Raw genomic sequence first — 115,343 nt, 5'->3', positions numbered from 1 at the left:
AGTGACATTTTCCGGGCTCCCTCGAAAGAATACACACAAGAATTACTCCAGGCGGCGTTTTTCTATCAATCGAAAGATGCCAATATCACTACGACTATTTGAGCGTTACGTCTGCCGGCTTGCTTCGGGGATAATGCACTAAAATCAGGAACACAGGGAGAAGACCCATGGGTATACTCAGTGGTAAGAGAGCGCTGATTGTTGGCGTAGCCAGCAAACTGTCTATTGCTTACGGTATTGCCGACGCCTTTGCCCGCGAAGGTGCGGAACTGGCTTTTACTTACCAGAACGACAAGTTGCAGCCTCGCGTAGAGAAATTTGCCGAAGGCTGGGGCAGCAAGCTTATCTTCCCTTGCGACGTTGCCAGCGATGAAGAAATTGAAAACGTATTCAAGGAACTGAACAAGCACTGGGACAACATCGACATTATTGTTCACGCCGTTGGCTTTGCGCCCGGTCATGAGCTTGATGGTAACTATGTTGATGTAACCACCCGGGAAGGCTTCAAAATCGCCCACGACATCAGCTCCTACAGCTTTGTCGCCCTGGCTAAGGGTGCACGATCCATGATGCACGAAGGCAGCTCTTTGCTGACTCTCACCTACCTTGGTGCCGAGAAGGTTCTTCAAAACTACAACGTGATGGGTCTTGCCAAGGCCTCTCTGGAAGCAAACGTGCGCTACATGGCCGCAAGTCTGGGCCGCGACGGCATTCGGGTGAACGGTATTTCCGCCGGGCCAATCAGAACCCTGGCCGCCTCAGGCATCAAGAGCTTCCGCAAGATGTTGGCAGAGAACGCTCGCCGTGCGCCGCTTCGTCGCAACGTAACCATTGATGAAGTGGGTAATGCGGCTGCATTTATCACGTCCGATATGGCCAGCGGTATTACCGGTGAGATCATGTACGTTGATGGCGGTTTCAACATTACCGGCATGGGCGAACTGGAAGAATAATTCGCTTAAGTGCCTGAAAAAAGCCAGCAACACGCTGGCTTTTTTATTGGCTAAACAGGTGGCTTCTATCCTATGGGGCCGACATGGCACGCGCCACAGCATCTGTCCACTCCACATACGCTGTCTGATCGGATTCAATAATCCGGGCACCTACCAGATAACTGCCCTTATCCGGGCGGCACCAGACAACCTCAAGGGTGAGAATAAAGTGTTCGTCATGATGCCCTAATACGACGGACGCCGGATATAGGGCGCCAGAGGCAAGGCACTCCGTGGCAAGCAAACAGAGGCCGCTGGCAGAAATATCGCGTATGGCGCACACGAGTTCCCGCGCTTGCGACTCTGACTCACCTTCCGTCGCAGGGTACTCAGCCTCCAGCTCAAGCGTAATCTCCGCTCGGGCGATTAAACGATACTGCCTGCGGTTATCTTCCCCATCAGGAAGATCCTTGTGTGCTCCAAACGTATAGTCAGTGTCTGTCATTATTATTCCTGGCTTATTGTTCGCTGACCCTATCAGTTTCGCCCAACACGAATACGGCCCACCACCCGGCTCAGAGTGTCATCAAATTCTGCAGCGCCGCCCAGAATACGCACCTGCCCCTCAACAATGGCTAGTACCAGTTCATCTTCTAAAAATTCCCGACGATTCAACCCGAGCCGATCTACGAAAATAAGTTTCCGCGATGCGTTGGTGCGAACAGCCAATTTGAGTTTTGTCTCTTCTTCAACCCTTTCAGCTCTGACCGCGATCCAACCCCCAAGGTTGAGATCGTCTACTGACTTTTGCGCCAACTGCATTTTTTCGCGATACAGCCGCTCCTGTTCTGCCTTTTCATCTGCCAGACGCTGGTCCTCTGCCTCTTGGCGTTGGCGTGCAAGTATCGCCTGTCGATCAGCTTCCTCTTGCTGGCGTTTCAACTCTGCAGCTTCTTTCTCTTTTCGGAGAGCCTCAGCATGAGCCCTGGCCGCTTGTGCCGCCTGTAGGCGCTCATTTCTTTGTTTTTCGCAGGCTGCAGCCAGTATTTGCACTGTTTCGTCAAGCACTTCACCAAAAGGCGTAGGTGCCGGCAAGGGGCGAATGCTTCCGTCCTCCTGTGCTTGGCAGAAATCCTGCCAGGGCTGCAGCCCCAGCTTTACACCGGTACCGTTTGTCCAGAGTATTTCCGCTGTGTCTTCCAGCAAAGCGCAGAAAAACCGGCGCTGCTCCGAGGCGCCCTCACCCTCCACAAACCACTTTTCCTCGAAAGGCTGAAATTCATTGCGCTGTGGCGCCTCAAAACTCAGCCAGACCGGGCTCCAAAGGAAACTGCGGTCGTCGGGCAAGGCATCAACCAACTCAGGGGTTTCGCCACGCAGTCGCGACATCATGACAGTGCCTATGCCAGCCAACGCATTCGGTGTAAGGGGACGCTCAAAAACTCGCCCCCACACATCCACCAGCCGATCACCGATCTGTTCACCCACATGATATAAGCGGTCTCTGTCTTTATCTGACAGCGAGGGGTCGCCTACCCATACCAGCCATTCGAGCAACTTGCTGCCATGCCGCGAAGTTTCACCATCCACGCCGGAGTCCCATACCGCTTGTTTAAGGAGCCCCTGCCAATGATCAAAAATAAAATGAAGCACTGGTTGTGGAAGCTTTCGCCCCTGCAACGCCCGGCCGATCAAGGCCCTTGCTGTCTGATCCGCACGCCGTTGCCGTGCCGCCCCCTTCTCGGTTTCCAGCAAACGTTCGCGTAACATGCCAGTTTGAGCGCTACGCCTTGATGCGTCTTCCTGCCAGCCCCTGCAAAAAGCTTCTACAGCGTCAGTACTGTCAGCTTTGAAGCTGGCAGAAACCGCAATAATCAAAGTGTCCAACTGTTCAAGAAGCGCTTTTGATGAACGCCCGCCAGAATCGCTCCAACCGCGCCACTCCTGAAAGCTATCGAGCCAGCCCAGCAATACCTCACTGAAAGCCTGGTGGCCATCCAGGTTCATGCGCCAGGCAAGGTAGAATCTCAAACGGGCAATGCGCCGGGAAAGCTCAGTATGAAGACCGCTTGTTTTAAGAAATACATCCATAATGCGGTCAGCCACATAGGCTGCGTTCACCTGGCGTACCGACCAATCCAAATGCACAGAACTCAGCACGTGGGCAACACGCTCATCTCGCTGTTCGGTCCAACAGGAAAGCAGCAGTGGCGTCCAGTCGCTGACTGTTTCTGGTGGCAGTTTACCCGGAGGGTAAGGAAGTTCTGGAACACGAATACCGGCAAGCACGTCATCAATTTTTGCGGCGACCGCGTTCCGCGAGGCCACCGGGCGCGAATTCGGTCTGTTTTGTGTCATCCATTCCCCATGCTCAAGAAGCGTTGAAAAGGCCCAGTAAATAAAGCAGTATAACGAACTCGCCGGGGTTGGCCACAGCCGGGCCCGGTGTTATTCGCGTTAATCTGCGGTCCTGCTGGCATATTTCACCGTTCAGGCAGGCAGCAACGATAAGAATTGGGGAAACAGCAAAAAATGTCCGGCAATAAACTTGAAAACTTGAACGTAGCGAGCCAGGAAACACTGATTACCCCTGAAAAGCTCAAACAGGATATGCCACTTACTGGCAAGGCTGCGCAAACCGTTGCCGATGGCCGCCAGGCGATTTACGACATTCTTGACGGCAAAGACCACCGTTTGTTTCTTGTGGTGGGCCCCTGCTCTATTCATGATGTTGAAGCAGCCCGGGATTACGCCACCCGCCTGAAAAAACTTTCGGATGAAGTCAGCGATACTCTGCTTATCGTCATGCGTGTGTATTTTGAAAAGCCGAGAACGACCGTTGGCTGGAAAGGCCTGATTAACGACCCGCAACTGAACGATACTTTTGATATCGAACGCGGCCTGCAAGTGGGTCGCCGCCTCTTGCTCGATATCAACGAGCTTGGCCTGCCCGTTGCGACTGAAGCACTTGACCCTATTTCACCTCAGTATCTTCAGGACTCCATAGCCTGGTCGGCGATAGGCGCGCGCACTACCGAATCCCAGACTCACCGCGAGATGAGCAGTGGTCTGTCTATGGCGATTGGTTTCAAAAATGGCACGGATGGCAGCCTGGATGTTGCTGTAAACGCGATGAAATCTGTTTCTTACTCGCACAATTTCCTGGGCATCGACCAGCAGGGCCAGGTTGCGATCATCCGCACCAAAGGTAACCAATACGGACATGTGGTTCTTCGTGGTGGCGGCGGCAAGCCTAATTACGATTCGGTCAGTGTGACCCTCTGCGAGCAGGCGCTCGAAAAAGCCGGCTTGCGCCAATCCATCATGGTGGATTGCAGCCACGCCAACTCCAGCAAAGACCCGGCCATCCAGCCACTGGTTATGCAGGATGTGAGCCATCAGATTCTCGAGGGCAACACCTCTATTCAGAGCCTGATGATTGAAAGCAACATCAACTGGGGCAATCAATCTATTCCGGAAAACCTGGCCGACTTGAAATATGGGGTGTCAGTGACAGATGCCTGCATCGACTGGGAAACAACAGAGAAAGCCATTCGCGACATGCGGGACAAGCTGAAAGAGGTGCTCCCAAAGCGGAAAACTGCCTGAACTGTGCGGTGAAATACCCGTGCAGTGAGCTTATGTAGTTTTATGAATGAAAACGGGGAGCTCAGGCTCCCCGTTTTGCATGTTTACGATTGCAAACCAGGCACTAGAAGATTGGTAAGCCACCAACCCAGTCTAGCCGATCCCTCAATGCGACCACCTGGCCAACGATAACCAGAGTTGGAGCCTGCACAGCTTCTTCGTGCACCCGCTGTACAATCGTTTCCAGGTTACCGGTGACTACCTGCTGCTCCCGAGTAGTGCCCTTGGAAATCAGGGCAATTGGCATGTCTGGTGCCATGCCGTGTTTTATAAGCTGTTCGCAGATGATCGGAAGACCAACCAAACCCATGTAAAATACCAGGGTATGGTTGGTCTGGACGTAGTCCTTCCAAGGTAAATCACAGGTATTGTTTTTCAGATGCCCGGTCACAAATCGCACAGACTGCGCATGATCACGGTGAGTTAAAGGAATGCCGGCATAAGCCGCACAGCCAGAAGCTGCGGTAATGCCAGGAACAACCTGAAACCGGACGCCAGCGCCGGCCAGGGTTTCAATTTCCTCGCCGCCCCGGCCAAAGATAAACGGATCACCACCCTTTAGCCGAACTACCCGAAAACCTTGTTTGGCAAGGTCCACCAATCTCTGGTTGATCTGATCCTGCGGCAACGTGTGATTGGCTCGTTGTTTTCCCACGTGAATCTTTTCAGCAGAGTCCGGGATCAAGGCAAGAATTTCCGGCGAAACCAATCGATCGTAAAGCACGATTTCTGCCGACGTAATAAGGCGCCAGGCCTTTAGCGTAAGCAATTCCGGGTCGCCGGGGCCAGCGCCCACAAGAGCGACTTCCCCGGCCGAGCTATTCGGATTTGAGGTAATGGGGTTTGTTCTGTAGCGAACCGGAGCAGGCCTTGCGCCGACGCCGGTTCCGAGCTCTTGTTCTGATTTGTCGTTCATTGAATGCGCTCAGTACCGCCCATGTAAGGCTTGAGAACATCGGGAACCAGAATGCTGCCGTCCGACTGCTGATAGTTCTCCATTACTGCAATCAATGCACGGCCAACCGCAAGGCCAGACCCGTTCAGTGTATGCACTGGCTCAGGCTTACCGGTTTCCGGGTTACGCCAGCGCGCGCCCATGCGACGAGCCTGGAAGTCCCGGGTATTGGAGCAGGACGATATTTCCCGATACTTGCCCTGCCCGGGTAACCAGACCTCAATATCGTAGGTTTTCGCCGCCGAAAAGCCCATATCGCCACCGCACAGTGCAACCAGTCGGTATGGCAACTCAAGCAGTTGCAGTACTTTTTCTGCATGGCCGGTAAGCGCTTCCAGTGCGGCTTCAGAGTCTTCAGGGCGCACCACCTGAACCAACTCAACCTTTTCGAACTGGTGCTGGCGAATCATACCGCGGGTATCACGGCCGTAGGAGCCGGCCTCACTGCGGAAACAAGGCGTATGGCACACCATCTTCAGGGGCAATGTACCGGCCTCAAGAATTGTATCAGACACCAGATTGGTGACCGGTACTTCTGCAGTGGGAATCAGATAGAGCGAGGGATCACCCTGCATCTTGAACAAATCTTCTTCAAATTTTGGCAACTGGCCAGTGCCATAAAGCGCGTCAGCGTTCACCAGGTAAGGCACATAGGTCTCGGAATACCCATGTTCTTCTGTGTGCAGGTTCAGCATGAACTGTGCAAGGGCCCGGTGCAGGCGTGCGACTTGACCCCGCATAACCGCGAACCTTGAGTGCGCAAGGCGGGTCGCCGTCTCAAAGTCCAGGCCACCGAGTTCATCCCCCAGAGCAACATGGTCTTTAGGTTCAAAATCAAACGCCTTGGGCGTTCCCCAGGTACGAACCTCAACGTTATCTTCTTCACTGTCACCGGGTGTTACATCTGCATCCGGAAGGTTCGGAATGCCGGCCAGAAAGTCATTAAGCTCCTGCTGCAGTGCATGCAGTTCTTTCTCGGCTTCCGATTTTCGGGACTTCAAGCTCTCCACTTCGTCCAACAGCGGCTGTATATCTTCACCCGCAGCCTTCGCTTTGCCGATCGATTTCGACTTCTTGTTCTGCTCACTCTGCAACGTTTCCGTACTTACCTGGAGGGCGCGGCGGCGCTCCTCAAGTGTTTCGAAAGCGGCAACGTCAAATGCGAAGTTCTTGATGGCCAGCCGGCGGGCGATCTCTTCAGTCTGATTTCGGACACGTTTGGGATCGAGCATGGTTATCCTGGTTCTTCCGGTTTGCGATGTTTGTAGAATAACCCGTCATTATACTCGTGGCAGCGCCGGTGGCTACCGCTGAGGAACCATGAAAGGCTTTCAGGTATGGCGCTTTGTAGGACTTTGTTCGTTGAGTGCATCCAGCCTTTGGCGTTTTTCGGCGAGCTTGATTTCCAGGCCTCGGTTAACGGGCTCGTAGTACCTGCGCTTATGAATGGCCTCCGGCAGATAGGACTCTCCGGCGGCAAAGGCGTCTGGCTCATGGTGGGCGTAACGGTAGGAATCACCATGCCCCATGGATTTCATCAACTTGGTGGGTGCATTGCGCAAATGCGCAGGAACCTCGTAATCCGGATCCTTGCGTATATCAGCCATGCACTGGTTAAAGGCTTTATAAACCGCATCACTTTTCGGTGCGAGTGCGAGGTAAGTTACCGCCTGAGCCAAAGCGAGCTCACCTTCGGGGCTGCCCAGCCTTTCCTGAGCTTGCCAGGCGTCCATACTCAGGTGCAATGCGCGAGGGTCTGCGTTGCCTATATCTTCGCTGGCAATGCGCACAAGACGCCGGGCAACATACAAAGGGTCGCAGCCCCCATCCAGCATCCGGCACAACCAATACAGCGAGCCATCGGGGTCTGAACCCCTTACAGACTTATGCAGTGCTGATATCTGGTCGAAGAATACATCTCCCCCCTTGTCAAAGCGTCGCAAGCTGGTTTGCATCACCTGTTCAAGGTGATCTGCGTTGACACGGTTTTTTCCGTGACTGTCCGGCTCGGCAAAATCCGCTGAAATCTCAAGAATGTTCAATGCTCTGCGCGCATCGCCGCCGGAAGCTGATGCCATCAATTTCAGCACCTCATCTGGAACTTCAAGCTGCCCCCTAAACCCCTCTTCTGCATGGAGAGCCCGGTTCAGCAAGCTGAGAATATCCGCTTCTTCCAGATTCTTGAGTACATAAACACGGGTACGGGAAAGCAACGCACTGTTCAGTTCAAATGAGGGGTTTTCGGTGGTGGCCCCCACAAAAATAAACGTGCCGTCTTCGATATGTGGTAGAAATGCATCCTGCTGGCTTTTATTGAAACGGTGGACTTCATCCACAAACAAAAGCGTATTCTGCCCGTGCGACGCTTTGCGGTTGTGGGCGCGCTCAACAATGGCGCGGATGTCTTTAACACCGCTCATAACCGCAGAAACCGTTTCAAAACTGAGATCACCAACGCTTGCCAGCAGCTGGGCAAATGTTGTTTTGCCAACCCCTGGCGGGCCCCAGAGAATCATCGAGTGGAGCTGCCCCTGCTCTACGGCTCTGCGAAGCGGCTTCCCCGGCCCCACAAGGTGCTTCTGCCCAACGTAACCATCAAGGCTTTCCGGGCGCATGCGAGCTGCCAGCGGCCGGAACCCAACCTGCTCGGTGAACAGACTGCTTTGCATCTTAACCTTCGTCCCGGATTACGTCTGTGCCCTCCGGATACTCAAGCGAAAAGGCGCTCGTTTCCACTGCTTCGTTCAACCGAATGTGGTCAAAGCTGAGCACGCTGAGCTGTGAGAGGGAGTCCTGCATGCGCATCTCCTGTAACTCATCTTTGAAGAAGGTGAGGCGCAGGGATACGAAGAGTGAATCTTCGCTTTTTGGTTCAAGCGTAAATTCCCGTGTATCATCACTTATCTTCCGCCCGGAAACCCGGTAGGTTTCCTCCAGATTATCCACCTCTCCGCTGAGCAACAATGCAGGCGTAGTTTGCACCTGGTCATCCAGGTTGTGCACGGTTACCTGCTCAAGGTCAGGATCATAGACCTCAACGGTTTCACCATTACTCGCGATGAATTGCGACAGCGGGGCCCGGGTTTCCCAATAAAACAGGCCCGGCCTTTTTGCTTTCAGGGAGCCGCGGGTTTCCTGAACGTTGTTGCCATTTTCACTTACCACTATCTGAATAAAATCTGCCTGATAGGTTTCATAGCTTCTCAACAGAGAAGCCAGCTCAGCGGCTGAACTTTCTTTGTTGGCAGCCATGAGTGAACTGCTGAAGAAAACCGCCACCATCAGTGTTGCAACCAATGCCGTCAGGCGTTTCAGAAAAAGCTCTTGCATAAGATACGGCTCCTAATCTCTGGGGGGCGGGGGCGCCAAAACTTCTCGTGCGCCATTGTGGCCGGCGGCACTGACTACCCCGGCAGCTTCCATGGCTTCAACAAGGTTTGCCGCCCGGTTATAACCTATCTTGAGTTTGCGCTGTACGGAGGAAATGGACACCCGCCGTCCTTCTGTCACAAAAGCAACCGCCTCATCAAACAACGCGTCACCTTCATTGTCGCCACCCTCAGTCAAGGTGGGGACACCCGGCAGATGCTCGCCCTCCGCGCCATTAAGTACATCATCAACATACACAGGCTCGCCTCTGGCTTTCCAGGCGTTCACTACCCGGTGAACCTCGTCATCATCCACAAAGGCACCGTGAACACGCACAGGTAACCCTGAGCCCGGCGGCAGGTAGAGCATGTCACCATGCCCAAGCAGTTGCTCAGCACCGCCCTGATCGAGAACCGTGCGGGAATCAATCTTGGACGATACCTGAAACGAAATACGGGTCGGAATATTGGCCTTGATCAGGCCCGTAATCACGTCCACAGAAGGCCGCTGGGTTGCAAGAATCAGGTGAATACCCGCCGCCCTCGCCTTCTGGGCAATTCGCGCAATCAGCTCTTCCACTTTTTTGCCAACAATCATCATCATGTCGGCAAACTCATCGATAACGACGACGATCAACGGCAAATGGTCTAATTCCGGGCGTTGCTGCTCATCATCGGCCAGGTATTCGTCGGGCTTCCAAAGCGGATCCAGAAGAGGCTCACCGGCGGCGGCCGCTTCCTTTACCTTGAGATTGTAGCCAGCAAGGTTTCGCACACCCTGAGTGGCCATCAACCGGTATCGACGTTCCATTTCAGCCACACACCAGCGCAGTGCATTTGCCGCCTCTTTCATGTCCGTAACCACGGGCGCCAACAGGTGGGGAATACCGTCATAGATGCTGAGTTCGAGCATCTTGGGGTCAACCATGATGAAACGAACATCCTCCGGCCCTGCCTTCAACAGCATACTGAGCAGCATGGCGTTTACCCCGACCGACTTACCAGAGCCAGTGGTACCGGCAACCAGCAGGTGAGGCATTTTGGCGAGGTTTGCAACCACAGGATTGCCGCCAATATCATTGCCCAGCGCAAGCGTAAGGGCCGAGCTGGAATCACTGAACACTCTGGCGCCAAGAACCTCGCTGAGGCGAACCATTTCCCGTTTTTCGTTGGGGATCTCGATACCGACCACAGACTTTCCGGGAATAACTTCAACAACCCTTACACTCAACACAGCCAGAGAACGAGCCAGGTCTTTTGCAAGGTTGGAAATCTTGCTCACCTTAACACCCGCAGCAGGCTTGATCTCGAAGCGAGTAATCACCGGGCCAGGGTTAACTTCAACCACCTCAACGGAAACGCCAAAATCCCCCAGTTTTTCCTCAAGCAACCGTGACATGTGCTCCAGGGCTTCCTCAGAGTAGCCGCTTTCCTTGTGCTCCTCCGGGGGATCAAGCAGCGAAATTGGCGGAATCGGGCTCTCTATGTCCTCAAGCAAGGAAGGTTGAGAGCTTTTGCCATTCTTTTCCTGCGGTCGCTGCTCGTTTTTCTTGAACGGCGCGATCTTCAGGGAACGGCCAGACGGTGCTGGCGAGGGCTTGGGTTTTTCCGTTTGCTGCGCTTGTGCCGAGGCTTTGGCAGGCGCTTCATCTCGCGAGCTGAAGCTTTCAAGCCGTGCGGGTTCCTGATCGTCCTTTGCTGAAAAACCCTCAAGCGCTGGCTCCTGGCGATTCTCAGACGATTTCTTTAACTTGCCAGGATTGCCTGGACCAAACCCTGGTATACGGTGCCACCAACGCTTACTCGGTTGCTTCGGCGCTGAATCAATGGCTGGTTGGCCGGGCTGCGCAGCTGGCTGAGCTTTATGAGGGATTGTATTTTGCGCGGGCTCAACGGGCTTTGCAGAAGCCGTCTTTTCTTTGCTGGATTGAGTAAGGCTCTTAAGATACTGCCCAAGCTGCAGCGTCAGCCCACCAAGCTGATCCATAAGCCAGAACCATGAGAGTCCAACAGTCACGGTCAGCGCAAAAAGAAATATGGCAATCAACAGCAACGTTGTTGCGGGAAGGTTAAAGAACCGGATCATGGCATCCGAAACTGCCGTGCCAAGCACACCGCCCGAGGAAGCGCCCAGCCCAAAAACCGAGTAAAGTGAAAGAAGGCTGGTGGCAGATAGCAAGATCAGCAAAAACCCGCCGAAACGCATCAAAAACAGGGGCCAGTGCAGATCCAGAGATTCATTGCGCAGACGAATCAGCATGATGGCATAGCCTGCCACCATCAGCGGAAACAAATAGGCAACGTGGCCGAAGAAATCCATCAAAAGGCTGGCTAGCCAAGCGCCGGAGCGTCCTGCAGCGTTCAGTACGTTGGTGTCATGGCCAATACTGGCCCAGCCCGGATCTGCAGGGTTGAACGTCACAAGCGCCATGGCCAGATAGATACAAAGAGCAATCAGCCCAATCACCGCACCTTCACGGGCACCTTGCGCGGCCAGGCGGCGAAAGCGCAGCTGCTTTTCTGTGAGTTTCTGAGGTGATTGCTTCGCTTTTGCAGATTCGGCCATGAATACTCAAACGTTAAGTGTTGCTTGCGCTCTGAAGTACCTGAAAGCCTCTATACAAGTCTGTTTTCAGATCTTCAACTGCTTCTATACCCACCGAGACACGCAATAGATTTTCGGTGATGCCTGCTCTGGATTTGTCCTCTGGTGCCAAGCGTCCATGGGTCGTGGTTGCCGGATGGGTAATGGTGGTTTTAACATCACCCAGGTTCGCGGTAATAGAAATCATCCGGGTGGCATCTATGAACTTCCAGGCTTCTTCCCGGCCGCCCTTCAGACAAAAGGACAATACCCCACCAAACCCTTTTTGCTGCTTTTGTGCAAGTGCATGCTGTGGATGGCTTTCAAGCCCTGCGTAAAACACGCGCTCCACTGCCGGTTGTTGCTCCAGCCACACCGCCAACTCTAGCGCATTGTCGCAGTGCGCACGCATACGGATTGGTAAGGTTTCCAGGCCTTTGTGGAAGACCCAGGCATTAAACGGACTCATAGTTGGCCCTGCAGATCTCAGGAACCCGTAGACTTCATCCATGAGCTTCGCCGGGCCAACAACCACGCCACCCACACAACGACCCTGACCATCCAGGTACTTGGTCGCAGAATGGATGACAATATCCGCACCATGCTCCAACGGGCGCTGCAACACAGGCGTAAGGAAGCAGTTGTCCACAACGAACAGGGCGTTATTGGCATGGGCAAGCTCGGCCAGTGCCCCCATATCGGCTACTTCGCAAAGCGGGTTAGAGGGGGTTTCAATAAACAGCATGCGGGTATCTGAGCGTACAGCCGAGGCCCACTCATTTGTGTCCGTCAGGCTCACAAATGTTGTTTCAACGCCAAACTTGGCCAGGTATTTCTGAAACAACACGTTGGTGGTTCCAAAAACACCACGAGAACAAACCACATGATCACCGCTTTTCAGCAATGCCATGCAGGTGCTGAGAATGGCCGCCATGCCTGATGACGTAGCAACGGCTCGCTCCCCGCCTTCCATTGCGGCGATTCGGCCTTCAAATGCCTGAACCGTGGGATTGGTAAACCGGGAGTAGATATTGCCTGGTTCTTCTCCGCCGAAACGGGCTGCCGCCTGGGCTGCACTGCCATAGACAAAGCTTGAGGTTGGGAAAATCGCATCGCTGTGCTCAAGCTGCGCGGTGCGCAACTGCCCTGCCCTCACTGCCAGAGTATCCAGAGACATACCCTCAAGATCCGACTCGGGGATCTGGACAGTTTCTTCGCGGTGAAAAGTCATGAGCAGCTCCTGGTAAGGCTCGGTATTCAGTCTTCGTCGTTGTGAAGGTCTATGATGCCGCCGTCGCCAGAGGCAGCAACAGTGCCACCCGATCGCTTCATATCGTTACGGGCTTCATCAAGGCGGTTCAGGTAGGCCATATCAATATCGCCGGTTACGTACTCCCCGGTGAACACTGAACTTTCCCAGCCTTCAATCTTGTCATTTACATCGCTGACGCAGGTAACCAGATCGTCCAGATCCTGATACAGCAGCCAGTCCGCTCCAATTTGAGCACGAATCTCTTCGACTGTCCGTTCATGGGCAATCAGCTCGCCGGCTGAGGGCATATCGATGCCGTAAACGTTGGGATAACGAACCGGGGGCGCAGCAGAGGCAAAATATACATTTCTGGCGCCTGCATCTCTGGCCATCTGCACGATTTCCTTGCAGGTGGTGCCTCTTACGATGGAATCGTCCACCAGCATGACGTTTTTGCCCTTGAACTCCAGATCAATGGGGTTCAGTTTTTGGCGCACAGACTTCTTGCGCATGGTCTGTCCGGGCATGATGAACGTGCGGCCGATGTAGCGATTCTTGATAAACCCTTCACGGAATTTCAGCCCAAGCCTGTGGGCCATTTGCATGGCCGAGGTACGACTGGTGTCCGGAATGGGCATTACAACATCAATATCGTGATCCGGGCGTTCCCTTAGCACTTTATCTGCGAGGGTTTCGCCCATACGCAAGCGGGCTTTATATACCGAAACACCATCAATAATTGAGTCCGGCCGCGCAAAATAAACGTGCTCGAAAATACAGGGAAACAAGCGTGGGCTTATGGCGCACTGTTCCGTGTAAAGAGTGCCGTCAGTTTCAATGTAAACAGCCTCTCCGGGAGCTATATCTCTGACCAAAGTGTAACCGGCCGCACTGAGCGCAACGCTCTCGGATGCAATCATGTATTCCTTTCGGCCATCCTCTGCCGTTCTTTCTCCGTAACAGACCGGGCGAATGCCATGAGGGTCACGGAAACCTACGATGCCATGGCCCGTAATCATGGCAATGACTGCGTAAGCCCCGCGGCAACGTTCGTGTACTGCCCGCACAGCGGAAAATATCTCGTCTTTCGTCGGGTTAAATTTTCCCAGCTTTTGCAATTCATGTGCAAAAACGTTCAGCAGTACTTCTGAATCCGAATTGGTGTTGATGTGACGCAAATCGGTACGGAACAGGTCGCGGCTCAGTTCATCCGCGTTGGTCAGGTTGCCGTTGTGGGCAAGGGTAATTCCGTAGGGACTATTAACGTAGAAGGGCTGGGATTCAGCGGAGCTTGAGCTGCCTGCGGTGGGATAACGCACGTGGCCTATACCAACGTTGCCTACCAGACGGTGCATGTGGCGGGTATGAAAAACGTCACGGACCAACCCGTTGTCTTTGCGCAGATAAAAACGCTCATCCTGGAAGGTAACAATGCCCGCCGCATCCTGGCCCCGGTGCTGAAGTACAGTCAGCGCATCATAGAGCGCCTGATTGACGTTGGAAGTGCTAACGATGCCGACAATGCCACACATGGATAAGGTTTTCTCCGGGTGTTATTTCTGAAGGTTAACGAGATGCGGACGTGGGTTCCACGGCCTGCTGGGGTTCTGGCGTAAGGAAGCGCGCAAATTCGTCGCCGAAGGTGCGCCGGGACCAGTCTTCAACCACCCCAAGGCGGTCAATCATCACTGACGTCCTCCACCAGGTATCCTGAGCCAAGGGGGTGTAACGGATAAAGGCAATCGCCACAATAACCACAACTATGCCACGCAAAAGACCAAATCCCATCCCGAGAACCCGGTCTGTGGCAGATAGCCCGGTGGCACGCACAAGGTGCCCGATCATGTTATTAACAATAGCGCCAACAATAAGTGTTCCGAAAAAAAGAATAGCAAAGGCGGCTATGAGCCGTACCAGCGGCGTTTCCACTGTACTTTCAAGTAACGCCTGCATCTGGGGATGGAAGGTTCGGGCAATAATAAACGCACCCACCCACGTCACTAAAGACAGCGCTTCTTTAACGAAGCCCCGCTTGAGACTGATGAGAGTGGAAACTGTAATGAGGGCAATAATGACCCAGTCAATCCAGATCAGCGCGTCCATGGAAATTCCGGTGGAGAGAAGGAAGCGCGAATTCTATCAGGAAACCCCGGCTCACCAAAACGCCTGATTGATATAAAGCTGATCAAAGAGCTATTTGCCACCAGAGGTGACGAGACTGTTTAACTTGAAGGTTTCATCCAGGGCACGTTTGGCAGCTTCAGCTTCAGCCTTTTCAGCAAAAGGTCCACTGAACACTCGCGTCAAGGTCGCTTCGCCACGGACAACTTCCTGAAGATGGGAGTTATACCCCTCTTTGCGGACGTTATCCCGAAGGCGTCGCGCGTTGCTAGCATTACCAAAGCTTGCCAATTGCACAACCCAAGCTCCTTCCAGGGAACGCGTGAACTCTGCATTTGTCGGTTCAGTACTGGCTTCTGGAGCCTCTGGCATTGAAGCCTGGGACTGGGAAACCGCTGGTGTTTCAGGCTTTTGCTCAGTGTTTTCACTGGGCGCTGGTTTTGCAACCTCAGGCTGGGCCTGAGGTCGAGTATCCGCAATTGGCTGTGTTCTGGCCGCTTCGTCTTCATCCTCCAGAATTCTGAAACCCTGGTTAGCTGAATCGGTGTTTGTTGATGTGTTCTGCCGGTAGGCGGGCGGAGTCGCCAAGTCCATTTCTGGCGTTTCAACTTCCGGGAACGGCGGCTCCTCAGGAATGTTGATTGAAGTGGAAGTGCGTTCTGAGTGGGGCTCATCAAAAACCATGGGAACAAAAATAACAGCCAGCGAAATGAGAACCAGCGCCCCAATGATTCTTTGCTTCAGTCCATCCACGTTTTCAGGCTCCCCGCTCATTTTTTCACTGATTCATACTAACTGCCCACCTGCCATAACTCAAAGCTTGGGTGGCGCTATGGACAAAGTTTAAGGCGAGCGTTTTTTGCTTAAAGGAGCAGCGATCTCGCCTCTGCAACAGTAAAAAACGAGCCAAAAACGATGACAACGTCATTTGTAGTCGCTCCAGCCTTGGCTGCTTTGATCGCATTGCTCACGGAATCGTGCGTGCGTACCTGCTGCAAGCCACAGGGTTCCAACTTTAATGCTAATGCTTGTGAATTCAGCCCCCGGGGCACATCCAGCTCTGCAAGATGCCAGTAATCCACAGCGGGCGCCATCTCTCGGGCCACACCCTCAACATCTTTATCTGCAAGTGCAGCATACACCGCATGAACCTTGCAATTTAACCGCTTCAGAACCTGCAATCTTTTGGAGAGCCAGCGGGCTGCGTGTGGGTTGTGGCCCACATCAACATACAACGCCGGCTCACGCTCCAGGCGCTCAAACCTGCCCGGGACAGTGACATTGGCCAGAGCTGCCTCAAGCACAACAACCGGAACCTCAGGCTCAAGGGTCCGCATGGCCATAACAGCGGCCGCTACACTCTGCACCGGCAAGGGCCCGGCCGGCAGCCTGATCGACTGCCCTTGAGCCTGCAGGGTGACAGTCACTTCACCCGCGCCATCGATGTTTTCTTCAATACTATAGTCGTGACCCGCTCTTACCAGAGCAACTTTCTGTGCGCTTGCCTGCTGTATCACTGAGCGTGGCGGGTCCATGTCGGCAACAACAGCCGGTATACCCAAACGAAGAATCCCTGCCTTCTCGAACCCGATTACCTCACGATCATCACCAAGAAATGCCACATGGTCGATATCTACCGAGGTAATTATGGCCAGATCCGGATCAATCACATTGACTGCATCAAGCCGGCCACCCAGGCCAACTTCGAGAATCCAGTCCTGAACTCCCGACTCAGCAAGAATAACGAACGCTGCCAAGGTGCCATATTCAAAATAAGTCAACGTTACTGAACCTCGGGCAGCCTCCACCTTCTCGAAAGCTGAAACCAGAGACGCATCGTCAACATCCTGGCCATCGACCCGGATGCGCTCGTTGTAATTCTGGAGATGGGGAGACGTATAGGCGCCGGTGCGGCGCCCCGAAGCCTGCAAAAGTGCTTCCAGGGTTGCTACCGTGCTGCCCTTGCCGTTGGTTCCCGCAACCGCAATCACCCGCGCTGCAGGTTTCTTCCGGAATAACCGGCGCAACACAACAAGTACCCGGTCAAGCCCGAGATCAATTTCAGTGGGGTGGATAGATTCAAGCCAGGAGAGCCATTGCTCCAGGGAAGCACCAGCCCCCGGTGCTTTTGGGGGCTGGGATTTTGACTTACTCAGTTGGGACATCAACGTCGGGTTTTTCCGTTATCTCGAATTCAATGGGTTCATCTGTACCCGGACGATCCTGTCCGGTGAACTTGGCCAACACATGAGCAATACGCTCACGCATCTGGTGGCGGTGCAGAATCATATCAATCGCACCATGCTCCAACAGGAATTCACTGCGCTGAAAACCCTCAGGCAGTTTTTCACGAACCGTCTGTTCAATGACTCGCGGGCCAGCAAACCCGATGAGTGCGTTGGGCTCAGCAATATTAAGGTCACCGAGCATAGCCAAACTTGCAGAAACACCACCGAAAACGGGATCCGTCATCACCGAGATGTACGGAATTCCTTCCTGCTTCATGCGCTCGAGCACGGCCGCTGTTTTGGACATCTGCATGAGCGACAGAATGGCCTCTTGCATACGTGCGCCACCGCTGGCTGAAAAGCACACCAGTGGTATGCGTTCGGCAAGTGCGACATTGGCGGCTTGTACAAACTTCTCGCCAACAACCTGCCCCATGGAACCACCCATGAAACCAAACTCGAAGGAGCAAGCTACCAGAGGAACGCCAAGCGTCCTGCCTTTCATGGCGACAAGCGCATCCTTCTCGCCTGTGGCTTTCTGCGCCTGCACCAGGCGATCTTTGTAGCGCTTGGTGTCCTTGAACTTCAGTCTGTCCCAGGGCTCAAGGTTTGCACCAATTTCCTCCCGACCCTCTTCATCCAGAAAGATGTCAAGACGACGGCGGGCCGCGACTCTCAGGTGATGGTTGCACTTGGGGCAAACATCCAGGTTTTTCTCAAGCTCCGGCTTGTAGAGAAAGGCTCCACACTTGGGGCATTTTTTCCAAAGCCCTTCAGGAACACCTGTTCTGCGATTGGATTCCGAGCGAATCTTGCCCGGCATTATCTTGTCCAGCCAGTTACTCATGGTTTTATCCTGTCCTTTGTTCCGGTCTGTCCCACCTTCCGCCTTTGGGGTCAGGAAGCCAGGCCGTCCAGCGCTTCACGCATCGGGTTGAGCAGATCTGTCAGTGCCCGTTTAAGCGCGTCGATATCTGCCTGATTTCTGGCTATTGTATCGACCAGCACGCTACCCACAATTACACCATCGGATACCCGCCCCACAGCAGCAGCGGTTTCCGCATCTCGAATACCAAAACCCACGCCAACCGGCAGAGCCGTCAATTCATGAATGTGCGCCACTTTTTCAGCAACTTCATCCACATTTATTTTGGCAGCTCCGGTAACGCCTTTAAATGAAACATAGTACACATATCCGGAAGAGTGGCCGGCAATTGCCCGTATTCTCTCATCAGTGGTGGTTGGCGCCAGCAAAAAGATCGGATCAAGCCCCCTATGGGAAAACAGCGGGGCTATATCGTCAGCCTCTTCCGGTGGCAGATCCACTGTAAGAATGCCATCCACACCTGCATTTACAGCTGCGTCTGCGAAGGCTTCGTAACCCATGGCTTCAATTGGGTTGAGATAGCCCATTAAAACCACCGGGGTGGTGTCATTGGTTTTGCGGAACTCACTCACCATCGCGAGGACGCGACGCAAGGAGGTACCCTGCTTGAGCGCCCTTTCACAGGCCAACTGAATCACCGGGCCGTCTGCCATCGGGTCGGAAAAAGGCACACCCAACTCGATGATATCGACACCGGCATCCACCATGGTGTGCATCAAACCCACAGTTTCATCCGGGTGAGGGTCACCGGCGGTAATAAAGGGAATAAGTGCCTTGCGGCCCTGTCCTTTGAGGGTTTGAAGAACCCCTTCAATTCGGCTCATGCCTGCTCCTGTCGATTCAATTAATCAGACCGTTATTTACAGTTCGATGCCATCCAACTGCGCAACGGTGTGTATGTCTTTGTCGCCGCGGCCGGATATGTTGATGACAACCATCTGGTCTTTGTCCATCTTGGCTGCAAGCTTGACCGCATAGGCTACCGCGTGTGCAGATTCCAGTGCCGGCATAATGCCCTCAACCAGAGTCAGCATGCGAAATGCTTCTAGAGCCTCATCATCGGTGACCGATACATAGTTGCCACGGCCAATATCCTTCAACCAGCTGTGCTCTGGCCCTACCCCCGGGTAATCCAACCCTGCACTGACGGAATGTGTGCTGGCTATCTGGCCATTATCATCTTCCATCAGGTAGGTACGGTTGCCGTGAAGCACGCCCGGCCGGCCCGCACACAGAGGCGCTGCATGCTCCCCGGTGTCAATACCATGGCCACCCGCCTCAACGCCGTAAAGCTGTACAGATTCATCGGTGAGGAATGGGTAGAACATGCCAATAGCGTTGGAACCACCGCCAACACAGGCAACAAGCGCATCCGGCAATTTGCCGGTTTTTTCAAGGGATTGCCTACGAGTCTCCCGACCGATAACCGACTGAAAATCGCGCACCAGTAATGGGTAGGGATGAGGGCCCGCTACTGTGCCAATGATGTAGAAGGTGTCATCAACATTGGTTACCCAATCACGCATGGCGTCGTTCATTGCGTCTTTCAACGTACGGCTACCACTTTCAACAGAGTGCACCTGAGCACCGAGAAGCTTCATGCGATACACATTCAGCGACTGCCGCTGCACATCATCGGCACCCATGAAAACGTGGCATTCCAGACCAAGACGCGCGCACACAGTAGCTGTTGCAACGCCATGCTGCCCTGCACCGGTTTCAGCAATGATCCGCGTCTTACCAAGAAAACTTGCGAGCAACGCCTGTCCAATGGTGTTGTTAACCTTGTGCGCACCCGTGTGATTAAGGTCTTCCCGTTTAAGCCAGATTTGCGCCCCCCCGGTTTCCCGGGTCAGTCGCTCAGCAAAATACAGAGGGCTGGGGCGACCAACATAGTCGGCGAGATCTTTATCAAACGCGGCCTGAAACTCAGGGTCCTTCTTGAGTCGCATATATTCCTGCTCAAGCGTCATCAGGGAATCCATCAGCGTCTCGGAAACGAATCGTCCGCCAAAGGCGCCAAAATGCCCCCGCGCATCCGGCAAGGCTGCCAGCATTTCTTCAGTCAGTTTTACAGACACGGTGAACCTCTCTTTTAGACTCGGTGAGTCTCTTTATAAAAATCGGTGAGCCTCTTTATAAAAACCGGTGAGCCTCTCTATCAAAACCGGTGAGCCTCTTTGATAAACTCAGATATCTTTTCTATATCTTTGATGCCTTTACTCTTTTCAACACCCCCGCTGACATCCACGGCCCAGGGTCTCACCTTTTCTATAGCGCCGAATACGTTATCAGATGACAACCCACCGGCCAATATGAGGGGCAAGGAGCGATCAGAGGGGATCAAATCCCAGTTGAACGAGTGCCCGGTGCCGCCGTAGCGCTCGGGATCCCAGGCATCAACCAACAGGCCTGAAGCGAGATCATAATCGCGGAATGCCTGCTCGATTTGCCCTGCACGCTGAACCCGGATCGCCTTGATCCAGCGCCGACCGAACTGATGGCAAAAAACAGGGCTTTCATCGCCATGAAACTGAAGCAAATCCAGTGGAATTCTCTTCAGTGTTTCTTGCACCTGCGCTTTCGAAGGATTTACAAACAAACCAACCAGGGAAACAAATGCAGGTATGTGGCGAGCGAGGGTTTCAGCCTGCGCCAGGGTAACGGCACGGGGGCTGGGCTCGTAAAACACAAACCCTATCGCATCTGCGCCACTGGCTACGGCTGCTTTCACATCCTCAACACGGGTCAACCCACAAATTTTGACTCGTGTATTCATGCTTGCTCTACCGGTTTCTGTTTTATATGGATGTGCGTTGGGCTGACCGGGCTATTTTCGGCTCGGGTAAACCAGGGCCTGACAAAGCCCGGGCCGCATTCCGCCTCAGGTATTCCCATACCACCAGGGTAGCCAACATCGACCAGATACAAGCCATGGGGCGGTGCGGTTACCCCTGCCAACTTGCGATCCTTTGCGGCCAGTATGTCACGAATCCACGAAGCTGGCTGCTGCCCGGAGCCAACAGCCATGAGTGCTCCGGCGATATTCCGAACCATGTGGTGCAAAAAAGCATTGGCCTGCACATCAATTACGACGTAATTGGCAATACGGGTTACTCTGATTTGTTCAAGAAATCGCACAGGTGTTCGGGATTGACAGCCGGCAGCACGAAAGGAGGTGAAATCGTGCTCTCCCACGAGCGCTTGAGCCGCAGCATGCATACGCTCCGCATCCAACTCCCGGAACATCCAGCTCACCTGCCCCTGCTGGATACCAGGGCGCACAGGGCTGTTGTAGATAATGTAGCGATACCGCCTGTAAACGGCAGAGAACCGCGCATGAAAGCTCTCTTGGGCGCTCCCGGCCCAATGCACAGCTATATCGAATGGTAGCGCAGTATTGATACCCATAACCCAAGACCGGAGGTTGCGAACAGCCGGCGTTTCAAAGTGCGCTATCTGATAACTTGCGTGCACCCCGGTATCGGTACGACCGGCACACACCAGGTTTACGGGATGATCGGCCACTTTTGCCACGGCTTTCGTAAGCTCTGCTTCCACCGAGCGAACTCCGGATTTCTGTAACTGCCAACCATGAAAACTGCGGCCGTCGTACTCGAAAGCCAAAGCGACCCGCCCGCCACCAATGGCATTGTCCGTTGTGAGCTCCTGTGGGTAGAGAAACAAGTGTGAACCCGAAAAGTATGTTGACGTAAAAAGAAAGCGCCGGCTGAGTGCCGGGAGAACTCCCGACGGCCGGCGCTTACTGCCTTGGTAATCCCGATTATAACGAATCAGGACAGTTTTTTAAGCAGATCCTGTGCTTCGCCTTTCTGCACGTCATCCCCCTCAAGGGAGACTTCTTCGAGAATGTCGCGGGCGCCATCGCTGTCGCCCATCTCGATGTAGGCTCGAGCCAAATCCAGCTTGGTAGCAGCTTCGTCGGTTCCAGCCAGGAAATCAAAGTCATCGTCGTCACCAAGATCGTCTTCGCCGATCTCGTCAACTGATGGTTTTGCAACCTCATCGGCGACTTCTTCGGAAGCAATTGGCAGCTCCTCCTCGAGAACAGACTCCTCAGGCTCTGATGTAATCGCGTCCTCAAGACTGAGCTCATCATCCAGTGACAACTCGTCTTCCAACGAAGCTTCATCATCCTCCAGACTGTCGCCGGTTGAATCCAGTGACTCCGAGAACTCTTCCATCAGGGCAAGATCTTCATCGGACACGTCCAGCTCAAGATCATTCAAAGTGGACTCTTCCAGATCAACATCGTCAACAAGTTCTTCGGTTTCAGAGGCAACCTTATCCAGCTCAGCGTCAAGCTCATCCAGGAAGCTTTCGTCCAAGGAGTCGAGATCCGAGAGATCCGCCCCTAGCTCAGTGTCAGCCTCACCCTCAGGGCCAGATTCAAGCTGGTCATCCGAACCCAGGCTAGCAAGCTCTCCGCTTTCATCAAGGAGATCATCGAAAGAGTCATCAAGATCTATCTCGAGGGATGAAAAGTCATTTTCAGCCTCAAGCGCACCTGTGTCTTCTTCGGTCAAATCATCTGTTTTGTCTTCTGTATCTGGTAGCTCAAGCCCCGACAGGTCGTATTCGATCAAATCGTCGGCGAGATTCTTCTCCTTTTCGCCCTCACCATCAGAACTTGTGGCATCTTCCAGGGTGTCTAGATCAAAGTCGGCCAAATCCGAGTCGAAATCGCCGAATTCGTTCTCAACCTGCTCCTCGCGGCCTGCATCATACTGGTCAGCCAGAAGTTCATCAGACAAAGACGTTTCAGACCCTTTATCCGACTCTGAATCGGCAATTCCAGTTGCCATGTCGAGATCTTCGCCGAACGTGTCAGAGCGAAGCTGGGATTCAAGATCATCAATGCTCGGCATGGACTCCGCTTCCTCAAGGCGAGCATTTAGCTCGTTCGCCTCTGCGATAGCCTCTTCATCACCCAACGTCCTGATTTCGCCAAATTGCTTTTCAAAAGCTGCACGATCCCTGTTGTCGGCGTACACACTCAGAAGCTTCAAGCGAAGATCTGTGCGGCTTGGCTCGCTCGAAATAGCAGTTTCCAGAACCTGCGCTGCCTGATCATAGCGACCGTAAGCTACATAGGTATCGGCCTCTTCAAGAGCGTCGCTGGAAACCTCGCCCTCACTGTGCGTAACTTCCTCATCGTCGAGAGTCAAAGCAAAAGTGTCGTCAGACGTCTCGGGATCATTGTTGAACTCTTCGTAAAATGCCTTCTCGCGGCTGGCACTGCGCCGCGCAAGAAGCAGAAGAATCAACAACAGGAGAATCAGGCCGCCACCCAAGGCAATCTGATACATGGTGTTGCCGGTGATTGCATCAATCACATTGCCCGGGAAACCTTTATCGGCGCTCGGCTGGGGTTTTGGCTGAGGCTTGGCTTCTTGCTCTTCTGCTTTTGCTGTTTGCTCCTGCCCAGCGCCCGCAACCGGGGCCAACTGGCTATCTGCTACTTCATCAGCCGGCAGGGAATCTGAAGCAAGCTCATCGACTTCTGCGCCATCACCAGCTTCAAGCATCTCTGCAGGATCAGAATCTCCTGGAGTGAGCGATTCAGCTCCAGCTTCGTCTGCTGCGCCTTCAGAGCCGGCGATCTCTTCATCACCAGTTTCAACTCCTGGTTCAGCCGCGTCAGCAACTGCTACTTCCATTCCCGGTGCTGTTGAGTCCCCGTCAGCAACTGCTGAGTCAGCGCCGTCCACCATTACAGGTTCAGCACCTGTCTCCGCACCACCTGCTGTTGTGGCTTGTTGCATTTCGGCGAGCTGGGTATTCTTTAGCTCAAGCAAGCGCTGCAGGGTTTGCACCTGATCCTGAAGATCATCAACGCGAGTACTGAGCTCATCGTTCTCGCGGCGAGCGCTTTCAAGCTCCTCCATCGCCACGGCTGAGCCAGCATCCACTCCGCCCACAACCTGCCCATCACCACCAGCGGAGCCACCCTCACCAACAGTGCGACCACCCTCATCCTCGGCCACAAGGAGCCTGAGCTCGTCCCCACCAGCTGCGGCTTCACCAGCACCCGCCATCACTGGCTGCTGGGCCGGAGTGGTATCCAGTGTTCGTTTTGGCTGCTGGAATTCCTGATTCTGCTGGGCTACTGCACGGGTTGCCTCAGCACGAGTGCGAGTACGAATTTGTTCTGCAGTCGGTACGCGCAGTACCTCGCCCCGCTTGAGCCGGTTGATGTTGTTGCTGATAAACGCATCCGGGTTCAGGTCCTGTAGTGCCAACATTACCTGCTGCATAGACAAGCTATTATCCGGGCGAACAGCTGATGCGATGGTCCAAAGGGTATCTGCGGGGCCTGTAGGCCCGAAAGTGTCCGCACTGTAACCACTGCTTCGGGACTGCTCAACCCTGGCTTGACGGCGTGCCGATTCGGCACTGCGAGCAGGCGCAGTTTGTCGGGCCTGCACGGAGGGTGCACGCACCTGTTCCGTGATACCGGAATCTTCAGCAAATACCGGAGGGTCTACCAGCACTGCGTATTCACGCATGAGCCGGCCATTTGGCCAGGTCAATTCAATCAGAAAGTTGAGGTACGGCTCTCGCAGCGGCTCCCGGGACGACACATTAACCACCAGGCTGCCATCGGGGGCTGTTTCTACATTAAAACGGAGCTTGCCAACAAACTGGCCCCGCTGCAGGCCAAGCCTCTGATAAGCCCTTTCCGGAGCTATGTTCACAAACACATCACCAGGATCAACGCCCCGGCTTTGTGGCAGAACGATTTCCGCATCCATTGGCTCATTCAGATAGGACTGTAGTTCAATTTCACCCAGCCCCAAGGCTTGAGCGACGCCGGACCCGAGCCCTCCCGCCAAAGCCAGTGCAACCGCAAGCTTGCGTACCTTCATGCTTTTTCCTTTCCAGTCTCCGTTATCCGCAACTGTTTTTTATAAACAGAATCGAACGAGGTAGGGTGACTTCCGTCTGGATAATTCTGGATTTATATGTCGAGTTTAAAACTATTTGTCCGGCAAGTATTGTTGATAAAGCCTCTTTTATCAATCAATCAGCTGCAATCCTTGCACCATTTATTTATCAGTTGCACGGAACTCCCTAGTACTCCTGAAAATAACAGGGGCGGAGCCTGAAATCAGCCTCCGCCCCCTAACCGGCTTCCTGAAACCGGACACAGTTGGCATTTATTGCCCCTGTGTAACATTTCTTAACGCTCTTGCAAGATTCGCAACATGCGGCGCAAGGGCTCAGCAGCGCCCCAAAGCAGTTGATCACCTACAGTAAACGCAGAAATATACTCCGGCCCCATGGCCAGCTTCCGGATGCGCCCGATCGGTATACTCAGAGTGCCGGTTACCTTCGCAGGTGTCAGCTCCTCAATCGTTGCATCGCGGTCATTGGGAATTACCTTCACCCAATCATTGGACTTAGCCAGAATTGATTCAATTTCCGCTACTGGCAGGTCCTTCTTAAGCTTGATAGTCAACGCCTGGCTGTGAGAGCGCATCGCACCAATTCGCACGCAGATACCATCAATCGGAATCGGATTATCGGAGCGACCAAGAATCTTGTTGGTCTCTACTCCGGCCTTCCATTCTTCCTTGCTCATCCCGTTATCAAGTTGTGTGTCGATAAACGGTATAAGGCTGCCGGCAAGGGGCACTTGAAAATGCTCTGTCGGAAACGCCTCTGAGCGCATGGTATCCGTGATCTTGCGATCAATCTCCAGAATAGCTGAAGACGGGCTTGCAAGCTCTTCCCCCACACTGCGGTTCAGCTCACCCATCTGGCTGAGCAACTCCCGCATATTTTGTGCGCCGGAACCGGAAGCCGCCTGGTAGGTCATAGGGGAAACCCACTCAACCAGGTCTTGCTCCAGCAAGCCACCCAGGGCGAGCATCATCAAGCTGACGGTACAGTTACCACCTACATAATCTTTAACGCCGCTCTCGAGCGCTGCATCGATCACGTTTCGGTTTACCGGATCCAGAACAATAACGGAATGATCGGCCATTCGCAGTGCAGATGCCGCGTCTATCCAATAGCCTTGCCACCCTGCATCACGCAGTTTCTGGTAGACCGCATTGGTGTAATCACCACCCTGACAGGTCAGCACCACATCCAGAGTTTTGAGGGTTTCGATATCGAATGCGTCCTGCAAGGGAGGCACGCCTTCCTTGCCCACATCCGGTGCTGCTTGACCAGCCTGGGACGTAGTGAAAAACACCGGTTCAATATCGGCGAAATCGTTTTCTTCACGCATGCGCTGCATGAGGACTGAGCCCACCATACCGCGCCAACCTACAAGTCCAACTCGCTTCATGTGCGACCTTTGAACCTCATTTTATGCCCACCCTCAGCCTATATCGCCGGCGGGGACAGGATGAATGATCCCGCAGCAACTGCATCGCGTTGCTGTCGGGGGGACTATCGTAATTTACAGTGCAGCCAGTACCGCGTCACCCATTTCACAGGTAGAAACCCGGGTGCCGCCTTCCGCCATGATGTCTGCAGTGCGCAAACCCTGATCCAGAACCTTGTTCACAGCGGCTTCAATACATGCCGCGGCCTCTTCTTCATCAAGGCTGTAGCGCAGCATCATCGCCGCGCTGATGATCGTAGCCAACGGATTAGCAATGCCTTTTCCGGCAATATCTGGCGCGGAACCATGGCAAGGCTCGTACATGCCCTGCTTTTCCGAGTTCAGCGACGCCGATGGTAACATGCCAATGGAACCAGTAAGCATGGCTGCTTCATCTGACAGAATATCACCAAACATATTGCCAGTCACAATCACGTCGAACTGCTTGGGCGCACGAACCAGCTGCATTGCCGCGTTATCCACGTACATGTGAGACAACTCAACATCAGGATATTCACTCTGCAATTCATTCATGATTTCACGCCACAGCACTGTCACTTCAAGCACGTTGGCCTTATCCACGGAGCATAGTTTCTTACCACGTTGCTGGGCAGCTTCAAACGCAACCCGGCCAATGCGACGAATCTCCGTCTCTGTGTAAGCATAAGTGTTGTAGCCCTGGCGCTCGCCGCTTTCCAGCTGACGCACACCCCGCGGCTGACCGAAGTAGATACCCCCGGTAAGCTCACGCACAATCATGATGTCCAGGCCCGAAACCACCTCGGGTTTGAGCGAAGAGGCAGATGCCAGCTGCGGGTAAAGAATAGCCGGGCGCAGGTTGGCGAAGAGTTTCAGATTGGAACGCAAGCCAAGCAAGCCTTTTTCCGGCCGCTTTGCCATCGGAAGTGCATCCCACTTGGGGCCGCCGACTGCGCCCAACAAGATAGCGTCGGCTTTACGTGCTTTCTCCAACGTCGCATCCGGTAACGGATTGTCTTCTTCGTCCAGAGCAGCACCTCCAACAAGTGCGGAGTCCAGCGTGATCTTTAGATTGAATTTTTCATTAACGGCGCGAAGAATTTTCTCGGCTTCGGTAACAATTTCCGGCCCGATGCCGTCACCCGGCAGAAGAAGTACGTTTCTGGACATGAGGAGTTTCCAAATCTTGTTAAACCGGGCCCGTGACCCGAAGGATTAAAAATCGCCCGGTGGCGAATCACACAACCGGGCACTGTCAGGTTACAGATGTTCCGCAACACATCTGAGTGCAAGCTTACTGACCGGCACCAAACAACCATGGGGCTGTTTTACGACGCTGATCTTCATAGGACTTGATCAACTCTGCGTCTTCCAGAGTCACGCCGATATCGTCGAGGCCGTTCAACAGGCAGTGGCGACGGAAATCATCCACATCAAAGCTGAAGGATTCGCCAGCCGGCGTGGTCACGGTTTTTGCTTCCAGATCCACCGTTAGCTGATAGCCTACAGAAGCCTCCGCCTCATCAAACAACTGATCCACAATTTTCTCTTCAAGAACAATCGGTAACAAGCCATTCTTAAAGCAGTTGTTGTAGAAAATATCCGCAAAACTCGGAGCGATAATAACCCGAAAACCGTAATCATCAAGGGCCCAGGGAGCGTGCTCACGGCTGGAGCCGCAACCGAAGTTGCTGCGAGCCAACAATACACTGGCTCCCTGATAACGGGGCTGGTTGAGCACAAAATCCGGGTTCAGCGGGCGCTGGGAACTGTCCTGATCCGGCTTGCCTTCATCCAGATAGCGCAGCTCGTCAAACAGGTTCGGGCCGAAGCCCGTGCGCTTGATGGATTTCAGAAACTGCTTGGGAATAATCATGTCCGTATCCACATTGGAACGGTCCATGGGGGCCACAAGGCCCTGGTGTTGCGTAAATGCGCGCATGGTTCAGTTCTCTCCTGTGGCTCAGTTCAGTAATTCGCGAACATCAACGAAATGACCGGCGATTGCGGCAGCGGCTGCCATCGCGGGGCTCACCAAATGAGTACGCCCGCCAAATCCCTGTCGGCCTTCAAAGTTACGGTTGGATGTTGAGGCACAATGCTCGCCCTGCCCCAGCTTGTCTGCGTTCATAGCCAGACACATGGAGCAACCCGGGTCGCGCCACTCCAGGCCCGCATCCAGGAAAATGCGATCCAGGCCTTCCTCTTCGGCCTGGGCCTTTACCAAACCGGAGCCCGGCACAACCATCGCCTGCATGAGGCTATCCGCTACCTTGCGGCCTTTCACCACCGCGGCAGCTTCGCGCAAGTCCTCAATACGGCTGTTGGTGCAGGAGCCAATAAACACCCGGTCAAGCTTGATATCGGTAATCGCCTGATTTGGCTGCAACCCCATATATTTCAACGCACGTTCAATACCTTCGCGCTTGATAGGGTCTTCTTCCTGGGCAGGATCCGGCACATTACCCGTAACGTCTGCCACCATTTCCGGCGAGGTTCCCCAGCTCACTTGCGGCATAATCTCTGAGCCGTCCAGCTCCACAACCTTGTCGAACTCCGCATCCAGATCACTGTGCAGCGTGCGCCAGTATTTTACCGCAGCATCCCAATTCTCACCGGTCGGCGAAAAAGGACGACCTTTCACATAGTCGATGGTGGTGCCATCAACAGCCACCATGCCCACCCTGGCACCGGCTTCAATGGCCATGTTGCAGACGGTCATACGGCCTTCCATACTCATATTCTGGAGTACTTCACCACCAAACTCGATGGCGTGACCAGTGCCGCCAGCCGTACCGATTTTACCAATGATCGCCAGCACCACATCCTTGGCTGTAACGCCTGTGCCAAGCTTGCCGTTTACCTTCACCAGCATGTTCTTCATCTTCTGCTGAACCAGGCACTGGGTAGCCAGCACGTGCTCAACTTCAGATGTGCCTATACCGTGAGCAAGGCAACCGAAGGCACCATGGGTAGAGGTGTGAGAGTCGCCGCATACGATGGTCATGCCCGGCAAGGTAGCGCCTTGTTCAGGCCCGATGACATGCACAATGCCCTGACGCTGATCCATGATCTTGAATTCAAGAATACCGAACTCATCGCAGTTCTTGCCCAGGGTTTCCACCTGAATACGGGAAACCGGATCAACAATACCCTCAATCCCTTTCGCGCGATCCGTAGTCGGTACGTTGTGATCTGGCGTTGCAAGGTTGGCGTCGATGCGCCAAGGCTTGCGATTGGCCAAGCGCAGCCCTTCAAAGGCCTGAGGTGATGTCACCTCGTGCAATAACTGGCGATCAATGTAAATCAGCGCAGAACCATCTTCCCGCTGCTTGACCAAATGGTCGTCCCACAACTTGTCGTATAACGTCTTGCCCGCCATGATTCTCTCTCACTCTCTGGAGGTACAGTGATTAATGCTGTCTATTAAAAGACACTTGCAATATGGACCCATCATACCGCCCAGCCTCAGATAACCGCAATTCATGTTTTTCATCCTTCGCATTCCTATCGGTTATGATATAGCCTTTCAGACAAAGCACTGCAGGAACACAAACCGTGGACTCAAACGCACTCAAAGCCTTCCTGACCATCGTCGATCAAGGCTCCTTTTCAGAAGCTGCTGAACAATTGCACCTCACCCAGCCGGCGATCAGCAAACGCCTCGCGGCATTGGAAAATCAACTCGACACCACCCTGATCGACCGCAGCCACCGGCAAATCCGCCTGACCGACTCCGGAAGCCGACTTCTTCCCCATGCGCGCAAAATCCTCGATGAGATTCACAATGCGCGCATTTCCTTATCGCCCGACTCAGGCTCGCTAGAGGGTGAACTGCAGATTATTGCCAGCCATCACATCGGCCTCCACCACCTGCCAAAATGGCTACGACGATTCAAGCGCGAATATCCGCAGGTAACCATAAACCTGCAGTTTATGGAATCCGATGCGGCATACGAACAAATGCGTAAACGCAACGCCGAGTTGGCATTCGTCACCCTCAGCGACAGCATGCTTCCGAACTTCAGGGTTTTTGCCCAATGGCCCGACCCCATGGCTTTTGTTGCGGGGGCCGACCACCCATTGGCAACACTCAAAAAGCCAACGCTCGCCGATCTGGCACAGCACCCAGCCCTGCTCCCCGACACCTCTACCTCCACCTATCGCACCGTGAGCCGTTTGTTTCTGGAAAAAAACCTCCCCCTGCACCCACTAATGCCCACCAACTACCTGGAAACCCTGAAAATGATGACCAGCGTTGGCTTGGGCTGGAGCGTACTACCACTGCGCATGGTTGACGAAAGCCTGAAAGTGCTTGGGGTAAAGCAGCCGGTGACACGGGTTTTGGGAGGTATAGGCCTGACCGACAGGCAACCAGGTAACGCCGCAAAGGCGTTGCTCTGCATTGTTCAACAGGAAGAGGATCACCCGGAATGAGGCTCCGGCGGAGCCTTCAGCCCCCGCACCGTTATAACGATGGCAATTGCCATAGCGACAGCACCTCCCCAAAAAGCTACGGACGTACTGAATCCTTCTACCAGAAAACCTGATAGCCAGGCTCCCAGTGCGCCACCTGCCCCGAACGTCAGCCCACTATAGAGCGCCTGCCCCTGGCCATGATGATGCTTACCAAAAAAACCCTGCACATATTGCACAGAAACCGCATGGAGCGCGGCATAAGAGGCCGCGTGCAAAAGCTGGGCGAACAGCAACACTGGCAGTACATCCGTCAGCTCGGCAATCAACACCCAGCGAAGCATGGTAAGCAGCAGAGAGCCGATCACAATCTGCCGTACTGTGAAGAGTCGGGATAATCGGTGCATCACCACAAACAGCGCAATTTCCGAAATCACCCCCAGGGACCAAAGCAGGCCAATCGCAAGATTACCGTACCCGTGCTGCTCCAGATGAATACTGAAAAACGTGTAGTAGGCGCCATGGGACACCTGCAGCAGAAAATTCATAAGAAAAAACGCGACCACAGCCGGGTGCGTTACAATCGCCCGCAGACTGCCCTTTGGTGCAGGCGGCTTCCGCTCCCCTCGCTCTGCCGGCAAAAGAAAAACCGACACCACAATGCCCAGAAATACCGGCACAAGCAGCCAGGGCAACCACTGAATCGACACCCACTCCAGAATCAGCCCAACGCCGGCAACTGCACCAATAAACCCAACCGAACCCCAGAGTCGCACCCTGCCGTATCTATCCCGACGATCCCCCAGTGATCTAAGCGTAATCACCTCATACAACGGAAGAATCGCGTTCCAGAAAAAGGTGAACGCCAGCATCACCAGAAGCAGCCCGTAAAAACCGGGTTCCAGAAACACCCCGGCAAAAAACAACGAGCCGGTAATCGCACCCAGGCGAACAAGCCGAACCCTCTGGCCCGCCTTATCCCCCAGATGCCCCCAAAGGCTTGGTGCCACGATTTTTGTAAGCTGAATGGTTGCCATCAACGTGGCAATTTGAAGATAAGAAAACCCCTGATCCTGAAGGTACAAAGACCAATAAGGCAAAAGCCCGCCCAGGAGGGCGAAAAACCAGAAGTAGAGGTTAGAAAGGCGCCAATAGATATCCCATCTCCTTGAAGTTCAAGACGACGACTGCGAGCGCAGGCCGGCACCTGAGCAATGTCGAAAACGCACTGTAAGCCATTGTTCAGGAGAAAGGCGGATAAGTTGCGAGCCATTGCACATTGCAGAGGGCTCATTCACTTTAATGAGGAAGCCATCACTATTACTTGGCTTCTTGAGCGCGCTGGCAATGTATCTGATTTAGGGCTACCCCAACCATACTCAGCGCTGTGAGCACTGACACCTCTAGGGCGACCCGTAAGATACAGTATTACCGCATAATTTTAATAACGACAGTCAACAAAGCTGTTTGCGGCGCATACCCCACAAACTGATCATGCCAAGCACCAAAAGAGCGGGCGTTGAGGGCTCTGGAACAGGGACTGACTGCGCTTCAACACCCCCTAACCCCCAAAAAGACTCATACAGGCTGTCTCCAAAATCTACCGAAAAGTAAGAGAGATCTACAAAACCCGATGTATAGTTCTCAAAAGAGGCTATTGGTGTAAAACTCCCGCCGGAGCCAAGGGCATCAAGCGACAAGATGGTGTCATCACCAACTATGTCGGTACGCAACCAGTTTGACCAATCATCAAGAGTGCCGCAGCCAGAAGTGCAACCTAACTCGCTCATGAAACTCAAATCATAAAAGTCATCACTTGAGAAATCGGTAATGATGCTCATTATGCTCGATGTGCCATAAGAGGTGCCAGTAAAGGCGTCCCTACCCGCGCCCCCCGTCAGGATATTGGTACCTGGCCCGCTTATGAGAAGATCATCGCCCCCACCCCCGAAAACTGTGTCATCACCGAAACCAGCGTCCACTATGTCATTGCCTTCCCCCCCATCCAGGAAGTCGTTATCGTCGTTGCCGCGAATCGTATCGTTAAAATCACCACCAAAAATCACATCGTTACCTGTCGACCCAATAAGCGTGACCCCAGTATTTGTGCCCGAAACATCGAGTATATCGTCACCGCTCCCGGCCAGAATAACTTCAACATTAACTACGCTGCCGCTTTGCAGGTAGTCACTTTTATTACTCATATTTAAATAATCGATTCCTCCAAGCCCATCGTAACTGCTGCTGTTAACTCGAAATTCACCGCTCCGCGAAACAGCAACGCCACTGGGGCTTGTCAGATTGATATTCGTATTCTCCAAAGTGCCCAGGAATGAAATAAAATCAGTACCGCTTCCGGCAGCAAAAATGTTTGGAGCAAAGAGGATGCTACTGACTGCAAACAGGACTTGACCAAGTTTGTGCTTGGTAGAATTGGCCTCGAAAACACTGCGCTTGAATATAGACATGATATTCCCTCGTCATAACTTAGCTTCACAGGTTCTCAACGGATCGCAAAGGCCCGCTAAGGTTATGCCTTTATGCTGAAAAATGCTTCAGATAGACAACTAAATCGAGGCAGTTTTTATGCCAGTTATTGGAATCGAAACCCATACGGTTTAAACCAATGCAATACCAAAGAGTTGCAAAGTAGCGATTTCTCCTTCAAATACCTCGCCACACTTAACAGCAAGTTACCTGTAAAATTTTCCGACATAATTGAACACTCGCAAGCAACATGTTAACGGCGGCAGCCTGGCAATTCAGCGGGGTCGCGGTTAGGCACCGCACAAAAAGAAGAGAGAAATCAGAGCAAGAGGCCGCAGTGACCCCCAATCCGCATGCCTTGATCGAATGAATTCGACCAAACTAAGAGCGGCGGTGATTCAGCCAGGTGAGGCTAGTCAAAAATCTGGAGCGCCAGGGACGGCGCGACGAAGCCCTACATGGATGTATTTACGGGCGTTTTTTGACTAGCCTCACCTGGCTGAATCGCTCCACCAAGTTGCAGAAATCAGAGCTGCCCAATAACCGGCGTTTCAACAGCAACACCCCCATTTTGACCACGATGGCGCAAGTAGTGATCCATCAACACAATGGCCATCATCGCCTCCGCAATCGGCGTCGCGCGAATGCCTACACAGGGGTCGTGCCGCCCAGTGGTAATAACCTCCACCGGATTACCATGCACATCAATACTGCGCCCCGGCAAACGCAAACTTGAGGTCGGCTTCAGCGCAATGCTGGCAAGAATCGGCTGCCCGGAAGAAATCCCCCCAAGTACACCGCCAGCCTCATTGGACAAAAATCCTTCCGGTGTGATTTCATCCCGGTGCTCAGTGCCTTTTTGAGTGATACACCCAAAACCTGCACCTATTTCAACGCCCTTCACCGCATTGATACTCATCAGCGCATGGGCCAAATCCGCATCCAAACGATCAAACACCGGCTCACCCAATCCGGGAGGTACACCCTCGGCTACCACATTAATGCGCGCGCCAATGGAATCTCCCTCCTTACGAAGGGCATCCATATAAGCTTCCATCTCCGGAACCTTATCGGCATCGGGACAGAAAAACGGGTTTTGATGTACCTGATCCCAATCAAGCTTCTCCGCACGCACCGGCCCAAGCTCAGACAAGTACCCGCGAATGCGGATACCAAGGCGTTCTTGCAGAAACTTCCGAGCCACAGCACCGGCTGCAACCCGCATAGCCGTTTCGCGAGCTGATGAACGGCCACCACCACGATAATCCCGAATGCCGTATTTATGGGCATAGGTGTAATCGGCGTGTGCCGGGCGGAACTGCTCAGAAATCCTGGAGTAGTCTTTTGAGCGCTGATCTGTGTTCTCGATAATCAGCCCAATCGGCGTACCCGTGGTTTTGCCTTCGAATACACCAGACAGAATGCGAACCTCATCCGCCTCACGGCGCTGGGTTGTATGCCGAGAGGTGCCTGGCTTACGACGATCCAGATCCGCTTGCATATCAGCTTCTGACAGCTCCAAGCCAGGAGGGCAGCCATCGATAATGCAGCCCAACGCAGCCCCGTGACTTTCACCGAAGGTGGTAACGCTAAAGAGTTTTCCGAAAGAATTTCCTGACATAATTCAATATCTTGTTAGGGTATTTGAATAATTTGGTTTAAGACTTGCTCTGCCATTGGCGAAGGTCTTGCTCTGTAATCGCAAAAACACCATCGCCACCATTACTGAACTCAAGCCAGGTAAACGGGAGCTCCGGGTAGGCTTCATCCAGTGCTACCCAGCTGTTCCCCACCTCGACAATCAACAGGCCGCCGGGCGTAAGATAATCGGCCGCTTCGGCAATAATCCGGTGAGCGATATCCAACCCGTCGTTTCCAGCGGCGAGCCCCAGCACAGGCTCATGATGGAACTCGTCGGGCATATCTCCCATATCTTCCGCATCAACATAGGGTGGATTGCTGACAATGATATCGTACTGCCCGCTGATGTTCGCGAACACATCCGACTGCACAGTACGCACCCGGCCTTGCAGTTCGTGAAGCTCTATATTGGATTCGGCAACCGCTAAAGCGTCTGGCGATATATCAGACAAATCCACTGCAGCCTCTTCAAACACCGTGGCCGCGCCTATGCCAATGCAACCGCTTCCGGTGCAAAGATCAAGAATCCGCTCAACCGGCTTGTCTCCCAGCCAGGGTTGGAACCCGTTTTCGATTAACTCACCAATGGGAGAACGCGGAACCAGAACGCGCTCATCCACATGGAAAGGCATCCCCATAAACCAGGCTTCGCCCAGCAAGTATGCCAAGGGAATACGCTCATCAATTCTTCGGCGAATTCGCTCGAGTACAAGCTTACGCTCATCGCGAGTCAGCCGGGCGTCAAGAAACAGCGTGTTGTTTTCCAATGGAAGGTGCAAGCTGCGCATCACCAGTTGTACAGCTTCATCCCACACATTATCTGTGCCGTGGCCAAAAAAAACCGGGGCAGCAGCAAACTGAGAGGACGCGTAACGAAGGTAATCGCGAACGGTGTGAAGGTCTTCAATCGGGCTGGTCACGAACGCTGTTTCCTGTAATGTCAGATTCACTGCGGATTATACGCTGTTTCAATGCTCAGCTGCAGCCACCGCACTGGGCTTTGCTCCATGGATTCAAACGGCCAGTGGGCCGCAACTGCTCCGGTTTTCCTCAAACAGATCCAAAGCTGCGGCCATGCGCTCACGGCCCAGCTGAATCAACTCCGGAGCCTTATGGTAGTCATAGGTTCGGCCGGCGTTCTTGGGGACGTTAACAAGCAAATCAGGCGGGTAACCCGCAAGCTTGTATTGCACCAGCGCACTTTGCATGGTTTCGATGGTCAGGTTCATAACATCAAACTTGCCGATTCCCAGCTTGTCCCAATTGATGGTTTCGTGCTCTTCCTGAAACTTTTTCTCGTTCTGCTTGAGGCGCTCTCTTTCCACTTGCCTGGAAATCCGCTCCTCCGTGCTTTGGCTCTCACTCGTGTGCGACTTTCCAACACCCAGGGATCTGAGTGAATTCCAGTCCAGCCAGCGGGAGGCTTTATCCCGGAAGGTGTCCACCAACTCTTCTGAGTCACCCTCCCCGGCATCACCCTGATAACCACTAAACGCAGCATCGGGAATTCGCTGGCGGCGATCATCTTCACCACTGAGGTTCACAGCCACAACAAGATCGGCGTGGGCTGAAATAGTCGGCATGATGGGCAGTGGATTCAATAAGGCGCCATCTACCAGCACACGGCCATCAAGCACCAAGGGCGTAACAACGCTTGGGATGGCAACGGATGCCCGGATAGCTCTATCCAACGGGCCTTCCTGAAACCAGATTTCCTTATGTGCCAGCAAATCAGTCGCCACAGCCGTATAGTGCAGCGGCAAATTCTCTATGCGGGTATCCCCCAGCATTTCCCGTACGATTGAAAAAATCTTCTCTCCGCGAATTGCGCCAACAGAGTTGAAGGTCAGGTCCAGTAACTTGAGCACATCAAACTGGCCAAGACCAGTTACCCAGTCTTTGTAGTCCTGCATCTTGCCAGCGGCGTACATTCCACCCACCAGGGCACCCATAGAGCAGCCAGAGATAGCCACAATGTTGTAGCCGCGCTCCGCCAGAATCTCGATGGCGCCAATATGGGCGTAGCCACGGGCGCCACCACTACCAAGAGTCAGGGCAACGGTTTGGCGCTTAGGCTTCGGGGGATTGTTTGCAGTGTCGGTTTTTGACACAGTCGTGGGCTCATCTGCGCTGTCGGCAACTTTGGACACAGGATGTTCTGACACCTTACTACCTCGTTTCGGTTACCGGGTTATAACCATCACTTCCACCCGGTCACCCTGGCGGGCAGGATCAGTGATAGCCACAGACGGACCCACAATGATCAGTTCCTGCTGCTGCCTGGGCACACCGGTTTTGGCCAGCACTTCAGACAGAGATTCCGCCGCCTTGCGGGCGCGATCCATGGAGGCACTGAACGATTCGTTTTCATCAAGGGCAGAATAACCCACAAGCACCACTTTGGCGCCTTCGGTGCGGGCCAGCTCACTGACCTTGCGGCGATCTGTAGACTGCCAGTTAAAGCGGTAGGTAACGCCACCCTGCCAGGGCACAATCACCGGCCCTTCAATCCGGCCATTCGCCGATCCAAGGCCAGGTACAGAGGCGCCTGCTGCGACCTTCAGATGCTCAACCCACACGTACTCCCTGAGATTACCGCGGGTCACTGTGTACATAGACGTTAACCAGCGGGTTCCGTCATCTGCGGTTGTTCCTGCCACCAGATAATCCTGGGTGCCGTCACGGCCATAAAGCACCGCCTGATTAAATATCTGGTTTGCCCACACGTTACTGCGCCCACAGCGAATCCCGGAGCATTCAAACAGAATTTGCGCACCACGGGCATTCAGCACTCCAAGGTAGTGTTCCCGGGCTTCTTGACGGCTGGCATCCCTATAAATCTGGTAAAGGCGACCTTCCCCTGAAACCGGCAGCCGGGCCATGCTTTCAGAGCGAATCTCGTTGTTAACCTCACGCACAGGGCTAAAAAGCACAAGATGCCCAGAAGATTCGATCCGGGTAGTTGTTTCAAGTGTTGATTGTGGAAAAGGCTCAGGTGCAGTCTCTGGCACCGCAGCCATGGCAAACCCGGAGGCTGCCGCCAGAATCACAGAAACGAACGCGCTGAATACTGAAGGCTTTGGCAAGGTATCACTCTTTTTCAAGAAAATGTCTGACAGCATCGGCAACCGGACGGGTATCCCCATCAAGGTGACAATGGTGCCCTCCCGGCACATCGACCGTTTGTAAATCCGGTATTGCAGCCGCACGGTTATCCAGCCCTTTACGTTTGGCTAACAACCCTTCCCGGGCGCGCACAAACAGAGCAGGCGCCATAACAAGGCCCAAAGAAGCAACAACCTGCTCCTCTGTCATCAGTAAGGGGCTCGGGTGCCTTAAACGCGCATCTGTACGCCAGGCGTAGCCCTCACCTTCGGCTCTCAAGTTACGGGAGCTCAGCGCCAGTGCCGCTTCGTGACTCAAGGGGCTGAACCCGCCTTCGCGAACTTTTGCGGCGGCAACTATATCCGGGTAAACCGCAGGGCGGCCTGAGCCGGCAATTCGCTTTTTGATGGATTTGCGTAGCTGTGGAATTGTCTCACCGGCAGATTGGCTGAGCGCACCCAGGCTATCAATCATGACCAGTTTGTGAATTCTTTCAGGAAACGCGGCCGCATAGAGTGCGCCCACGATGCCACCCAGAGAGTGGCCAACTATGTCCACTTTCTCTACTCCACTGAAATGAACCTCAATGAGTTCGGCAAGGTCCGCCACGTAATCCATCAGTTGATAACTCTGCCCCGGCGGACGATGGCCGGAATGCCCATGCCCCGCCATATCCACTGCATACAGCGAAGACAGTCTTGCCAGATCCGGCGCTATGCGGGAAAACGTAAGGCTGTTGTCCAGCCAGCCATGGAGCATGATTATCGGTGGGCTACCAGCTTCAGAAATATCCGCGGCGGGCCAGTTGAGACCGGCGAGGGTAATATGCTGCAGTGGCCACACCACCTCTTGAACTCCGGCCATATCTTGCTGGGCGTCCGACAATAGAGCTTCATTGTTCATCTGTGAAATCGGCATCACATTGTATGGGTTGGGCGGTCGGAGCTCAGTGAGCCAGCGAGATAGGACTCTATCTTGTTTTTTGCACTTTCATCGTCACCGGTAAACTGTACACCTATGCCGGCTGCCCGGTTACCCTGAGCACCTTTGGGCGTAATCCAGATAACTTTACCCGCAACAGGTAGTTTCTCTGGCTCATCCATCAGGTTGAGCAACAAAAACACTTCATCACCAAGTTGGTACTGCTTCTGGGTAGGAATGAATAGCCCACCCTGGCGAATGTATGGCATGTAGGCGGCGTATAAAACCGCTTTATCTTTGATCGTCAGGGTGAGAATGCCGCTGCGCGCACCAAATCCGGGCCCCATATCTGACACCTTCTGAAAATGATTGTTTAAAGGTTCAACCAAACGTACGGGAGAAAAACCTGTGTTAGCTCTTGATAACTGCCGATGATAGCAGGTGTTCTGGCGAAAAGCGCAATCAGGACGCTCGCCGTTTTCGGGGCATAAGGCCGCGCCAGGCGATCAGTAGCCTAGTGGCTTCCAGTTCCGGGTTGACGTTATAAACACCTGCCGATCGGGCTTCACGAACCAGATCAAGCAACTCGTGGGCACGCCAGGCTGGGTTATTAGTGGCCAGAAACCCGAGCATTTCCCCCGCCTCGTGGTCGTTTGCTTTGCCCCCGGCACTCAGCCGAGCCAGATCGGCAGCCCAGCCTTCAAATAACCACAGTAAATCCTCCAGGCCTAGTGCCTTGAAGGCTTTTGCGGCTTCAGCCACCGCAACCTGGCCGCGCATGAACTGGCGAAACTTATCGAAGGCTTCATCCCGCAATGCCGGAAACTCACCCGTAGCGTATTCCAGAGCAAGGCGCGGCGCATTGCCCGCCAGCATCAGAGACTTGGCCATAAGCTCAGCGGTGGGCTGCTTTTCACCCTCGATTTCAGCCAGTTTACCGGCAAGCCACTGATCCGCCTGCTCTGCAGAAGGCACCGGGATAGACAAAACCTGGCATCGAGAACGAATAGTCGGCAACACCGGCCGCCCACTTTCCTGCAGGAGAATAAGCACAAAATCCGCAACCGGCTCTTCCAACGTCTTGAGCAGAGCGTTGGCAGAGTTGATATTAAGCTGGTCCGCCCGATCCACCACAGCAATCTTGCGGCCAGCCACTTGCGGAGAAGACACCGCGAAGGTGGAAAGCGAGCGTATCTGCTCGATTCTGATCATCCGGGACTTTTCCGGTGAAAACACCCGAACATCCGGATGGCTCGAAGCTGCAAGCAGCTGACACTGGCGACACTGGCCACAGGCAATCGCACCCGAGCCGTTATTTAACGGCGACGCACACAACAGCAAACCTGAAACGGCGTCTGCCCAAGCCCTCTTACCCACGCCGCATTCACCGGTAACCAGCAACGCATGGGGCAGCCTGCCCTCAGCAAGGCGGTTTTGAATCGTCTGCCAGGGCTTCTGAAGCCAGGGCATTTCAAGGGCAATATCAGTCACTGTGCTTTCCTGAATGGGCATTGAAGCCTGATGTTCCGGGTTGCTGTTTGCCAGCTCTTCGAAGCTGTCGTTTCATGGTACTCAATAGTCTACGAAGGCGCTTTAACTCATCGTCGCTATTTTGCGCACCCTCTCCAGCCCTGGATGGCGCTTTATAGTAATGGCTGTTAACCATTCGGGCAAAAAGCCGTGCCGAATCTGCAACCCCAGGCTCTGCACCTGCGAGCCTTGAGGCCAAAGCCGTCGGGGTTTCACCACTTCGCACCGGCACCCCCGCGCGATCACATAGTTGGTACCAGGCTGCCAACACTCGCCCATAGGGATCGCGGCGTGCACCTCTGCGTATCTGCAACGCGGATATAAGGCCGGCAACTAACAGTCCGACACCAACAATACCCGCGGTGAGATAGCCCAGCTCCTTCATGCCAAACCCGCCAGGCAAGCGGGACATAAGATCAAGCTGGCTTTGGCCCTGATAGCCAACCACCCAGCGCTGCCATTGATAGTTGATACGATCAAGCTGCTGGCTTACCCATCGTATAGCGGTAACATTCCCATACCGCTGTGCAGAGGCCCAACTATTCTCAAGGAAAGACCCTTCCTCAGCCACAGCCTCGCGCAAGCCAGATTCGATCCTGCTAGGGGCAATAGCGGCCGTAGGATCAATGCGAATCCATCCCCGCCCTTCAATCCAGGCCTCAACCCAGGCATGAGCATCGTATTGGCGAATGACCAGGTACTCATTACCCGCTCCACTTTCGCCGCCCTGATACCCCACCACAACCCGTGCAGGAATGCCGGCCGAACGCAGCACAAACGTTGCAGCACCGGCGTAATGGGCGCAGAAGCCGCGCATTTCATCAAACAGCAAGCTGTCTATGCCATCATTTGGCATTCTGGGTGGGCGCAGGGTGTAGAAATACGGCTGCTCCCGGAACCGGTTCAGCAGAGTGCGAACCACTCCCATATCGTCAGAAGACTGTCGCAGCTCTTCCGCCAGTGCCCGCGCCCTGGGGTTTCCCGATGCCGGCAACTGCAGGTACCGGCGGGCTTCGTTGGCTTTCAGGGATTGGCTCACCTGCCCTGCACTATCTCCCAGCGCCAACCTGTAGCGAACCGCACTGTCTGCCGGCCGGCGGAAACGGAAAAGATCGTCCTCTTCTTTTACTACGTTATCTGAAACCGCCAATGAGTTTTCCAGGGCAAAGGCCCAACGCTGATCCGTTGGTTCCATTAGTACATCGTATTCCCGGGGCTGCAACTCGCCAACGCCGCCATCCACATTAACCCGCCCGGGCCGGCGATAGGGCTCGTAGCCACTCTGGCGCCAGGTACCCTTATCGAGGGTGTCCAGTATCAAGCCGCGCCAGTACCTGTCCCGGTGTTCTGGCATAGGGCCGCCGAAGGTAACCCTGAAAGCCCGTTCGCTGCTTTGGGCAAGGCTGGAAATATCACCCGGCCGCATCGTATCGCTAATGCCGCTACGAGCCTGGCCAGATACCAAAGGCACGCTCCACAGAGGCTCCATGCGCGGAAAAAACACAAACAACAGCACCACAATGGGCAGCACTTTGAGGAGCATCACACCCAACCTGCGCCAACCTGCCTTGATGCCCCCGGGAAGCTCCGGTGCATTAAGCACCTGCAGCCCAATCAGCAACAAGGCTATGGCGCCTACATTCACTAGCGCCCAATGAATTTCCTGGTGAAACAGAAAGTTCACCGTAGCCAGGTACACCAGGATATAAAACAGCACATAGAAATCCCGGGCCGTGCGAGTTTCAAGCCACTTCAAACCCACCGTCAGAACAAAAAACGAAGCGGCTGTATCGACAGTAAAGCTTCCTCGCACCTGCACCAGGTAAACCGCAATCAGCGCCAGCATTATCCCGGTACGCAGTAACCGACCAGGCAAACGCACACGGCCCTGCTGGGCCAACCAGCGCCATCCTGCCAATACAATGCACACCAGAATAAGCCACACCGGCAGGCGATCTGTTTGGGGTGTAAGCAATAACCCAAAACTTGCAATCAACCAGAGCAAGGCCCGAGATGGCAGGTTGTCACTGTGCTTTTCAGGCTCCGCGTGGGATCGGCGTGAAAACCTCATGTCCGGGCTCCTGAAACCACGGTGTTAGCCTTGAGGTTATCTGTGCCCTTCCGCGAGCCATGAGCTGTTGCTGTGGCGTCCCTTGGTTTCTCTTCGCCCCAAACCGCCAAGGCCCTGAGGCAGCGGTTTGCATGGGTCGAGCCGGCATCTGGCTCTATCACCTGCCCGGGCAAATTCAGGCCGAAGCGCGTGCCAGCTTTACTGCGCTCAATCACGAGCCAGGAAAGATAGCTGAGCCGCAGTTCATGGTCGGTGCCTGAAAACGCATTAAAATCCAGCCAGTGTGGGCTGCCTTTATCTGCTTCCCAATCCGCAACTACCATCTGCCCGCTCCGGGCAAAGCGTTTCCACATCACTCGCTGGCTCATATCGCCCTCACGCCAGGGCCTGAGCTCTGCATGGTCATTCCCTTCAGGCGAGCGGGAGCTTGCGGTTTGGTCACCGTCATCAACTGTACTCACCACATCAGGCGCAGCGATGGGCCTGGGGAACACCACAGCCGCTGAAACTGGCCTCATCCAGGACCAGGCTTTGAGCAAACCGAAGGGGAACCGGGTTTCGATTCGAATACTGTCCGGGCGCAAATAACCCCTGAAAACCGACGCAACAGGCAAAGCCACATCTACCGACTGTCCTGCCGGCACATGGCCCAAGCGAACCCAGGTATCGTCTTCAGACAAGGTAATGGCGATAGCGTCGTCCTTACCAGCGGCAGCCCGCAAACGGAACTGAATATCATCACCAGCAAACCCCTCACCCGCCTGAACCAACGTGAGCTGAAGACCTGAAAGGTTTCGGTGGGTTTGATGCATAGCCCCCACGAACACCGCACCGAGCAAAAAAGTGATCAGATAAATAAGGCTATTCTGATAGTTAATGCCGGTAAGCAGCATGATCAGCAACAGCATGCCAAACACCGATCCGGCAGCCGTAGGCAAAATGAATAGGTTCTTCTGAGTAAGCAAATGCACATCAGAGCGCGGAATGCGGCGGTTGATCCAACGCTGCCAGCGGCTGCGGATTAGTCTGTTCATTATGCCTCGGAGGCCGGTGAATTATAAAAGTTCAACACATCAGGAATTCAGCACCATGTTAACCCGCTTCGGAAGGCTTTTATAACTCACAAGCAATTCAAGGATTCCTATCACAAACTAAGGGCTGCGCCCTTGAAAAGCTGCTGGACAACCCGAATACTTGAAGGTAAAGAGATGCGTACTGATTGCTGTAGCCTCAGACACACCTCGTACCTGAGCTTATTGCAGCAAGAGGCCAGATTATGAAGCTCCACAACCTGCCAGCCGGGTGCAAATCCCGCAGGCCCTGCCCCAGCAGAAGCACAACCAAAATAGCAGCGGCTATTGCGGTTACACTTTCAGCCGCAGCCTCGGTGCCGGTAATTGCAGGCGTACAAACCATGACGTCGGATGAGATGGTCGAAACGTACGTAAAAGACTCTGCCGTGATTGTGGTACCCAGGGAAGGAAGAAAAACGGAAGCCGACCGCCAGCGTATCATCCGCGCCCTCACCATCTCCCCCGGAGAGCCGGTGGTGACTGAAGCGGAAGAAGAAGCCTACCGCGAGGCACTGCAACGGCTTTCGGAAGATGGTCAGTCTGATGCACTTACCAATGCAGAGGAAGAATTCCTGCGCCGTGCACTACTGCTTCCGCAAGAAGAAATTGCAAGGGCTCAGCCACCGGCAGAATTCACGCCGAACATTCCGCCGCTGATTTTTGGCCAGCAAATGCAAATTCCGGATGAACCTTTCTCTCAATCATTTCTTAACGATCAGCTTGGCATTGGGTTTGACGGGCAGAACCTGAATTTCTCCATCGGCAACCCGCCGGGAATAGATCAGATTCACCTACCACAAGGGATTAATGAAGGGCCGATTCAGCTAACGCCCAGGCCGGGTGGCGGGTTTGATCTTTCTATTCAGGTGCCGGATCAGTAACAGTAAACGTGAAAAAAATGCCCCGGAGATCATCCGGGGCATTTTTTTGCCTTCCTTGTGAGCTGCAGAAATCTAGACTTCTACAGCTACACAAGGCGGGTCTTCTTTTAACTCAACCTGTAATAATTACGAACATTATTACACTGTCGAATTAGTTGTGGCCGTAAATAACAGCCTTGGTGTTGGTCAAAGCCAGGTTATCAATACCAATGGAACCAAGCGGAAGCGCGGTGCCAGAACCGTCACTACCCAAAGTCAGGTCCATGGAGATGTCCATTGGTGCAATATCCATCTCGATAACCAGAGCTGAACTGCCTGCTCCGTGAACAACAGACTCACCGGAATAAATGGCAAGGTTAGCCGCGGCGAAGTCTGTGCCCGCGCCTTCGTTCGGAGCCTGCTTGGTACCATCTGATGCGATCGCTTCACCGGCGGCGCCAGTGATGACCATGTTCCTTACACCAAGAGCAAGGAAGTCCACATCCACATTCAGCTCATCAATATCAAAGGCAACATCGACACGCAGAACATCCGCAACGCCATTGGCCAGATCAACAGGGATTACGCCGAAACGGGTGTTGGGACTGTCACCTGTAGTATCAACGCGGATATCAAGCTGAGCGAGATCACCAGACAAGCCTAGGTTAGACAGCAGAACCGTGTTTTCACCAGCCTGTCCACCCAAACTCGCCTCTGCCACAGACATACCAAAGTCAACCGGCGCGCCTTGGGGATGAGTAGATGTCAGGTGAATGAATGCATCGCCGTCGGCTTCAACATCGATTACAAGAGCAAAGTCATCCAGGTTAGAAGTATCTTCAACGGTGCCATCAGCAGCGAGAGCGCCACCACCAATTTCGATGCCAGATACGTTGAAAGTACCTTCATCGAAATAAGTGAACTTACCAATGTTTACGTGCGTCTGGAGCTCAATAGTAACACCAGACTGACCGGTGACGTTGCCCATTGCAGAGTCGTCAAGCGCTGTCATGTCAGCTTGAACGGCGAAAGGTGCAGCAGCTACGGCAGTTGCCAGTGCGATTTTTTTCAGGCCTTTCATATTATTCTCCTAAAGCTTTATTTATCATTATTAGTCATTTTTTATTGCGGGCTTTTTCAACCTGCAAATCAAGATTACGCATAGTCAGAAACAGAGTCCGTGATCATCATCACAATTGGTAACAGTTCCTTACACTCCTCTCGAGATGCATGCACAGCAAGGTATTGCTGGGTCCAGAGGCCTAACGACTTTGCTTCGGATCATAGAACAGTTGGTAAGGCTTATCTTTCTGCATCGACTTACCAAATATGAGCTTGCCCTCCTCGATCTTATAGGGAGTAAGGCGAATGGCTGAAACTCCCAGCCTGTGCTCAAATTCGATTACAAGTGCCAAGGCGTTTGAATCTTTCTCAACCTTGGCAGGATAGACAATGCTTGCGGCCAATATCTGCTCGTGACGTGCCGCTGATCTAAGCGCGCTTCGGTACATGTTCACTGCAACAGGATCCGGAGCCGCTTTTGCTTCCCCTGCCAACTTCAAGGGTTTGATCTCACCGGTGTTAAGCATCATCACGGCCATAGGCTCAAGATCACCATTCGCCTGCAGCATTTCCGCCAGATCAGCCATAACCCTCTCCTGAATTTGCTCCAGATTCGCTACAGCCGTCTTCTTGGCAAGCTCAATCTCAAATTCATCAAGCTTTCCATCGTAGAGCGGATGATTTTCGGGAAGCTGGTTATTGCCTTGGGCATTTACGACTCCCGAGGTCAGGAAAATCGCAAACAATGCATATTTAGGCAGTTTTTTTATAAGCATGTAGTCACCTGATAACTAGATAGTTTAGCCAGCCCAGCTTGAGCGGAAGTTTTCACAAGATTTGGAGTTGGTCAAAGTTAGCCTTACAAAAAGCCTTTCCGAGGCTAACAGCATCAAAAGTGTTCCGCTAAAGCTACTCAATTCAGCTAGAATGCCGATTTCCAGATCCGTCCTGGCGTGGCGTCACGTATGAGTGCGTTCATTAGAACAGCGGCCCTCTCGTTTCGACAATGCCCGTTTTGTGGCCTGAGTATCATTCTTCCAATTAACCGGAGTTAATTTGCCACTACCTGTTTCCTCTGTGCTTAGCCTCGAAGATTACAATCATCTGCTCGCACAAGCCGCTCGCGAACCGGACTTTGCCTACCTCGGGAGTGTAGGTTCAGAGAGAGGCCGGGGCGCGCTTAGTGGGTTTTCTGCATGTGCGATTGCAACCAAACGGATTGAATCTGGTGGGGCTGAGGTTGTTGACACAAGCAAGCTGTCTGCAGAAATGGAAAACCTGATTCAGCACTACAAAGTTATGCCGCAGGAATCGCTTAACTTTCTAACCGGTGGGTGGATCGGTTTTTTGAGTTATGAATTCGGGTATAGGAAGGAGCTTCGTTTGGCGCCACTCTGCCCAACTCCGTCAACACCCCTACTGTTTGCCGGTTTGTATTTATGGGCCGCCAGCCACAACCGAACCACCGATACTTACCGCCTTTGGGTTCATCCTGAATGCCCTGAACCGATTCAGCACAGAATTCAGCATTGGCTGTCTTCTGAGCCAGAAAAAAATCCGGAGTTACAGCAGTCGCAAGCGTCGACAGCACCCGAAGGTATAACCAACTCCTGGAAAATGGTCTCCCCCTTTAAACCACGCCAACCAGCTACAGAATTCGTTGCCGGCGTTGGCAAGGTTAAAGATTACATCTACGCTGGCGACTGCTATCAGGTAAACCTCTCCCAGGAATTCAAAGGCAGATACAGGGGGAACCCGTGGATCGCCTTTCAGGCTCTGGCTGAAGCCAACCCCACGCCTTACAGCGCCTTTCTGAAAACCCGTGGCGAATCAGTTATATCTATTTCTCCTGAGCGTTTTCTGGAGATTAGTGGTCGCACGGTTAAAACCAGCCCCATTAAAGGCACACGGCCAAGAGGCTTAACGCCTTCCGAAGACACGGCCCTCGCCGCTGAACTCGAAGCGTCAGAAAAAGACCGCGCTGAAAACCTGATGATTGTGGATTTGTTGCGGAACGACCTCAGCGTACATGCTGCGGCCGGTTCGGTAACCGTAGACAGTCTGTTCGCCCTTGAGTCCTACCGCAATGTGCACCACCTGGTGAGCCACATCCGTGCGGAATTCGCGGCCGGCGTTTCACCCATGCAGGTGTTGTTCGATGCCTTCCCCGGTGGCTCCATAACGGGCGCACCGAAAATTCGAGCCATGGAGATTATCCGGGAGCTTGAGCCTCATTGGCGTGGCCCGTATTGCGGCTCTGTGTTTTATCGCGGGTTGGACGGCACTTTGGACAGCAACATCGCTATCCGTACCATGCTGTGCGAGAAGGAGCTAAAAGACGAGGTCGGCAGTGAGGAAGGAACCATCCGCTGCTGGGGCGGCGGCGGAATCGTTGCAGATTCCGACCCGCAGAGCGAATACCAGGAAACCCTCACAAAAGTAAAACCACTGATGGATTTCCTGGAAAATCTGAACCAGAGCGACTGACCCTCGCTCTGGCTCAACAGCCCTTATGGCAAGGGCTTTTATTCGAGCAAACTGCAATCAAGCGCTGTGAACGGCACTCGCCTTCAGAAATTCCTGTTTCAGGTCTTCAAATTCATGCACTGCCGGGTACTGCGGGAACTCATCAATCACATTCTGCGGTGCGTGGAACAGAATGCCGGCTTCCGCCTGGCCCAGCATGGTGGTGTCGTTGTAGGAATCACCCGCCGCAATCACGCGATAGTTCAGCAATTGGAAGGCACGCACTGACTGGCGTTTGGGGTCTCTTTGGCGCAGCAAGTAGTTAGTAATCTGGCCGTCCTCGGCCACTTCCAGCTTGTGGCACAGCAGCGCCGGGTAGCCGAGTTTCTTCATCAGCGGCATGGCGAACTCATAAAAGGTATCCGAGAGAATCACCACCTGAAAGCGCTCACGCAGCCAGTCCAGAAACTCGCGGGCGCCCGGCAGCGGATCCAGTGTTCCGATCACTTCCTGAATAGCGGGCAAGCCGTATCCATGTTCATCAAGAATGCGGAGGCGCTGTTTCATCAGAACATCGTAATCCGGAATGTCGCGGGTGGTGGCCTTGAGCTCTTCAATACCGGTTTTCTCTGCAAATGCGATCCAGATTTCCGGGATCAATACGCCTTCAAGGTCAAGACATGCCAGTTCCACAGTGATCTCCTGATTCAATGTTTCAAATGAAAATTCTGAATGAGAGCAGGCTCCGCTCCCCTTTGATCAAGGCGGTATCATAAGAAAATCCCGGGCAGAATGCATCGTGCATCGCGACAAAACCGCAAGGTTTTGCGCTAACCTCTAAAGATAAGGAATAACCATATAGATTGTAATTCCTTTATGGAATTAAGGGTTTAATGCTAACCTGCATCAAAACCCGCACTCAGGTACTGATATTTTATGAGCAATATCCGCGAGCTACAGAGCAAACTGGCCGACGAAAGCCCGAGGTCGATTCTGAAAGCTGCCCTCAACCGCTACGATAACATCGCCATTTCCTTCAGTGGTGCCGAAGACGTGGCGCTCATTGAAATGGCCCACAAGCTGACGGACAACCTGAAGGTGTTCACGCTGGATACAGGCCGCTTACATCCGGAAACCTATGAGTTTATCGATCGGGTGCGCAAGCATTACGGCATCAACATTGAGGTTCTGTTCCCAGACACCAAGGAAGTACAGGCTCTGGTGAATCAAAAGGGCTTGTTCAGCTTCTATGAGGACGGCCACAGTGAATGTTGTGGTATTCGTAAGGTAAACCCGCTCAAACGCAAACTCGCAGGTGTGGATGCCTGGATTACCGGTCAGCGCAAGGACCAGAGCCCGGGTACACGGAATAACGTTCCGGTCGTTCAGGAAGATGCGGCTTTCTCTGGTCCCGGCAAAACGCTGGTGAAGTTTAACCCGTTGGCCAATTGGACTTCGAAAGAAGTGTGGGACTACATCCGCATGTCGGAAGCGCCCTACAACACGTTGCACGAAAAGGGGTTTGTCAGTATTGGCTGCCAGCCCTGCACCCGCCCTGTGTTGCCTGGGCAACACGAACGGGAAGGCCGCTGGTGGTGGGAAGAAGCCACACAGAAAGAGTGTGGCCTACATGCCGGAAACCTGATCACCCGCCAGTAAAAACTGGCGGGTGATCGTGGCGCAAGTGTTTAAAGCACCGGCAGTTCTATATCTTTGAACAAAGCTTCTATCTCACTGCGGCTGCTTTGGCGAGCAACAGCCTGATCAATCAGTTCTTTGGTCAGGTGGGGTGCAAAACGCTGGATAAACTCGTACATATAACCCCGCAAGAAAGTGCCCTTACGGAAGCCAATGCGGGTAACACTCGCGCTAAACAGCTTTTTAGCGTCCAATGCAACCAAATCCGGGTCCGTTTTGGGGTCGAACGCCATGCTGGCGATGATTCCTACACCAAGCCCCAGGCGCACGTAGGTTTTGATAACGTCGGCGTCGGCTGCGGTGAACACTACCTTGGGCGTTAAGCCTTTGGATTTGAACGCCTCATCAAGCTTCGAACGCCCTGTAAAACCGAACACGTAAGTTACCAACGGGTGCTCTGCCAGTGCTTCCAACGTGAGCTCGGGTAATTTTGCAAGTGGATGGTCCTTGGGCACAATCACCGTGCGGTTCCAACGATAGCAGGGCATCATAATCAGGTCGTTGAACAACTCCATGGCTTCCGTCGCGATGGCGAAATCAACCGCTCCGTTGGCCGCCATTTCAGAAATCTGCATGGGTGTACCCTGGTGCATATGCAGGGACACATCCGGGTAAGACTCGATAAAACCACTGATAACCGGCGGCAATGCGTATCGCGCCTGGGTGTGTGTGGTGGCTATGCTCAGGTCGCCTTTGCGCTGGTTGCTGAACTCCTGAGCGATTTTTTTTATCCCCTCCGCCCGGCGTAAAATCTCACCCGCCTCACGAACGATAATCTCACCCCCCGGGGTAATGCGGGTGAGATGCTTGCCACTGCGGGCAAATATCTCCAGCCCTAACTCATCTTCAAGAAGGCGGATTTGTTTTGAAATGCCGGGTTGAGACGTAAAAAGGCTCTGGGCGGTTGCCGACACATTAAGATCGTGGTGCGCAACTTCCCAAATATAGCGCAACTGTTGTAATTTCATTAGCTGTATCGCTCCCTGAGTTTCTGGCCTGAGGCGGGCTGCATGTGAATGTAAAAGGGTAAACAGAATCCAAGAATACGCATAACAGACCTGATTTTCATTCTTTTTTAGTATAGAAGAGCTGTTTGATTCAGTTTAGACCAAAATTGCCCCTGCGCAGCCTGAAACGCCGGTGTTTGTTTAACCAACCATTGACTTGAGGGACACAAAGCACACAATCCAAGTTAAACATTTATCAGGCATACAGGACATCAATGCTGTTAACCACCAAATTCCTCAGGCCTGCCACTGATTCCCGAGGCGTACAGCGCGAACGGCTGTGCTCTCTACTAGCACCTGGCCATCCAAAGCGGCTCAATCTTGTAATAGCGCCCGCCGGGTTTGGCAAAACAACCCTCGTAAGCCAATGGTGCACCCGCACGACAGGGCCAATTGCATGGTTGTCCCTGGATGAGCATGATGATGACCCGCTTCGGTTCTGGCGGTACCTGATCAGTGCGTTCGAACACGCCGGCCTTACCGGGCTTGAGCCCTGCCACAAAAGCCTGGCCGGCAGCACCGACGACAGCCTTGATAGTGCAATTACCGCCCTGGTTAACGCTTTGGCTGCAGATGGTGGCCCCTGGTCCTTGGTATTGGACGATTTCCAATTTGCAGACAACGGTCACATACACCGTCAATTCGGGTATTTTGTTGATTATCTTCCCGCTGGCGTGACCGTCACACTGATCTCCCGTACCGAACCTCCCCTGCCGCTGGCCCGATGGCGAGTCCGCCGCTGGGTGCAGGAAGTTCACCCGGCATTGCTGGCATTTTCAGAAGACGAGTGCCGGGAGTTTTTCCACAGCACCATGGGCCTCGACATTTCTGAGCAAGAGGTTCAAAGCATTTGCCGCCGCACCGAAGGCTGGGTGGCCGCCATGCAACTTTCAGCGCTATCCGGCAGCAACAGTGGCCTGGATCAAAATACTGTCACAGGCCCGGAGGCTCCCCAGGGATTGCTTAGCATTGATGAGCGCCATATCAGCGATTATGTGCTGAGCGAGGTGCTTCACAAGCAACCGGATGACACCGTTGCCTTCCTGCTCGACACAGCCTGCTGCCCGCGGCTTTGTGCATCCATGTGTGATTCGATTCGTGGCACGGATAACAGCCAGAAAATGCTGGAAACCTTGCTCTCTCAACACCTGTTCTTGATTCCTTTGGACAATCACAATGAATGGTTCCGTTACCACGACCTGTTCCGTGATGCATTGCTACAGAAAATAAACCGCACAGACCCGGCCCGGGCCTCTATGCTCTGGCAGCGCGCTGTGGAATGGCTGCTTGATCATGGCCAGGTTCAGGGCGCCATTGCCGAGATAGTGCAGAAGGAAGATTGGCCGTGGCTGGCTCTGGTGCTATCAACCCATGGCAACAATCTTATTCATGGGGGGTACCATCTGCCGGTTTTGAGCTGGCTTGAGGCCTTGCCTGAAAATGAGATTAGTGAGAACCCCCAGCTGCAAATGCTGCGGGTGTGGGGAAAGTTTTTCGCTAACCGCCTTGATAACCTTGAACCTCTGCTGACAAATCTCGAGGATTTACTTGACCGCCGTGTGGCTGATTCGGCACCAGACGCAGAGGGCGCCCTTGGTTTGCAGAGCGAAATATCCCTTATACGCTCTTACCTTGCCCGCTCCCGCAGCGATGACAAGAGTGCCAGCGACCTGACCCGGCAGGTTCTGGCAGACATAGACCATACTAAAATCCCATTAAAGTCAGTTACCTATTACGGCATTGGCCTGGACGATTACGGCAGAGGAGACCTCGCTGCCGCCGAAAACTCTCTTAAATCTGCTGTTCATTACGGGCAAATTGAAAGGAAACCCAGCACCGTTCTCTCCAGCGGTGGCCTGCTAGCGTGGATACAGTACAACCGGGGCGATATGGACCAAGCCCTGGATACCTGCACCAAGGTGCGCCAGTGGGTTGATCAACACTACGCAGACCCGAGCCAGCCCCGACTGCTTTCCTGTTGGCTTAGCGCCTCCCTTACCGAGATTTTCCGGGAGCGCAACCAATTGCAAGACGCAGCCGCCCACCTGGAACCTCTGCTAGAGCATGTAAATGAGGGTGCAGAGCCAGGGCAACATATAATAATTCAGCATGTGCGGGGGCATCTCGCCTTCAGCGAGGGCCGTTATCAAGACGCCATCGAGTACCTTGAAGACGCAGAACAGGTTGGGCGCAAACGCCGGGAACACATTGTATTTGAGCCGCCAGCCAGTGCGGCTCTGTTCGCTCGCTGTTATCTGGCCTTCGGGGAGCCGCGCCAGGCCCGGCACATTCTGCAGGCAGTTGAAAGCCACACAGTGACTAATCCACTGAACCGGGAACAGAACAGCATCAGCTATGCCCGCTTGCTGGTTCATGAGGAAAAGCCCGAACAGGCTCTGGAAATACTTGAAGCACTGCTGGCAGATGCCCAGCGCAATGAGCATAACCGGCATGTGGTGGAAGCATTGCTGGTATCAGCAGAAGCACTGGCTCAGCTAAACCGGGATGAAGAGTACGAAAAAAGGCTAGCCCAGGCTGTCGCCGTTGCAACTGAATCCGGTTTCCTGAGGTTGTTTGCTGAAGAAAGCCCCCGGTTACAGGCGCTGCTGCTTGCCTCCCACTCTCTGAAAAGCAATGGAAGCTGGCAACGAAAACTCACCGATATGCTCACGAGCCAAGATCTTGAGAACACCGCCGGCGACAAAGTGAAACAACCCGTACAGGCTTCACAGGTCGACATCCGCAAAACAAAAACTGGCGATTCATTAATGGAGCTTGCAGAGCCACTGAGCCAGCGTGAGCTGGAGGTACTGGAGCTTATTAATGCAGGCCATGCAAACAAGGATATTGCCGTACGCATGGGGGTGGCGCCAGCAACGGTAAAAGCCCACATACGCAATCTGTACGGCAAGCTTGATGTAAGGCGGCGAACGGAAGCCCTCGCCAGGGCCCGGGAATTGGGGATTCTCACAGCCTAACCCCATGCAATTTGTGACATGGATCACACTTTGCAGGAAGTTTTTAACCGGGCTACGCCCTTTGGACGATTCGGCTACGCCCCCTACTCCCCTATTATTAACTCAACGGTGAGGCAAGCCCTCACCCGGAATTCTGAAACTTCAGGCCTTCAGACTTCTTGTAAAGCGTTCTCTAACGCAGGGTTTTAACGTAAGCCCCTTATTAAAAGCCAGCCCTCGGGCTGGCTCTTTTTTTGCCGCTGATTTCTTCAACGGCTTATCCTGCTTTACCTTACTACCGCTCAATAATGCGCCGGAACGGTGGTAATGAATCCAGCAGCAACTGCCCATAACGCCTTGCCACAATTCGGCGATCCAGAATGGTCACTCTGCCAGTGTCTTCCTCTGTTCGGAGGAGGCGCCCCACCGCCTGTACCAACTTGATAGAGGCATCTGGCACGGTAATCTCCATAAAGGGATTGCCACCGCGTTGGCTTATCCACTCTGCCAAACCTGCTTCAATCGGATCGTCCGGAACCGAGAAGGGCAAACGCGTGATCACCACGTGGTGCAGATACTTGCCGGGTAAATCGATGCCCTCTGCAAAACTGGCCACACCGAATAATACGCTGGCCCTACCCTCATCAATGCGATCACGGTGTTGGCGCAAGACTTCGCCCCGTGACATATCATCCTGGGTAATGATCAAATCCGGATAGTCTGGCGCCAAGGCATCCCGCACCTGATGCATCTGACGGCGAGAGGTGAACAGCACAAGGGTGGCGGTTTCACCGGCCCATACATCTGGCAAACGCTTGATCAACTCTTCCGCAAAACCATCATCCGTAGGCATACAGGCCATGGCGGGCACTTCTACGGTTGCCTTCTCTGCGTATCGGAAGGAGCTGGGCACCACTAACAAACGGCTGGCTTCTGGCAGCCCCGCCCTGGCCTGAAGCCTGTCAAAGCGTCCAAGAGCTGTCAGCGTGGCACTGGTTAGCACGGCACCATAGGCCCGCGACCACAACCTTGAGTAAAGCAGGTTGTCGGCCAATACCGGCGAACTGAAGAACGTAATGTCTTCAGCGTGATCCCAGCGCTGCCTTACACTCCAGCGCGCCGGAGGTGGGTTTCCAACCTGTTCAGTCCAGGCAGTCCAGAGTCGCAACTGGTCTTCCGCGCGGCTATGGAAGCCACCAATAACCGGGTACCAGGCCTCGGCTGTATCCCTGTCTATTTCGTGCTGTTTGCGCTCATCAAAAGCACCTTGCAGCTCATCCGCCAAGGCACCCAAGTGGCGCGTCAGGTTGGCAGTGGCAATACGGCTTTCTGCAGCCAGCTCTGCCAGGGTTTCCGGCAGTTCTCCTTCGGGATACCGCCACTGGGCTGAGCCCCGTTCTTCATTGAAATCCCAGCCTGTATTGTGTGTTGCTTCATCGTAAACGCGGGTGAGAACCAAATCTACGTCACGGGACGCCGAGCTAATGCGGTCGACCGTTTTTGTTCCTTGGGTGCCCGGAGCCAGGTAAGGCTGCATTTTCGTCAGCGCCTGGGAAAGCTGTTTAAGCCATTGCCGGGTGGAATTAAGCGGCACAGACGCCGCAAAATGATTCAGCGCCTTGTCTGGCAGATGATGGCCTTCGTCAAAGATGAACAGGGCGTTTTCAGGCTCTGGAAGAATTGCCCCACCGCCCAGCGCCAAATCAGCAAGCACCAGGTCGTGATTGGCGACCACGATATCCACTTCGTCCAGGTCCTTACGGGCATCAAAAAACGCGCAACTGTCAAAATAGCTGCAATGGCGGTTCGTACATTGGCGATGGTCTGTGGTTACCTGCCGCCAAACCTCATCGGGTATCTGCTCGGGCCAGTGATCCCTGTCTCCGTCCCACTTGCGGGAGCCGTAACTTGCCAGCATTTCCTCAAAAAATGCCCGCGTGCCCGGCTCCTCGGTTCCGGGACTGTCCAGCAGGAACAAAGGCATGGTATCACTGTCGCCGTTGCCTTCGTCGTGCAGGCGTGATTCCAGTCGGGACATGCATAAATACCGCCCACGGCCTTTGGCGAGGGTCCAGCTGAAGCTCATTTTGCTGTGTTTTTTCAGGTCTGGAAGATCTTTCAGAACAATCTGATCCTGTAGCGCCACGGTTGCCGTGGAAATCACCAGCGTTTTGCCCAGAGCCCGGGCCACAGGTATTGCTGCTATGAGATAGGCAAGCGTTTTACCGGTACCCGTACCCGCCTCAACCACACACGCCGCTGGCGGTGAGGTGCGCTGGCCGTCGTTTTCGGTAATCTCACCCATGTACTTTGCGATTTCAGCAATCATCAGGCGCTGGCCATAACGGGCGCGAACGCCTTTGCCTTCCAGTACATCGCGATAGGCTTGCTGAATCTGCTGTTTGATCTCTTCCGTTAATGCCATCAGCGCGGACTCACCCAGTCGCGGACAATCCCCACTCGAAAGCTTCTGCCTTGCTTGCTGAGAACCACTCCATTTTCTGTAACTTCCTCTACCGTGATACCGGAGAAGGAGTCGCCTTGGCCAAGATAGTGGCCATTAATCATTACCCGGCTGGCGTAGGGGTCTGTTGAGTAAATATGGCTGTTAAACATCAGGTCCGGGATACTCTTCTGGAATGAAAGGGGGAGCTCAACCAGGTGCGGTACCCGCGCCTTGGGCCCGCTGGGGCTCACCACTTGCGGCTGCCGCGGCTGGCGTACAGACGGAGTTATAATCGCTGGCCACTCTCGTGGGGGCTCTGCTACTGAAGCAGCACTCGCCGGACTGCTGTCAGGCTTGGCTGCTGCACCCGTTACCGCAGTCTCGCTTGCGGTCACGGGCGTTGTATTCTGAACTGGTTCGGGCCGTGTTGCTACATCTTGCACTGGCGCTTGCACGTCTGGCTCCGGGAGCATATCGACCGTCCTCTCTGGCCAGAACACAACCGCCAACACCAAGGCATTCACCATCAACGCCAGTGCGACCCAGACCACGGGCGACACTCGCTTTTTTTTCGGGCGGTGTATCAACTGCACCTGCTGCGCAAGATCCGGAACTTTTCCCTGGCGGCGCTCGGTTTCAGATTTTCTGAGGGCATCAAGAATATAGGACATAATCTATCCCTTCCCCTCGGGCTCTGCAGTCACAAGCCTTGGAACACTTGCCTTGAGGTCATTGTTGATCTGAATAATAGTCATGGCACCTGCAATGCCATCCACTGTCAGACCTCTCAAGGCCTGGTACCATCGCACCTGCTGCTGTGCAGGCAGGCGTTTTATTCTTGCGGTGTCCTCAGCCGATTCACCGTGGGCCTCCGCAAGCTCCATCATGCGGGCCCCAATCCACAACTCCTCATTTGCCGCTCCGTTCCCGCCGGAACCTTTGGCTAAGAAATCAGGAAGCTGCCACAGCACGCGGTATTCACCAAACCACAAGGATTCCAGGCTGGAAAGAGCTACCTCGGCAGAACCTTCGGGAAGCGCTATTTCCGCCACATCGCCCTTGATACGTCTCAATACAGCGTAGCCCTTGTTACCCGCATCATCCTGAAGCATCAGCATGGCTGGCCTGTCCAGGAATGCCAGGCTACGGCGATTGCCTTGGCGCTCCAGGCAACCCAGGCCATTCCTACGGGCAAAATCGCAGGCAATGGACGATTCTTGCGGGCTATAACTGACGCCCCATATGGCAAATAAACGGCGGAAGGCTTCTGGCAAACTTTGAGCCTGTTCAGGAAACCTGAAGGACAAGGGTTCTGGCGTGGCCACCTTCACGATTTCTGGTTGTTCATCACGCAACACCGCGCCAACCTGTTCGATTGGCGCTGCATCCGACTCAGAGACGACTTCCTCCTGCCCGGACCACTGCTGGTATACCCAATAGGTGCTTATTATTGCCAACAGCAGCGATGCTGAGAGCACAAGGTATCCACTCAAAGCAGGTTTGCCCTCACGACTCCCGGGAACTGGCCCTGGCCCCAAATTGTTGCTACCCCCAACTTCCCTGGCTGCCTGCCGTATATGGGCCGCTGTCACTTCATACTCGCCTTCAGAGTATGCGCCTAACAGAGCACGATCACTGATCAGGTTAATCAGGCGGGGTATCCCATTGCTCATTCGGTAGAGCTTACGCACGGCTGAAGGTGTGAACAGATCACCCCGCATACCCGCAACCCCAAGCCGGTAGCTGAGGTAGGCCGGCAGTTCATTGCGATTGATGGCATCCAGGTGATAACGGGCAGTTACCCGCTGGTTCAGTTGGCGAAGTTGCGGAAGCGAAAGCATCTGCTGCAGTTCCGGTTGGCCCAGCAACACTATCTGCAGCAGTTTCTTTTCTGCTGTTTCAAGATTGGTCAGCAGGCGCAACTGCTCCAGTACATCTGCAGACAGATTCTGAGCCTCATCGATCATCAGAACCTTATGCCGGCCAGCCGCATGGGCGCCAAGCAAATCCCTGTTAATCAGGTCTACCAGCTCTTTGATGGTGGCATTGGGCGGGTGCGCAATTTCCAGTTCGTCGCAAATCGAAGAGAGCAGCTCCCGGGCAGAAAGCCGGGGGTTCAATATCAGGGCAATGTCTACATGGGCCGGTGCATTTTCGATGAAGCACCGACTTACAGTGGTTTTGCCCGTACCGACTTCCCCAGTAATAACAATAAAACCGCCCTGCCCCTGCACGCCATACATCAGATGAGCCAGTGCCTCTTTATGGCGTTCGCTCAAATACAGGTAGCGGGGATCAGGCGCGATAGAGAACGGAGGTTCCCTGAAGCCGAAGAAGTCGTAATACATGGGCGTCCAGTCGAATACTCAGGCGCCGGGCTATCGGCCAATTACCGGGCCAGGCTCTTTAGCAGCGTATCATACCGCTCGCCTCGCAGGCCTGTCATCTCAGGATGTTCCGGAATCCGCACTGTTTATCAGCCTGAGTTCTGCAGCACTGCGACGGTTCTGTTGTTTCAGGCGGCGCACGCAGCGCTCCAGGGTTTTGGAAATGCGCGCATGGGAGCGAATCATAGAGATTTTGGGCCATGTTGCGCGCTCGCCGGCCAAGGTCATTTCCCGCACAAACTCCGGATTGGGGTCGGCGAGCATTCGGGTGTAGTCCTTGAAGCCATAGGTGGGTGCGATGGTCACATCCCCGGAGTACCGTTGTGCCATGATGGTATACATGTGGCCAGAAACCTGTCGAAACAGCTCGGGGCGAGCGCGTTTGCGGAGGTAATCAAACACACCACGGCCGTGAAACTGCATCTCGGATTTCATCAGGTGCAATGGCAGGCTGGCCAGTGACAGCTTCTCATCCGTGCTCCGATCGCTGAGAAACGGAACCACGTGTGGATTGGTCTGACTTACGATGGTGAAATTCACATCGTAAAGGTGCATCAGCCGCTCAATGGGCAGGTCGCTGACTACGGAACCATCCACAAACTTCAGCCTGGGCATGTACGGCAGTGCCTGTCCCTGAATATCTTTTTTCATCAACGTAACCGGCGGGAAAATGCCAGGTACGGCGGCGCTGGCAAGAGCGGCACTCCACACCATCAAATAAGGCGAAGTATAACCGGATAACAAACGCGCCTTCTGATGCGCCTGCACGGGCGACACGCTCATATTGATGGAGCGGCCGGTTCGCTGGTATGCCTCTTCAAACGTGTACTCACCGATGTTGGTTCGCAGGCAGGTGCGCAACTGCTCCTGATCCATCAAGCCGTCACCGCGCAGGGCACTGAGCAGACCGCGGTACTTCCAGGCTTTCAGATTGTGGTTTTCCGGCACCAGCATCTCGGGGATTTCAGCATCTGTGTGCACGCCCAGCATGCCAGCAACAATCGCGCCGGCACTTGAGCCTGTAACAACCTGGGGCAGCAATCCTCTTTCCCAGAGCGCCTTGATCACCCCGAAGTGGAACATGCCAAGGCTGGCACCGCCGCTCAATAGTAAGGTTGGCCTACCGTAACTGGTGAGGGTGTCGCGAAAGAACTGCAGTTTGTCTACAACCGGAAACCCGGGTACCGGATGATCACACAGGAAATCCAAGGCTTCGCATGCCTGGGCGATGTACTCTTCTATCAGATGTTTTGTGCCAACCCGGGATTGCGTATACAGCGCAGGGTTGCCCATGTTTCCCAGGTCGTGATGCAGCCCTTCCCGAAGTGCCCGCTTCAAACGCTCAAAGTCATTCTGCTGGCGATACTGCTTGATACTGCTGAGGCGATCATAAAGCAATTCGTAGTGGTAGTGTTCAGAGGCAAAGTCCTCTTTCCACTCAGCATTGCCCTCCAGAAAATCCAACTCCAGGGCTGCCGCCTTCCACACCTCATAGTTAGGTGCCTCGGCCAGCATTTTACGAAATTTGTTTATCCTTGGGTCTTTAAATACCACGTATATCCCTCACCAGCCGCACGCATCAGAAATCATCCAGCATCAGGTCTTCATCGTCATCACTGGCAAAGGGATCCCGGGTCACCATGCCATCATTAATGAGAAACTCTCTGCGCTGCAAGAAGGCATTGCGAACGAATACATACACATCGCCCGAAATAAAGCCCTCTGCCGGTATCAGATCCGCACGCTTATCAACAATCTGAACTCCCCGGGCGTAGTAGTTGTCGGGGCTGTCAACATTGTCCCACAAGGAAGGCAGCAAGAAACCATCCGTGCCAAGACCGCTCAGGTGCCTTGGGCTGGACGGGCCGAGAAATGGCAACATCAGGTAAGGGCCAGAGCCCGCGCCCCAGTAACCGAGTGTCTGGCCAAAATCTTCCGGCCTTTCCGGCAAATCAAACGCCGTTGCAACATCAATCAAACCACCCAGGCCAAACACTGTGTTGTAGGTAAACCGGCCAGCAGCAACGATGGCAGACTCGCCCTTCAGCTGCAAAATACTGTTGGTGAAGTTTCGGACTTCTGTGAGGTTGTTAAAAAAGTTTGTGATTGCACGGTCAGCAAAATCCGGCATGAATGTACGATAGGCTTTCGCCACTGGCCGCAACGCCCAGCGATCGACCGTGTCGTTAAACCTGTAGACCTTGCGGTTCCAGTTTTCATATGGATCCTGCGGATTAACCTCAGGAGCGCTCTCAGGAACAGGCTCTACTGCACTTTGAGCCTTAACGGGGTCTGCTGACAATACCAACGCAAACACGGCCACTAGGGACACGGCTTCAAGCCAGCCCCGGGGTAAAAATTTTCTCATGCTCAACTCTTGGGTTGAAAGGCTATCAGCGTCGGCGCACTACAACACTGCCAATGGAATAACCCGCACCGAAGGAGCAGATAACACCCGCATCGCCAGTTTTCAGGTCGTCTTTGTGCTTATGGAACGCAATAATGGAACCGGCGGAGCTGGTGTTCGCGTACTCATCAAGAATCACCGGAGCTTCGTCTTCGGTTGCGTCCCGGCCAAGTACCCTGCGTGCGATTAGCTGGTTCATGTTCAGGTTGGCCTGGTGCAACCACATTCTGCGCAGGTCATCTGGCGAAAGCGAAAGGCTCTGAAGATGATTCTGAATGGTTTCGGCCACCAGCGGCGACACTTCCTTGAATACTTTACGACCCTGCTGGATAAACAGTTTATCGGGCTTGCCAATTCCGGACTCATCTGCCCTGTTCAAAAAGCCAAAATTGTTCCGGATATTATTTGAAAAGGTGGTTTTCAAACGGGTACCAAGAATCTCAAACCCTTGCCCTGCTTGCGTATCTTCCTCTCGCTCCACCAGAATAGCGGTGCAGGCATCACCAAAAATAAAATGGCTGTCGCGCTCACGGAAATTCAGATGGCCAGAACAGATCTCCGGGCTTACCACCAGTACTGCCCGGGCAGCTCCGTTCTCGACGGAGTTAACAGCCGCCTGCAAGCCAAAGGTTGCAGAGCTGCAGGCAACGTTCATGTCGTAGGCAAAACCATCAATACCCAGTGCAGCCTGAACTTCAATCGAAACCGCCGGGTAGGCACGCTGCATGTTGGAGCAAGCCACGATAACTGCATCTACATCACTGGCTTTCTTGCCAGCTTGGGCGAGTGCTTCGTTGCAGGCCACAACAGCCATATCACACTGCACAGACTGCTCATCATTGCTGCGCTCAGGAATGTACGGCGCCATGCGTTTCGGATCAAGAATGCCTGATTTGTCTATTACGTGCCGGCGCTTGATACCCGAAGCTTTTTCTATAAAGGCCGAAGAAGACGGCTGCAAGGCCTCGGTGTCACCACGCTCAATCGCGTCAGCGTGCTCCGTGTTATACATTTCGACATACTGGTTAAAAGCTTCAACCAGTTCATCGTTATCAATGGTTGCCGGCGGTGTGTACAGGCCGGTTCCGGAAATGACGGCTTTAATCACGCTAACCCCACGTCATGAAGATGAAAGTTAAAAGACAAGAACAGTGTTTCTTGCAGAAATACTAACACAGTCCGCAGAATTTGCGCGCCCCGTAGAGCCACCTACAAAAGGTAGTGAAATCTGTGCCTACACACGGGTTAGCTGCCACTGTTTATCAAGGCGCTTGGCGGACACCGTCATGGCCGTGCCCAATTGCTGAGCAAAAAATGATACCCGGAACTCTTCCAGCATCCACCGGTACAGCACCAATTCCGGGTCTCGAACCCCCTGCTTTTTCTGTTCATCCCGCTTGCTGGCGTAGCGGGCCCATAGGGGCTCGATGGTATGCAAAAACTCCCGCTCGCGGCCCATTTCCCTTGGCATTTTTTCCAGCCTGACCAGCGCAGCCTCGAAATAACGACCAAACTCCGCCAGCCATTGCGGCGGAGTTTCAACAAGAAATCCCGGATAAACAAGGTTTTGCATCTGAAACTTCAAGTCGGCCATACTGTTTGCAAGGGCCAGATTGATCTTGCCTTTTAAACGCCTGGCAATTTTCTGGTAGCCGGTCATGGCTTGGTAAAGCCTTTCGTCAGCCTCCTCAAGGGCAGGTATGAAATCCCCTCGGCGCTGATCCATCAGCGCATCAAATGCGTCTCGACTATCCGGTAACTGATCGTGCAAAAAGTGCTCCATGGCACTAGACAGCAGCAAATCATCCAGAAGAACCTTTGCCTGACCAATAGGCGCAAACATCAAGGCTGACTGTTTGAAACGGGGGAGCTTGCGCTCCAGATCATCCAACGTACTACCAAAGCGGTTCAGGATAAGCCGTGCGACACCCTTCCGGGTTGTGTCTTCCGCAGTCAGGCGATCCAGGCAGCGAATCTCCTTGACAGATTTCCCTAAATCCTCAAGTGCCGGGAAAACCGTAATCTGCATGCCGCCCTTTTCGGTTTGAACCTGCTTCGGAAGCTCGCCAAATTCCCAATCGGTGTACTCTCCCGCCGGCTCCTGGTCTTCGCTTTCCCTGGTTGCAGACGCAAGTGCGGCTTCCGCCCGCCCTTCGAGTTGATCCTGTAACTCGGCGGCCTCACGGCTTTCCGCTATGACTTTGCCGCCATCCCCTAAAACCCTGAGATTCATTCGCAGATGGCGCGGCAGCTCATCCCTTGGCCAGGCTTCAGGGTCAATGCGCACTCCGGTCATTCGGCGCAACTGCTCACCCAGCTGAAGCGCCAAAGGCTCGTTGGATGGCTGCAGATTGGCAACGGCGGCATCGACAAAATCCGGCACCGGAACGAAATTGCGTCGCAGCGCTTTTGGCAGGCCCTTCACCAGAGCTATGCATTTTTCCCGAAGCAGCCCTGGCACAAGCCATTCCAGTCGCCGGGACGGAATCTGGCGAAGCGCCATGAGAGGCACCTGAAGCGTAACGCCGTCACGCTCGCTAGTGGGTTCAAATTCATAACTGAGCGGGTAACGAACCCCTTCCCACTCCAGAAAATCCGGGTACAAATCGGCAGCTTGAGCATCAACCGGCCGTTGAAGCACGTCGGCTTCAGTCAGTTCCATATTGCGAAGCTCTTCTGCGCCAAGACTCTTCCACCAGTTCTCAAAATGGCGACCGCTGACAATGCCCGCAGGCAAGCGCTCATCGTAAAAACTGACTAACACCTCGTCGTCAACCAACAGATCCCGGCGTCTGGTTTTGTTCTCCAAAGCTTCAACGCTTACCAGCATGTCGCGATTGCGACTGATAAACGGCGCTTTCGACCGGTAATCACCTTCCACCAGGGCATGGCGTATAAACAGGTTGCGGCACTCAACCGGGTCTATTTTGCTGAAGGCAATGGGCCGTTTTGGCACCACATCCAAGCCGTAAAGGGTAATCTTCTCAAACCCCATTACCTGGGCTCGTTTCTGCTGCCAGTGTGGCTCAAAATAATGTCGCTTCACCACGTGCCCGGCCAAAGGCTCTATCCATTCTGGCTGAATGGCCGCCACCATACGGGCAAACACCCGGCTGGTTTCCACAATTTCTGTGGCCACAATCCATTTGGGCCCGGTTTTGGACACTTTCGATCCGGGAAAAATCATCACTTTGCGATTACGAGTGGCAAGGTATTCTTTTTTCTCTACCTTTGTGGCTACTTGCCCTAGTAGCCCTGCCAGAATGGCCTTGTGTAGAGCCGCGTAGGATGCAGGCTCTTTGTTAAAAGACAGCTTCTGCTCACGGCAAATCAAGGTAAGCTGGCGGTGAATGTCGCGCCACTCACGCATGCGCATCCAGCTCAGGAAGTTCTTCTGGCACAACTTTTTCAGTTGGTTCTGAGACAGTTCCTGGCGCTGCTCTTCGTAAAAATTCCAGATGTTGAGCAGGGTGACAAAATCGGATTCCTTGTCATTGAACGGAGCGTGGGCCTGATCTGCGGCTTGCTGTTTGTCCTGGGGGCGCTCTCTGGGGTCCTGAACGGTTATCCCCGCAATAATAACCAGGGTCTCTGCCAGACTTCTGTGGTCTGCAGCTGTTACCAGCATCCGCGCAAGGCGGGGGTCCAGCGGCAGCTTCGACATGGTACGACCGAGCTTTGTAACCCTGCGCTTGCCGTCCACCGCGCTGAGTTCTTCCAGCAGTTTATAGCCATCGTTAATCAGGCGCTTATCGGGCGCCTCTATAAACGGGAAGTGGCGAATTTCACCGAGCCCTGAAGTAGCCATTTGCAAAATAACGGCCGCCAGATTGGTGCGCAGGATTTCGGGATCTGTGTATTCCGGCCGATTAAGGAAGTCGGCCTCGTCGTACAGGCGAAAACAAATACCCGGCGCCACCCGGCCACAGCGCCCTGCCCGCTGGTTGGCACTGGCCTGGGACACAGGCTCAATGGGCAGGCGTTGAATTTTTGAGCGGACACTGTATCGGCTAAGCCGTGCCACGCCCGTATCTATAACGTAGCGAATGCCTGGCACCGTCAGCGAAGTTTCAGCCACGTTGGTAGAGAGCACGATTCGCCGGCCACGATGGCTTTGGAATACCCGGTTCTGTTCCCGGTTGCTTAACCGGGAATACAGGGGCAGCACTTCTGTGTGCCTTAGTTCTGCATGTCGCAGCATTTTGCTCAGGTTGCGAATCTCCCGCTCCCCTGGCAGGAATATCAGCACGTCCCCCGGTGGCAGTTTTGCACTGCGCTCATGCTGCTCAATTTCATCCATCACCGCCAGAACACCGTCGTTCCAGCCCTGGTCGCGATCGTCTTCATCTCCGGTCAAGGGGCGATAGCGGATGTCCACGGGAAAGGTTCGGCCACTGACTTCCAGCACGGGCGCGCTGTGGAAAAACTCGCTGAATCGTTCAACTTCAATGGTCGCCGAGGTGATGATGACCTTGAGATCAGGGCGTTTGGGGAGAAGTTGCTTGAGATAGCCCAGCAAAAAATCGATGTTCAGGCTGCGCTCGTGGGCCTCATCAATAATCAGGGTATCGTAACGCTTGAGAAAACGATCGTGTTGCACCTCCGCCAGCAGAATCCCGTCGGTCATGACTTTGACACGGGTTTGCTCAGAAGTGTTGTCGGTAAAGCGCACCTGATAGCCAATCTGATGGCCCACCTGCTCGCCCAGCTCATCGGCAATACGAGCTGCGACACTGCGAGCGGCAATACGCCTTGGCTGGGTATGACCAATGAGGCCGCGAATGCCGCGGCCCATGCTCATACAGATCTTGGGGATCTGGGTGGTTTTTCCGGAGCCGGTTTCGCCTGCAACGATGATAACCTGGTGGTTTTCAATCGCTTGGCGGATGTCATCCACGCGATCAGAAACCGGCAACCCTGCCGGAAAACTGATCGGTTTGTGCAGGGCCGCCCGGATATCAGCTTGCGAAGTCACCGTTATTGCTTGTTACCCGGTTCGTCGCGCAGCTCACGGCGCAGGATCTTGCCCACGTTGGTTTTTGGCAACTCAGTGCGGAATTCAAAGAAGCGAGGCACTTTGTAGGCCGTTAAACGCTCACGACAGAACTCTTTCAGTTCGTTTTCAGTGACGCCCTCCGCTGAAGCAACCAGGTAAACCTTCACCGCCTCTCCGCTCTTGGCATCGGGAACACCGACCGCTGCACACTCAACCACTTTTGGATGGCTGCTTACCACATCTTCAATTTCGTTCGGGTACACGTTAAACCCGGAGACAATAATCATATCTTTCTTACGGTCCACAATACGGATGTAGCCGTCTTCCTGAATCACGGCAATGTCTCCGGTCTGGATATAGCCGTCTTCAGTGAAAGATTTCCGGGTATCCTCCGGGCGCTGCCAGTAACCGCGCATTACCTGCGGGCCTTTGACGCAAAGCTCACCTGCTTCACCCAGATTGGTTTTATTGCCGTCTTCATCAATGGTTTTAACCATAGTGGACGGCACAGGCAGGCCGATGGTGCCCAGCTGAATGGCACTGCGCGGGTTGAAGGTGACAACTGGCGAGGTTTCGGTCATGCCGTAACCTTCAGAGATTGGGCAACCTGTTACGCGCTCCCACATTTTTGCCGTGTCGCTGGTCAGTGCCATGCCGCCAGAAGACGTGAGCTTGAGGCTGCTGAAATCCAGATCCTGGAATTCCTCGTTATTGCACAGAGCAACGAACAATGTGTTGAGACCCAGGAAGGCGGTGAACTTGTGGTTTTTGAGTTCTTTCACAAAGCCCGGAATATCGCGCGGGTTCGGGATCAGAATGTTGTGGCCACCGGCCTCAAGCATAATGCCGCAGTTCAGCGTGAAGGAGTAGATGTGGTACAGAGGCAGAGGCGCAATGATCGTCTCTTGTCCCTCTACTACGGTGTTTTCCAACATTGGGCGAACCTGCAGCAGGTTTGCCACCAGGTTGCTGTGGGTGAGCATGGCACCCTTGGCTACACCCGTTGTACCACCAGTGTACTGAAGCACAGCAATGTCATCTTGCTTGGCTTGAACCGGAGTAAACTTCTCCCGGGCACCAGCACTGAGAACAGCTGGCAGTTTGTGCGCCTGGGGAATATTGAACGGTGGCACCATCTTCTTGATGTGCTTGACTGCTGCATTCATCAGCGTGCGCTTTAAAGGCGAATGCATGTCAGCAATTTCAGTCACAATTACGTGCTCAATGCCGGTGTGAGGCAACACTTTTTCGGCGTTTTCCGCCATATTGGCAAGCACAACTAATGCTTTGGCACCAGAATCGTTGAACTGATGTTCCATCTCGCGGGTGGTGTACAGCGGGTTGGTATTAACGACAATCAGGCCGGCACGCATGGCGCCGAACACCACAACCGGATACTGAGTCAGGTTAGGCATTTGCACGGCAATACGATCGCCGGGCTTCAGATCGGTTTTGTTTTGCAGCCAGGCGGCAAAGTTGCGTGTTTGGGTATCCAGGTCACGATAGGTGAGAGTCTTTCCAACAGCAGTGAAGGCAGGACGATCCGCGAATCTCTTAACCGCCTGCTCAAACACGTCCACCATGCTGGTGTATTTATTCAGGTCCACCTCGCGGGGAACACTTGCAGGGTATTTGTCCTGATAGAACTTCTCAAAATCCATCACCTTCTCCTGTCTGGCGCTTCTTTTATAATGATTCGCAGATATCGAGTGAAATATTAATCAACTCGACAAAAGTATCAGCCTCAAAAATTTGGGGAGAGAATAGCAGTTTTGCTACCAATGAGGTAGTTTCGGAAAATAACAAGAAATGCTAGCACCCACACACCCTGAGCATGGAGCACAGAATGAACGACAGCTTTGATACGCTTGAGAATGTAACTTATGAAGAACTAAACGAGGGAGACACGGCAACATTTGCACGGACCCTGACTGAAAAGGAACTGGTGCTGTTTGCGGCTGTATCCGGGGACTGCAACCCGGTTCATCTGGACCCGGAGTTTGCCGCAAATTCCATGTTCGGGGAACGAATCGCCCATGGTATGTGGAGTGGATCGTTGATTTCAGCAGCCTTGGCAACAGTTATGCCCGGCCCTGGCACCATTTACCTGGACCAGACTCTTTCATTCAAGCGCCCGGTAAAGCTTGAGGATACCCTCACTGTAAACCTTACAGTTTTGAGAAAAGAGCCAAAAAACCGGGTGGTGTTCCAGTGTGATGTGATTAACCAGAACAACCAGAAGGTGGTAACTGGAGAAGCCAAGGTGATTGCGCCCACAGAAACAGTCAACCTTTACAAACCGGCGCTGCCGAATATCAACATAGAAGGCTACGATTGACACCCGGCAAAGCTGACTTAGCCCGGAAGAAAATCTATGGGAAACCTCACCTTCCGGGCTTCAACATTATCCGCTCCAAAATTGAACAGGCGCACCCGCATTGCAATTTTCTGTTCCAGCATTGGGTTCGCAAGCTCGGAGCTCACCACCTTGCATGCAGACACTGAGCCGTCTGGCTCTATCACCAACTCCAACAGAACCTTTCCAGCCAAGGCAGGATCCTGCCTTAACTCTCTTTGGTAGAGTGAATAAAGCGCGGTTTTGCCCGAATCAAACACTTGGCGAATGTTACTCATTGCCCGCTCACCAGCTGAGGCCTTCTGCTTAGGTGCCGGGGCGTGAGCCACGGCTGGTGCCGGCTGCGGCGTGGCCTCCAGCTTCCTTACATCGTGACCGGCGACCGCTACTTCAACCTGTGGGGCTTGCACATCTTTCACGCCGCCGCTGTTTTTCAGTGCACCTTCGCCCGGCTGCGCGTCGACATCAGTACCACTTCTGGTGACAGCTACATTACCCGTATTCGCCTGTATAACCGGTGCGGCCTGGGGTTCTTCTTGGCGCATGGAAGCCAGACGATCTCTCATGCCCAAGAGGCCTGATCGAGACGCCTTCTCACGCGCTTGCTCCACACTTTGGTTGACGGCTTTTGTCGGCTGCGGGACAGGCACGGGCTGAACAACCGGTTTTACAACTGCTGGCGCAGGGATTGGCTCCGGTTTTACAGGCACCGGTTCTAGCTTGGGTTCTGGCTTGGGTTCTGGCGGCACAATGTCTTCAAGGGGCATCGGATCGGGTTTTTCGATAACTTTCGGGGCCACCAGAAGCTTTGCAAGCTGGGGAGGAACGGTTTCAGCCTTTTCCCGGGAAGGCTCCGGAACCTCCATTGCGGGGATTACCAGTGCAAGGGGCACAAACAGCAGCAGGGCCACCACAGTGATAATAGTTAAACGCCGGCCCTCCCCTTCTTCCGGACTCCACGACAATGAAGACAAAGCGGCATTGGCTAAATCACCCTGCAGACCAAAGCTGCTGCTGGCAGGCATAGCGTTCATAGCTGTCATCGCCGCGCCCCTGGTTGTCCGCCCTGGCTGGCAACACCGAGGCTTTGCCGGAAGGAACGATGCCGCTCGAGCACAAGAGGATCCAGTGGCTCTAGCAATTCCGGTGCACTGCTTTCCAGCTCCGCCCGAGGCCTGCGCGGCAAGGTAGGCGCCCGCCATGGCAAAATAGTGAGTACCCGTGGCTCATCTTCACCAACATTGGCAGAAATACCTTCTATACTCAGGCGCGCCAATGTATTACTTCCGGCATTCTCTGCCTGCTCTGCACTGTCAGAGGCTGAAGCCGCCCATAAAACGGGTGAAATAAATGCAAATATGCTCAACATGCCAAACCGGACAATTCGGCTAGCCAACCGGGGAACCTTGCTCTTCATTTAATCCAGCCTCCTTTCAAGATCCGCAATCCATCCCGCTACCTTTTTGTCCTCGCTTTCTGAAAGCGCTTGATAGCGCTGGTAGTGTGTAAGTGCCCTATCCAGCTCCAGCAAATAGAGTTCGGAAATAACCGCCAGGTTGTAATGCAGGTCTGCAACATCCGCTGCATGCTCAAGCCCGCTTTCCAGCAATTGCGCTGCTTCGTTAAAGCGATTCTTTTGCTTGAGAAGCAGGGCAAGGTTGTTGACCGTTACAGCATCCGCCGGGTTGAGATCAACCGCCAAAGTCCAAGCCTCGATTGCCCCGGAAACATCACCCCGCTCATAGGCATTGGAACCCTCTTGCACATGTATTTGAGCCTGCTGCGGATCAAGTACTGATGGCTGTTTGGCAGGTGCCATGGGTTTGGTTGCGCAGCCGGCAAGCAATGCTGCAGCGAATAACAAAATGCAGCGGGCACCAAGCCAGCTCTGGGAGTTGCTCTGTTCAGGCACCGTCATTACCTCCCTCAACTGCAACACTCATCCAACGCAAAGGCCGCTTATAACGCCCGGGGTGCAGTTGTGCCAGAACACCCATACTTTTTTCTACCCAGATATTAAAGCCGCTAGTCGCAATGCTTTGATGGTTTTTCGAGTGCAGGGCGATCGCACGTTCTTCAAACGGATAGGCTTCTTCTTCCAGCAGCATGGAGTATTGCATCTGCTCCAGCTCATTCAGCTCGTCTGGCGCAGTGGAAGCCATAAGGTCGTTTGCCATAATCCGTTGAAGCTCAGCGCGGTGATAGAGAGATTCGGGTAGCACCACAGCGCCACCCAGGGATTCGGCATTGCGGAAACTGATCTGGGCTTTTTCCATGGCCAGTTGCTTTCGGGCCAGTGATTTCTCAAGGGGAACATCAAGCTTGATGTCAGCAAATTCAGTCGCTGCTCCGATACCTAAATCGAGCGCTGCCCTTGCCGCCCACTGCAAGGTTTGTTCTGAGTGCCAACGACTGCCGAGCTCCGCCGACACCATGTCGGCACGCCACTGCGCCTGGCGATTATCCGTTTCTGTTAATCGCTGGCGCATGGTCTGCATGCGGATATGATCATCAGCCGTCGTGGCTACCGGGCCTGCGGCGAGGTAGCGCTTATAAATGGCATTACGCTGATCTGTTACCCCCGCAGCATGGAAGAGTTCAGCAGCCCGCAACCGGTAGCCCATGGCATTTTCACTATCTGTGGCTAGTTTGGTTCCGAGCGCATCTGCCATATCCATCAGCTCTCCTGCTGCGCGCACTGGCTGGCCCGAGGAGGTGTAGGCATAGACAAGTTTTTCGCTGATATCCGCAGCCAGTGCGTGGCTTCCGTAGTCTGTCCGAAAGCGGTTTAACTCGTTAATTGCCGGCTGCCATTGTGACGCCCAGAGTAAAGTATTCGCTGCATCAAAGCGCCCCTTTATCGCCGTTTCCGAGCCAGGTAATACTGTCTCTATACGCTGAAAATGGGCTACAGCTATCGCAGACTTACCTGCTCCGGCTGCCTGCTCGCCCTGGCGATAGATGGCGATGGCAAGCTGCTGTTGCAGGCCTGGCATCTCCTGTTCCATGGCAAGCGTTGCGGATTCACTGGCAGCCAGTGCCAGCGCCTCACGCCAGGCTCTTTCGGCGAGTCCATATTCCGACAGTTTTTGACGCACCTGGGCTGTGGCCAACCACCCAGCGTAGCGTATTTCGGGCCCGGCCTGTTGGTGGGTAACGGCCTGCACAGCGTAGTTCAAAGCCTGCTCATGATTACCTGCATCAAGCCAGCGGGCGGCCACATAGGCCAGCAACTCTGGCACTCGGGCGTCAGCGCTGTGCTGCACCGTAAAACGGTCAGTCTCGGCAGCCAGTTCGTCAAGGCCTGGTTGATAATCTGAAGGCGCCAGCTCACCACTAACACCTGATCTGATCAGCGCAATGGCCGCCCATCCGGCATCGGCAGTATGTTCGTAACCTGGCACTTCGTAAGCGGCTAACCGATAGTTTTCAAGAGCAGCCGGGTAGGCTTTCGCCTGTAACCAGGCATCACCGGCGAGACGGTAGATCTCTCCTGCGGCCGGACTGCGACTAGCCAAAGATTCATAGTAGGCCGCTGCTGCCCGATAATGACGAACAACATTTTCGCCCCCGGAAGCGCCTTCTGAGTAATCAAAATCCGCGAGAATGCGACTGAACTCTCGCCATTTTTTACGGTAGCCCTCGTCAAGAGCAGCGTAATCGGCTTGATCATCAAACAGAGCCACATAGTCTGCCATGGCTTCTCTGGCTTTATCTGGCTTGTTCGCGCGGTGCCATACCTCAATCACCTGAGCCATAAAGCCCGCCCGCTGAGGATGCCCGGGGAAGTAGGTTGCAAATGCCCGGTTGGTCACCACACTCGCTTCGGTATTTCCCTGCACTGCGTATAGGTCGGCAAGGCGGTCAAACGCCAGAGGTGTCCAGGCGCGCAAGGGGTCTGGCTGCAACCAAGCCATCAGGGTTTCCGCCCCGTTCCGCCTGCTAGCCATCAGTGCCAGAACACGAAGAGTGTCATCAATACTATCCACGTTGGATTCAGAAATCCCATAGAGGCTCTCTGTATCCGGCAGGGATTCATCCAATACTGCAACAAAGGTCTTGCCCGCGCGGTCCCAAGCTTGCGGCCCTTGTTTGAACAAGGCCCAACCCAGCATGTAACGTGCCTTGTTTTTCAGATCGCCGGCATTGCCATCTCCATCAACAAGATTGCGATAGCCTGCCTCCGCCGCCAGGTAGTTACCGGCAGAGAACGCCGATTCTGCAACTCGGAACCTGGCCTCTGACACCAGCGGTGAATTCGGATAAAGACCCACCAATTGTTGCAGCCGTTTTACAGATGCATCGTTTTGACCGGTAAGCGCATGGGCTTTGGCCATCTGATATAAAAGCTCGTCCAGGCGACCGCCGAACGCGCCCCGCTCAAGAATAGACTCATAGCTCTCGATGGCCTGTTGATACACCTCTGCTTCTTGCGAGGATGTAAACCCTATGTCCTGGCCGGAACGATCACGGATGTTGGTAAGGCGGTTCAAGGCGTCTACTCGCACAGACGGTTCATCCGTTGTGCTGAATAGCTTCTGATAGCGCCTGGCAACTTCTGCGGGGGAAATCGCTGGTAGCGGCCTGGTTTCGAACTTCAGAAATACCGGGCGCATGTCGGCAATGGTTTCTCCATCTTTTCCCAACTCAACGCGAAACGACTCCTGCCCATTAGCCAGGCTACAGACCATACAAAGCGGCAGTAGCAAACGGAAAGCCCTCATAAATCCTGATCCCCGTGCTCCAATCCCTGCAACGCCAGGTACTCATAGAGGTGTGCAATCTGCTGCTCGGTTTTATCGAGGGCATACACCATTTTCTGGTCTTGAGCTGCCACAAAATCCAGCGCAAGCCGGTCCAGTTCAGCTTCTGCTCCAACCCGCAGTTCTTTAACGGTATCAAGATGCTTGAGAGATTGGTTGCGCAGTGCCTGGGTGTCGGCAAGCAGTTGTTGCAGATTTCCAACCTGGCCTGCCTGGGTGCCACCAAGCCTTTGTAGCTCCTCTTTGATGGCGATAGTAAACACATCAAGATTCTCAGCATTGCGCTGAAACTCCGCTGCCATCTGCGCCAAACCTGCAACCCTGTCAACAGCCACTTGTGCAGCTGGCCGCTCCATCAAGGTTAGTAAATAGGCCATGCGAGGCTGGGTGAGTGTCCGGCTGTCTGCCAGAAACCATTCAACTTTCCGGCTGCCGTAAAGGGCTGTTCCGGAACCCGCGCCTCCAGACGCAGCGGTTCCGACAATCTGGCTTCTGGCATTCAACACCAGCGCCTTGTAGGCCCCCTGCTCCCCAACTTGGCTGGCCAGTGTGCGCAAGGTAACCCTCTCACCCTCATAGGCTGCATTGGCAGCCAAATACGCCTCCCCCGCCTGCCCAAGGTATCCCGAGAGGTCGTAGCCACGGCCCATTCCTATCCAGGCATATGCAACGCCGGGGTAGGCAAGCGGATACTTTTTCGCCCGGTGCCAGCTTTGCATTGCAGCACGGTGCTTGCCCTGCTCTGCCAAAGCCAGGCCATGAAAATAAAGCGCCTGGGGTATTTTGTGGCTATCCAGGGGTATTTTCTCAAGAAAGCCAATGGCCTTCTCAAACTCTGAATTGGTGTAAGCAAGATAACCGGCGCGCAAAAGAATGCGGCTGCGCAATGCGGATTGACGCAGAGGGTCCGCATCCTTGTCCGCCATAGCCAAGGCCACCCGCAGCGCAACCAAAGCCCGCGATGGTTTCAAATCTCTACGGGCATAATCCGCAGACAGGTTGAGGTAACCCACAGCAGACCAATAACCCTCATCCATAGTTGCAAGAACCTTGCCTGCGGCCTCCAAGTCTCCAGCGGCCCGCGCAAGCTCGGCCTCTTCGTAACGTTTCTGCTGTTTTGATTTTGGTTGTGGCGACCTGTTGTCCGGCAGTTCCGGGATCCACCCAAAGCTGGCCTCGGCAAACTGCTCAAGGCCTGTTTTGAGAGCCGACGGCGCGAGCTGTGGGCCCTCAACAAAAGAAACGCGGGGCTCATAGTCCGGCGCCCTGGCTTCTAGAGCCACCTTCAAGCGAAGCTTGCCAGGCTTTTTCTGGAACCTGTGGAAAGCTTCCCGACGGACAAACCGGTCATTCGCTGCTCGGGCCGTAATCACCGCTTTAAGCTCGTGAGTTCCATTGACCAGATTGCCAGTAAACAGCTTCTGGATTCCACCCTGCTGCAGGGAACCGCTTTCGCGGGGAGTGTAAAGATGAGAAGCCGCTGGTTTTCCGTTAACAAACAGCTCTACGGAATCCAGATCCAACCCGTCACTGTTTGCGAGGGTAAGGAACAGGGCCATGCGGGTATCTACCGGCTGAAGCACCCTCTCCTCAAGCTTGGCCATGTCAGCTGCATAGGCGGAGGCCTCTGCTTTCAGGGTGGCAATCTCCGCTTCCAGGGCCGAAGCAACAACCGGGCTTTGTCCTATCAGCAGCATAGTGACTACGCTGGAGGCCAACCCTGTAACAAATCCATTTTTCTGGCTGCTTCGGCACCCTTGTTTTTTTTGCAGGCCGAACATAAGCCTATTGCTCCCACCGTCTCTGTAACAAGCTGAGCGGAAGAGTAACACTTGGTAACTGTGAAGAACGGTATACAGATCACCAAATCGAAAACTTGAACATTGGGTTCAATAGCAGTGAAGAATGGAGAACAGTGTCGACTTATTTGACAAACAGAAGCCCGACTTCGGGAAAGGGGCAAATACCGCAAACCAGATATTCGCTAACCACTTGTATATAGGCAGGTTTTTTCTTCTGGCCTTATATTTGCTCTTAAGAAAAGCGCGGGGATAGCTTAAACGCACCCCGCTTGATATGCCGAGCTTTGCCGATGTCTCAACCGCATCGGCTTTTTTATTTGCTCAGGTGCTTCATGGCCGACTCCAGGCCGTCCACGGTGAGCGGGTACATATGGTTGCTTACCAACTGCTTGGTCATCCCCAAAGAACCGCCTGTTCCCCAATAGCCTTCAGGTAACGGGTTGATCCAGACAACCTTGCGAAAATGCTCGGTGATACGCTGAAACCATGTGGCCCCTGCTTCCTCGTTCCAGTGTTCAATGGAGCCGCCCGGGTGGGATATTTCATAGGGTGCCATGGTGGCGTCACCCACGAAAATCACTTTGTAGTCTGACGAGTACTTATGAAGGATGTCCCAGGTACTGGTTGTCTCATTCATGCGCCGGACATTGTTCGTCCAAACACTTTCATACACGAAGTTGTGAAAGTAGAAGTACTCCATGTGCTTGAACTCCAGGCGTGCGGCGGAGAACAACTCTTCGCATACCTTCACGTGGGGGTCCATGGAGCCGCCCACGTCGAAAAAGATCAGCACCTTGACCGCATTGTGGCGCTCCGGAACCATTTTCAGGTCCAGATAGCCTGCATTCCGGGCCGTTGACCGGATGGTGTCATCCAGATCCAGCTTATCGGCCGCCCCCTGGCGTGCGAACTTGCGCAAGCGCCTGAGTGCTACTTTTATATTGCGGATACCCAGGGTAACGCTGTCGTCCAGATCCCTGAACTCACGTTTTTCCCAAACTTTGATGGCCCGGCCGTGGCGGCCTTTTTTCTGACCGATACGGAAGCCTTCCGGGTTGTAACCATCAGCACCAAAAGGCGATGTACCTCCTGTACCAATCCATTTATTACCACCCGCATGGCGTTCTTTCTGCTCCTCCATGCGTTTTTTGAAGGTTTCAATAAGCTCTTCAAGCCCGCCCAGGGAATCAATTTTGGCTTTTTCTTCCTCGGTCAGGTTTTTCTCGAACTCAGCGCGCAACCAATCATCCGGAATCAGCGCTTCCAGCATCTGATCCAAATGCTCAATGCCCTCAAAATACGATTTGAAGGCCAGATCAAACTTGTCGAAGTGGCGCTCGTCTTTCACCAGGCACAGGCGCGCCAGGTAATAAAACTCCTCCATATCCGCAAAGGCGAGGCGCTGCTGCAGCGCCTCCAACAGATCGAGGAATTCGCGCAGGCTGGCAGGCACCTTGGCCCGCCGCACTTCGAGAAAAAAATCAATCAACATAAAACCGCACTCTTGCCGAATTTCAGCCGCGACGGCGGGCCATAAACGCCAGTTTCTGCAACAGGTGTACGTCTTGCTCGTTTTTCACCAAAGCACCGTACAGCGGCGGCAATGCCGAACTGCTGTCTTTATCCTGAAGCATTTTAGCGGTCAGTTCATCTGCCATCAGCAGTTTTAACCAGTCGATCAGCTCAGAGGTGGATGGCTTTTTCTTCAGGCCGGGCACCTTGCGCACATCAAAGAACACTTCCAGTGCATCTTTCACCACCTGCTGCTGAATACCCGGGAAGTGCACATCCACGATGCTCTTCATGGTGTCGTGATCCGGGAAGCTGATGTAGTGGAAGAAGCAACGGCGCAGAAAGGCGTCTGGCAGTTCCTTTTCGTTGTTGCTGGTGATCACTATGATCGGCCGCTTATTGGCTTTTACGAACTGCTGGGTTTCATATACAAAGAACTCCATCCGATCCAGTTCCAGCAACAGGTCGTTAGGAAACTCGATATCCGCTTTATCGATCTCATCAATCAGCAGCACAACCTGCTCTTCAGCTTCAAATGCCTCCCAGAGCTTGCCCTTTACGATATAGTTGCTGATGTCTTTTACTTTCTCATCACCCAGCTGGGAATCCCGCAAGCGGGATACCGCATCGTACTCATACAGGCCCTGCTGAGCCTTGGTAGTGGATTTGATGTGCCAGGGAATCAGTTTCATACCGAGCGCACTGGCCATTTCTTCAGCCAGCAGGGTTTTGCCGGTGCCAGGCTCGCCTTTGATCAACAGCGGGCGTTGCAGCGTAATGGCCGCGTTTACGGCCATTTGCAGGTCATCGGTGGCTACATAATTCTCGGTACCGGTAAACTTCATGGGTAAAATTCCTATTGGTTACTTTTTCTGTTCATCATCTGGTTTTTCATCCAGATCATCGAAATCGGGTAAATCGTCAAATTCGGACAGATCGAAGTCATCCAAAGCGAACTCTTCTTCACCGTCGTCTTCCGCAGGTTCTGTCAGCTCGGGAATGGCCTCTTCCGGCTCCACCACAGCTTGGGCAATGGGAATATCCTCTTGCTCCGGTTCAACTACAGGTACAGCCACTGCTTCAGGTTCTGGCTCTGGCTCTGGCATGACGACCGGCGTTTCTGCCTCAAAACTTTCCATCTCCTGCTTCAGATCATCCAGGCTTTCGGCCTCTTCATCCACCGCGTCGCCGGCATCAGAAGCACTGCGCCGCTTTCGTATAACCAGAAGTATCAACAGGGCGAATACCAACAGTGCGCCTGCTCCGGCACCCATCATCCAAAGGGGAACTGGCAGTTCTGACGATTCTTCCGGGGCTGTTTCCTGTTGAGGCTCATCCAGAACATCCTGGTCTGGTTCTGCCGCTTCAGCTACAGGCTCTGGTTCATCAGCCGGCTCTGGCTCACCCTCAGGCTTGGTTTCAACCGGCATTTCTGGCTCCGGGGCGGGCTCAGCAGTCTCAGCCATACTAATATCAATGGGTGCTTCTATGGTTGACTCCACCATACCCACGGGCACCATAAACTCTGTTGTGGCGGAAAACTTGCGCGCAAAGGTTTTGCCGTCGGCAACTATGTCTATGCGGTAGAGCCCCGGAGTCGGCAGTACGCTGATGGAATCCGTGTACTCTCCATCTTCTGGTGGCTCTCCGGGCGAGAGCGTTTTGCTTCCGCTGCGGCCATCGGCAGCGGTCAAACCAAGGGTCACACTTATTACGTCGAGAAACTCAGGGTTGATTACCTTTTCTTCCTTCTCAAAAAACGCCACCCGTACATCTACCGGAGATTTGCTTGTGAACGTTGCGGGTATGGGTGCAACAATCATTCTCAGGTCGCTGACAACGGTCACACGGCTGCCCTCACCCAGCTCACCTGTTACGCGCCACTCCCCGGCCTGGGGATCGGTAATCGTCACCAGGTTATAAGCCACTTCTGAAGCCCATCGAACGTTATCGGGCTGCTCGGCCTGCTTAAGCACTTCGCCATCGGGCCGGACCAACTCCAGCACTGCGGGCTCAGCAGCCTCACTCGTTTGATTCTGCCCGGTGAAAATCAGTGCGGTAAACTCCTTTACCCCCGAATCCACAACGAAGGCATTGCCTTCAATGGGGATTTGCTCCTGGGGTGCGGCAGTATTCAGAGCATCCAGAAACGCCAGGTTAAGGGAGTCCGCAGTTTCGGCAAGATGGAAACTGCCCTTTGATTTCTCAGCAAGAGTTTTCAGGAAACCCGCATCTGCCTGCCGGGAAAGGGCAACCGGATGGAAGGTCGCCCCTTTAGCCACCAAACCGTCCACCAGCTTGCCCAGAATACGTGTCTCCTCAGCCCGGTTCACATCCGCGCTGTCCGAGATATCCACCTTGCCGTCTGTCAGCAAAATGAAGTGGGTATTTTCAAGTGTGCCGCCGGTTACATAGTCGTCGCTGGCGACTTCAATGGCTTTTCCGAGGTTGGTGCGCAAAGCAACAGAATTTATTTGCTGTGAACGATCCAGAGCCGTTTGCCGCCAGGACTCGACAACTTCTCCGTGGGGAACCAGCATGTTCACGTACTGGCCAAAAGTCCACACGCCTGCGGTACTGCCTTCCGGTATCACCCGAGCCAGCAACCGCACAGCAGGCTGGCGCAGGTTGTTGGGATCGGTTTCCTTCATTGAGCCTGAAATGTCCACAATAATCCGGACATCCGGGCGCTCCGGAAGAGTCAGCGTTGTGCCTTCTTGCGCCCACAACGTTGTGGGTATCCATAGCACAGTGAAGATAAACAGCGTAAGGAGTCTTGCCATGATAGCTCTCGGGGACATAGTAGGGGCTTCTCAACGCCGGGTTAAACGGTAACGAACCAAATCGAGAATCCAGACAAGTAACATTACCAGCCCGCCGATACCCAGGTTGAGCCACGCCCGTCCAGCGCTGTCTGCATCACCCAAGATGAATTCGTAGCCACCGAAAAGCCAGGCGGGTATCCACCAGCCCGCTAACTCAGGGGACTCTACGGGCGTGAGCAGCACAGCCGCCAGTGCCGCAAGCAGCAGTGTGCGAAAACCATACAGCGGCAAAAAGCGGAACAGCTTTTTCATCATGTAAAAAAACACAATGAAAGCTACTAGATAAGCGCCCCAGAAAATGGCGTATGCAGTTTGTGCGTCAATATCGATCATTACAGAATCCAGTGAATGATGTGTTCTTCCCAGTTTTCTTCTGCCACTTTGTCTTCTCGTATCACCTTGTGGCGTATGGAAACTCCGGCTTCGTGCACCGAATCCGGGTTGCCACTGCGCAATGGGTGCCAATCAGCAAGGGGCCGGCCTTCTGCCAGAGTGCGGTAAGCACAGGTGTGGGGCAGCCAATGGTAATCGCTCACACTGTCTGGTGTCAGCACTGTGCAGCCCGGCACCTTTTCAAGCCGGTCGGCGTAAACCGTGCACTGACACGTATCTTCATTCATATAGCGACAAACCAGATCGGTGTGGTAAACCTCACCGGTATCCTCATCTTCAAGCTTGTTCAGGCAGCATTTTCCACAACCGTCGCACAGGGATTCCCATTCCTGCTGTGTCATCTCGTGCAGGCGCTTGCGCTGCCAAAATGGGATTTGCGCAATCATGAAGGCTTCATTCCCGGCTTTTTGCGGAAATCCACAACGTAAGCATCCTGCTCTTCGGGCATCTGTAAAAAGAAGTCTTTTTCTTCGATGGCTTTAAGAACCTGCTCACCACTTGTTCTGGCGAGTTTGCGCTCTGGTGTCATAATCAGATCCATCGAGTGCACCGGGGCGCCAAAAATAGACCTCAGGCTCTCCGGCAACGCCTCCCAATCCTGCCCACGACGAACGAAAATATAGGTATCGCTTTTCTTGCTACTCCGGAAAACAGACACAAACTCGCGGTCTTTCATGATTGAAGGTATTCCTCGATATCGTTCATTACCGGTGCAAGAATCTCCGTGCGCCAACCATGGAAAAACGGATTTCCAGCCAGGTGCTTTTCCTGAACCACTTTCTCAAGCCGCTTTCTTGGCGCAAGCAATTCAATTGGAATATCAGCAGCTTCTGCTGCACTTCTGAAAAATCGTTTAAGACCTTTAAAATATTCCTGCTGATCTCTGGTTAAGGGGGGCGCGATAGGTTCCAGCCCGGAAGTATCCGCATCATGACCGCTTTCAACAATCTTGAGCAAGGCTTCGCCGTAACGCCGAACCACGCCTCCCGGTACCCCCTGAATATCCGAAATTTCATTAATCGTAGCGGGCATTCGTTCGGCAATCGCAATCAGAAGAGGATCTGCCAACACCCTGCCCCGCGGTCGATCGCGCTCCCTGCTTTCCAACTCTCGCCAAATCACCAACTCTTTGAGCACAAACTGTTGTTGAGCCGTCAGCGCCCAACCACCGCGCAGGCGCAGGTAATGATGGTGGGGGTCATCCTGCCCGGCGAGTTCGTTGGCAAAGCGCGCGGACTCTTCCACAAGGGCCGCCTCAAGCCCACGCTCCTTCAGTTGGGCTGACACCCATTTGTACATGGGTTCAAGAAAGCGTATGTCTTCTATGGCGTAGCGCTGCTGGGCCTCACTCAAGGGACGGGAAATCCAGTCAGAGCGGGTAACGGATTTGTCCAGGGCCTCGCCAAACAGAGTCTCAACCAAGCGCGCGTATCCCAGCGAAAAACCGGCTCCGGCCATCGCCGCGCCAATCTGCAGATCCACAACACCCTTAGGGTTTATGCCAAGCCAGTCGCGAAAGAGCTCGAGATCTTCACTCATGGCATAGAGCAGTTTAGTTACCCCTGGATCAGCCAGAACCTCCCGAAACCGCACAGACCGCTCCGCCACATCTGGATCAACCAGGCAAAAGCTCTCACCAAGGCCAAGCTGAACCAACCCGGGGATGGGATAAAAGGTACTTACCCTCTCAAACTCTGTATCGAGAACAAGAGGTGCCCCCGGTGTGCTATCCAGCCATTGGTCTAACTCGTCCGGTTGTGAAATCCAGTCAATGGTTTCAGGTGCCGGAGGAACCTCAATAGCGGTTACAGGAAGTGTCATAAAAAAGGCCAGCCAAAAAGCGCCATACAGGCATCTGTGCAGAATCAGTCCAGCAGGGGTTTTCTGCCGCGAAACGCATGTGTGAGAGTAAAACCGTCAACGTAACCAAGTTCGCCACCCACTGGTATGCCATGGGCAAGGCGCGTGATGAGGATATTGGCCCCGTCGAGTCGATCTGAAATGTAGTGGGCGGTTGCTTCACCTTCCACCGTAGGGTTGGTGGCAAGAATAAGCTCAGTAACGCCTTCCGAGCGAACCCGGCGCAAAAGCCGCTCAATGCCGATTTCATCCGGGCCAACACCGTCTATGGGCGACAAATGGCCCATCAGAACAAAATAACTGCCTTTGTAATCCCCTGCCTGCTCAATGGCCAACAAATCCGAGGGGCTTTCCACCACGCAGAGTGTGCCATTGCTACGCACCGGGTTTTCACAAATCCCACAGACTTCAGTATCGGAGAAGTTCTGGCAGCTTTCGCAGCGGCGGACACCCTCCATGGCATTGCTCAACGCATCGGAAAGCCGGGTGCCACCGGAGCGGGCGCGTTCCAGCAAGTGGAAGGCCATACGTTGTGCCGTCTTCTGGCCAACACCGGGCAAACACCGGAGGGATTCGACAAGTTCATCAACCATCGGGCTGAACGCCATGAAACATCCTCAAACTTCAGTTCAGAACAAAGCCTTTTAAAACGGCATCTTGAAGCCGGGAGGCATACCCATGCCAGACATCATGCCCGACATGGCATCCTTCTGGTTGGCCTCAACCCTGCGCACGGCATCATTCACAGCTGCGGCCAGCAAGTCTTCCAGAATGTCTTTTTCTTCCGACATCAGGGAAGGGTCGATTTCCACCTTGCGCACATCATGTCGGCCATTCATGGTGACTTTTACCAGGCCTGCGCCGGATTCACCGGTGATTTCCGCTTTGGCAGCCTCTTCCTGAGCCTTCTGCATTTCTTCTTGCATCTTCTGGGCCTTTTTCATCAGGCCGCCCATATCGTTCAGCATGTTCTATCTCCTGCTTGTCTCTGTTGACCTGTCTTTTGTCGGTCTAATACTCTCTTCGACTACCCGCGCCTCAAACCGTTCCACAATGGACTGCACCAGCGGGTCATTACGAATGGATTCCACTGCAGCGCTTTGGCGCAGCACGCGCTGGCGCTCCTCATAAGCCGCCGGCGTATTCGGGCCAGGGTCGCCCTGCTCTATTTTTAACTGAATGGCGTCGCCAAAGTGATTTCTCAAGGCAGCCAGAATTTTTTCTTCATGCCGGGCGTTGAGCAAACGGGCGTGGCCAGCATCAATCAACAGCGTGATGGTATCGCCACTGCGAGACATAGCACCATTGCTCGCCAGGTTGCCCGGCATTCCCACAATGCCGAGGCTGCGAAAATCCCGCTCCCAGACAAACTCCCCGTCTGCAACTGGCGCTGGGGCATTTTGAACGGGCGCTGTGGGAGTTTCGGTTGGCGCTGGCTCAGCAGCTATCTCTGGCTGTGGAGCTGCCTCTGCTTCCGGTGCTACTCCGGGATCTGAGCTGGTGGCAGCATCCGCTGCAGGCTCGGGATAACCTACCTGTGATTCCGCTTGAGCATCAAGGCTGGCCAGCCACGCATCATCGGTGGGCGCTTCGGCGTAGCCATGTGGCTCCTCTTCCTGAGCTGGCGCTGGTTCAGGCGCTGCCATTTCGGGCTCAGGAACAGGTTCAACAGCGTCGGCCGGCTCAGGCTTAGATTCAGCCTCAGCAATCCAGGGAACCTCATCCTGCTTACCGGCCTCCGGCGCTGGTTGTTCAATTGATGTTGGCGCAGGTGCCGCGGGCGCAGGCTCAGGTTCGTCCCTGGCTCCCCCCTCAGCGGCAGAGCCCGCATTGCTTGCGGCCGGCGGCGGCGCGCGACGATCAGAGCCGGGGCGGAAGGCCAGCATACGGAGCAGTGTCATCTCGAAACCCATGCGGGCATCGGGCGTAATTGCCAGATCTTTTCGGCCGATCAGAGCAGCCTGATAAAACAACTGGGCGTCTTCTGCACTGAGTTTACGGGCCAGCGACTGCACTTGCGCAGCATCTCCCAGAGCATTGTCGGCGCTTCCCGGAACCACTTGTTCCATGGTCACTCGGTGGAACAATGAGAGAAGGTCCGCAAGAATAATGCTGTAATCCGGCGCGAAGTCTGAAATACGGCTGATTTCCGCCAGCAAGGCCGGACCATCCCGCTCTACCAAGGCATTAACAATCCGCTCAATATCCCGCTGATCAATGGTGCCCAGCATGCTGCTGACATCGCTGGCAGAAAGCTTCTGATTACCAAAGGCAATCGCTTGATCCGTAAGGCTCAGCGCATCCCGCATACTGCCGTCGGCAGCACGTGCCAGCAGCCAGAGCGCAGGTTCTTCAAAGGGAATGTTTTCAGCGGTAAGAACGTTCGTGAGGTGCCCGGCAATATGCTCTGGCGTCATGCGCTTGAGGTTGAATTGCAAGCAGCGTGAGAGAACGGTTACCGGCAGTTTCTGGGGATCGGTGGTCGCCAGCAGGAACTTCACATGCTCCGGCGGCTCCTCAAGGGTTTTGAGGAATGCGTTGAACGACTGATTGGTGAGCATGTGCACCTCGTCGATGAGGTACACCTTGTAGCGGCCACGGCTGGGTGCATACTGAACGTTATCCGTCAGCTCCCGCATATCATCAACACCGGTACGGGATGCGGCATCAATTTCAATCAGATCAACAAACCGGCCTTCCTGAATTTCCACACAACTGGAACAGGTGCCACAAGGGCGAGGTGTAATGCCGGTTTCGCAGTTAAGGCAGCGGGCCAGCAAACGTCCAATAGTCGTCTTACCAACGCCACGGGTGCCGGTAAACAGATAAGCATGGTGCAGGCGCTGATTTTCCAAAGCGTGAATTAACGCCTGGAGAACGTGTTCCTGGCCCACCATATCTTCAAAGGTGCGAGGGCGCCATTTACGGGCAAGTACCTGATAGCTCATGTTCCGCCAAATGCTGAGAAAAACGCCTGCAACTTTAGCATGGACACGGATTTATAAGAAGTTATAAGGCGCAGGATTAAAAGCTTACAGGGGGAATTCTAAAGAAAGGCTAAAGACAAAACTGGGGGTGGCCCCACCAGCGACACTCCGGCACACAATTCCACCGCTGCGGCTGCTCCCTTCCGGGCCTGACCGGGTTCACGGTTTCATGTTGCGGAGGCACCAATGGAGCCACCATAACGGCGTTTCAGGACAAACTCCCTGAAAGCGGCGCGAATATTAACAAAAGGGTTTGCGGACTACAACTTATCCAATGAGATTCCTTGTTTGGCCCGCAAGTCCGGGCTTGAGGCCAGGATGGCTATCGTTTGGCAAGGATTCGCCCACCACACCGTTTTGATTTACTCTCTGAGTAAGCAGATGCCCTTAAGCTCGGAATACAGCCTTATGTCTGAAAGCAGTAATAAGCCCCCCTTATCCCTCACCCCGGGGCAATGGTCCTTTATCCGGTGGAAGACTATCGGCCAACTGGAAGCACTGGAGGTTCACCACCCCCTGTTTCAAGCAACGCTATTCTTGCAAGGCGCGCAGCTCACCCAATTTGCGCCAAAGAACGAACAAGACTGGCTATGGCTGAGCCCGACAGCTCGATGCGAACCCGGCCGGGCAATACGCGGTGGCATTCCCATATGCTGGCCATGGTTCGGCGACCCGGCCCGCAATGCGCCAGAAGTGCGCAAACGTGTAAAAACCGAAAGCGCACACGGATTCGCCCGCACAGCTCTTTGGAAGCTGGAAGCCGTCAACGAAAGCGCCCATGAAGTGGAAATATCCCTCTCTCTGGAAGCGAACAAGGATTTTGAAGCCGTATGGAACGGCCACGCTCTGGCCCTGCTCACGTTCAACTTTTCTGTACAAGGCTGCCGACTGGCACTCACCACCACCAATCTGGGCAGCGCCCCCCTCGCCTACAGCCAGGCACTGCATACTTACCTGCCAACCAGCGACATCATCAACTCAAGGGTTCTTGGCTTAGGCCACAGCCACTACATTGATACCTTGAAAGGCTGGGAATACCTCAAACAGGATGGCCCGGTTTATTTTGAAGGCGAAACCGACCGCATCTACGAATACGGGGAAACGTTAACCGTGGTAACCCCAGAGGCAAAACGAAAGCTAACGGCAGTCGGAAGCGACTCCACTGTGGTGTGGAACCCGGGCCCTGAAAAAGCCGCAAAACTGACCGATTTTCCGGCCTCTGCCTGGAAGTCAATGCTGTGTGTCGAAACCGCCAATGCAGCCAGCGATTATCGCGTGCTTAATGAGGGCCAGAGTCACACACTCGGAGTTCTCATCGGGCGTGCATGATTGGGCAAAGGACAGAGGCTAACGATAGCTACTGCAGAATAATTTTAAAAAAAGGGAATGTGCATGGGCCTGGTATCCTTTTTGAAATCCCGTCTGGTATCACCAGAACTGAACGAACACATCGACAGCATACGAAAGCCCATCGGCACACTGGGATACGACCCCTGGGGCTATAACAACGATACGGTCAAATACGGGTTCTCCCTTGTAAAACCAATTTATGAAAAGTACTTCCGCACGGAAGCCCAAGGCGTTGACCACATCCCCGCTGAAGGACCGGTTCTGATTGTAGGAAACCACAGCGGCCAACTCCCCATAGATGGCATTCTCGTGGGTTACGCGCTGGCATCCCGCAAGAAAAACCCACGCATTCCCCGTGCCATGATTGAGCGCTTTTTTCCAACGGTGCCCTGGCTCGGAAACCTGCTGAATGAAGTGGGCGCCGTACTGGGCGACCCGGTGAATTGCGCCAGAATGCTCGCCAACAACGAAGCCGTCATTGTGTTTCCGGAAGGGGTGCGCGGCTCCGGCAAACTTTACCGGGATCGATACAAACTCCAGCGCTTTGGCCATGGGTTCATGCACCTGGCCATGAAATACAAGGCAGCGGTCGTGCCCGTTGGCGTAGTGGGCTGTGAAGAAACCATACCGGCCATCGCCAACATCAAACCCCTGGCCAAAGCCCTGGGCGTACCCTATGCGCCGGTTGCACTACCAGTGGTATTGCCCGCCAAAGTGCATCTTAATTTCGGCCCACCCATGTATTTTGAAGGCAAAGACCTTACCGAGTCGGAGATGAACAAGCGCGTTGAACAGGTAAAAACTGAAATCAATCGCCTTATTGATAAAGGCTTGAACGAAAGAAAAAGGTTGTTCTGATGACGGCTTCCGCAAACCCACAAGCCAAGCCCAGCATTCTGATTACCGGCGCCGCCGGCGCCCTCGCCCAGCAGGTGATTGCGCGGCTGCGGGAATCCTGCAACCTGGTCGCGGTAGACGCTCGCATACAGGTAGATCTTGGCGATGACATCCCCAGCTACTGCATCGACTTCAACAAGCGCAGGTTCGAAGATCTGTTTCGCCGCTACCAGTTTGACAGCGTTATCCACATGGGCCGCATCCGGTCCAGCCAACTCTCACGCATGCGCCGCTACAATGCCAACGTACTGGGTACGCAAAAGCTGCTGGACCTCAGCCACAAATACGGCATACGCCGGGTTGTTGTGCTTTCCACTTACCACGTTTATGGCGCCATGGCCTACAACCCATCCCTGATTGATGAATCTGCCCCTCTCAAAAGCGCCGGCCTGAGCGCCGATCTGATTGATTCGGTGGAACTGGAAAACCTGGCAAGCATCTATTTGTGGCGCTACCCCAATCTGAACATCAGCGTACTGCGCCCCTGCAACATCGTGGGCCCCAGCGTGCGCAACACCATGGGCAAATTATTAGCCAGCCCTTTGGCACCGGTAATGGCCGGATTCTCCCCGATGATGCAATTCATTCACATAGATGACATGGCAGACGCCATAGTGCTGGCCAGTAACAAGCCAACACGGGGAATATTCAACGTGGCCCCAAACGACTGGGTCGCTTACCAGCGAGCACTGGAACTCTGCGGCTGCATACGGATACCCATACCGTCTATCCCCCCCGTTCTGCCACGAGTAATACTGCGCACCCTGGGGATGGAGCGCTTTCCTGCTTACCTGATGGATTTTTTCAAATACCCGGTGGTTATTGACGGCAGGGCCTTTGAAAAAGAGTTTGGTTTTACACCAAAGCGGCCGTTGAAAGAAATTTTCCGATATTACAGGGATAACAAAAAACGCCTGTGAACCGTTTCCAGTTCTATCCGGAGTTGCACAGAATAGCTACTCACCGCAAACTGTACCTATCCACGGAATAGGCAGATTACATGCTTCCAGATCTGAGTGTGATAAGCCACGGCGCAGCAGCAGTGGTATTCGCAATACTTTCGGTGCTTGTGGGTACTCGTTACCTGCGGCGTGATATAGACCGGGCCTTGTTTCTGGCCGCCTTGGTCACCACGCTGTGGGCATCCTCCCTGGTCACCCAGAGCCTCTGGGGATACCCGGGCTTTTTTATTCGCTATCTGCTCGAACTGCTCCGCGACACCTCCTGGATTCTCCTGCTGTTTGCCATGCTGCGAGATACGTTCCGCCATGGGCGCCTGAACGGCCAACTCAAAAAGTTTCTGGGCGGCGCCACAACGGTTCTCCTCATCACACTGCTTGTTCTTGGCAGCCTGGAATTCATTTTCGACATTGCCCTGGTGGGTGGTAAAACCAAGCTGATTGGCCAAATTGCGCTGTCACTTCTCGGCATTTCTCTGGTAGAGCAAATCTGGCGTAACGCACCGCCCTATGGCCGTTCCAGCATGAAATACCTGTGCATAGGCACAGCTTCAATTTTTATTTTCGATTTCCTGATGTATGCCGACGCATTACTGTTCGGTTCAATTGCAGATTCATTCTGGAACGCACGGGGCTTTGTTAACGCCGCCTTGGTGCCACTGTTTGCCATCAACGTTATCAATACACGCAAACAACCCATTGATTTCCAGCTGTCCCGCTCAGCGGTATTCCATGCCAGCACACTGATAATGGCCGGAGCCTATCTGCTACTTCTTTCTGTGAGCGGTTACTACGTGCGCATGCTTGGTGGCAACTGGGGCGAGGCTTTACAAGTACTCTTATCCGCCGTTGCCCTGGTATTTCTGGCAACCCTGGTTCTCTCCCGGCGCATTCGCGCAAAGCTCATGGTGCTGATCAGCCAGAACTTCTTCGACTACAAATACGACTACCGGGATGAATGGCTGAAGCTCACAAAAGAGCTGGCATACCTCGGTGATGAGCCACCTCTTGCACAGCGCGTAATCCGCATCCTGGCCGGCCTGGTAGAAAGCAATGCCGGTGCCATCTGGCTAAAAAGCGAGCAAGGATGCTACACCCTCAAGGAGTCTGCCAACCTGGCCACCCCCAGATACACTGTTATTGATGAAGATGCGGAATTAGTACGCTTATTCAACGAGAAAGAGTGGATTGTCAATCTCGAAGAATACAGGGCCGACCCAATCATCTACGATTTGCTGGAAATTCCCGATGCCATCGCCAAAATCCCAGATGCCTGGCTGATCATCCCTCTGTACCTGGGTAACGAACTTTACGGCATAGCCATGATTGGCAACCCTTACGCACGGGTAGACCTCAACTGGGAGAACTTCGACCTGATCAAAGTTGTTGCCCGGCAAACCTGCAACCTGTTAGCACAGGCCGATGCCCAAAACCGCTTGTCTCGTGCTATGCAGTTTGAGGCCGTCAGCAAAGCATCCGCCTTCATGGTACACGACCTGAAAACAGTGATTGCGCAATTGTCCTTGCTGGTGAACAACGCCCAAAAGCACCGGAACAACCCGGCGTTTATTGACGACATGATCAAAACCACAGACCACGCAGTGCGCAAAATGTCGAACCTTGTGGACCACATTCGCAAACCCTCCGAAAACGACAATGAAGATTCTGTTTCTCTGGACTTGAGTGCTTTGGTAAGCGACCTACTGGAACACTACAGCCGGCAGCACCCTATCCCCAGACTCCAGGGCAATCCACCTGAAATCATCATCAACGCAGATGCAGAACAACTTCGGAGCGTTCTTGGCCACCTGATCCAGAATGCACAAGATGCAACACCTCCGGATGGAGACATTTCCCTGTCACTCAAAATTGCCAAAGGCAATGTTGTACTGTTTATTCAGGATTCCGGCTGCGGCATGACAGACGACTTCATCAGCGACCAGTTATTCAAACCTTTTGAAAGCACAAAAGGCCTCACGGGCATGGGCATTGGCGCCTACCAGGCTCGCGAATACATCCAGAAACTTGGGGGCACCATTGATGCCACAAGCGAGCCAGGCATAGGATCCTGTTTTTCTATTCGTATACCCTTGGCAGAACAGCAGCCCCCCAGCCAGAAACCCGTTGATGACGGTTTGTTTTCTGACGCACCGAGCCCCAAAGAGGTCGCCAATTAATTGACGAACAGCTATAAGAACTCAATCGGTTATTGCAAAGTGTCAATGTTCAGTTAAGAATCAGATGTATTGGAATATCAAACAAAGGAATTGTTACCGTTGTGACTAGACGACTGCTAATTGTAGAGGACGATCCAGGACTTCAAAGCCAGATGCGCTGGTGTTTCAGTGATGACCTGGAGGTAACGGTTGCTTCAGACAGAGAAGCCGCACTTGCTGCGCTCCGTCGCGAAGAACCCGATGTGGTAACGCTGGACCTCGGGCTCCCACCAGATCCCGGCGGAGCAACCGAAGGCTTTGCACTCCTGGAAGAAATTCTCCGCCTTGCACCCTTAACCAAGGTGATTGTAGTAACCGGTCGGGAAGACAAAGAAAACGCCGTAAAGGCCATAGGCATGGGTGCATCCGACTTCTATCAGAAACCTCTGGATGCCGATATTCTCACGTTTGTGGTTAACAGAGCCTTCCGCCTTGCCGAACTGGAGCGGGAAAACAACGATCTCGCACACGCGAACAATGGCACCAACATCAAAGGCATCATCGCAGCAAGCCCACAAATGATGACGGTGTGCCGCACTCTCGAAAAAGTGGCACCTACGGATGTAACAACCCTCATCATCGGTGAAACCGGCACAGGCAAAGAAGTGCTCGCCCGGGCGATACACGACCTCAGCTCCCGAGCCAGCGGTGTGTTTGCAGCTATCAACTGTGCCGCTATCCCCGAAAACCTTCTGGAAAGCGAACTCTTCGGCTTTGAAAAAGGCGCATTTACCGGCGCCACACAAGCCAAAAAAGGCAAAATTGAAAGCGCCAACGGCGGCACCCTCTTCCTGGATGAAATTGGCGACATGCCAATGGCACTGCAAGCGAAACTCTTGCGCTTCCTGCAGGAGCGGGTTGTGGACAGAGTTGGCTCAGTGAAGCCCATTCCCGTGGATGTGCGGGTAGTGTGCGCCACACACCAAAAGCTTGCCCAACTTATTGAAAACGGCAGTTTTCGTGAGGATTTGTACTACCGAATCAGCGAAATCACCCTCGACGTTCCCGCGGTACGAGAGCGGGAGGGCGACGCCCTGGTTATTGCACAATCGTTGCTGAAAACACTTGGCAAACAGATGGACAGGCACAACCTTACTTTTTCCGAAGATGCCGTGAATGCCATTAACAGCTACTCCTGGCCCGGCAACGTGCGAGAAATGATCAACAAAGTGAAACGCGCCACCATCATGGCAGACGGCAAACGGATAACCAGCGAAGACCTTGAGCTGCCCGGGTGCGAGCCAGCCGGCGTAAGCCACCTCAACCTTCGACAGGTCCGGGAGCAAGCCGAAAGCAAAGCCATCCTGCAAGCGCTTCAGTCCAGCGACTTCAACATGACTCAGGCCTCCCGGTTATTGGGCGTTACCCGCCCCACCCTCTACAACCTGACCGATAAATACAAAATCGACACATCAGCGGCAGCCCCCGAAGCTTGAATCAGTACCCGGGCTCGCGATGGCAGCGTACAGTGCAAGGAGCAGTTCTAAATGATCACAAGCCATACAAAAAAGAAGACACTTCCCGGGCTGATTCTGGCAAGCAGCCTGATTCTTGCCTTTCCGCTGCTCACAGGTTGCAACGGTGGCCCAGACACCTCGGAGGCGCTTTCACACATCACCCGTGCCGAAACCTACTCCGCGCAAGGCCAATACCGCTCAGCCCTGCTTGAAGTCAGGAATGCCATCCAGAAAGATCCGAATAACGTGGAGCACGTCAAGCATCTGGCAGAACTGTACCTGCAGGTAGGCGCATCCAAACAAGCCACGGAACTACTCGAACCCTGGGTGAACGAGCAACCTGAAGCCGTGGCGCTTACCCTGGCACGCGCCTATGTAGAACAGGGCAAGCACCTCTCGGCAACGGAAACACTCGCCCTACAAACACCAAAGACTCCGGAAGAGCAACTGGAAGCGTCACTGATCCGCGCAGAAGCACTGCGTAAATCCGGTGAGCGAGCAGAGGCCTTGGCACTTTATGAAAGCCTCTCCACCAGTAATTCTTCCAATACAGAGGCGATTACCGGCCTTCTGCAAACCCAGCTGAACCTCGACAGAAATGCACAAGCCATACAAACTGCCGACACATGGCTCGCTGCAAATCAGCAGGCACCGGAAGTTCTCTACTGGAAAGGCGTTGCTCAATATCGGCAAAATCAGCTGGAAGAGGCCTCAGCTACCCTGACAGATGCTGTGGGCGAACTTCCTACTTCCGATCTTTTCCTGCCCATACGACGCATGGTTCTGTCCACGCTCGCCCGAGTGCTTACAGAACAAGGCAAGATAACCGAAGCCCAGATATATAGCCGGATACTGGCGGAAAACCGGGACACTTCAGCTCGTGAGCAAGGTGAAGCTGTCATCGCTGCGTTGAAAGAAGGCGATTTCGAAAATGCAAAAACCATCCTGCGCGACACCCTGAAGCTGGACCCGGAAAATGAGCAAGCAGCCATGCTACTGGGTGCAATCTCCGCAGGCACTGGTGAGCTGGATGAAGGCGCTCAGTTACTTACTGAAAACCTCGACCCGGAAACAACACCCACCCAGTTCATAAGAGCTGCCACAATGGCTCAAATTGATACTGGCGAACGAGAAGCTGCACTGAAAACCCTGGATCGAGCCATAGAAGCCCGCCCTAACGATAACGAGCTTCTGGCGATGCACGGCATCCTTGCACTCAGCCTTCCAGACCGAGAAAAGGATGGCCTTGCCAGCCTCAGCAAAGCCATCAGCAATGAACCCGAGCGAGTGCGCCTCAGGCTGGCATTGGCGAGATACTACCTGCAAAGCGATCAGCCAGAACAGGCTCTCGGCCAGCTGCGGATGGCCTTCACTGTCAACCCAGCCGACTGGGCTACTACCAGCACCTATTTGAACCTTCTGATTCAGCAGGGTGAGAACAAGGAAGCCGGCGAGATTCGCGACTCCCTGATCAATGGATACGGTGACCAGCCCCAAGCTGTCTTGCTGGCAAGCCTTGCAGATACGCAGCTTGGGAACCCGGATAAAGCAACAACACGGCTAGAGAAACTTGTTAAAGAAAAACCGGACCTGCGAGCTCCAAAAGTCGCGCTTGCCAGCCTCTATGCGCAGACAGGTCAGCGAGAGCGCGCCATTGACTTGTTGGTAGCCGCCGCCACCATCACGCCAGATGTCATCCGCCCTTTGCAACAAGCTGGGCAGATCTATATGCAGGATCACAATATAGCTGAAGCAAAGACCTGGCTTAGCGAAATTGCTGACAAACACCCTGAATTAAAGCAGAACACCGATGCGCTCCGTGCATTGATTGCGATAACACAGAGCGAACTGGCAGAGGCCAGATCGTTGCTCACACAGTGGCAAGACTCAGAATCACCCGTTATCAAACGTGCCTATGGCCGGCTTTTGCTCGCAGAAGCCCAGATGGCTGTGAATAACAAAGAGTGGAGCGTTGCTCGCGCAAAAGCCGCCGAAGCCATCGCTCTTGAGCCGAAAAACCTGGTATTTGCATTAGTACCGGTTGCTATCGCACAGGCAGAAGGGCAATTGGAAGAAGCGTTCCTGGCGCTGGATGCCGTTGAAGAGAATCATGGCGAAGCCACAGCAACCATCATGTCCCGGACAAAACTGCTAACCCAACAGAAAGGCACAAAAGAAGCCTACAACTACCTTCTGGAGAAATGGCAGTCCACAAAAAACGTACAACTGATGTCGTCTTTGCTTGTGCTAGCAAGGCAGGAAGCTCCGGGTTCCTTGGGAAGCCTGACAGAAGAATGGATTAACCAAACCCCGAATAACCTTGCAGCACACCTGGCAAGAGCAGAATGGCTAATGACCGATGGCAAGGATGCGGAAGCGGCAAGCCACTATGACATAGTTGTTAAACAGCAGCCCAACAATGTTGGCGCACTGAACAATTTGGCCTGGCTGACCCGCAAAGACAACTCAGCCCGCGCTTTGGAATTATCACAACGTGCCAGCAAACTGGCACCAAATAGTGCTGCTGTACTGGATACCTATGGCTGGATCCTCCACCTCAACGGCGAGCATGCAGAGGCGAAAACAGTTATAGAGAAGGCTCTTGCTCTTGCGCCAAATAATGAAGAAATAGCAGAGCATCTGGAGACGGTGAAAAAGGCACTGTAAAGAAAGCCAACGCCAAACCGAGCGAGTTTTACAGACAAAGGCCTGAGGTGTAAAGACTTCAGGCCTTTTTTCATAAAGGTGTCAACTTCCTTTACAGAACACCTCAAAACACCCTCACCCTTACCATGCAAATCAGCATGTTACAGTCCTGGCACACTAACTGCATATAATAACCCGCAAGATCGGCAGTCCCGGTCGTTTGCCAAACCATTCGAGAGGGTGGGACGGAAAGCCAAGGATCTCGAGTCGCAAAAATGAGACAGCCTGGTTGCAAGCAAACGGAATTCGAAGTAGTCAACCGGAGAACAAAGATGAAGATTAAATTAATTGCTGCATCAATAGCGCTGGCTAGCTTTGCCTTTAACGCGCAAGCCGTGCCTGTGAATGTTGACGGGCCCGAAAGATCACTGCAAGACATCATCGAACAGGATGTGATCGCACCGGGATACACAACCAGCCTGGACGTAAACAAGCACCAAGCAACACCCTCTGACCTTTGGATCAATAGCGACTCTAGCATGTCTCCGATTCGCTATATCGCCTCAATCGCCGATTTCTCCGGCGATACCAGCTTTGGCATCTATGATCCGAACAATGTAGGTAACACATACACCATTTTTGATGGTGCTTCGGCTTCTGCCGGTTCAGGGGCAACATTTGGTCTGGATGCAAACGGTGATGTTTACTCATCCTTTGATACCTTCACCGGCATCACCTTCAGCAGCACCACATTCGGTTTCTTTATCGACGTGGACGGCACCAAAATTTACTCCCAGAATTACTTGAACCCGACAAGTACTCTGGAAGATCAGCAGCACATGGTTGCCTACCAAGGCCAGGGAGACAAAATTGATCTTCCGGGATTTGGCGGCGTAACAACCTGGACGGAAGGTGGCTGGCTGCTAGCATGGGAAGACACACTCGCTGAGGGCTCCGACCATGACTTTAACGATTTAGTTATATTCATAGAATCAGCAATTCCAGTACCTGAGCCAGGTACTCTGGCCCTTCTCGGCCTCGGCCTTGCAAGCCTTGGCGCAGCTCGCCGTCGTCAGAAAGCCTGATCTCGGTTGAGTAGTAGAAAAAGCCAGCTTCGGCTGGCTTTTTTGTTTTTCAATTTGAGTTTTATGTAAACGTCATACACAGTATCCTTGCGTGTGACTAGCAGTTTGGCGGACAAGCGATGTTAAGGAAAACACTAGACAACCTACCTCTCTCCAGACCTTATCTGGTGGTTACAGCGATCGCCGTCCTTATTTTTTACCCCACCTGGATCAGGCTGGCGGAAGCCTGGCTTGAGTTTGAACAGGTTCTGGCGCACGGTCTTGCCACTGCCCTGATTTTCCTAGGCCTGTTGTTGATCCATCCTCCCGGCCATAACGAACCTCAAACAACGCTTAAACCCTACCATCTTGCAGGCGCAGCTCTATTAATAGCCACAACGCTGATCTGGGGTGTACTCGAACTGGTTCGTATCGATACCCTCGCCTACCTGTTGCTGCCCGCCGGGCTAATCGCGACGGCCTGGGCGTTACTGGGGCTCCCACGAACACTGGCATTCCTCCCTTACGCACTACTTTTGTCACTTTCGCTGCCCATTTGGGCAGACATGGTTCCTGGCCTCGTGGAGCTTGCAAGCATAGTGGTTGGCACTTGGGTGGGATGGTTCGGGATGACTGCCCTCATAGAAGGCAACAGCATCACCCTGCCCTATGGTCGCCTTCTCATTGCCGACGGCTGCTCCGGCATCCGATATTTCGCGATTGCCATATTGCTGGCAATGATGACATCCATCCTGAACGACTACCGTTGGCGCGACTGGCTCATCACCCTGTTGGCTGCCATCACCCTGGCCCTCATCGCTAACTGGGTGCGCATAACGATTTTGGTCGTGGTGGCCTACGAAACCGATATGCAAAGCGACTTGCTAACGGATCACGAAACCATGGGCTGGATTGTCTTTGGCGCCTTTATCATGCCAGCGCTGTACTTTTCGCCAGTTCGCAAACGCACCACAAAGCCAAACTCGCCTGCCGGTGGCGGCATCCGCTACAAAAAGGGGATCTTTGCCATTATAGCGGCAATCGTTCTTGGCCCGATTGCACTCCTATTTGCTCAAAGCACAGCCAGCCAGAAACCGGAATGGATTATTGACCTTCCGCAGTTCAGGCAAACCCAGGCTGACAAACTGCCACTGCCCATTTCCCTCCCCAGTGTTCTGAAAGAGCAGATCTGGCAATCAGACAACACCTGGGTATCCATCGCCCAAAGCCAGAAACAAAGCGCAGATGACAAGCTTGTTCCCTATCTACCTAGACTATTCGACAACTCGATCTGGCACGTTGAAAAACAACTCCAACCTGGCGTCAGTGTTTATCGAAACATTCTCACCAGAGACAAAGTGCTGGTAACGCAATGGTACAAGGTGGGCTCGCAAAGAAGCTGGAGTTACCGCAATGCCAAACTCCTCCAGGTTCCGGCCGCGCTTACAGGTGAAACGCGATTTGCACTGGTTACCATACAAGCATCTTGCGGCTCACGAGACTGCACCAACTTACTTACTCAAATTCAAAACACAGCGTCGTTAGTTGATAGCCAAACACAATAACAATTCAAAACTTGATTAACCAAACCCTTACAAAAAGGTTAAAAACCGACCAATTTAACATTATTTAACAAATATACACTTCATATCGTTTCTCTAATTCTGCCCCAACCATCTGTTTGCAAGCATGTTCTTCTGCAAAAGTAGCTTTCAAGCGGCTACTGACGCGACATGTTTTGTCAACCCCTCCTCCTCTATAATTTTTGACGCGTGACGTTCATCACGTTAACCACCTTTAGTCAAGCCCTTATCAAGCCACCGATAAACCTTGGGAAACGCCTGTGGATAGCACCTCTACCGAGTCCGCAATTGCCGAATGGATCAGCATCTTGGGTGAACCCGGTGTCATCGCGGCTAAACCAGCAGAGTTTGGCGCCTCCACAATCGGAACCAAGCGCTCTATTCCGGCAGTACTTCGCCCGGAGAACCAAGACCAGGTCGCTGCGATTCTGCAGATCGCACAACGATGGCAGGTTGCCGTCTACCCTGTGAGTACGGGCAACAACTGGGGCTATGGCAGCGCCAACCCGGTTGAAGATGGCTGTGTTATTTTGGATCTTAGCCGGATGAACCGCATTTCCGGCTTTGATCCAGAGATGGGCGTTGTTACCGTTGAGCCAGGTGTAACACAAGGTGCCCTGAGGGAATTTCTGGATCAGCAAGAAGGCCATTATCTTGTTCCAGTGACCGGCGCGGGGCCCACCTGCAGCATACTTGGTAACGCCCTTGAGCGGGGTTATGGCATCACCCCTATCACTGACCATTTTGCGGCAGTTACCAAGATAGAAGCGATTCTGCCCGATGGCAGTCATTACCGAACTCCGCTCAGCGAGCTTGGCGGTGCAGAAGTAGACGGGCTTTTCAAATGGGGCCTTGGCCCCTATATAGACGGGCTTTTCAGCCAGGGGAATTTTGGCGTGGTGGTGAACATCACCCTCGCCCTTGCGCCAGCGCCCGAAACAGTCACCGCATTTTTCTTCTCCACAAAAGACGACGCCAAGCTGGAAGCCCTGGTGCCCAAAGTAAGAGAGGTGTTGCGAACGCTCGGCGGCTCGGTGGTGGCAATTAACCTGCTCAACAGTCAGCGCATGCTCTCAATGATGGCGCCCTTCCCTGAAGACAAGGCCGTTGATGGCGTGCTGCCTGATCACGAAGTTGCACGCCTCGCCAACCGCCATAGCGTGCCGGCCTGGAGCGGCGTTGGCGCCATTTACGCGTCAAAGGAGGTAGCCAGAGCGGCCCGGCGCACGCTACGACGGCTTCTCGGCCCAGTAACCGACCGCCTCATCTTCATCGACCAACGAAAAGTTGAAACCGCCCGAAAAATTGCCCATGTATTGCCCGGCAAACTGGGCACACGGATCAAGGGCATGGCAGACACACTTGCAGGTGCGCTGGAAATCATGCACGGCACCCCGAACGACGTCGCGCTGGCCCTTGCATACTGGCGCTCTGGCACTTTGCCCGAGCCCGGACAGCCCAAAAATCCGGCGCGGGATGGCTGCGGTCTCATCTGGTTTGCACCACTGGTACCCATACGGGGAACGGACGTTCGCCGCTACATCAACATGGTTGAAAGAATTTGCCCGCAGTACGGTGTAAACCCGCTAATTACACTGACCACAATAAACGACCGCTGCTTCGACTCAACCGTTCCCCTGCTCTTTGATCGTAAAAGCGCAGATGGCACGGCGAAGGCCAACGAGTGTTATCGCGCCCTGTACGAGGCGGGGCAAAAAGAGGGTTTCCTACCCTACCGCCTCAACATCGACGCTATGGACATCCTCACTTCCAGTGGAGCCAACTGCTCCAGGCTTGCCAGCCAACTGAAAGCGGCTGTCGACCCTAATTTCATACTGGCCCCCGGGCGTTACGTGCCCAAGCTAAATCAATCCGAGGTTTGAGGGCTGTAACCTCGATATACCGGCATAACAGCTCCCTGAATGGGAAGGAAGAGGATCAGAATGCAAGCAAGCCAACAAACTTTTGAAGACGTTAGCACCATCTTCAACTCGGTATTTAATGTTCAGCTGGCGAACTCTCCTGAGGCCATCAACGAAGTCTTTGCTGTTCGCTATCAGGTTTACTGCATCGACCGGCCTTTTGAAGATCCAAACTGCTTCGCCGACAAGCGCGAACACGATGAATACGACATGCGTTCTGCACATGCTCTGATCCGACACCGGATGACTAGTGACAGCGTTGCTACAGTACGTCTTGTTACCGCCGGCGATAACCCGGAACAAGCCAGCTTTCCCATGGAAGCCCCCTGCCTTCACCGAATGAGCCAGCAAGCACAGGATGCATTTGCAAGCGCACGCCGTGATCAGATCGCAGAGATATCCCGAATGGCAGTCAGCCGGGAATTTCGCCGCCGCCTCAACGAAGAAAAGTCAGTCTCCGGCATCAGCGAACCCGCCTACTACAGCGATTCCGAAAACGGCAAACGGGCCATGCCCTATATTAGCCTGGGGCTATTCGCCGCTATTCTGCAAATGTCTGTTAAGCATGGCATAACCCACTGGATGGCCGTCATGGAGCCAGCCCAACTGCGCCTGCTCAAACGATTTGGTGTGGAGTTCGATCATGTAGGCCCCATCATGGAATATCACGGCCGCCGCCGCCCGGCGTTCACCGAAGCAGCATCACTCATTGAGGGAATAAGGAAGCGCCGACCGGATGTCTGGTCGCTGATTACTGATGGGGGGCGATACTTGCCTGCCAAACCTCACCATGGCTACAAGACTAACGTCAGGCGGGTTGCCTGATTAATTTTCACTCCTTCAACAAAAAGCCTCCGCGTTTAAGCGGAGGCTTTTTGCTGTGCTAAGTAATAACTATTACCTAGTAAACTGCTTATTTGGCAGATTTTCTTCTGCGAGTTAACCCCAGCCCAGCCAAGCCCATGCCCAGCAGTGCCAAAGTACCCGGCTCGGGCACAATTGCAGCAGCGCTGATACTGAATTTGGTTTGGAACGTGTTGAGCGCGTCTTCTTGAGTTACCAAGCCAACACAATTCGCGGGCGCATCAGCTGCATCACACAAAGCAGGGGCCAAGGTTGTCAAACCGATCAGCTCCAACATTACGGTGTATGTATAGCCATCGAAATCAAAAGACTGCTCGAAGTCGAAAGCCCCCGGATTTGCTAGTGTGAAAATATCCTGACATGGCGTAGGAGTCCCACCTGCACATGGACCCGCATTAGGCGTTTCGGTAAAGAACGCATTGAAGTCAAGGGGCCCCAATGTCTCAGTCAGATTGGGCGTCGTCTGGGGGTCTGGTTCGAGCGTCAGCGTGGACGTAAGCGTGAAGCTCTTCAATGTGTCATGAGTACCGGCAATAATATTGTTGTCATGCGAAAATACCCCACCATTAATGGCCGGGTTACCGGTTACTAATACCGGAGCACCCGGATCACTGCTGTTGACGTCAGTAATGCCAACCGATGACCGATCGTCAGGATCTGTTCCACCCCACGACAACAGGTTAGAGGTAGTCGATTGGTTTCCGGTTCCCCCTGAGGTGTATACCACACTGGAAAAATTACTATCCACGTCGTAAGTCCAGTTCGAAATAGGCGCTGCGCTTGCAAATTGAACACCCACCGCAAAGGGAACAACGAGCGAGGACAAAAGAGTTCGTTTAAAGATTTTGTTCATTGTTATCTCTCCTTGAATTTGGACGCTGCAGCTTGATTTACGTCAGCGCTACCTACGGGAAGCACCATCCATGCCATATGTAAAAACTCGTTGTCTTTCAACATCGTAAAATACTGTTAAAAATCAATTCGGCTGTTTAGAATTTCAAGTGTAAGTATCTTCGACGCCGGAGCGATGCAAATGGATCGCCTGAGGCGGCATGCGTCTTTTATCGGAATATTTAATGGCACCCATCATAACAAAAGGCTCTGAGCGGGCTGTTTTATAGCTTTTTTAAGACTTAAAAAACACCTGAACAGCCGCCCCAGACTAAAATGCGTAAAATATTCTGACGCCAGATGCGCAAGGGCGTCTTTTGGGTTGAGCTAAGGTTTTATGTAAACGATATAAGCAGTATCCTGCAGACTTCGTACTCAGCTCAGCGGGCCACCAATGTTAAGGAAAACATTAAACAATTTAGCTCCCTCCAGGTCTTACCGCATCAATACCCTAGGCGCGGAACTTCAATTAGCCAAACAATGACGACGAGCTTACGAGTTCTCAAAAGCGCCAGCCTTTTGCTCGGCATGCAACTCGTTCAGCGAGGCCTTGGCATTATCAGCACTCTGATACTGGCCCGCTTGCTATTGCCCGAACATTTCGGCGTTGTGGCTCTCGTCATCATTGCTTTGCAATTCTTTGAGCTTTTGGTTGAGATAGGAAACCGGCAGTACATCATTCAAAAAACCGAAGTAACCGAAGCCGACCTCAACACAGCCTGGAGTATGGACATCGCTATTAAGTCCACGATGTTCGTGTTGATTCTATTGCTTGGGCCCTTTCTGGCAGACTTCTTTGAAACGCCGGAGCTCACAACAGCATTAGCCGTCTCAGCAATCACACTGCCGCTCAGGGCGCTAAAAAACCCAGGCATCATGCTGTTAGCCCGGGAAATCAATTACCGCCCAATATTTCAGCTTACACTTTGGCAAAAGGGCCTCTCATTCATTGTCGTTATCGCCTGGGCCTTCACAAGCCCCAGCCACTGGGCAATCATATCGGGCACTGTGGTTTCTGGATTGGTGTTTACCATTGGATCCTACCGCGTTCATAACTTCCGCCCGCGTTGGACCCTCGTTCACTTTCGCCAACAATGGCAATTTTCACAATGGCTGCTTTTTAGAGGAATCGTCGGATTTACCCGTTCCCAAATCGATAACCTTATGGTCTCTCGCCTTTTCGGAACCGCTCAATTGGGTGGTTATAACTTGGTACGCGAAGTCAGCCTGCTACCAGCATTGTCTGCGATAATCCCCATGAGTGAACCTTTGCTGGCCGCCATCTCCGAGAGCAAAGCGGATCGCCAAGCCCTCGCTTACCGCATACGGTTGAGCCTGGCTCTGATGGTAACTGTTCTAACACCGATAACCGCCTTCATCATGCTGTACCCGGAACTCATAATCCGCGTACTGCTTGGCCCCGACTGGTCGGAATTTGCCCCTTTGCTGGAGCCATTCGGGTTGTTTTTCTTCACTTTCTGCCTTTTTGCACTGATTAGCGACGCCATTATCGCCCAAGGAAAAGTAAAGCTACTTTTCTGGTTCGACGTCATTTCAACCGTAATGATCATTGCTACCCTCTGGCTCACCGCCACAGGAGGCCTGGAAATCATGGCCTGGGTTCGCGGTTGGCTGGCTGTTGCAACTACCATTGCACTGCTGCTTATCCTTGAGCAGCAGACCGGGTTCTCCCTAATCAAGCTTCTCTTCCTGTGCGTTCCAACTCTTGCAGGAACGTCGCTGGCAATTGCCGTGATTCAGTCCTTAGATCTTTCAGGCAGTCATTATCTGGTACAGTTTTTAATGCTTGGTACACTGCACGTTGCAATCGCGGCAATCAGTACTGGAGTTATCGGTTTCTTCCTTCTTAGAGGAACAGAGGAATGGGGTCAGCTTCGCTATTTGGTCATTCAGACCCGTGGAAAATAATAGTCTAAGGCATGCAATTGAACAAACCGACGCCTCGTCAGAAGCTAGTTCGGTAAACGCCAATAGCAATATCGATGGGAGGGGAAAAATGGTCAACTTACTTTGGACTGGAGGCTGGGATTCAACTTTTAGATTATTGCAGCTCGCCCAAGAGGGTGCTGTGATACAACCCCATTACATTCGAGACCCGCATAGAGACTCCCTAAAAAAAGAAATACAGGCGATGAACGAAATTCGTCATAGAGTGAATGAGAGATTTCCAGACTGTTTCATTCGAGATACAAAAATTATTGACCAGTCTGATATTATTGTATGTCAGTATCTTTTTAACGCACATAAGAATTTACTATCAAGAGGTTGGATCGGTTCTCAATATATATATACGTCATCCTATATCCTACAAAATGAAATAAAAACAATGGAGCTTTCGATTGAGCTTCTAAGTGATATCCGGCATAGCGTTATGCCTTGTTTGAAAAATACTGAAATAAATAAGGAAGGGAATCGAGTAATCTCTAAAAATGCGGACAAAGATCTTTTTTGCTTGTTTAGACAATGCTCCTTCCCTGTCCTTGCATTGACGAAGTTAGATATGTATGAGATCGCAAAGGAGTGCGGCATTCTAGATATTTTAAACCTAACCTGGTTCTGTCATCAACCTCTATTTCGTATGCCATGTGGCTCATGCAATCCTTGCATGAGCACTCTGGAAGATGGTCTGAAGTACCGCTTCGGTATCATAGCATTAGCCAGATATAGGATGAAAAAGCTTTTAATTTCTCAACCAAAGATCCATAAAACCTTAAGAAAGATGAAGTATGGAAGCAGTGATTATTCATAGTAACAACGCGCTGGGAAAAATAATTTTATCTACAATTATTTTCGAGCTATCGCACTGTTAATGAGCCCTTTTAAATGACAGACAGCTACCGACCTATAACTTCTGGTTAACCTCATGTTAATCGAAAGTTCCGGACTTCTATTCGGTTTGCAATCAATGAGTATTTACTTAGTAAGTATCAGCACGCTGACCTCTCTGGGAGCCGGAATCTGGCAGAAATGCTGGAACTTGGAATAGTGCACGGTAGAAGCGCTGCGCTCAGCACTTGAGTCATCGGCTTAGCAATCTGGCAAGCTAGGCCAGAGGAAAATGACAGGCGACATAGTTGTCGCCTTGTAAAAGCATGGTTTTTAAAATGTGCCTTTATGTTACCAGACTAACGGATTATCCTATGCATCAAACAGGGAGTTAGGCAGTAGATAGATTTATGGAAAAAAAAATCACCATCCGATTAGAAGAAAAAAATCACGTTAACCGCATCGATGAGCCGGCAGGCCTTAGCGTTCCCTTGCCCAAGGGGGTCGTACAGACAGCCAAGCAGCTTGAACTCATGGATGGCCAGCACCCTGTAACCACTCAGTTTGACCCCCTAGCTCACTGGCCAGACGGAAGCATTCGATGGGTTCATATTAACTTTTTGACTAGCCTAGATCCTGGCAGCGAAAAAAAATTAACGCTTAGTATTCCACAGGGCTCCTCCCCCGCTAGCCCCAAGCCTCTTATTAATCGAACTTCTGACGTCCTTCTGATACAAACATCAACAGGTAGCCTTGACCTCAAATCTGACAACCTAACCTGGCAGGTCAACAATAAAAACGGTACAGGTATTCCATCGACAGTGACGCTGAGCGATGAAACTGGAATGCCCTGCACAGCAAAAGTGGAAACCAACTGGGAAGTTACTCGACAGGGCCCCGTTTTTGTTGCCGCAACTATAAAGGGTCAATGGCTAAGGCAAAACAACGATCCACTCGCGCGGTTTGAGTGTGAACTGCGTATTTTTCTGGAAACCGGCCTGGTCCAAGTTGAATTGACAACCCATAATCCCAAGCGAGCCCGCCACTCCGGCGGCTTGTGGGATTTGGGAGATCCGGGCTCAGTATATTTTCTCGAACTTGCCGTAGAAACAACGTTGCCAGCCAAGAGCCAAGCACGCATAACGGCGCAAGCAATAGACGAAAAACCTAAAACTATTCACCTGCCAGAGTTCAACCTTTATCAAGACTCCAGCGGAGGCGAAAACTGGCAAAGCCGCAACCATATAGACTGCAATGGCGAAGTCACCACCCAATTCTGTGGTTACAAGCTGCTCGATTCAAGCGCGCTTGTGCAGGAAGGTAAACGCGCGAATCCGTTAATTAGTATCGTCAATGATTGCGGGCAACTCGACGTGGCAATCCCCGACTTCTGGCAAAACTTTCCAACGAGTGTCCGTAAAAACGGAAACATGCTCACGATCGGTCTGTTCCCAGAAGATGCTAAAAAGCCCTATGAACTGCAAGGGGGCGAACAGAAAACCCTCCGATTCATGATGACACACAATTCCGACAACAGCCTTGCCACAGCAGCTTATACACCGCTCACACCAGTCATTACACCAGAAAGCTATGAGCATGCTGACGCCTTCCCTTGGTTCAAAGCCAATACTCCCCCTAGCGTGCTCGATGAACTTATAGCTGAAGGGCTAAACGGGACCTCTAACTTTTTTGCGAAAAGAGAGGTTATTGACGAATTTGGTTGGCGCAATTTTGGCGATATTTTTGCGGATCATGAAATCCTCTATCAGAAGGAGGGGGAGCTTCCCTTCATATCTCACTACAACAATCAATATGATCCGATATACGGGTTCGCGAGGCAGTTTGCCCTAACGGGAGATCAGCGTTGGTTTCGGCTAATGGATGACCTAGCTCGGCATGTGGTAGACATCGATATATATCACACCGAGGAAGATAGAGCGGAATACAACCACGGCCTGTTCTGGCACACAGATCATTATCTCGATGCCTATACCGCAACCCATAGAACGTTTTCTCGTCACAACAGTTCCAGCTCTACCCCTGGACAAACCGGCGGCGGGCCAGCTGAAGAGCATTGCTATTCAACCGGCCTCCTCTACCATCATTACCTCACAGGAAGCCAAAGATCGCGACAGGCCGTTCTTGGGCTTGCCCGCTGGATGACAGCCCTTCATGAAGGCCAAGGAGGGTTTCTTGAGCAAATGCTGGCGATAAAGAAAAGGGAAATTCCAGCATTGAAGAAAAAGATGCGCGGTAAAACTGTTTCAGCCCATAGATACCCCTTTAATCGTGGCACCGGGAATTACCTCAATACGCTCCTGGATGCCTGGATCCTCGATGAGAACGAATCATGGCTTCAGCAGGCAGAAGCGGTTATCAGGAAAACAATTCATCCGCTGGACGTGGTTGAGCACCGGGATTTGCTCGATGTTGAAAACAGGTGGTCCTATCTTGTGCTCCTCGCCGCCCTTTTTCGCTACCTCTATTTGAAACGCCAGGTCAACGGCTATGATGAGCAATATGAGTATACTAAAGCATCGGTGCTCCGTTACACCCACTGGATGCTAAACAACGAACGCCCTTTTATGGAAGATCAGAGTCAACTTGAATTCCCAAATGACACTTGGGTAGCCCAGGATGTGCGAAAAGCGATGCTGATGTTCCAGGCATCTGAACTAGACGATGAAAACGCCGATCAGTATAGAGAGCTCGGCAAGAAGTGGCTGAAAGAACATACGGGAACACTCAAGCACAGCAAAGAGAGCCATTTCTCCAGAATTCTCATTATTCTCATGCAAAATTACGGCCCGCAACTGCTAGAAAATCCGAATTCATTGTCTAACGATGCTACAGCGCCCGCTCATCAGCATTGGACACCCCCGGTTCTTACATGGAAGCTACTCCTGTCTCGCCTTGGTGGGCGTCTACTTCGGGCTCTAGTTACTTTTCGGCCATCCCACGAGAGGCACTGGCTAAACACTCGATTGGATCGACACTGAGCATGCGCCATACATTAAAAAGAACGATCAAAAACCTTTTTCTATTGCTGGCTCTGCCTATCTATGGGCTCTATCTACTTTTCAGTTTACTGGGTAACCCAGTCGGTACATTCCAGACATTCTCTCAAACCCTTAGTCTGGTTCCGGGAAAAATCGGAATTTACCTTCGCGCTGCATTTTATCGGCTTGCTTGCCCGGATACCTCAGACGATATCCTCATTGGCTTCTTAACTGTGTTTTCCCATCGAGATACGTCTATCCACAAAGGCGTGTACATTGGCCCACAGTGTAATATCGGTAAGTGCACGATCGGTGAGAACACTCTCCTAGGGAGTGGTGTGCATATATTGAGCGGTAACCAACAACACAACTTTAGCGATTCACAAACGCCTATCCAGCACCAGGGTGGTAGCTATACAAAAGTTAAAATCGGCGAAGACTGCTGGATTGGAAACAGCGCAGTTGTGATGGCAGGTGTCAGCGACAAATCTATAGTCGCTGCTGGATCTGTTTTAACTCGGCCAATTGAAGAAGTCGGGGCCATTTGGGGCGGGAATCCAGCTGCCAAAATCAGCTCAAGGACTAAGGAAGTGTAAAAGATGTTGAAGCCGAACTCATTTCTCGTAACTGTAGAAACTCAGGATGATCAACAGTCTGAACCTATGGATTCTGGCTCCATAGCCTTACTTCAGGTTGAGGATGCCAATCCTTTCTATATCCGTCATCAGCTAAAAGAATCCGGGGACTTCGAGCTATTCTTCGGTGAAAGAAAAGACACCGAAACCATCGATTATAATGCGCCAGTCAACGGGACATCAGTCACCTACTCTTCCGCAGATAAAAAGCTCATTGTAAGGTCGGATCTGGCTGGCGCTGAGCCTGTTTACTATCGGGTTGGTGACTCCACAATCAAACTATCTAACCGACTGGATAACTTAGTGGAAGACAGTGATCAGCCCGACTGGGACGCAATTCACTGCTATCTTGCATTTGGTTACACGCTAGGAGAAAGCACCTTTTTAAAGGGCATTCAGCAAACACTGCCTAATCAACTCCTAGAGGTAGCCGCCGGTTCCCGGGATCTAGAAAAGCGGATATGCGATGAAACCCTACGAAAACCTAATTCAGAGACACTATTGGCCAATGGTAAAAATTTTGCAAAACTGCTTAGCAGCGTCATGCAAAGCTACCACCCTATGGCCCTAATGATGTCGGCAGGGTGGGATTCCAGAACGCTGCTTGCTCCTAGAAAGTCACCTATAACGACAGCCTATACTCACGGAGATATATCCAGCCGTGAATGCACTATTGCAAAAAAACTATCGGGTACCTTGCGAACGGATCATTATTTTAAAGATGTAAAAGGAATGACAATAGATACAGGCCTACTTGATGACATGCTTGAGCTTCACGGCCACTGCCTCTGGCCAATTTGGCACCTATCTAGCGAGCTCATATCGAAGAAATTTCAGCTACCCATCGCAAGTGGGGTGATAGGTGCCAGGCTAGGGGGCCATAATGGCTTTTCAAGCGTAGGAACCCGCTTCCAGAAAACCTTTAATTCTTTGCACTTGATCAGCCCAAATATAGTTTCAAAAGAAAAAATCATAAGTGATGTAAAGAAGCATGCGACAGCGCCAAAACACTTCTGGTTTACAAGTGAAAAAGGTACTCAAATATTCTGTCAGACGGCCATCAGCTTAACAAATAGCCTACATGACACTCTCGATACCTACCTGGAAGCAACAAACGATTTCTCATTTGCAATTGAGAAATTTAACTATGACCATGTAAGTCGTCAATACATGATGAAGCAGCCAAGCATGGCGAAAGCCTTTCAAGGCTATTACTCCCCTCTCAGCCATCCAGATCTGTTAAAACTGGCCTATAACGTTCCTTTTGAGCAACGGATCCAAAATAGATTAACCAAAAGCGTCATTTCTGAGCTAAACGCTGACCTACTGGAGTTTCCTATGGCTGCGACGCTGGCAAAAGCCAAGCGGCCGATAATTATTCAAGAGCTTTCAAGAATTTTCCGAATAGTTTTTGAAAAGACATTTTTCAAGTTAAAGAAAAATCGTCCTAATCTGGGATGGTTTAACTATGAACACCTTTATGCCAGCAATTTTTTCGAAACCACTATACATTCACTAAAATCGGATATCTGGTCTAAGGATCGAATGCTAAAAAGCATCGCTTCCAATCAAGATAATGGAATCGATGCCGGATCTACAATGGATATGCTCTGTAAAATAAAAACTATAGATCACTATCTATCCACTAAAAAAAGAACCACAGAAAATGGGGATGCAATTCACGATGAAAATCGCTGAAAAACTATACTTTAACTGCCCCCCACTGTTTCAGAACTTTCTGATATCTGCGTATGGGTACAAGCTTTATCAAAAGCGATACACAGGCTTATATCATGATGTGCGTAAAGAAATTGAAGCTGCTAAGGCGTTCAGTGAACTCAAAGAAAAAGAATACCAGGAAGAGCGCTTGCACCAGATGGTGACCTACTGTGCAAACCAGATCCCCTATTACCAAAAACTTTTTGCCGAGCTCAGCCTGCACCCGAACGACATCACAGGGCTTCAAGATCTCAAAAAACTGCCCATCCTATACAAACAGACGCTATTAGAGCAAAGCCATAACTTCCGACCAAAAAATGCACCGAAGCCGTTTATGGTTCAGCATACAAGCGGTAGCACTGGCACTCCGCTCGCACTGGAAGTCGATGAACGAACTTACAAATTGGCTATGGCGTTACTTGTTGATCACGAAGAAACGCATGGCGTTCCTTTTGGCGCTAAACGAGCCACTTTTGCCGGAAGGATGCTCAAGTCCGCCGACGATATGAAGCCACCTTTTTCCCGTTTCAATCGAGCTGAAAACCAGCGACTTTTTTCAAGTTACCACCTTGATGAAAAAACGTTTCCTCACTACCAGAAAGAGCTCGACCAGTTTCAGCCTTTAGAGCTTATTGGCTACCCATCAGCAATCTATGACCTTGCCACTCAGTACCAGAATTCCAATTCAAAGCCGGGATTTCAACCCAAAGCGATCATTACCAATTCCGAGACACTCCTGCAGTGGCAACGGGAGAAAATTGAATCCGTATTTGACTGTCAGGTTTATGATTATTACGGCACAGCTGAATACATAATCTTTGCCGGCCAAGACTCAACAGGAATCTATAAAACCAATCCTCTAATCGGTATAACCGAAGTTGAGACAGAGGCAGGCTCAGTTGATACAGGCAGCCTAATTGCCACTACATTAACAAACAAACAAATGCCATTGCTCAGGTATAATCTTGGCGACACAGCGACATTAGCACACACTGGCTTACCAACAGTCGGCACGCCTGGGCTAAAATCTATTAACGGTCGGGTCGATGATTATATTGAGACAAGCGATGGTCGACTGATTGGGCGCATTGACCATATTTTTAAGGGTGTCGAAGGTATTCAAGAGGCACAGGTTGTTCAAAAACAACCTGGTTCGGCCACTATCAGGCTGGTGAAAAATTCCACAACTGAATTAAATGAAAGCGCCCTCATTTCAAACTGCAAACAACGGCTCGGTGACGACTTTTACGTGACGCTTGAGCAAGTGCAAGAAATCCCTAGAGGACGTAACGGTAAATTTCGCTCGGTGCTTAGAGAAAAATGAAGGACACAACTGAAACAGCCAAATCCTCACCCTACTTTTCTATCGTTATACCTGCCTATAACGAAGAGGAACATATTGGCTCCTGCCTTCAAGCTATTTTCAATGCCGACTACGACAGTAGCCAGTATGAAGTGATTGTTGTGGATAATGGTTCTCAGGATAAGACTTATGAGACAGCAGTTAAGTTCGGTCGGGCAAAGGTGTTTCAGTTGCTGGAAGGGAATGTTGGTGCTGTGCGAAATTACGGCGCCAAAAAGGCTCGAGGAGAGATGCTCGTCTTCCTTGACGCTGATTGCCTTATCGATAACGGGTGGCTGAATAGAGCCGAGAATCTAATTACAGACTACCCTAACTGTGCATATGGAGGCAGCGCCAAACTACCCTGTAATGCAACATGGGTCGAAACATCCTGGCTATTGGAGACCAAAGGGCAACCCACCTTGCCGAAACACCTGATCGGTGCAAGTACGATGCTGTCAAAAGAGCTTTTCCTGAAGTTAAACGGTTTTGACGAGTTGGTATCATCCGGCGAGGATACAGATTTACACCGCCGGCTAGCGTCTAAAAATATACATATTTTTATTAGCAATGCCTTGGATATTACACATCTGGGCAATGCCAAAACCTGCACACAATTCATAAAACGGCAAATTTGGCACTCCGAAAACTATTTAACCAACTTAAAAACTTCCTTAAAAGATCCTGTTTTTCTTATCACTTTAGCTTTTATTTTTTCTTTTTTTACTTTCACCTTTCAAAATCTCTTTCTATCAAGCAAATCTATATTTTTTATTAGCCTATCATCCTGCGCCATTCTTCCCGCTATACTTTCCTGGAAACGAATGTATCGGTCAGGATACTTTACATTCATGCCAAATATATTAGTCAAAATATATGCTCTAGACTTGCTCTATTTAATAGGCAGAAGCATCGGGCTTTTAAAAGGTGTTAGATGATTAAATCTCGGCTTGTTAGATCAAGATAGGCTAAAAAGATAGAAAATGACCTATAAGCAATATGAAATTATATTTGTCTTCACGCTTCAGCGCACACAAAATATAAACACAAACTCGACTCTTACTTAAATACTGCATCTTATGAAAAAAAGTATAGAGCTCTCAAAAGGTTACATATAAATGCCTTTAAACCTGTACGATTAAGCCACAAAATACCTGGGCTCATGCTTGATGAACCCAGTTGATTGGTGCTCTAAAATACTAATCGACAACAATGTTTAACGGTGAATTGGGTGGAACACCACTTTTGGAGTCATCAATCAAGTAGTCTGGTATCTGGGTCGCAGCCTTAATATCGTCGATCGCATACCACTCTTCATGGCGAAGACTGTTGGGGTACTTTTGGAAATTATCATTGCCCCCAATGCCAAAGGTCGTCCATTTCACCATGTCTCGTGATGCTGCAATCCAAGCCACAGTGTTTACTTCCATTGATTTCCTATCGTCAATCCACTGTATAAGCGTGCCATCAAACGCGCCCGGGGCACTGTTCATCTTTACAAAGAACGCAACCTTCGTCCAATTGGTTTCGTCGCCAAAAACCTGATCAATGTCAACAGCCCCTCCGTCAATAAAGCCACCATCTCTTTTATCCTCAAACGCTACGCCACCGTATGGCATCCGAGTAGCTGGATTGTAAGAGGTCGGCAGCGTTTTTTGATAAACTCCGTTAGCATCAATAAAACGCTGCTTGTTTTCAGGCAGTGTGCGATCTCTGCGAGTAAGCAGGCTAATGTTATTCCTAAACCCATAGCCACTCGCGATAGTAGGACGCCCCTCAAACCCCCAGATCATGTTGGGGTTTATGTTGTTAGTGTAATAATCGAATGCGTCGCCGGTTCCATCCCAGTGATAGATTCTGAATAGTTTTGATAGGCCAGTCCCATTCCCCCCATATTGCGTGTCATAGTATGTGGCGACTGACTCGTTGGAAAAATTGATATAGAACTCCACGTATATCTGGTCGAATCCTTCCGAATAATGCTTCATTAGCAGTCCGTCAGAGGAGAACTGACTGGCGCTGCTATCGCGCCAAGACACAAACGACTTCCCAGCCCCGCCCCTTGTCCGGTTCGGGTTGTCTACAGTAGACGAAGAACTGATTTCAATGGTTTCGTGTCGATCGGCATCGCCCCTTGATGGCGCCCACATTGGAGTCTGGCGAACGAAGGACCAGTTGTCCGGAATAGTATGGGTTCCGGAAAACTGCCCAATAGCGACATCCCACCCACCACGTTCAGATGGCGAAAGTGGTAGCCCGCTTTTACCGTTCTGTGGCAGACCACTATTCCACTCTGGCTGGTTGTTAAAGTCCTCTGTAAAGATTACCTCCGCATGGGCGGTCAATGCGCCAAATAGTACAACACCTGCTAGGAGGGCATTAGAAAGTAGCTTGTTACCAAAACACATATTCTATTCCTTCGCTCAACATGAGCAGTGAAGTTTAGTGTGAAACATTGACGAATCTCAGCTTTTGCTTGATGTACAAGATTACTCCTTTCAGAAAGTAAACAAGGGACGCAAAGGCGAGCCAAGAACCCTATATGAATTGAAAGTCGATTCGAGTATATCGCAAGCGTCTTCGAACAATTGGGCTACACTCACAAATTACAGTTAGCGTTACAAAATCCTAACGTTTGTTACAATGCTCAAAAAGTGACAGCTTACGTTATACCGAAACACCAGTGCTTCTGTACCGGGCTCGCTTGCCATTATTATGGTAACATGCCAGAAAAACAGTGTAGACTTCCTAGCGCTTAAGTGACCCAACCTCTGCAATAGGTGAAGAGGTGGAGAACTCGACTCCAATACAAGGCCACTTTTAGCGTCTCTATCAAACTGAAACAATTTGACGCAATACAGGAGAAAAATTGACTACGTCCCCAGAACCCTTGGTTTCTTATGCAGTACTTTCCATTTCCGTGTTTTTTCTAGCCTGAGGTTTTATGCTTTTACACATGGTAAAAGACAAGAGTTTTTATCAGCTTGAAGGCGTGCTGCAGACCCCAATAGTGGAGCTTGAGCATGAAAAACACTATGCCGAGCTCCCAAATGTCAAACACTTGATCAACAACTCTCCTCATTGCTGTATTGTGGTTGCTACCAGCACTGGTTCAAACAAGCTACAGAATTTAAAAAACCTGTACAGATGCATGTCTCTACTGAAACGACTGCGACGGCAGCTCTGCGAAGAGTACCCCTCTCTGGAGACGAACCTAATTGGCATCTATCCATCCCTAGATTACCCTGCCTGTGTATACGAGCTCAACACTAACGCTGCCCGTTACGTGGCAAACAACGTCCTGCCCTATCCTAGTTCTCCATTGATAAGTACAATCAAACACCTGATCAGCAAGCTCCTTGGGACGAACCCTGCGGTTGGTGGATTAGGTCTCACCGTGTATAAGGAGTAATCATGCTATTCATCAACCAATTTCTGTCTGCGGCTGGGCTCACTGAAGATAAGCTAACCAATCCCTCAATTGCTTGTATCAGCACAACCCGGCCAATTTATATGGTGTTCGGAGATGAGTCTGATCACCCAGCGTATGTCATTCGTAAACTTAATGACGACCACGACGTTCACTCCCAGCAAGTGCATAATCGCTTGTATCAACTGGCTGGAAATCAGGTTCCCGAACCCGTTGGGGTTTACGAATATGCCGGGGCCAAATACGACGTACAACGCGGGGTCAGCGGTGCTCCCTGGTTCCAGATCAAATCAAAGGTTCGTACAGCGAAAGCTCGCACTCACCTCGAGAAAAATTTATGGAATTCATTAACAGACTTTCATTCTGCCATTGGCACTGACGCCGCTCACAAATCCAACAATCTGCAGCCGCACGACGAACTTCTCCAAGCTTATGCACTATATCTAGACACGGAACACACAGTGGACGACAAACTTGGGAAGCTCGTTGGCCTTGCTGTTAGTGAACTGTCAGAAATACCCAGTTGCCCCTCGATACCCCAACATGGTGATTTCTGCCTAAATAATTTAATTATCGATACATCCCATATCACTGTGATTGATTTTGAAGATTTCGAGATAACTGCTATGCCATTGTATGATTACTTTACACTGGCGCTATCACTGCCTTCGTGCTCCGAGGACCCATCCCAAGCTATCCATGTTTTAAACGAACCACAAATCGTTACTACAGCTCAGAGCCTAGGGATTGCATCTAATACCATCCGATGGCACTTCCTTCACCACATTTTACTTCGCTTGGGGCCATGGAGTACTGGCGAAAAAAGAGCAGGATATCGCGAGTGGCTGAAAAAAATTCTTGAAAGTTTCATCAAGCTACAACTAAAAATGTAATCAACATATAGTAGTACCTACTAGATTTCTCCCATAATCGCTGTTACCAGTTTCCGCATTGCTTTTTGGATGTCATAATTCAGTTTGAATTTGTCTATATTTTTTAGCCTAGAGGAATCGGCGTTACAAGAATAACCATCCAAGTAACGCTCTATTGCTGCCGCCCAAACTTCAGGCTCACGGGAGGCTATAATTTCACCATTCTTCATTTCACCTATGACCTCAGTACAGTTACCCACATCTGAAGATATAACATCACAACCACATGCCGTTGCTTCAAGTAACGAAAGAGGTGCCGATTCAGAATTACTAGTAATAAGCAAAGTCTGCATTGCAGAGTAAGCAGAAAGCATGTCAAACTGCTTCCCTAAAAAATAAACGTTATCAAGATTTAAAGTTTCAACAAGATTTCTTAAGTTTTCTTCTTCGGGACCCACTCCAATGACACACAAAGCAACCTGATCCTTTTGTTCTCTGCTTAATAAGCTTAATGCGAGAACAGCAATATGGAAAGACTTAATTTCAAATAGGTTGCCTACGCAACCAAATAAATGAAGGCTCGAATTAATGCTGTTTTTAGCACGAAATTCTTCACCTTTATCCTGATCTTGAAACCAGGCCTCAACATCGATTCCATTTTGACAAACGGTTATATTCCTATAAAAAGTATGATGCAATGATTCTATTTTCGCACGCTCGGAAACTGTTATTACTTTACTTGGAATTTTAGCGAAACAGTATCTTACCAACTCATCCTTAAGCCGCCAAAAGCCAAACTTTGGAATAAATCCAACTTTTGGTACAGGTAGGCGTTGTGGAGGTAAAGAATGCTCAATCACAATTACCTCCTTAAAATAAAGTTTCATAAAAAATAGAAATTTTAAATCTACAGAAAAATACGACGGCTTTATTAGAACAACCTTTCTGGATCGATATCTATTAAAAGCCGATCGCCAAACTCTAATATCATCTTGCTTGCTTCGCTGTACTCTTGCATTGATTCTCTCTATTTTTACTAACGAATATTCATCAGGCAAATGGTTATCGAACCCTTCACCACAGTATAAAAAGGCCGAACCCACTCCCGATCTATCAAGATGCTTCAGAAGATCCAGAGTATGCCTCTCGGTCCCACCAAAAGAATCTGACTGATTAATTAATACCAAATCTAACATACTGTGCACCATAAATATTTAGCTATTTTTTACATGCCAAGAAGCGATTAGGCTCTAGGGAGGGTCTGATTAATGCCTGATTTCTCGCTGAATAACTTTATTAGCTCGAAAAAAGCTATTCAAAGGCAATTTAGGCACGCTCAGCCCCTCTACTTGTTCGTTTTTTGCCCGTTT

Annotated in this window: 90 protein-coding genes, 1 other RNA gene and 1 riboswitch (1 of these 92 running past the window's edge); of the genes, 27 read left to right on the top strand and 64 right to left on the bottom strand. The window is 52.6% G+C overall.

Annotation, left to right across the window (positions count from 1 at the left end):
- Both CDH47_RS14270 and CDH47_RS14265 read left to right on the top strand, forming a co-directional pair.
- Positions 1–102: the end of an ABC transporter ATP-binding protein gene (locus tag CDH47_RS14270; protein WP_100640576.1), read on the top strand. The gene continues 1,515 nt to the left of window position 1, outside the view; only the last 102 of its 1,617 coding nucleotides appear in the window; its start codon lies off the left edge, out of view; it ends in the stop codon at positions 100–102.
- A gap of 65 nt (positions 103–167) precedes the next feature.
- A complete protein-coding gene (locus CDH47_RS14265) occupies positions 168–953 on the top strand; it encodes an enoyl-ACP reductase FabI (protein ID WP_100640575.1) in 786 nt (261 codons plus the stop codon).
- Between the two features lie 70 nt (positions 954–1,023).
- Here the strand turns inward: CDH47_RS14265 and CDH47_RS14260 are convergent, their stop codons facing one another.
- Positions 1,024–1,437, bottom strand: coding sequence for a PilZ domain-containing protein (locus tag CDH47_RS14260; RefSeq protein WP_100640574.1), 414 nt, complete (start codon positions 1,435–1,437; stop codon positions 1,024–1,026).
- A gap of 32 nt (positions 1,438–1,469) precedes the next feature.
- Positions 1,470–3,290, bottom strand: a complete 1,821-nt coding sequence (locus tag CDH47_RS14255) for a DUF1631 family protein (protein ID WP_100640573.1) — start codon at positions 3,288–3,290, stop codon at positions 1,470–1,472.
- Positions 3,291–3,464: 174 nt separating this feature from the next.
- Between CDH47_RS14255 and CDH47_RS14250 the strand changes: the two genes are divergently transcribed.
- The gene (locus tag CDH47_RS14250) at positions 3,465–4,541 is read left to right on the top strand and encodes a 3-deoxy-7-phosphoheptulonate synthase (protein ID WP_100640572.1); all 1,077 of its coding nucleotides are present in this window, start codon (positions 3,465–3,467) and stop codon (positions 4,539–4,541) included.
- Between the two features lie 103 nt (positions 4,542–4,644).
- On the opposite strand, the gene cobA is transcribed toward CDH47_RS14250, so the two are convergent.
- The 20 genes from cobA to leuC form a co-directional block, all read right to left on the bottom strand.
- The gene (gene cobA, locus CDH47_RS14245; protein ID WP_100640571.1) at positions 4,645–5,496 is read right to left on the bottom strand and encodes a uroporphyrinogen-III C-methyltransferase; all 852 of its coding nucleotides are present in this window, start codon (positions 5,494–5,496) and stop codon (positions 4,645–4,647) included.
- Positions 5,493–6,767 (bottom strand): serine--tRNA ligase, encoded by a 1,275-nt coding sequence (gene serS, locus CDH47_RS14240; RefSeq protein WP_100640570.1) that lies wholly within the window; start codon positions 6,765–6,767, stop codon positions 5,493–5,495. The genes cobA and serS overlap by 4 nt, the downstream gene beginning before the upstream one ends.
- Positions 6,768–6,866: 99 nt before the next feature.
- Positions 6,867–8,204, bottom strand: coding sequence for a replication-associated recombination protein A (locus CDH47_RS14235; protein ID WP_100640569.1), 1,338 nt, complete (start codon positions 8,202–8,204; stop codon positions 6,867–6,869).
- 1 nt (position 8,205) lies between these two features.
- A complete protein-coding gene (gene lolA / locus CDH47_RS14230) occupies positions 8,206–8,865 on the bottom strand; it encodes an outer membrane lipoprotein periplasmic chaperone LolA (RefSeq protein WP_100640568.1) in 660 nt (219 codons plus the stop codon).
- A 12-nt stretch (positions 8,866–8,877) separates the two neighbouring features.
- Complete coding sequence (locus CDH47_RS14225; RefSeq protein ID WP_100640567.1) at positions 8,878–11,469, bottom strand: DNA translocase FtsK; 2,592 nt, start codon at positions 11,467–11,469, stop codon at positions 8,878–8,880.
- Between the two features lie 13 nt (positions 11,470–11,482).
- Positions 11,483–12,718 carry an O-succinylhomoserine sulfhydrylase gene (locus CDH47_RS14220; protein ID WP_100640566.1) on the bottom strand — a complete coding sequence of 412 codons (1,236 nt, stop codon included), beginning with the start codon at positions 12,716–12,718 and terminating at the stop codon, positions 11,483–11,485.
- A 26-nt stretch (positions 12,719–12,744) separates the two neighbouring features.
- Positions 12,745–14,271 (bottom strand): amidophosphoribosyltransferase, encoded by a 1,527-nt coding sequence (gene purF, locus CDH47_RS14215; protein ID WP_100640565.1) that lies wholly within the window; start codon positions 14,269–14,271, stop codon positions 12,745–12,747.
- Positions 14,272–14,305: 34 nt separating this feature from the next.
- Positions 14,306–14,842, bottom strand: coding sequence for a CvpA family protein (locus CDH47_RS14210; protein ID WP_100640564.1), 537 nt, complete (start codon positions 14,840–14,842; stop codon positions 14,306–14,308).
- A 90-nt stretch (positions 14,843–14,932) separates the two neighbouring features.
- Positions 14,933–15,613, bottom strand: coding sequence for an SPOR domain-containing protein (locus CDH47_RS14205; RefSeq protein ID WP_100640731.1), 681 nt, complete (start codon positions 15,611–15,613; stop codon positions 14,933–14,935).
- 110 nt (positions 15,614–15,723) lie between these two features.
- The gene (gene folC / locus CDH47_RS14200; protein ID WP_100640563.1) at positions 15,724–17,025 is read right to left on the bottom strand and encodes a bifunctional tetrahydrofolate synthase/dihydrofolate synthase; all 1,302 of its coding nucleotides are present in this window, start codon (positions 17,023–17,025) and stop codon (positions 15,724–15,726) included.
- Positions 17,009–17,935, bottom strand: coding sequence for an acetyl-CoA carboxylase, carboxyltransferase subunit beta (accD, locus tag CDH47_RS14195; protein WP_100640562.1), 927 nt, complete (start codon positions 17,933–17,935; stop codon positions 17,009–17,011). The genes folC and accD overlap by 17 nt, the downstream gene beginning before the upstream one ends.
- 50 nt (positions 17,936–17,985) lie before the next feature.
- A complete protein-coding gene (gene trpA / locus CDH47_RS14190; protein WP_100640561.1) occupies positions 17,986–18,798 on the bottom strand; it encodes a tryptophan synthase subunit alpha in 813 nt (270 codons plus the stop codon).
- A 36-nt stretch (positions 18,799–18,834) separates the two neighbouring features.
- Positions 18,835–20,043 (bottom strand): tryptophan synthase subunit beta, encoded by a 1,209-nt coding sequence (gene trpB, locus CDH47_RS14185; protein WP_420843688.1) that lies wholly within the window; start codon positions 20,041–20,043, stop codon positions 18,835–18,837.
- Positions 20,044–20,135: 92 nt separating this feature from the next.
- Positions 20,136–20,753, bottom strand: a complete 618-nt coding sequence (locus CDH47_RS14180) for a phosphoribosylanthranilate isomerase (protein WP_100640559.1) — start codon at positions 20,751–20,753, stop codon at positions 20,136–20,138.
- On the bottom strand, positions 20,750–21,661 hold the full coding sequence (gene truA / locus CDH47_RS14175) for a tRNA pseudouridine(38-40) synthase TruA (protein WP_100640558.1): 912 nt from the start codon (positions 21,659–21,661) through the stop codon (positions 20,750–20,752). Before truA ends, CDH47_RS14180 begins: the two co-directional genes overlap by 4 nt.
- Positions 21,662–21,768: 107 nt before the next feature.
- Entirely contained in the window at positions 21,769–24,864 is a 3,096-nt protein-coding gene (locus CDH47_RS14170; protein WP_100640557.1) for a FimV/HubP family polar landmark protein, read from the bottom strand.
- 314 nt (positions 24,865–25,178) lie between these two features.
- Positions 25,179–26,294: an aspartate-semialdehyde dehydrogenase gene (gene asd, locus CDH47_RS14165; RefSeq protein ID WP_100640556.1), complete on the bottom strand. Its 1,116-nt coding sequence runs from the start codon at positions 26,292–26,294 to the stop codon at positions 25,179–25,181.
- 114 nt (positions 26,295–26,408) lie between these two features.
- Entirely contained in the window at positions 26,409–27,482 is a 1,074-nt protein-coding gene (gene leuB / locus CDH47_RS14160; RefSeq protein WP_100640555.1) for a 3-isopropylmalate dehydrogenase, read from the bottom strand.
- 124 nt (positions 27,483–27,606) lie between these two features.
- On the bottom strand, positions 27,607–28,254 hold the full coding sequence (gene leuD / locus CDH47_RS14155; RefSeq protein WP_100640554.1) for a 3-isopropylmalate dehydratase small subunit: 648 nt from the start codon (positions 28,252–28,254) through the stop codon (positions 27,607–27,609).
- 21 nt (positions 28,255–28,275) lie between these two features.
- The gene (leuC, locus tag CDH47_RS14150) at positions 28,276–29,694 is read right to left on the bottom strand and encodes a 3-isopropylmalate dehydratase large subunit (RefSeq protein ID WP_100640553.1); all 1,419 of its coding nucleotides are present in this window, start codon (positions 29,692–29,694) and stop codon (positions 28,276–28,278) included.
- Between the two features lie 176 nt (positions 29,695–29,870).
- Between leuC and CDH47_RS14145 the strand changes: the two genes are divergently transcribed.
- Positions 29,871–30,749 carry a LysR family transcriptional regulator gene (locus CDH47_RS14145; RefSeq protein ID WP_100640552.1) on the top strand — a complete coding sequence of 293 codons (879 nt, stop codon included), beginning with the start codon at positions 29,871–29,873 and terminating at the stop codon, positions 30,747–30,749.
- Here CDH47_RS14145 and CDH47_RS14140 read toward each other — a convergent pair.
- The 11 genes from CDH47_RS14140 to CDH47_RS14090 form a co-directional block, all read right to left on the bottom strand.
- Complete coding sequence (locus CDH47_RS14140) at positions 30,737–31,885, bottom strand: MFS transporter (RefSeq protein ID WP_100640551.1); 1,149 nt, start codon at positions 31,883–31,885, stop codon at positions 30,737–30,739. The two genes, CDH47_RS14145 and CDH47_RS14140, sit on opposite strands and share 13 nt — an antisense overlap.
- Before the next feature lie 297 nt (positions 31,886–32,182).
- A complete protein-coding gene (locus CDH47_RS14135) occupies positions 32,183–33,196 on the bottom strand; it encodes a PEP-CTERM sorting domain-containing protein (protein ID WP_100640550.1) in 1,014 nt (337 codons plus the stop codon).
- 545 nt (positions 33,197–33,741) lie between these two features.
- Positions 33,742–34,836 (bottom strand): chorismate synthase, encoded by a 1,095-nt coding sequence (gene aroC / locus CDH47_RS14130; RefSeq protein WP_100640549.1) that lies wholly within the window; start codon positions 34,834–34,836, stop codon positions 33,742–33,744.
- A gap of 37 nt (positions 34,837–34,873) precedes the next feature.
- On the bottom strand, positions 34,874–35,776 hold the full coding sequence (gene prmB, locus CDH47_RS14125; protein ID WP_100640548.1) for a 50S ribosomal protein L3 N(5)-glutamine methyltransferase: 903 nt from the start codon (positions 35,774–35,776) through the stop codon (positions 34,874–34,876).
- Positions 35,777–35,869: 93 nt separating this feature from the next.
- Positions 35,870–36,967 (bottom strand): patatin-like phospholipase family protein, encoded by a 1,098-nt coding sequence (locus CDH47_RS14120; RefSeq protein WP_239985818.1) that lies wholly within the window; start codon positions 36,965–36,967, stop codon positions 35,870–35,872.
- 72 nt (positions 36,968–37,039) lie between these two features.
- Positions 37,040–37,876 (bottom strand): DUF4892 domain-containing protein, encoded by an 837-nt coding sequence (locus CDH47_RS14115; protein ID WP_239985816.1) that lies wholly within the window; start codon positions 37,874–37,876, stop codon positions 37,040–37,042.
- Positions 37,877–37,946: 70 nt separating this feature from the next.
- A complete protein-coding gene (locus CDH47_RS14110) occupies positions 37,947–38,864 on the bottom strand; it encodes an alpha/beta fold hydrolase (protein ID WP_100640727.1) in 918 nt (305 codons plus the stop codon).
- Positions 38,865–38,878: 14 nt separating this feature from the next.
- Positions 38,879–39,229: a PilZ domain-containing protein gene (locus CDH47_RS14105; RefSeq protein ID WP_100640546.1), complete on the bottom strand. Its 351-nt coding sequence runs from the start codon at positions 39,227–39,229 to the stop codon at positions 38,879–38,881.
- 115 nt (positions 39,230–39,344) lie between these two features.
- Positions 39,345–40,373, bottom strand: a complete 1,029-nt coding sequence (locus CDH47_RS14100; protein WP_100640726.1) for a DNA polymerase III subunit delta' — start codon at positions 40,371–40,373, stop codon at positions 39,345–39,347.
- Positions 40,366–42,483, bottom strand: coding sequence for a transglutaminase TgpA family protein (locus CDH47_RS14095; RefSeq protein WP_100640545.1), 2,118 nt, complete (start codon positions 42,481–42,483; stop codon positions 40,366–40,368). Before CDH47_RS14095 ends, CDH47_RS14100 begins: the two co-directional genes overlap by 8 nt.
- Entirely contained in the window at positions 42,480–43,517 is a 1,038-nt protein-coding gene (locus tag CDH47_RS14090) for a DUF58 domain-containing protein (protein WP_100640544.1), read from the bottom strand. Before CDH47_RS14090 ends, CDH47_RS14095 begins: the two co-directional genes overlap by 4 nt.
- Before the next feature lie 242 nt (positions 43,518–43,759).
- On the opposite strand from CDH47_RS14090, the gene CDH47_RS14085 reads away from it, so the two are divergent.
- Positions 43,760–44,437 carry a hypothetical protein gene (locus CDH47_RS14085; protein ID WP_239985805.1) on the top strand — a complete coding sequence of 226 codons (678 nt, stop codon included), beginning with the start codon at positions 43,760–43,762 and terminating at the stop codon, positions 44,435–44,437.
- Positions 44,438–44,588: 151 nt separating this feature from the next.
- Here CDH47_RS14085 and CDH47_RS14080 read toward each other — a convergent pair whose 3' ends face one another.
- Complete coding sequence (locus tag CDH47_RS14080) at positions 44,589–45,497, bottom strand: DUF6160 family protein (protein WP_100640543.1); 909 nt, start codon at positions 45,495–45,497, stop codon at positions 44,589–44,591.
- 181 nt (positions 45,498–45,678) lie between these two features.
- Positions 45,679–46,254 carry a hypothetical protein gene (locus tag CDH47_RS14075; protein WP_100640542.1) on the bottom strand — a complete coding sequence of 192 codons (576 nt, stop codon included), beginning with the start codon at positions 46,252–46,254 and terminating at the stop codon, positions 45,679–45,681.
- A 280-nt stretch (positions 46,255–46,534) separates the two neighbouring features.
- Between CDH47_RS14075 and pabB the strand changes: the two genes are divergently transcribed.
- On the top strand, positions 46,535–47,965 hold the full coding sequence (gene pabB, locus CDH47_RS14070; protein WP_100640541.1) for an aminodeoxychorismate synthase component I: 1,431 nt from the start codon (positions 46,535–46,537) through the stop codon (positions 47,963–47,965).
- A gap of 57 nt (positions 47,966–48,022) precedes the next feature.
- Here the strand turns inward: pabB and thrH are convergent, their stop codons facing one another.
- Positions 48,023–48,637: a bifunctional phosphoserine phosphatase/homoserine phosphotransferase ThrH gene (gene thrH / locus CDH47_RS14065; protein WP_100640540.1), complete on the bottom strand. Its 615-nt coding sequence runs from the start codon at positions 48,635–48,637 to the stop codon at positions 48,023–48,025.
- Positions 48,638–48,880: 243 nt separating this feature from the next.
- Between thrH and CDH47_RS14060 the strand changes: the two genes are divergently transcribed.
- Positions 48,881–49,603 (top strand): phosphoadenylyl-sulfate reductase, encoded by a 723-nt coding sequence (locus tag CDH47_RS14060; protein WP_100640539.1) that lies wholly within the window; start codon positions 48,881–48,883, stop codon positions 49,601–49,603.
- A gap of 29 nt (positions 49,604–49,632) precedes the next feature.
- Here the strand turns inward: CDH47_RS14060 and cysB are convergent, their stop codons facing one another.
- Positions 49,633–50,610, bottom strand: coding sequence for an HTH-type transcriptional regulator CysB (gene cysB, locus CDH47_RS14055; protein WP_100640538.1), 978 nt, complete (start codon positions 50,608–50,610; stop codon positions 49,633–49,635).
- A gap of 254 nt (positions 50,611–50,864) precedes the next feature.
- Between cysB and CDH47_RS14050 the strand changes: the two genes are divergently transcribed.
- Positions 50,865–53,627: a winged helix-turn-helix domain-containing protein gene (locus CDH47_RS14050; protein WP_100640537.1), complete on the top strand. Its 2,763-nt coding sequence runs from the start codon at positions 50,865–50,867 to the stop codon at positions 53,625–53,627.
- 274 nt (positions 53,628–53,901) lie between these two features.
- On the opposite strand, the gene dinG is transcribed toward CDH47_RS14050, so the two are convergent.
- The 8 genes from dinG to CDH47_RS14010 all read right to left on the bottom strand — a co-directional run bounded on the left by dinG (position 53,902) and on the right by CDH47_RS14010 (position 67,503).
- Positions 53,902–56,031 carry an ATP-dependent DNA helicase DinG gene (dinG, locus tag CDH47_RS14045; protein WP_100640536.1) on the bottom strand — a complete coding sequence of 710 codons (2,130 nt, stop codon included), beginning with the start codon at positions 56,029–56,031 and terminating at the stop codon, positions 53,902–53,904.
- Positions 56,031–56,723, bottom strand: a complete 693-nt coding sequence (locus CDH47_RS14040) for a general secretion pathway protein GspB (protein WP_100640535.1) — start codon at positions 56,721–56,723, stop codon at positions 56,031–56,033. The genes dinG and CDH47_RS14040 overlap by 1 nt, the downstream gene beginning before the upstream one ends.
- A gap of 3 nt (positions 56,724–56,726) precedes the next feature.
- A complete protein-coding gene (locus CDH47_RS14035; RefSeq protein WP_100640534.1) occupies positions 56,727–58,400 on the bottom strand; it encodes an ExeA family protein in 1,674 nt (557 codons plus the stop codon).
- A gap of 99 nt (positions 58,401–58,499) precedes the next feature.
- A complete protein-coding gene (locus CDH47_RS14030; protein ID WP_239985803.1) occupies positions 58,500–59,993 on the bottom strand; it encodes a DUF3336 domain-containing protein in 1,494 nt (497 codons plus the stop codon).
- A 25-nt stretch (positions 59,994–60,018) separates the two neighbouring features.
- Positions 60,019–60,807 carry an MlaA family lipoprotein gene (locus CDH47_RS14025; protein ID WP_100640532.1) on the bottom strand — a complete coding sequence of 263 codons (789 nt, stop codon included), beginning with the start codon at positions 60,805–60,807 and terminating at the stop codon, positions 60,019–60,021.
- 25 nt (positions 60,808–60,832) lie between these two features.
- Positions 60,833–61,954 carry a beta-ketoacyl-ACP synthase III gene (locus CDH47_RS14020; RefSeq protein ID WP_100640531.1) on the bottom strand — a complete coding sequence of 374 codons (1,122 nt, stop codon included), beginning with the start codon at positions 61,952–61,954 and terminating at the stop codon, positions 60,833–60,835.
- Positions 61,955–62,080: 126 nt separating this feature from the next.
- Positions 62,081–65,821 carry an ATP-dependent RNA helicase HrpA gene (hrpA, locus tag CDH47_RS14015; RefSeq protein ID WP_239985802.1) on the bottom strand — a complete coding sequence of 1,247 codons (3,741 nt, stop codon included), beginning with the start codon at positions 65,819–65,821 and terminating at the stop codon, positions 62,081–62,083.
- 2 nt (positions 65,822–65,823) lie between these two features.
- Complete coding sequence (locus tag CDH47_RS14010) at positions 65,824–67,503, bottom strand: AMP-binding protein (RefSeq protein WP_100640529.1); 1,680 nt, start codon at positions 67,501–67,503, stop codon at positions 65,824–65,826.
- A gap of 185 nt (positions 67,504–67,688) precedes the next feature.
- On the opposite strand from CDH47_RS14010, the gene CDH47_RS14005 reads away from it, so the two are divergent.
- Entirely contained in the window at positions 67,689–68,180 is a 492-nt protein-coding gene (locus CDH47_RS14005) for a MaoC/PaaZ C-terminal domain-containing protein (protein WP_100640528.1), read from the top strand.
- A gap of 17 nt (positions 68,181–68,197) precedes the next feature.
- Here CDH47_RS14005 and CDH47_RS14000 read toward each other — a convergent pair whose 3' ends face one another.
- The 16 genes from CDH47_RS14000 to ffs all read right to left on the bottom strand — a co-directional run bounded on the left by CDH47_RS14000 (position 68,198) and on the right by ffs (position 84,529).
- Positions 68,198–69,241 carry an AgmX/PglI C-terminal domain-containing protein gene (locus tag CDH47_RS14000; RefSeq protein WP_239985801.1) on the bottom strand — a complete coding sequence of 348 codons (1,044 nt, stop codon included), beginning with the start codon at positions 69,239–69,241 and terminating at the stop codon, positions 68,198–68,200.
- Positions 69,238–69,615 (bottom strand): hypothetical protein, encoded by a 378-nt coding sequence (locus CDH47_RS13995; RefSeq protein WP_100640527.1) that lies wholly within the window; start codon positions 69,613–69,615, stop codon positions 69,238–69,240. The genes CDH47_RS14000 and CDH47_RS13995 overlap by 4 nt, the downstream gene beginning before the upstream one ends.
- Complete coding sequence (locus CDH47_RS13990; protein WP_100640526.1) at positions 69,616–70,116, bottom strand: hypothetical protein; 501 nt, start codon at positions 70,114–70,116, stop codon at positions 69,616–69,618.
- A complete protein-coding gene (locus CDH47_RS13985) occupies positions 70,103–72,922 on the bottom strand; it encodes a tetratricopeptide repeat protein (protein ID WP_100640525.1) in 2,820 nt (939 codons plus the stop codon). The genes CDH47_RS13990 and CDH47_RS13985 overlap by 14 nt, the downstream gene beginning before the upstream one ends.
- Positions 72,919–74,742, bottom strand: coding sequence for a tetratricopeptide repeat protein (locus CDH47_RS17715; RefSeq protein WP_239985800.1), 1,824 nt, complete (start codon positions 74,740–74,742; stop codon positions 72,919–72,921). The genes CDH47_RS13985 and CDH47_RS17715 overlap by 4 nt, the downstream gene beginning before the upstream one ends.
- A 334-nt stretch (positions 74,743–75,076) precedes the next feature.
- Complete coding sequence (locus tag CDH47_RS13975; protein WP_100640524.1) at positions 75,077–76,255, bottom strand: vWA domain-containing protein; 1,179 nt, start codon at positions 76,253–76,255, stop codon at positions 75,077–75,079.
- Positions 76,256–76,277: 22 nt separating this feature from the next.
- Positions 76,278–77,120, bottom strand: coding sequence for an AAA family ATPase (locus tag CDH47_RS13970; protein ID WP_100640523.1), 843 nt, complete (start codon positions 77,118–77,120; stop codon positions 76,278–76,280).
- 18 nt (positions 77,121–77,138) lie between these two features.
- Positions 77,139–79,058 carry a VWA domain-containing protein gene (locus CDH47_RS13965; protein ID WP_239985798.1) on the bottom strand — a complete coding sequence of 640 codons (1,920 nt, stop codon included), beginning with the start codon at positions 79,056–79,058 and terminating at the stop codon, positions 77,139–77,141.
- Between the two features lie 30 nt (positions 79,059–79,088).
- Entirely contained in the window at positions 79,089–79,433 is a 345-nt protein-coding gene (locus CDH47_RS13960) for a hypothetical protein (RefSeq protein ID WP_100640521.1), read from the bottom strand.
- A complete protein-coding gene (locus tag CDH47_RS13955; RefSeq protein WP_100640520.1) occupies positions 79,433–79,879 on the bottom strand; it encodes a YcgN family cysteine cluster protein in 447 nt (148 codons plus the stop codon). Before CDH47_RS13955 ends, CDH47_RS13960 begins: the two co-directional genes overlap by 1 nt.
- Entirely contained in the window at positions 79,876–80,169 is a 294-nt protein-coding gene (locus CDH47_RS13950; RefSeq protein WP_100640519.1) for a YcgL domain-containing protein, read from the bottom strand. Before CDH47_RS13950 ends, CDH47_RS13955 begins: the two co-directional genes overlap by 4 nt.
- Positions 80,166–81,314 carry a ribonuclease D gene (locus CDH47_RS13945; protein WP_100640518.1) on the bottom strand — a complete coding sequence of 383 codons (1,149 nt, stop codon included), beginning with the start codon at positions 81,312–81,314 and terminating at the stop codon, positions 80,166–80,168. Before CDH47_RS13945 ends, CDH47_RS13950 begins: the two co-directional genes overlap by 4 nt.
- Before the next feature lie 44 nt (positions 81,315–81,358).
- A complete protein-coding gene (recR, locus tag CDH47_RS13940) occupies positions 81,359–81,961 on the bottom strand; it encodes a recombination mediator RecR (RefSeq protein ID WP_100640517.1) in 603 nt (200 codons plus the stop codon).
- Positions 81,962–81,997: 36 nt separating this feature from the next.
- The gene (locus CDH47_RS13935; RefSeq protein ID WP_100640516.1) at positions 81,998–82,321 is read right to left on the bottom strand and encodes a YbaB/EbfC family nucleoid-associated protein; all 324 of its coding nucleotides are present in this window, start codon (positions 82,319–82,321) and stop codon (positions 81,998–82,000) included.
- Positions 82,322–82,324: 3 nt separating this feature from the next.
- Entirely contained in the window at positions 82,325–84,301 is a 1,977-nt protein-coding gene (dnaX, locus tag CDH47_RS13930; RefSeq protein WP_100640515.1) for a DNA polymerase III subunit gamma/tau, read from the bottom strand.
- A 131-nt stretch (positions 84,302–84,432) separates the two neighbouring features.
- An RNA gene (ffs, locus tag CDH47_RS13925) (signal recognition particle sRNA small type) lies at positions 84,433–84,529 on the bottom strand.
- Between the two features lie 219 nt (positions 84,530–84,748).
- Here ffs and CDH47_RS13920 point away from each other — a divergent pair.
- From CDH47_RS13920 to CDH47_RS13875, 10 genes are all read left to right on the top strand, one after another.
- Entirely contained in the window at positions 84,749–85,669 is a 921-nt protein-coding gene (locus CDH47_RS13920) for a D-hexose-6-phosphate mutarotase (RefSeq protein WP_100640723.1), read from the top strand.
- 63 nt (positions 85,670–85,732) lie between these two features.
- Positions 85,733–86,548 carry a lysophospholipid acyltransferase family protein gene (locus CDH47_RS13915; RefSeq protein WP_100640514.1) on the top strand — a complete coding sequence of 272 codons (816 nt, stop codon included), beginning with the start codon at positions 85,733–85,735 and terminating at the stop codon, positions 86,546–86,548.
- Complete coding sequence (locus CDH47_RS13910) at positions 86,548–87,507, top strand: SDR family oxidoreductase (protein ID WP_100640513.1); 960 nt, start codon at positions 86,548–86,550, stop codon at positions 87,505–87,507. Before CDH47_RS13915 ends, CDH47_RS13910 begins: the two co-directional genes overlap by 1 nt.
- 80 nt (positions 87,508–87,587) lie before the next feature.
- Positions 87,588–89,723 carry an XrtA/PEP-CTERM system histidine kinase PrsK gene (gene prsK, locus CDH47_RS13905; RefSeq protein ID WP_100640512.1) on the top strand — a complete coding sequence of 712 codons (2,136 nt, stop codon included), beginning with the start codon at positions 87,588–87,590 and terminating at the stop codon, positions 89,721–89,723.
- A 101-nt stretch (positions 89,724–89,824) separates the two neighbouring features.
- The gene (gene prsR, locus CDH47_RS13900) at positions 89,825–91,198 is read left to right on the top strand and encodes a PEP-CTERM-box response regulator transcription factor (protein ID WP_100640511.1); all 1,374 of its coding nucleotides are present in this window, start codon (positions 89,825–89,827) and stop codon (positions 91,196–91,198) included.
- 51 nt (positions 91,199–91,249) lie between these two features.
- The gene (locus CDH47_RS13895; protein ID WP_100640510.1) at positions 91,250–93,886 is read left to right on the top strand and encodes a tetratricopeptide repeat protein; all 2,637 of its coding nucleotides are present in this window, start codon (positions 91,250–91,252) and stop codon (positions 93,884–93,886) included.
- 191 nt (positions 93,887–94,077) lie between these two features.
- A riboswitch (cyclic di-GMP riboswitch) is annotated at positions 94,078–94,162 on the top strand.
- A gap of 35 nt (positions 94,163–94,197) precedes the next feature.
- Complete coding sequence (locus tag CDH47_RS13890) at positions 94,198–94,950, top strand: DUF4114 domain-containing protein (RefSeq protein WP_100640509.1); 753 nt, start codon at positions 94,198–94,200, stop codon at positions 94,948–94,950.
- A 119-nt stretch (positions 94,951–95,069) separates the two neighbouring features.
- Positions 95,070–96,494: an exosortase/archaeosortase family protein gene (locus CDH47_RS13885; RefSeq protein ID WP_100640508.1), complete on the top strand. Its 1,425-nt coding sequence runs from the start codon at positions 95,070–95,072 to the stop codon at positions 96,492–96,494.
- Between the two features lie 278 nt (positions 96,495–96,772).
- Entirely contained in the window at positions 96,773–98,395 is a 1,623-nt protein-coding gene (locus CDH47_RS13880) for an FAD-binding oxidoreductase (RefSeq protein ID WP_100640507.1), read from the top strand.
- Positions 98,396–98,455: 60 nt separating this feature from the next.
- Positions 98,456–99,259, top strand: a complete 804-nt coding sequence (locus CDH47_RS13875; protein ID WP_239985796.1) for a PEP-CTERM/exosortase system-associated acyltransferase — start codon at positions 98,456–98,458, stop codon at positions 99,257–99,259.
- Positions 99,260–99,347: 88 nt separating this feature from the next.
- Here CDH47_RS13875 and CDH47_RS13870 read toward each other — a convergent pair whose 3' ends face one another.
- Positions 99,348–100,151: a THxN family PEP-CTERM protein gene (locus CDH47_RS13870; RefSeq protein ID WP_100640505.1), complete on the bottom strand. Its 804-nt coding sequence runs from the start codon at positions 100,149–100,151 to the stop codon at positions 99,348–99,350.
- A 338-nt stretch (positions 100,152–100,489) separates the two neighbouring features.
- Between CDH47_RS13870 and CDH47_RS13865 the strand changes: the two genes are divergently transcribed.
- From CDH47_RS13865 to CDH47_RS13835, 7 genes are all read left to right on the top strand, one after another.
- Positions 100,490–102,118 (top strand): lipopolysaccharide biosynthesis protein, encoded by a 1,629-nt coding sequence (locus tag CDH47_RS13865; RefSeq protein ID WP_239985794.1) that lies wholly within the window; start codon positions 100,490–100,492, stop codon positions 102,116–102,118.
- 88 nt (positions 102,119–102,206) lie between these two features.
- Positions 102,207–102,959, top strand: coding sequence for an adenine nucleotide alpha hydrolase family protein (locus CDH47_RS13860; RefSeq protein WP_100640503.1), 753 nt, complete (start codon positions 102,207–102,209; stop codon positions 102,957–102,959).
- 427 nt (positions 102,960–103,386) lie between these two features.
- Entirely contained in the window at positions 103,387–105,975 is a 2,589-nt protein-coding gene (locus CDH47_RS13855; RefSeq protein WP_100640502.1) for an RIFT barrel domain-containing protein, read from the top strand.
- Positions 105,976–105,977: 2 nt separating this feature from the next.
- Positions 105,978–106,571, top strand: a complete 594-nt coding sequence (locus CDH47_RS13850; RefSeq protein WP_100640501.1) for an acyltransferase — start codon at positions 105,978–105,980, stop codon at positions 106,569–106,571.
- Positions 106,572–106,574: 3 nt separating this feature from the next.
- On the top strand, positions 106,575–108,308 hold the full coding sequence (locus CDH47_RS13845) for an asparagine synthetase B family protein (protein WP_100640500.1): 1,734 nt from the start codon (positions 106,575–106,577) through the stop codon (positions 108,306–108,308).
- Positions 108,295–109,653 (top strand): phenylacetate--CoA ligase family protein, encoded by a 1,359-nt coding sequence (locus CDH47_RS13840; protein ID WP_100640499.1) that lies wholly within the window; start codon positions 108,295–108,297, stop codon positions 109,651–109,653. Before CDH47_RS13845 ends, CDH47_RS13840 begins: the two co-directional genes overlap by 14 nt.
- On the top strand, positions 109,650–110,609 hold the full coding sequence (locus CDH47_RS13835) for a glycosyltransferase family 2 protein (protein WP_100640498.1): 960 nt from the start codon (positions 109,650–109,652) through the stop codon (positions 110,607–110,609). Before CDH47_RS13840 ends, CDH47_RS13835 begins: the two co-directional genes overlap by 4 nt.
- A gap of 261 nt (positions 110,610–110,870) precedes the next feature.
- On the opposite strand, the gene CDH47_RS13830 is transcribed toward CDH47_RS13835, so the two are convergent.
- Entirely contained in the window at positions 110,871–112,079 is a 1,209-nt protein-coding gene (locus CDH47_RS13830; RefSeq protein ID WP_100640497.1) for a hypothetical protein, read from the bottom strand.
- A 1,006-nt stretch (positions 112,080–113,085) separates the two neighbouring features.
- Here CDH47_RS13830 and CDH47_RS13820 point away from each other — a divergent pair.
- Entirely contained in the window at positions 113,086–113,994 is a 909-nt protein-coding gene (locus CDH47_RS13820) for a phosphotransferase (RefSeq protein ID WP_100640495.1), read from the top strand.
- 20 nt (positions 113,995–114,014) lie between these two features.
- Here the strand turns inward: CDH47_RS13820 and CDH47_RS13815 are convergent, their stop codons facing one another.
- On the bottom strand, positions 114,015–115,169 hold the full coding sequence (locus CDH47_RS13815; RefSeq protein WP_161494492.1) for a glycosyltransferase family 4 protein: 1,155 nt from the start codon (positions 115,167–115,169) through the stop codon (positions 114,015–114,017).
- Between the last annotated feature and the right edge of the window lie 174 nt (positions 115,170–115,343).

This window comes from Marinobacter salexigens (assembly GCF_002806945.1).
Classification (GTDB): domain Bacteria; phylum Pseudomonadota; class Gammaproteobacteria; order Pseudomonadales; family Oleiphilaceae; genus Marinobacter; species Marinobacter salexigens.
The sequence above is the reverse complement of the archived record's forward strand: the minus strand, read 5'-3'. Positions and strand labels throughout refer to the sequence as shown.

Coding starts and splice junctions, on each gene's coding strand:
- CDH47_RS13970 (WP_100640523.1), bottom strand. CDS start 77,120: ATGAAGTTTACCGGTACCGAGAATTATGTAGCCACCGATGACCTGCAA.
- CDH47_RS13820 (WP_100640495.1), top strand. CDS start 113,086: ATGCTATTCATCAACCAATTTCTGTCTGCGGCTGGGCTCACTGAAGAT.
- CDH47_RS13945 (WP_100640518.1), bottom strand. CDS start 81,314: ATGACACTTCCTGTAACCGCTATTGAGGTTCCTCCGGCACCTGAAACC.
- CDH47_RS14265 (WP_100640575.1), top strand. CDS start 168: ATGGGTATACTCAGTGGTAAGAGAGCGCTGATTGTTGGCGTAGCCAGC.
- cysB (WP_100640538.1), bottom strand. CDS start 50,610: ATGAAATTACAACAGTTGCGCTATATTTGGGAAGTTGCGCACCACGAT.
- CDH47_RS13955 (WP_100640520.1), bottom strand. CDS start 79,879: ATGATTGCGCAAATCCCATTTTGGCAGCGCAAGCGCCTGCACGAGATG.
- CDH47_RS14095 (WP_100640545.1), bottom strand. CDS start 42,483: ATGAGGTTTTCACGCCGATCCCACGCGGAGCCTGAAAAGCACAGTGAC.
- dinG (WP_100640536.1), bottom strand. CDS start 56,031: ATGGCATTAACGGAAGAGATCAAACAGCAGATTCAGCAAGCCTATCGC.
- CDH47_RS14255 (WP_100640573.1), bottom strand. CDS start 3,290: ATGACACAAAACAGACCGAATTCGCGCCCGGTGGCCTCGCGGAACGCG.
- CDH47_RS13815 (WP_161494492.1), bottom strand. CDS start 115,169: ATGTTAGATTTGGTATTAATTAATCAGTCAGATTCTTTTGGTGGGACC.
- CDH47_RS14080 (WP_100640543.1), bottom strand. CDS start 45,497: ATGAAAGGCCTGAAAAAAATCGCACTGGCAACTGCCGTAGCTGCTGCA.
- CDH47_RS14060 (WP_100640539.1), top strand. CDS start 48,881: ATGAGCAATATCCGCGAGCTACAGAGCAAACTGGCCGACGAAAGCCCG.
- CDH47_RS14260 (WP_100640574.1), bottom strand. CDS start 1,437: ATGACAGACACTGACTATACGTTTGGAGCACACAAGGATCTTCCTGAT.
- CDH47_RS13865 (WP_239985794.1), top strand. CDS start 100,490: ATGCGCAAGGGCGTCTTTTGGGTTGAGCTAAGGTTTTATGTAAACGAT.
- CDH47_RS13885 (WP_100640508.1), top strand. CDS start 95,070: ATGTTAAGGAAAACACTAGACAACCTACCTCTCTCCAGACCTTATCTG.
- trpA (WP_100640561.1), bottom strand. CDS start 18,798: ATGAGCCGAATTGAAGGGGTTCTTCAAACCCTCAAAGGACAGGGCCGC.
- CDH47_RS13995 (WP_100640527.1), bottom strand. CDS start 69,615: ATGAAGAGCAAGGTTCCCCGGTTGGCTAGCCGAATTGTCCGGTTTGGC.
- CDH47_RS13965 (WP_239985798.1), bottom strand. CDS start 79,058: ATGGCAAGACTCCTTACGCTGTTTATCTTCACTGTGCTATGGATACCC.
- CDH47_RS17715 (WP_239985800.1), bottom strand. CDS start 74,742: ATGTTCGGCCTGCAAAAAAAACAAGGGTGCCGAAGCAGCCAGAAAAAT.
- leuD (WP_100640554.1), bottom strand. CDS start 28,254: ATGCGCGCATTTACGCAACACCAGGGCCTTGTGGCCCCCATGGACCGT.
- purF (WP_100640565.1), bottom strand. CDS start 14,271: ATGTGTGGCATTGTCGGCATCGTTAGCACTTCCAACGTCAATCAGGCG.
- CDH47_RS13935 (WP_100640516.1), bottom strand. CDS start 82,321: ATGCTGAACGATATGGGCGGCCTGATGAAAAAGGCCCAGAAGATGCAA.
- dnaX (WP_100640515.1), bottom strand. CDS start 84,301: ATGAGCTATCAGGTACTTGCCCGTAAATGGCGCCCTCGCACCTTTGAA.
- serS (WP_100640570.1), bottom strand. CDS start 6,767: ATGCTCGATCCCAAACGTGTCCGAAATCAGACTGAAGAGATCGCCCGC.
- CDH47_RS13850 (WP_100640501.1), top strand. CDS start 105,978: ATGCGCCATACATTAAAAAGAACGATCAAAAACCTTTTTCTATTGCTG.
- CDH47_RS14025 (WP_100640532.1), bottom strand. CDS start 60,807: ATGAGAAAATTTTTACCCCGGGGCTGGCTTGAAGCCGTGTCCCTAGTG.
- folC (WP_100640563.1), bottom strand. CDS start 17,025: ATGTCCCAACTGAGTAAGTCAAAATCCCAGCCCCCAAAAGCACCGGGG.
- CDH47_RS13990 (WP_100640526.1), bottom strand. CDS start 70,116: ATGACGGTGCCTGAACAGAGCAACTCCCAGAGCTGGCTTGGTGCCCGC.
- prsK (WP_100640512.1), top strand. CDS start 87,588: ATGCTTCCAGATCTGAGTGTGATAAGCCACGGCGCAGCAGCAGTGGTA.
- CDH47_RS13960 (WP_100640521.1), bottom strand. CDS start 79,433: ATGATCGATATTGACGCACAAACTGCATACGCCATTTTCTGGGGCGCT.
- CDH47_RS14170 (WP_100640557.1), bottom strand. CDS start 24,864: ATGAAGGTACGCAAGCTTGCGGTTGCACTGGCTTTGGCGGGAGGGCTC.
- CDH47_RS13845 (WP_100640500.1), top strand. CDS start 106,575: ATGTTGAAGCCGAACTCATTTCTCGTAACTGTAGAAACTCAGGATGAT.
- CDH47_RS13895 (WP_100640510.1), top strand. CDS start 91,250: ATGATCACAAGCCATACAAAAAAGAAGACACTTCCCGGGCTGATTCTG.
- CDH47_RS13860 (WP_100640503.1), top strand. CDS start 102,207: ATGGTCAACTTACTTTGGACTGGAGGCTGGGATTCAACTTTTAGATTA.
- cobA (WP_100640571.1), bottom strand. CDS start 5,496: ATGAACGACAAATCAGAACAAGAGCTCGGAACCGGCGTCGGCGCAAGG.
- CDH47_RS13855 (WP_100640502.1), top strand. CDS start 103,387: ATGGAAAAAAAAATCACCATCCGATTAGAAGAAAAAAATCACGTTAAC.
- leuC (WP_100640553.1), bottom strand. CDS start 29,694: ATGGCGGGCAAGACGTTATACGACAAGTTGTGGGACGACCATTTGGTC.
- CDH47_RS13875 (WP_239985796.1), top strand. CDS start 98,456: ATGCAAGCAAGCCAACAAACTTTTGAAGACGTTAGCACCATCTTCAAC.
- recR (WP_100640517.1), bottom strand. CDS start 81,961: ATGGCGTTCAGCCCGATGGTTGATGAACTTGTCGAATCCCTCCGGTGT.
- CDH47_RS14040 (WP_100640535.1), bottom strand. CDS start 56,723: ATGTCCTATATTCTTGATGCCCTCAGAAAATCTGAAACCGAGCGCCGC.
- CDH47_RS14090 (WP_100640544.1), bottom strand. CDS start 43,517: ATGAACAGACTAATCCGCAGCCGCTGGCAGCGTTGGATCAACCGCCGC.
- CDH47_RS13840 (WP_100640499.1), top strand. CDS start 108,295: ATGAAAATCGCTGAAAAACTATACTTTAACTGCCCCCCACTGTTTCAG.
- CDH47_RS13910 (WP_100640513.1), top strand. CDS start 86,548: ATGACGGCTTCCGCAAACCCACAAGCCAAGCCCAGCATTCTGATTACC.
- CDH47_RS13985 (WP_100640525.1), bottom strand. CDS start 72,922: ATGAGGGCTTTCCGTTTGCTACTGCCGCTTTGTATGGTCTGTAGCCTG.
- lolA (WP_100640568.1), bottom strand. CDS start 8,865: ATGCAAGAGCTTTTTCTGAAACGCCTGACGGCATTGGTTGCAACACTG.
- asd (WP_100640556.1), bottom strand. CDS start 26,294: ATGAAGCGAGTTGGACTTGTAGGTTGGCGCGGTATGGTGGGCTCAGTC.
- CDH47_RS14225 (WP_100640567.1), bottom strand. CDS start 11,469: ATGGCCGAATCTGCAAAAGCGAAGCAATCACCTCAGAAACTCACAGAA.
- CDH47_RS13915 (WP_100640514.1), top strand. CDS start 85,733: ATGGGCCTGGTATCCTTTTTGAAATCCCGTCTGGTATCACCAGAACTG.
- CDH47_RS13870 (WP_100640505.1), bottom strand. CDS start 100,151: ATGAACAAAATCTTTAAACGAACTCTTTTGTCCTCGCTCGTTGTTCCC.
- CDH47_RS14035 (WP_100640534.1), bottom strand. CDS start 58,400: ATGTATTACGACTTCTTCGGCTTCAGGGAACCTCCGTTCTCTATCGCG.
- accD (WP_100640562.1), bottom strand. CDS start 17,935: ATGAGTAACTGGCTGGACAAGATAATGCCGGGCAAGATTCGCTCGGAA.
- CDH47_RS13920 (WP_100640723.1), top strand. CDS start 84,749: ATGTCTGAAAGCAGTAATAAGCCCCCCTTATCCCTCACCCCGGGGCAA.
- CDH47_RS14010 (WP_100640529.1), bottom strand. CDS start 67,503: ATGGATTTTGAGAAGTTCTATCAGGACAAATACCCTGCAAGTGTTCCC.
- aroC (WP_100640549.1), bottom strand. CDS start 34,836: ATGTCAGGAAATTCTTTCGGAAAACTCTTTAGCGTTACCACCTTCGGT.
- CDH47_RS14135 (WP_100640550.1), bottom strand. CDS start 33,196: ATGTCTATATTCAAGCGCAGTGTTTTCGAGGCCAATTCTACCAAGCAC.
- CDH47_RS14180 (WP_100640559.1), bottom strand. CDS start 20,753: ATGAATACACGAGTCAAAATTTGTGGGTTGACCCGTGTTGAGGATGTG.
- CDH47_RS14005 (WP_100640528.1), top strand. CDS start 67,689: ATGAACGACAGCTTTGATACGCTTGAGAATGTAACTTATGAAGAACTA.
- CDH47_RS14210 (WP_100640564.1), bottom strand. CDS start 14,842: ATGGACGCGCTGATCTGGATTGACTGGGTCATTATTGCCCTCATTACA.
- CDH47_RS14085 (WP_239985805.1), top strand. CDS start 43,760: ATGAAGCTCCACAACCTGCCAGCCGGGTGCAAATCCCGCAGGCCCTGC.
- CDH47_RS13835 (WP_100640498.1), top strand. CDS start 109,650: ATGAAGGACACAACTGAAACAGCCAAATCCTCACCCTACTTTTCTATC.
- CDH47_RS14050 (WP_100640537.1), top strand. CDS start 50,865: ATGCTGTTAACCACCAAATTCCTCAGGCCTGCCACTGATTCCCGAGGC.
- CDH47_RS13950 (WP_100640519.1), bottom strand. CDS start 80,169: ATGAAAGACCGCGAGTTTGTGTCTGTTTTCCGGAGTAGCAAGAAAAGC.
- CDH47_RS14105 (WP_100640546.1), bottom strand. CDS start 39,229: ATGGGGCCCGGATTTGGTGCGCGCAGCGGCATTCTCACCCTGACGATC.
- CDH47_RS13830 (WP_100640497.1), bottom strand. CDS start 112,079: ATGTGTTTTGGTAACAAGCTACTTTCTAATGCCCTCCTAGCAGGTGTT.
- leuB (WP_100640555.1), bottom strand. CDS start 27,482: ATGTCCAGAAACGTACTTCTTCTGCCGGGTGACGGCATCGGGCCGGAA.
- CDH47_RS14115 (WP_239985816.1), bottom strand. CDS start 37,876: ATGGCTGCGGTGCCAGAGACTGCACCTGAGCCTTTTCCACAATCAACA.
- CDH47_RS14000 (WP_239985801.1), bottom strand. CDS start 69,241: ATGACAGCTATGAACGCTATGCCTGCCAGCAGCAGCTTTGGTCTGCAG.
- CDH47_RS13975 (WP_100640524.1), bottom strand. CDS start 76,255: ATGTTGATTGATTTTTTTCTCGAAGTGCGGCGGGCCAAGGTGCCTGCC.
- CDH47_RS14235 (WP_100640569.1), bottom strand. CDS start 8,204: ATGCAAAGCAGTCTGTTCACCGAGCAGGTTGGGTTCCGGCCGCTGGCA.
- CDH47_RS14110 (WP_100640727.1), bottom strand. CDS start 38,864: ATGAACAATGAAGCTCTATTGTCGGACGCCCAGCAAGATATGGCCGGA.
- CDH47_RS14250 (WP_100640572.1), top strand. CDS start 3,465: ATGTCCGGCAATAAACTTGAAAACTTGAACGTAGCGAGCCAGGAAACA.
- CDH47_RS13890 (WP_100640509.1), top strand. CDS start 94,198: ATGAAGATTAAATTAATTGCTGCATCAATAGCGCTGGCTAGCTTTGCC.
- CDH47_RS14220 (WP_100640566.1), bottom strand. CDS start 12,718: ATGACTTTTCACCGCGAAGAAACTGTCCAGATCCCCGAGTCGGATCTT.
- CDH47_RS14075 (WP_100640542.1), bottom strand. CDS start 46,254: ATGCTTATAAAAAAACTGCCTAAATATGCATTGTTTGCGATTTTCCTG.